Source organism: Kribbella hippodromi (assembly GCF_039531045.1).
GTDB lineage: Bacteria > Actinomycetota > Actinomycetes > Propionibacteriales > Kribbellaceae > Kribbella > Kribbella hippodromi.
In genome coordinates, this window is sequence record NZ_BAAAPH010000003.1 from 285,475 (window position 1) to 397,840 (window position 112,366).

A 112,366-nucleotide genomic window follows, 5' to 3' on the forward strand; every position below is an offset into this window, starting at 1 on the left:
AGAGGTCGAACGGCTGCGGGAAACCACAACGGATGCGGAGCAGCGGGCGCACATCACCGCGCACGCGGTCGGGCTGCTCAGCCAGGCGCAGCAGATCGCTGACAACCTGGTGGCCGAGGCGGAGCAGTACGCCAAGGACCTGGTGGAGACGGCGCGGTCCCAGCAGCGCGACGCGTTGAAGCAGGCACACGACTCGGTGGAGTCCGCCGTTAAGCACATCCCGGTCGCTGATGCCCCAGCGGCCGAGCTGGAGTACGTGCGGACGTTCACCCGGGTCGCCCACGTGCAGCTGCGATCCGTACTGGATGCGCTGGCGGAGCAGGTGGAACGCCTGGGCAAGCTGCCTGAGCAGACCGAGGTGCCTGGTGAGCCGACGCCCAGCGGGGAGGTGCTGTGGTGGACCGACCTGTCCGCCGCGGCAGATGACTCCATCCTGGACAACCGGACTCCCGTCGGAGGACACCGGCGTCCTAACTGAGCTGGGCCGCCTTGGTCAGCAGGTAGTCCCGCTCAGGCAGGCTGGTCGTACCACGGGCCGCCGTACGGAAGTGTTCGGCGGCGGTCTCGTGGTCGCCGCGCATCTCGTACAGGTGGCCGCGGGTGGCTGCTAGGCGGTAGTGGCCGGCCAGCTCCTCGTCCAGTGGCTCCAGTAGCTGCAGACCGGCGTCAGGGCCGTCCACCATGGCCGCGGCAATGGCGCGGTTCAGCTTGACCATCGGGTTGCCGGACAGGTTTTCGAGCAGTCCGTACAGCCCGAGGATCTGCGGCCAGTCGGTGTCCTCGGCCTTGTCCACCTCGTCGTGCAGCGCGGCGATCGCCGCTTGAAGCTGGTACTCCCCCAGCGGCGGCGTTTCGAACGCTTCGACCGCCAGTGCGACGCCTTCGGTGATGTACGCGCGGTTCCACTGCGTACGGTCCTGTTCGGCCAGTGGAATGAGCTCCCCATCCACACCGGTACGTGCTGCTCGCCGTGCATCGGTCAGCAGCATCAGGGCGAGCAGTCCGGTCACTTGACCATCGGCCGGAAGCTGCGTACGCACGGCACGCGTCAACCGGATCGCCTCAGTCGACAAGTCACTGCGGTGCAGCTCCGGGCCGCTCGTACTGGTGTAGCCCTCGTTGAACATCAGATACAGCACATGCAGTACGTTGCGCAGCCGCGCGTCATCGGCGTCCAGGGCGAAGCTGGCGCCCTTCAGCTTCTGCTTCGCCCGGCTGATCCGCTGCGCCATCGTCGCCTCGGGTACGAGGTACGCGGTGGCGATCTCAGCTGTCGTCAATCCACCCACCGCGCGCAACGTCAGCGCGATCGCGGACGCCGGGGTCAGCGCCGGGTGACAGCACAGGAACAGCAGTCGCAGCGTGTCGTCGTGCTCCTCGACCTCACCGGACGGCACCTCTCGCAGCGCGGCACGCTCCTCGCGGCGGCGCCTGGCCTGCTGTTGCCGTACCTCGTCGATGAGCCGCCGGGAGGCGGTCTGGATCAGCCACGACTTCGGCTTGTCCGGGCGGCCGTCACGCGGCCAGGTGGTCGCGGCGGCTAGCAGCGCCTCCTGGACCGCGTCCTCGGCAGCAGCGAAGTCGCCGGACCAGCGCACCACCGCACCGAGGACCTGCGGCGTCAGCTCCCGCAGCAGGTCCTCCAGGTCGTCCGGTTCAGATGTCCTGGAGATCGGCATCGGTCTCCATGATGCGCCGAACTTCGATCGGTTGCTCCAGCGGTACGCCGCCCGGCCCAGGCGCGCTCGACTGCTCCGCGGCGATCTCCAGCGCCCGCTCCTCCGACGCGACGTCGACGATCGTGTACCCGGCCAGGACCTCCTTGGACTCGGCGTACGGCCCGTCGGTCAGCACCGGTGCACTCACGCTCGCCGCCCGCACCACCTTGCCGTGCTTCGGCCAGGTGAGGGCATTCACCTCCACCAGCTCACCGCTCTGCCGCAGCTTGTCCAGGCTGTCGCCCAGGTGCTTCAGATGCGCCTGCATGTCCGCCGGGTCCCACTCCAGCATCGGAGTGTCGCAGTTCCCGCCGTCCATGTTCATCAGCAGCATGAACTTGGTCATGGTGTTCCTCCTTGGGTGTCTTTGCCCGAGGGACGGAGCCGACGCCTGGTTCTCGACATCAGTCCAGCAGCGCGTCGACGAACTGTTCCGCGTCGAACGGTGCCAGGTCGTCGGCACCTTCACCCAGGCCGACCAGCTTGACCGGTACGCCCAGCTCGCGCTGCACCGCGATCACGATGCCGCCCTTGGCCGTACCGTCCAGCTTGGTCAGCACCAGACCGGTGACGTCGATGACCTCGGCGAACACCCGCGCCTGGGTCAGGCCGTTCTGCCCGGTGGTGGCGTCGATGACCAGCAGCACCTCGTCCACCTCGGCGGACTTCTCGATCACCCGCTTGACCTTGCCGAGCTCGTCCATCAGGCCGGTCTTGGTGTGCAGGCGGCCGGCGGTGTCCACCAGGACGACGTCCGCCTCCTCGGCGATGCCCTCCTTGACCGAGTCGAACGCGATGCTGGCCGGGTCGCCGCCCTCAGGGCCGCGCACGGTGCGGGCGCCGACCCGCTCGCCCCAGGTCTGCAGCTGGTCCGCCGCCGCGGCCCGGAAGGTGTCCGCGGCGCCGAGCACGACGTGCTTGTCCTCGGCGACCAGCACGCGGGCGAGCCTGCCGACCGTGGTGGTCTTGCCGGTGCCGTTCACGCCGACGACCAGCACGACGGCCGGCTGTGCCTCCTTGCGGGTCACCTTCAGCGAGCGGTCGAGAGCGGGGTTGACCAGCGCGATCAGCTCCTCGCGGAGGATCTCGCGGGCCTGCTGGGCGCCGACGCCCTCGACCCGCATCCGGGTCCGCAGCTTCTCCACCAGCTCCTGCGTGGGCGCCACGCCGACATCCGCCGTGATCAGCGTGGTCTCGATGTCCTCCCACGCCTCCTCGTCGAGCTTGTCGCGGGACAGCAGCGCGAGCAGCCCCTTGCCCAGGGAGCCCTGCGAGCGGGCCAGCCGGGCCCGGAGCCGGACCAGACGGCCCTGCGCCGACTCAGGCTTCTCGATGGTCGGGGTCGTCGGCTCCGGCAGCTCGGTGTCCTCGAGCGTGCGGGTCGGCGTGTCCCGGGGCTCCTCGGCGTCGTCGCCTACCTGCGGCTCCGCCACCTCCGTGGATCCGCCCTCGACGGACGGCGGCTGGGTGGCCGACGGCAGCTCCGCGCGCCGTCGGCGCGCGACGACGAGACCGGTGGTGCCGACGACCAGCACGACCGCGATCGCGACCACGATCGTGATCAGTGCCTGGTCGGTGAGCATGGAGACGAGCAGTGGGGTCAACACGGTTCCCAATCTTGACAGACACCCGGCCCGCCGCCCGCATTCGTCACGTCAGGCACACTTCCTGTCGCGGTACGTGAGGAGGTACCAGCTCGGGCCGGTGCGTGAGCAGGACGACTGTCCGGTCTCCGGCCGCCGCGAACAAGTCGGCGAGCAGGGCGCGGCCGGTCTCCTCGTCAAGGTGCTCGGTGGGCTCGTCCAGAACCAGTACGTCACGCTCCGCGAGCAGCAGCCGCGCGAACGCGAGCCGCTGCCGCTCCCCGCCGGACAGGCGCGCACCGTGCTCGCCGACCATCGTGTCCAGGCCGTCCGGGAGGTTCTCGACGAACTGTCCGAGCCGGGCGCGGTAGAGCGCCTTCCACAGCCGCAGATCGCTCGCACCCGGCTGGGCGAGCAGCAGGTTCTCCCGGATGCTCGTGTCGAAGACGTGGCTCTCCTGGGTCAACAGCCCGACGACGGACCGCACCTGGTCTCCTTCCAGTTGGGCCAGGTCCACTCCGTCGAGCAGTACCTCTCCCCCGCGCGGTGCGAGGAAGCGGAGCAGTACGGCGGCCAACGTGCTTTTGCCGGAGCCACTCGGACCGGTGACCACTACCCGGCTGCCTGCTGGCAAATCCAGGTTGAGGCCGTTCAGTACATCGGTGTCGTCGTACCCGACGCGGAGGAGCCTGACCTGGAGGTCGCGGCCAGTGGGGAGCGCTACTGGCTGGGCCGGTTCAGTCACTGGCTCTGGAGTGTCCAGGAGCTCCTGGACTCTGGCGAGGGATGCCCGGACGCGGATGGCCAGCTGGGCGGCGGCGGGGATGCCGCCGAGGACGTCGGCCAGGGCGAGTGGGGTGAGGACGAGTACAGCGAAGACCGGGCCGGTGATGTTGGCCGTACTGCCGAGGACCAGTGCGGCGATGCTCGCACCGCCGATGCACAGGGTCAGCAGACCACCGCCGAGGCCGGTGCTCCAGGCGGAGCGGCGCTCGGCAGCGGCGAGGCGGGCGTCCCGGCGGCTGAAGTCATTCAGTACCGCGTCGACCGCGTTGAAGGCGACGATGTCGGCTGCGGTCAGCAGGGTCTCTGTGGTGGTGGCAGCGACCTCACCACGGGCACCGGCGATGTTCCGCTCGGCCCGTTGGGCGGTCCGGGCGGTCAGCCACGGTACGACGGTGCACGCGACCAGCACCGCCAGCGCTACAGCTGCACCGGCTGCGGGCAGCAGGATGGTCAGCAGTACGACGGTGGCTGTTGCTGTGACTGCTGCCACCGCGACGGGCAGGAGGACGCGTAGCCAGAGGTCCAGCACCGCATCCACGTCGAGCACGAGCCGGGCGAGCAGGTCGCCCTTTCGCCGGCCGGTGAGTCCGCCGGGGGCTACCTGCTCCAGGCGTCGGGTCACGCGGGCACGGGACTCCCCCAGCACCCGGTACGCCGCGTCGTGGCCGACGAGTCGCTCGACGTACCGGAAGACGCCCCGCCCGACACCGAAGGCACGTACGGCCACGATCGGGACCATCAGGAGCAGTACGGGCGGCTGTGCGGCGGCGGCTGTGATCAGCCAAGCCGAGGTGGCAAGTAGCGCCACAGCTGACCCTGCAGCGGCAACACCGAGCAACAACGCCAACAGCAGCCGCCAGCACACCCTGCGCTCCGGACGCACCAGCCGCCTGCTCAGACTTTCACCAGCTCTCTGGTGCTCCGGGCGACCCAGTTGCCCGCTCATGCCTTCACCAGCCGTCTGGTGCTCCGGGCGACCCGGTTGCCTGCTCATACCTTCACCAGCTCCCTGGTGCTCCGGGCGACCCGGTTGCCTGCTCATACCTTCACCAGCTCTCTGGTTCCGACGGTGACTGTGCGGTCGGCGGCGGCGATCAGGGCCGGTCGGTGGGCGACCATCAGGACCGTGCGGCCGCTGGCGCGCAGTCCGGCGACTACGGCGGCTTCCGCGTCTGCGTCCAGGCCAGCAGTCGGCTCGTCCAGGAGGAGCACCGGCGCGTCAGTGATCACCGCCCGAGCCAGCGCGACCCGGCGCTGCTGACCGCCCGACAGCAACTGCCCCTGCTCCCCCACTGCCTTGTCCAGCTCAAGCTCACCGGCGCCCGCAGTGAGCAGCGCCATCCGTACCTCGTCGTCCGACGCATCCGGCTTGCCCAGCCGCACGTTGTCGGCCACGGTCCCCAGCCGCAACCCCGGCCGCTGCGGCACCCAGGCGAACTGCCGCCGCCACACGACCGGATCGAACTCATCGGCCGCACTACCGCCAACCACGACCACCCCACGCTGTGGCTCGACGAAACCGAGCAGCACGGCCAAGGCGGTCGACTTGCCGGCGCCACTCGCTCCAGTCAGTGCGACCACCTCACCCGGATGCAACTCCAGGTCGAACCCGTCCAGCGCCGCTTCCTCACGGCCCGGGTAGGTCACTGTCACGTCGTACAGGTACAGCGGGATGGTCCGCAGGTCCGGTACGTCGGTCCGGTCGCCTCGTTGCGGCAGCGGTGTCTCCAGTACGCGGAAGACCTCTTCGCTTGCGGCTACCCCGTCGGCGCTGGCGTGGAACTGCAGACCGACCTGCCGCAGCGGCAGGTACGCCTCCGGAGCCAGGATCAGCACCATCAGCGCGGTCTCCAGCCCCAGCTTCCCGTCGACCAGCCGGAGGCCGACACCGACTGCGACCAGCGCCACCGAGATGCTGGCCAAGAGCTCCAGCGCGAACGACGACAGGAACGCGAGCCGCAGGCTCCCCATCGACGCCTTCCGGTGCTCGTCGGTCACCCGGCGTACGGCGGTCACCTGCGCCTTCGCCCGGCCGAACAACTTCAGCGTGGTCAGCCCACCGACCACATCCGCGAAGTGATGCGCCAGTACCGCCAGCGCGTGCTGGCGACGGCGACTGCGCGCTTGAGTGGCCCAGCCGATCAGAGCCATGAAGATCGGGATCAGCGGCAAGGTGATCAGCACCGTACCGGCAGCAATCAAGTCGCCGGTCGCCATCCACCCGATCACACCGGCCGGCACAGTGGACGCCAGCACCAGCTGCGGGAGGTAGCGCGCGAAGTACGGGTCCAGGTCATCCAGGCCCTTGGTGAGCAGCGTCGTCAGCGCACTGCTGCGTTCACCACTCAGCCAAACCGGTCCGAGCTTCAGCGAGTGCTGCAGGACCTGCTTGCGTAGCGTGGACTTCACTGCGGCCGCCGCTCGTTGCGCGACCACCTCCTGCGCCCACACCAGCAGTGCGCGTCCTGCCACCACCGCCCCGAGCCCCCAAGCCACTGCAGTGACTGGGCTGCCGTGCAGTACGACGCCCGCGATGCCCCGCGCCAGCAGCACCGCCTGCACGATGATCAGCACACCACTGGCGACACCTATGAGCACCGACGCCGCCAGGAAGACCCGTGCGCCCCGGGCCCTCCGCAGCAACCGCGGATCGAGCGGCTTCACGACGCTGCCACCAGCACGCGCTTGCGGAACACCCAGTACGTCCAGCCTTGGTACACCAAAACGAGGGGGAAGAAGATCGCGGTGATGATCGTCATCACCTTCAATGTGTACGGCGATGACGCCGCATCAACAATCGTCAATGTTGATCCAGGCTCAAGTGTTGACGGCATCACGTCCGGGAACAGCGCGACGAAGAGCCCCACCACGACCAGTCCGATCGCGGCGGTCGTACCCACAAAGGCCCAGCCCTCGCGCCGCAGCACGTTCGCCACCAGGCCGCCCGCGAACGCGACCACGGCCGCGATCATCAGCGCCAGCGACACCGAGTCGCCGCGCAGCGCGTGCGCCCAAGCCAGGAAGGCGATCGTGAGCACCGCCGCGACGGCACCGGTCCGCGTCGCCAACCGGTTGGCGCGAACCCGCAGGTCGCCGGTGGTGCGCAAGGCCAGGAAGATCGCGCCGTGCGTGACGAACACCGCGACGAAGGTCAGTCCGCCGAGCAGCGCGAACGGGTTCAGCAACGTACCGAGCCCGCCGACGTACTCATGGTCGGCGTCCAGCGGGACGCCGCGCACGATGTTGCCGAAGGCAACGCCCCAGAGCAGCGCCGGCAGCAGCGAGCCGACCGCGATCATCACATCCATCCGGCCCCGCCAGACCGCGTCGTCGCGCTTCCCGCGGTACTCCAGCGCCACCCCACGGACGATCAGCCCGACCAAAATCGCGAACAGTGGCAGGTAGAACCCGGAGAACAGCGTCGCGTACCACTCCGGGAACGCCGCGAAGGTCGCGGCGCCGGCCATGATCAGCCACACCTCGTTGCCGTCCCAGACCGGCCCGATCGTGCTGATCGCGGCCCGCCGTTCCGGCTCGTTCCGGCCGAGCACCCGGAACAGCATGCCGACCCCGAAGTCGAACCCCTCAAGCACGAAGTACCCGGTCCACAAGGTCGCAATCGCGACGAACCACACAGTCGTCAGTTCCATCTCAAGCCCCTCAGTACGCGAACGACAGCGGCTTTTCGGCCTGCTCCGGCGAGCCGTCCGGTGGTTCCTCCGCCGGCGGGTCGTCGGTACCGGCCAGGCCGCCGCGGATGGTCCGGAGTAGCAGCTTGGTCTCGACCACCGCCAGCGCGCCGTACAGCACGGTGAAGCCGACCAAAGACGTGATCACCTCGCCGCTGGTCGTACCGGGCGAGACGCCCGAGGCGGTCGGGAGCAGGCCGAACACCAGCCACGGCTGCCGTCCGGTCTCGGTGAAGATCCAGCCGAACGTGTTCGCGACCATCGGCAGCAACGGCAGCGGAGCGGCCAGGTAGATCAGCCAGCGCGTCGGCGCGCGGCCTCGGCGGGTGGTCCAGAGCAGCCACAGCGCGATCGCCGCGGACGCCATCCCGACGCCGATCATCAGCCGGAAGGTCCAGTACGTGAGCGGGATGTTCGGCTTGTACGACCCCGGGCCGTACAACTGCTCGTACGCGTCCTGCAGTGAGTTGATGCCCTTCACCTCACCGTCGAAACTCCCGGTGGCGAGGAAGGACAGCAGGTACGGGACCTTGATCGAGAAGATCTCCTTCGACCCGTCCAGCGTGCCGATCGTGAACGCCGAGAAGGCGGCCGGCTTCTCGGTTTCGTACAGCGCCTCGGCCGCCGCCATCTTCATCGGCTGCACCTCGGTCATCACCTTGCCCTGCAGGTCACCGCTGATCGCCACCCCGGCACTCGCGACCAGGACGATCGAGGCGCCGATCTTCAGCGCCGACCGGAACACCGCCTTGTCGACCTCGGGCCGCCGGATCAGATGCCAGAGCGCAACCCCGGCGACGAACGCGCCACCGACCATGAACGCCGCGAAGATCGTGTGCGGGAAGGTGACGAGTACGACCTTGTTGGTCAGCACCGCCCACAGGTCGGTCAGCTCGGCCCGGCCGCGCTCGGCGTTGTAGCGGAAGCCGACCGGGTGCTGCATCCACGAGTTCGCGGCCAGGATGAAGTACGCCGACAGTTGCGTGCCGAGTACGACCATCCAGATGCAGCCCAGGTGCACGAGCTTCGGCAACCGGTCCCAGCCGAACATCCAGAGCCCGATGAACGTCGACTCGAGGAAGAACGCGAGCAGTCCTTCGAGCGCGAGCGGCGCACCGAACACGTCGCCGACGAAGCGTGAGTAGTCGCTCCAGTTCATCCCGAACTGGAACTCCTGCACCAGTCCGGTGACCACGCCCATCGCGATGTTGATCAGGAACAGCTTCCCGTAGAACTTGGTCAGCCGGAGGTACTTCTCCTTCCCGGTCCGGTACCAGGCGGTCTGCAGGCCGGCGGTGATCGCGACCAGCGAGATCGTCACCGGGACGAAGAAGAAGTGGTACACGGTGGTGATCGCGAACTGCCACCGCGCCAGGTCCAGGGTGTCCATCGGCAGGCCTCCGAGCCCATCTACGACGTGTCGTAGTAGATGGTAGCGCCGATCTACTACAACATGTAGTTATACTGATCACGTGGCGAGTGAGGAGAAGGTTCAGCCGCAGGCACCGCGGCCACTGGGTGACCTGGAACGGCTGGTGATGGAGCAGCTCTGGGCGGCACCGGCCGCGCTGACCGTGCGCGAGGTGCACGAGCAGCTGTCCGGCACGCGCGAGCTGGCGTACACCACCGTGATGACCGTGCTGGACCGGCTCGCGAAGAAGAAGCTGACCGAGCGGGAGCGCGACGGCAAGGCCTGGCGCTACCGTGCGGCCGCGCCGCGGGAGGAGCTGGCCGCCGACCTGATGCGGGACGCGCTGGACCGTGCGGGTGACCGGCGGGAGGCGCTGGTCCGGTTCGTCGGTCAGGTGTCCGACGAGGAGGCAGCGCTGCTGCGCGAGGCCCTGTCCCGGCTGGACGGTCAGGAGCAGTCGGGGTGATCACCCCGGTTCTACTGGCCGTTCTGGCGCTGGTGCTCACCGGCCCGGCGCCGGCCGTGCTAGCTCGTTCCAACTGGCCGTACCGAGTCCCCCGCGCAGCAGTCATCCTCTGGCAGGCGATAGCGCTCGCTGCCGTACTGGCCGCGCTCGGTGCGGGCATCGCACTTTCCTACTCAATCGCCGGCCACCCTGGTGAGCCACGGTTCAACCCGTCGTCACCACGTGACCTGGTAGCTGCAGCGATCCTCGCCATGACCGCACTGGTCGTAGTGCGACTGCTCTGGGCAGTAGGACGAGTCGCAGTGGGTACGCGGGCCCGTCGCAAGCGGCACCGAGACCTGGTCGACGTACTAGCCACACCGGACGGCCTGATCCCCGGCCTGCGCGTACTGGCCGAGGAGACCCCATTGGCGTACTGCCTGCCTGCTCTTCGTGGTGCCCGGGTCGTTGTCTCCGTCGGTGCACTGGACCGGCTGGACGACGGCGAACTGAAGGCCGTACTGGCTCATGAGCAGGCGCACCTGCGCGCCCGGCACGACCTGGTACTAGAGGAGTTCACCGCACTGCACCATGCGTTCCCCCGCTGGGTACGCAGTGATGTAGCGCTGGAGCAGGCGCGCACGCTGGTAGAACTGCTCGCCGACGACGACGCGCGGCGCCGCAACGGCCCACGTCCACTGGCCAGAGCACTGGTAGCCCTGGCCGGTGCACCGGCACCCGAAGCAGCACTGGCCGCGGCCAAGTCGTCCACTGTGCTTCGAGTGGAACGCCTGGCAGCACCAGCTCCGAACGAGCGCCTACTGTCCACCTGCACGTACGCGGCAGCGGCCGCACTACTGATCATCCCCACCCTCACGATCGCCGCCCCCATCGTGACAGCAATCACCAACGCCCTCAGCTAACCGCCCTACACAGCACCATCCCCCGCACAGCAGCATCCCCCGCACAGCACCATCCCTGCACAGCACCATCCCCCGCCCGCCGGCCAGCCCCCCACCCCACTCACCCCCGCCCGCGACCTGCTTTCGTCTCAGGGGCCAGCCCCTCAGACGATGGGTTGGCCCCCGAGAATCACGCGGCCAAACCCACCGACTCAGGGGCTGGCCCCTGAGACGAAAAGGCAGGTCGGGAGCGGGGGTGGTTGGCGAGGGATGGCGATCGTGACGGGTCGGTTCACCGCCGCGCTGTCGGTTCACCGCCGCGCTGTCGGTTCACCGCCACGCTGTGGGTCAACCGCCGCGCTGTCGGTCAATCGCCACGCTGTCGGTCAGCCGAAATGTTTGCCCTCGCCGCGGGCGACAGCGAGCAGGACAAGGCCTGCCAGTACGAGCAATACCACCATGGTGACGACGAATGTCAGCACTTCTCTCCCCGGATCCCCACACCCCAACAACACCCCAACACACACAGCCTGACGTTGTTACCGCGTCAGAAGTTCCCCGAATGCCTTGGCGATCTCGTCGACCTGCCAGTCGAGGGTGTTCGGGGTGGTGACGAACTCGACCCACGACCACCCGGGTACGTCGGCCGGCTGCCAGCTGTACGACAACGCTTCCTGCGTACGCTCCATCCGTTCGACCGATGCGCGCTCGATCGAGTCCACGTCGCGCGGTGCGTACAGCCGGAACGAGTTGGTCTGTGGCGGCGCCGGGAAGACGCGGAAACCCTCGCTCTGCAAGGCCATCGCGACTTCGACGGCCCGCTGGTACAGGTCGTCCATCCGCGGTAGTACGGTCCGCAGACCTTCGCGGGCGGACACGGCGTACGGGAAGAGTGAGAAGAGGTTGCCGCCCAGTCGCCGCTGCCACCGGCGTACCTCCGCGATCACGTCCTCCGGTCCGGCCAGTGCGGCACCGCTGATCCCGCCGAGCACCTTGTAGAACGACACGTACACAGTCGAGGCCAGCGCGGCGATCTCGGCCAGGCTGTGCTCCAAGTACGGCGTGCTCTCCCACAGCCGTGCTCCGTCAAGGTGCAGAGGTACTCCGCGTGTCGCACAGGACTCGGCGAACACCACCAGCTCGTCCCACGTCGGCAGGAGGTACCCGGCATCGCGGAGCGGCAACTCCAAGGTCACAGCTGCCAACTTGCCTGGAATGGCGGCCAGCTCATCCGGGCGCGGCTGACGTGGCTCGGAGGTCATGCGCTCGATGCGAAGGTGGTGTACTTCCTCCAGCGCGTTCAGCTCGTGTACAAGCAGGTGCGCCAGGCCGTGCACTGCTACCCGATTGCTGGCCGCACGGTCCGCGTACACGCGTAGCACTGCCTGCTGCGCCATGATCCCGGTCGGTAGGAACACCGCAGCCGGTTTACCGAGAAGCTGCGCTACCTCTTGCTCCAGCGCGGCTACCTCGCCACCGCTGCCGTACATGTCCGCCTGGTCGTCGGTAGCGACCTCCGCCAACTGCCGCAACCGGTCCGGTACGGACACGCGCCGGCCCGACAGCCAACGCTCGCAGTTGTCCAGCGCGTTCTTCCGGCGCTCCCGCAGGTCTTCGGAGGTAGTAGCCACGGCTCCCATCCTCTCGCGGCCTGCAACCGTCTTTAAAGCGTGGCTGTGATCACATGCTGTCCCTGCAGGGTCTTGATCTCCACCGACCGCACCTGGTCGAGCGGAACCAGTACGCCGCCGCCGAACGTACTCCCGTCCTTCGCGGCCTGCTCCGACACCAGCCAGCTACCAGCAGTCCACGGCTCACCCGACTTGTCGTACACGACCATCTCGCACTGGTCTCCGGCCTTCAGCCCGCTCACCTGTACCTGCACCCAGGTCCAGCCCGATCGCGGCTCCGCCGTGGTGGCCATCTTCGCGCCACTGATGGTGTCGGAGGTCGTCACCTGCTTGGACCCGGCAACCGGTTCAGTACCACTCGGCGCGGTCGACCGACCGAGTACGACGCCACCGCCCAGCGCACCTGCGACGACAACCGCGCCCGCAGCGACCAGCAACCATGGAGTACGCCGCCGCCGCGCTACTGGCGCATCAACCGGCGTCTGGGGCTCGCGCACGTCCCTGAGCGTGCGCTGCAGCAGGAGGTCGCCGCCATCAGGCGGACCCTCCAGGAACGCTTCCGGCGGCACCTCACCGAGTACGTCCCTCAGTCCGGTCAACTCGGCAAGCTCAGCTCGGCAGTCCGCACAAGTGGCCAAGTGCCGGTCGACTGACTCGATTTCACTCGGCTCCAGTGCGCCCAGCGCGTAGGCGCCCAGCTGCGTACGATCATGCTCGCTCATCGGGACACCTCCGCCTCTTCCTCAGCCATCACCGCACGGAGTGCTCGGAGGGCATAGTACGAACGCGACTTCACCGTACCCGGCGGAACGCCGAGCTCCTTGGCTGCTTCGACCACGGTCCGGCCGCGGTAGTACAGCTCCACCAGTACCTCGCGGTGTTCGGGTGAGAGCTTGTCCAGGGCCTCCATCACCACCATGGTGTTCACGACCGACTCGGAGTGGTCACCGGCCACCGGTGGCTTGTCCGCCACGTCCGCCACCTCGGCCGGACGGGATGCCCGGGCCCGGGCGCGGTCGGTGACGATGTTCCGCGCCACGGTGAGCAGCCAGCCGCGGATCGACCCCGTACCCGAGGAGAGGTCGGCCGCGTGCTTCCAGGCCCGCAGCAGGGTCTCCTGTACGACGTCCTCGGCCGCGGCGCGATCACCGGTCAGGCGGACCGCGTACGCAAGCAGGCTGCGGCCGTGCTCGGCGTACAGCGTGCGGACCAGCGTCTCGGCGTCGTGCGGCCCCGGGGTGTCACCCACCGTTCGCACGATACCGGGAACCGTCGGCGCCCACACCAACCCGGAAGCCGCAGCCTCAGGCCCAGTCTCAGTAACCGTTGCCATTACCCGAACTGGATGCCTTCGTGGTGATCTTCTTGCCGTCCGGACCGATCGCCCACCAGATGCCACCGAACGCCTGCCCGTTGGCCTGACCGGCCTGCGTGTCCCGGGCGAACAAGTAGATCGGCATCCCATTGATCGTCAGCTGCTTGGTGCCGTCGGACCGGGTGATCATGCCGACGAGCGACGGACTGATCCCGGTCAGCTGCGGCGTACCCGCTCCCGCCGCGACCGCCGGCCACTGCGCCAGGCAGCCGCCCTCGCAGTTCGACTTGTTCTTGGTGTCCTTGTCGAACACGTACACGGTCCGCCCGTTGCCGTCGACAACAACCGTCCCGAGACTCCCGACACTGGCCGTCCCCAGCTTCGAACCCCCCGCGGCCTGGCTGCCCGGCGCCGAGGACGGGGCCTGACTAGCGGGCGCACTCGAGCTGGACCCGGAACTCCCGTACCCATTTCCCCCACCACAGGCAGTCAGCCCCGCAAGACCAAGCGCCGTCACCCCAACGAACCAACCCATCCGCTTCATGCCCGACCTCCAGAGTTGCTCTCCAACCCTGCACACGGACAAAAACCCCAATCGGTTCAGACAGCCTGCACCATCAGCAGAGCATCAAGGCCTTTGAAGTCCGCCGGATTCCGGGTGTACAGCGGCAGGTTTCTGCTGGACGCGATCGCCGCAATCATCAGATCCATCCGCCGAGGACGTGGATCACGCCCGGCCGACAGCACCAACGCGACAAGGCTGCCGTACCGGGCCGCGGCATCAGCGTCGAAGGGCAGCGGCTCGAATTCTGCGACGGCAGCACCCAGAACCTCGGTCCTCGAGGCCCTCGTGAACGGGTCCTTTGCCATCGCGACACCCTGATGCAGCTCAGCGAGCGTCACCGCTGTCAGCTCTGGGTAGTCAGGCAGCGCATCCGCCTCGAGAATCGGAAGGTCGATGTAGGTGCAGGTGTCGAGTACACCAACCGACCTGTCCTTGCTCATTCCCGTTCCCAGGGGTCGTCCGCGACTCGGTCCTCGGTCCCGAAGAACTCGTCCGCGTCGCCTCTGAGCTGCGCCGCGTCGACCCGCGGGAGGCTCCGATGCCTGGCGATCAGCTCAGCAGCCGTCGGCCGCCGACGTCGTACCAGCGGCCGCAACTCGGCGACCTCGGTCCCGTTCCGGGTGATGTGGTACGTCTCCCCGGCTTCGACCGCGTCCATCACTTCGGCGGAATTGTTCCGGAACTCGCGCTGACTGATGACCTTCACACCCCAAGCGTAGCCCAGCGAGACACGCGGGGCTACGTGTCAGGCCGGTTCGGGTTCGCGGATGCGTTGGGAGATCACTGCGGAGACGCCGTCGCCGCGCATGGTGACGCCGTAGAGGGCGTCGGCTACCTCCATGGTGCGTTTCTGGTGGGTGATGACCAGGAGCTGGCTGTTCTCGCGGAGTTCTTCGTAGATCTCCAGGAGGCGGCCGAGGTTGGTGTCGTCCAGGGCCGCTTCGACCTCGTCGAGGATGTAGAACGGCGAGGGGCGGGCCTTGAACAGGGCGACCAGGAACGCGACCGCGACCAGTGAGCGCTCGCCACCGGACAGCAGCGACAGCCGCTTGACCTTCTTGCCGGGCGGGCGGGCCTCGACGTCGATGCCGGTGGTCAGCATGTCGGACGGGTCGGTCAGCACCAGCCGCCCCTCACCGCCCGGGAACAGCCGGCTGAACACGTGCTCGAAGGCGACCTCGACATCCTGGTACGCCTGCGTGAACACCTGCTCGACCCGCTCGTCGACCTCTTTGACGATGTCCATCAGGTCCCGGCGGGACTTCTTCAGGTCGTCCAGCTGCTCGGAGAGGAAGCGGTGCCGCTCCTCCATTGCCTCGAACTCCTCGAGCGCGAGCGGGTTGATCTTGCCGAGCTGGTTCAGCGCCCGCTCGGCCTGCTTCAGCCGCTTCTCCACCTTGGTCCGGTTGAACGGCTCGCCCTCAGCCTCCTCTGACTCCTCACCAGGAGTCGGCACCGGCGGCACCAGCTGATCCGGCCCGTACTCGGTGACCAGCGCGTCGACCTCGATACCCAGCTCGCCGAGCGCCTTCTCGTACAGCTGCTCCAGCCGCATCTTCTGCTCGGCGCGGGCCAGCGCGTCCCGGTGCACCGTGTTGGTGAGCTGCTCCAGCTCGGAGCTCAGGTTCCGCGTAGTGGACCGGGCCTGCGCGAGCGCCTGCTCCCGGTCGGCCCGCTGCGCCTGGATGGCCGCCCGCTCGGCCGCCGCCAGCTGCAGCGACGACTCCAGCCGCGCCAGCACGTGCCCAGCCGCGAGGTGTACGGCCTGCGCCGCCTCGGCCTGCCTTGCCCGGCGCGATGCCCGTGCAATCGCCCGCGCCCGTGCCTCGCGCTCCTGCCGGGCCGCGCGCTCCAGCGAGTCTGCGCGGCCGGACAGCGCCCGGGCCCGCTCCTCGGTGGTCCGCAGCGCCAGCCGCGCCTCCATCTCGGCCGCACGCCCCGCCTTGGCCTCCTCCGCCAGCCGGTCGCGCGCCGACGTGTCCGGCTCGTCGCCGTCGTCGTCGAACGCCTCGGCGTCCATCAGCCGCTCTTCCAGCTCGGCCAGCCCCGACAGGTTCTTGTCGCGCTCCGCCTCGGCCGCGGCGATCGCCTCGGCCATCCGCTCGGCCTCACCGCGGGACGCCTTCGCCAACGACCCGAAGTGCCCCAGCTGCTCCGCCACCGCGGCCATCGACGCATCCGACTCGTGCAGCCGGGCCAGCGTGATCTCGACGGACTCCTTCTGCCGCGCCCGCTCGGCCTCCAGGCCCTGCAGCTCGAACCGCAGCCGCTCACTCCGCGCGGTCGCCTCGGTCAGCTTCTCCGCCGCCTCGTCGACGGCCGACTGCACCTCGATCAGGCTGGGCGCCGCATCCGACCCGCCGTACGCGAAGTGTGCACCGAGCACATCGCCCGCACGCGTCGTACACATCAGGTCCGGCAGGTTGCGCAGCAGGGATCGCGCCGCATCGACGTCGTCGACCACCGCGACCTTGCGCAGCAGCCGCCGAAGCGCGGGCCGCAGCGTCTCGGGGCAGTCCACGACATCAACCGCGTACGACGCGCCGTACGGCAACGCCGGCCACAGCGCGTAATCATCGGCCGGCGCATCACCCAGCAGCATCCCCGCGCGGCCCAGATCGTGCTGCTTGAGATGAGTGACCGCCTGCAGAGCAGCGTCAGTGTGCGTCACCGCGACCGCATCCGCGGCCTCACCCAGCGCTGCGGCGATCGCGGTCTCGTACCCGGTCCGTACGCTCAGCAGCGCCGCGACAGAACCCATCAGCCCGTTGATCTGCTCGGACGCGGCCAGCAGCGCACCGGCGCCGTCCTTGCGGTTCAGACCGAGCTCGAGCGCCTCCTTACGAGCAGCCAGACCGGTACGCTCCCGCTCGGCATCGCGCTCCTCGGCGCGCAGCTTCGCCAGCCGCTCGTCCATCTCGTCCAGTACGGCCTGCGCGCCCTCGTACTCCTCGTCGAGACCCTTCTCGCCGGCATCCAGCCCGGCGACCTGGGTCTCCAGCGCGGTGAAGTCGTGCTGCGCCTTGGCCGCGCGTTCCTCGGCCTCGCGCCGGTTGTTCGCCAGCCGGCCGATCTCGGACTCGGCGGCGGCCGCGCGGCTCTTCAGCGCGTTCACCTGACCGGTCAGCCGGGCCAGGCCCTCGCGCCGGTCGGCGGCGGCCCGGATCAGCGCCGAGATCCGGCGCTCCTCCTCGGCCTCCTGGGACTCCAGCTGCTGGCGGCGCTCGACCGACTCGGCGAGCAGCTCGGAGTGTGCCTCGACCTCGGCCTCGATCTGCGCCTCGGTCTCGCGGACCCGGGCCGCCTCCAGCTCGAGCTCCTCCGGGTCCCGGCCTGGCCGCGGCTCCTCGGCCTCGTCGTTCAGCGACCTGATCCGGTCCGCCGCGATCCGCGCCGTGCCCTTGATCTTCTCGCCGAAGCCGGACAGCTGGTACCAGGTGTCCTGCGCGGCTTGCAGCGCCGGCGCGTCCTCACGGAGCGCGTCCTCCAGCTCCGCCTCCAGCTCGCGGGCCTCGCGCAGCTTCGCCTCGGTCTCGGTGCGGCGCTGGGTCAGCGCTGCCTCATCCCGGAGCTCCGCCTCCAGCGCGGACTGGGCCTGCACGATGTCGTCGGCGAGCAGCCGGGCCCGGCCGTCCCGGACCTCGGACTGGATCGTCACCGCCCGCCGCGCCACCTCCGCCTGGCGCCCGAGCGGCTTCAGCTGGCGACGGATCTCCTGGATCAGGTCCCCGAGCCGGTGCAGGTTGCCCTCGGTGGCCTCCAGCTTCCGGATCGCCTTTTCCTTGCGCTTGCGGTGCTTCAGCACCCCGGCGGCCTCTTCGACGAAGCCGCGGCGGCCTTCCGGCGTGGCGCGCAGGATCGAGTCCAGCTGGCCCTGACCGACGATGACGTGCATCTCCCGGCCGATCCCGGAGTCGCTGAGCAGCTCCTGCACGTCCAGCAGGCGGCAGCTCTGGCCGTTGATCTGGTAATCGGACCCGCCGTTGCGGAACATCGTCCGGCTGATCGTCACCTCGGCGTACTCGATCGGCAGCGCGCCGTCGGTGTTGTCGATGGTCAGCACGACCTCGGCCCGGCCGAGCGGCGACCGGCCGGAGGTGCCGGCGAAGATGACGTCCTCCATCTTGCCGCCACGCAGCGACTTGGCGCCCTGCTCACCCATCACCCAGGCCAGCGCGTCGACCACGTTGGACTTGCCGGAACCGTTCGGCCCGACGATGCAGGTGATGCCTGGTTCGAAGTTCATCGTCGTCGCGGACGCGAACGACTTGAAGCCCCGGAGCGTCATGCTCTTCAGGTACAAGGCGAAGCTCTCCAACCCGTGAAAGGACAGACGATACCGAAGGAACCGCCGTAGCTGTTCGTCACGCTGCCGCTACCCGGGGGAAGGTGTTCCGCTTCGGAGTCTACAAAGAGATCCGTGCGATCCGGCGGAGGCCGAGCCGATCGGCCGACGATAGGTCTGGGAGCACAACATCGGGTGAACATACAACCGGCGGAGGCCCGGACGGGGGCCACCGCCGTACGGAAGGTAAAGCGGACGGGATCCGAACTTCAGTGTCAGACCGAGGCGGGAGCGCGCAGCGCCTCGTCGACGGTGAGCAGCCGACCCTCGTGGATCTGAGCCACCAAGTGGTCGTTCTCGGCCTGGAGCCGCATCACGTGCGCCTCCAGATCTGCGACACGCCGATTGAGCAGACGAACCTGCTCGAGCATGCGCGGGTCAGTGCCTCCAAGATGCCCTAGAAGAGCCTTGGCCATTGTGCTGTCCTCCGGAAGGGTTCTGGCCGGGTGCGCTCGCCGTCCTGATCATGAGAGCCCTGGTCAGGAGGGAGCGCCGAAAGTGTGTGCCGTCTTTCAGGGTGACACCGGCGAGGCCGACGGGTCAACCTGGGCCACATTTGTTAACGATACCTCGCCTCACCAACGAGCGTGCCGCGGAACCGGCTGGCATCTCGGGCAGCGGTACGACGAACGGTTCATGAACGGCTCGCGACGGATCGGCCGGCCGTCCCGTGGACACGGCGATCCCTCCTGCCCGTACACGTTCAGGCCGCGCTCGAAGTACCCGGATTCCCCGTTCACGTTGACGTACAGCGCGTCGAAGCTGGTGCCACCAACGATCAGCGCCTCGGACATCACCGCGTACGCCTGCGCGAGGATCTCCTTTGCCTGAAAGGGTTTCATCGTTTCGGTGGCCCGCGCGTAGTGCAGCTTGGCCCGCCAGAGCGCTTCGTCGGCGTAGATGTTGCCGATCCCGCTGACCACCGTCTGGTCCAGCAGCGCGCGCTTCAGGCCGGTCTTGCGGCGGCGCAGTTTCGCCACCGCCCAGTCCGGATCGAACAAAGGATCGAACGGGTCGCGGGCGATGTGCGCGATCTCGGCCGGCAGCTCGGCACCACCCTCGGCGTACGAGAGACCACCGAACATCCGCTGGTCCACAAACCGGACCTCTCCGCCGTCGTCGGCGAACCGGAACCGGACCCGCAGGTGTGCTTCGTCCGGCGTGCCGACCGGCTGGACCCGGAACTGGCCGCTCATCCCGAGATGGGTGAGCACCGCGTCGCCGGAGGTCAGCGGCAGCCACAGGTACTTGCCGCGGCGAGCCGGCTCGGCGAACACCTGGCCCTTCAGCCGGGAGGCGAAATCCTCCGGGCCGGCGAGATGGCGCCGCACCGGGCGAGGGTGCAGCACCTCGACGGTGTCGATGGTCCGGCCGGTGGTGAACTCGGCCAGTCCCCGTCGAACGACTTCTACTTCCGGAAGCTCGGGCACCTACGGCTGCTGGGAGGGATCCACGCTGTCCGGATGCGCTGCGCGCAGCGCCTTCCAGGCGGTCTCGGCGGCCTGCTGCTCGGCTTCCTTCTTGCTCCGGCCGATGCCGTGCCCGTACGTGTCGGACCCGATCCGGACCCGGGCCTCGAACGTCTTCGCGTGGTCCGGTCCGGACTCCGCGATCACGTACTCCGGCACGCCCACGCCGAGCTGGGCGACCAGTTCCTGCAGCGAAGTCTTCCAGTCCAGGCCGGCGCCCAGCCGGGCCGACGACTCCATCAGGTCGTCGAACAGCCGGTGCACCACCCCGCCCGCGACCTCGAAGCCGCGATCCAGGTAGACGGCACCGATCAGCGCCTCGACGCAGTCGGCCAGGATCGACGACTTGTCCCGGCCACCGGTGGCTTCCTCACCGCGGCCGAGACGCAGGTACTTGCCGAGCTTGAGCTCGCGGGCGACACCCGCGAGCGCACGCATGTTGACCACCGCGGCCCGCAGCTTGGCCAAGCGGCCTTCGCTCAGGTCCGGGTGGTTTCGGAACAGCGACTCCGTGACGATGACGCCGAGCACGGAGTCCCCGAGGAACTCCAGCCGCTCGTTCGTCGGCAACCCGCCGTTCTCGTACGCGTACGAGCGGTGGGTGAAGGCGTGCTCCAGCAAATTGTCAGCCAGCGATACGCCGAGCCGCTGATTCAGCTCGGCGTAGAGCCCCGTTTCGTTGACCGAATTCACTGTGACTGGTGCCGTTTAGCTCTCGACGACCTGGCGGCGCTCACCCTTGGCGCCGTACTGGCCGCAGTTCGGGCAGACGGTGTGCTGCAGGTGCTTCGCGCGGCAGGCGGGGTTCACGCAGGTCACCAGCGACGGAGCAGTCGTCTTCCACTGCGCCCGGCGGCTCCGGGTGTTGCTGCGCGACATCTTCCGCTTCGGAACGGCCACGGTTAACGACTCCTCGATCTGTGCGGGTGATCGGCCCGCTTGGTTGGTATCTCTAGTTTTTCTGGTCGTCCTGCCGGAGCAACCCGTCAAGCGCGGCCCAGCGTGGGTCGGTCCGCTCCTGGTGCGTGTGCCCGGGCTCGTCGGCCAGGCGCACCCCACACTCGGGGCACAGTCCCGGACAGTCGTCCGTACACAGCGGCTGGAACGGCAGCGCGAGCACCACCTGGTCCCTCAGCACCGGCTCGAGGTCGATCAGATCGCCCTCCATCCGGCTGGCCTCGTCGGGCTCGGCGTCGCTCTCCGGGTAGACGAACAGCTCCTGGACGTCGGCGAGGAACTCGTCCTCGATGTCGACCAGGCACCGCGCGCACTCCCCGACCAGGCGGCCACTGGCCGTTCCGGTCACGAGCACCCCTTCGACGACCGATTCCAGCCGTAGATCGAACTGGATCGGATCCCCTTCGGGAACGCCGATCACGTCGATTCCGAGATCCGCCGGCGCCGCCGCCGTGAAGGTGACCTCGCGCTGGAACCCGGCACGGCGTGTCAGCTCGTGGGTATCGATCACGAGTGGGGACCGCGGGTCCAAGACGCTCAGGGCAAACCTTTCAGGCGTGGGCAGGCATGATCTCGGTCTCGTCGAGACCGGTTGTCAAGACTACCAACTCCCCGGCGTCCCGCCCAATCGGGGTGATCCTAGTGCCCCGCGTTGGAGATTGTTTGAGTGATTGCGGTGTCCAGGTGCGTGCATCGCGGTGGCGGAGGGGCAGCCTCGATGCTTTTCCATCGTGGCTGTTCCTCCGCTGCCGCGAGGTGCGTGCCTGGGCGCCGCAAGCGCCAAAGAATCTCCAACGCGGGGCACTCGAGGCTGCTCACAGCTTGGCGAGTAACCGTGCGTGAACAGCCGGGGTCACGAACGTACTGACGTCGCCGCCGAGGCGGGCGATCTCCTTGACCCAGCTGGAGGAGATGAAAGCGTTTTCCGGAGCCGTCGGCAGGAAGACCGTGTCGACGCCGGTCATCCGCCGGTTCAGCTGCGCCATCTGCAGCTCGTAGTCGTAGTCGGCGGCCGAGCGCAGCCCCTTCACGATCACGCCGGCGCCCTCGGCCCGGCAGTAGTCGACCAGCAGGCCGTCGAACGTACCGACCCGGGCGTTCGGGAACGGCTCGACCAGCTCGGTCAGCATCTCGATCCGCTCCTGCGGGCCGAACAGCCGGTTCTTCGACTGGTTCACCCCGGTCGCGACGATCAGCTCGTCGAACGCGGCGGCCGCGCGAGTGACGATGTCGAGATGACCCACCGTCGGCGGGTCGAAGGTGCCCGGGAAGACGGCCTTACTCATGCCGGGACCTCGCCGTTCTCGCCATGGCGGTGACCGTACCAAAGCCGCGCCTCGCCGTACTTGCGATCCCGCAGTGCGGCGAACCCGGCCGGCCACTCCCACGGCTCGCGCTTCCCGCGCTCGACAACGACCACCGCATCGGCGGCCAACCAGCCGTTCGCGGCCAGCTCGGTGAGTACGTCCTGCAGCTCGGCCGTCTCCAGCTTGTACGGCGGGTCCGCGAAAACGAGATCGAATACCACCGGCGGATCGCCCGCGGCCACCTTCTCCACCGGCCGGGTGAGCAGGATCGCGCCCGGAAGCGCGACGGCCTTGATGTTCGCGGCGACCACGTCCGCGGCGCGACGGTCCGACTCGACCAGCACGGCCCGCGCGGCACCCCGGGACAGTGCCTCCAGCCCGATCGCGCCTGACCCGGCGTACAGATCGAGCACCGCCAGCCCGTCGAAGCTCCCGAACTCGGACTCCAGCGAGGAGAACAACGCCTCCCGGACCCGATCCGCCGTCGGCCGCGTCCCACTCCCCTCCGGCACCGCGATCCGCCGCCCACCAGCCGCTCCTCCGACAATGCGCGTCAAGTCTTCTCCAAGTACTCGGTGGTCTCCGACTCCAAGGCCGTACGCACCGACGAGCGTAGCGCTGGGTAGTCGGTCAGGTCGGTGTCGACCGAGACGATGGACTGGGCCACGTGGCGGGCGGCGAAGATGATGTCCTCGTCGCGGAGCACGCTGAGGAGTTTCAGGCTGCTGCGGCGACCCGACTGCGCCACCCCGAGTACGTCGCCCTCGCGCCGCGTCTCCAGGTCGATCCGCGACAGCTCGAACCCGTCCGTCGTGGACGCGACCGCATCCAGCCGCCCGTACGACTTGGAGCCGGCCCACAAGTCGGTGACCAGCAGGCACAGCCCGGGCACCTTCCCTCGCCCGACCCGGCCGCGCAGCTGGTGCAACTGGGAAATACCGAACCGGTCGGCGTCCATGATCACCATCGTCGACGCGTTCGGTACGTCCACCCCGACCTCGATCACGGTCGTCGCGATCAGTACGTCGACCTCACCGGCCGCGAACCGGGACATCACCGCGTCCTTCTCGTCGGCCGGCAACCGCCCGTGCAGCACCTCCATCCGCAGGCCATGCAGGATCTCCGCGAGCGCTTCGGCCACCTGCATGACCGAGATCGGCGGCCGGGCCTGCTTCTTCCCGCCTTCGTCGGCCTCGAGCAGCTCGCCTTCCTCGTCCTTGGCGTTCTTCACGTCGTCGCCGATCCGCGGGCACACCACGTACACCTGGTGGCCCTTGCCGACCTCCTCGCGGACCCGGGTCCAGGCGCGCTGCAGCCACTCCGGCTTCTCCTTCGCCGGGACCACCGACGACTGGATCGGCGAGCGCCCGGCCGGGAGCTGGGTCAGGGTCGAGACCGCGAGATCGCCGAACACCGTCATCGCCACGGTCCGCGGGATCGGGGTCGCGGTCATCACCAGCACGTGCGGCGTGTTCGCACCGGATTTCGCACTCAGCGCGGCCCGCTGCTCGACGCCGAACCGGTGCTGCTCGTCGACCACCACCAGCCCGAGATCGGCGAACTGCACCTTGTCCTCGAGCAACGCGTGCGTGCCGACCACGATCCCGGCGGCGCCACTGGCCGCGTCGAGCATCGCCGTACGACGGCCGGCCGCGTTCAGCGAGCCGGTCAGGAGACCGATCTTGGTGGCGTGCTCCGCGCCGCCGAGCATGCCCTGCTCGGCCAGGTCACCGAGCATCTTGGTCAGCGTCTTGTGATGCTGCACGGCCAGCACTTCGGTCGGCGCGAGCAACGCGGCCTGACCGCCGTTGTCGACCACCGACAGCATCGCCCGCAGCGCGACCACCGTCTTGCCGGAACCGACCTCGCCCTGCAACAGCCGGTGCATCGGATGCGGCCGGGCCAGGTCGGCGAAGACCTCCTCGCCGACCTCCGTCTGGCCCTCGGTCAGCTCGAACGGCAGCCGCTGGTCGAACTCGTCCAGCAGACCACCCGCGACCCGCGGCCTCGGCACCGCGTTCAGCGCGTCCGTGACCGCGCGGCGCTGGGCCAGGATCGTCTGCATCACCAGCGCTTCCTCGAACCGGAACCGCTGCTGCGCGTCGTGAATGTCCTTCTCGGTGTCCGGCAGATGCACCTTCTGCAAGGCGTCCCGCAGCCCGAGCAGCTTCTCGTTCCGCTGGACCAGCTCCGGAATCGGATCGTCGATCCGCTCGTCCAGACTGTCCAGCACGATCTTCACCGACCGCTCGATCGTTGCGGTCGGCAACTTCGAGGTCGCCGGGTAGAGCGGGCGGTACGGCCGGGCCCGGCGCTCGATCTCGGCCTCGGTCAGGTCTTCCTCGTCCAGCACTTCGGTGCCCGGGTTCTTCAGCTGCATGATGTCGCGGAACATCGTCACCTCGCCCCAGAACAGGGCGGAGGTGCCGGGCGTCAGCTTCGTCAGCAGCCAGGGCTGGTTGAAGAACGCCGCCTCCAGGTCGTTGCGCCCGTCGGTGACCACGACCTTGGTGATGGTCCGCTTCTTCCGGAACTTGTGCACCTCGTCCGGCCGGATCTCGATCTTGGTGTCCAGCGCGCGGGCGGACACCTTCTTCACCCGGCCGTTCACGGTCGCCTGGTCGCCGACCTCCAGCTCGTCGAACGGCGTCAGCTCACCCTTCTTCAGGTACCGCCGCGGGTAGTGCCGCAACAACTCGCCGACGGTCTCGATGGCGAGCACCTCGGAGAAGGTCTTGGCCGTCTTGGCGCCGAGGAAGTCGCGGAGCTTCCGGTCCATGTCCGCCTTCATACCAGGCCCCTCATGGCCTTCACGCCCTTCATTCCGGAAACCTCATTCCACCCCGATCAGCAACGGGTACCTGTCCTGACCTCCGTCGTACACCATCACGTCGACATCTTTGCGGTCCCGGCGGACATGCCGCTCGACCGCCGCGGCCAGGCCCGGGTCGGCGTCCCGGCCGGTGACGATCGTGAGCAGCTCACCGCCGCCGCCGAGCAGCCGGTCGACGACCCCGATCGCGGCCGTCTCCAGATCCTCGGTGATCAACGCGAAATCGCCGTCCACCACGCCCAGCGCGTCGCCGATCCGGCAGCGGCCGGCCATCGTCCAGGCGTCCTTGACCGCGACCGTGACCGCGCCGTGCCGGGTCTGCCCGGCGGCCGCGGACAGGTGGACGACCTCGTCGTCGAAGCTGCGCTCCGGATCGTGTACGGCGATCGCGGCCAGGCCCTGCACCTGCGCCCGGGTCGGAATCACCGCCACCCGGATGCCGCCCTGGCGGGCCGCGGTGGCGGCGGCCTCGGCGACCGCGATCGAGTCGTGGTCGTTCGGCAGGATCACGATCTCGGCCGCCTTCGACGCCTCGATCGCCTGCAGCAGCTCACCGGTCGAGCACCGCCGGCCGGGACCGCCGCGGATGACCCGGGCACCAGCGTCGCCGAACAAGGCGGCCAGCCCGTCTCCGGCCACGACGGCGATCACCGCGCGGCCGGGCGCGGGCTCGTGCTGGTGGACCTGATCGGCGAAGTGCGTGACCCGAATCCGGTACGGGCGGCCGATGCCGATCCCGTGCTCGATCGCCGCACCGACATCATCGGTGTGGACGTGCACGTTCCAGAGCCCGTCACCGCCGACGACCACGACCGAATCACCGAGCCCGGCGAGCGTACGCCGGAAGTCGCCGATGGTGTCGTCGGGCGCATCGAGCAGGTACATCACCTCGTACGCCGGTCCGTCGACGCTGTCGCCGCCCTCACCTTGTGGTTCTACCCGGGCCGGTACGGTGACGCGGACGTGCCGGCCGGTCAGTACGGACTCCATCGCGCCGAGGATCACGACCAGACCCGCTCCCCCGGCATCGACGACGCCCGCGCGACGCAGTACGTCGAGCTGCTCGGTCGTCTTGGTCAGGGCTTGGCGCGCCGACGCGACCGCGGCGAGGCACACATCAGCGAGAGACCTGCCGTCGTTCGCGGCGGTCGTCGCGCCGGCCGCGGCCGCCCGGGCGACGGTCAGCATCGTGCCCTCGACCGGTTGCGCGACCGCCCCGTACGCGGCGTCGGCAGCGTACGTCAGCGCGTCCGCGAAGGCGGCTGCCTCACTGATGGGCGGATCGGCCTGCACGTCGCGCAGAAGGTTCAGGCGCTGGCCGCAGGCGCGGATCAGCTGGGAGGTGATCACGCCGGAGTTCCCGCGGGCGCCGAGCAACGCGCCGCGGCCGAACGCCTCGATCGCCTCGCTGAAGGTCAGCTTGCCCTTGGGCAGCGCGTCACAGGCCGCCTCCCAGGTCAGGTAGAGGTTGGTCCCGGTGTCACCGTCCGGCACCGGGTACACGTTCAGCTCGTCGATCTCGGTCCGCGCGCGGGCCAGCTCGGCCAGCGCCGTCCGGGCCCACGCCCGCAACACGTCGACGGTCAGTTCCTCCACGCCCGGAAGGCTAACCCGTCCGCTTACCATGTGTTGTGCCTTGCTCGATCTTGTTCTCGTTCGCGTCCGACAGTTACCGGTACGCGGTGCGGGAGATCCGGGAGGCCTTTCCCGGTGAGCACCGGTTCGAGCGGCTCGGGGCGGAGGTCGCGCGGCTCGCGGACAGTGCTGTCCCGGTCGAGCAGCTGGCGGCGGCGTGTGACGAAGGCCGCATCATGTACGTCCGGCACCTCACCCGGGAGATCGCCGGGTACGCGCTCGATGATCTGCCGACCGAGCCCGAGCTGGCGACGACACTGCTCGACGAACTCACTGCGCGTACGGTCGCGGTCCAGGCGTGGATCGACGACGGGGGTACGGGCGGAACGTACCGGCGGCTGATCGCCGACGCGCTGGCGACCCGCGGGGTGGCGAGCGAACGCTCCGGGCAGGATGTGGTGGTGTCCGCTGTGGTCGTGGGCAAGCAACTGCTGCTCGGCGTGAACAGGCTCGCGGACAGCCTGTCGGACTGGCCGGGTGGGCAGCTGCGGCTGGCCCGGGGTCAAGACCGGGTGTCGCGGTCGGAGTTCAAGCTCGAAGAGGCGATCGCTACTTTCGGGCTGGATCTGCCGACGGGCGGCAAGGCGCTCGACCTCGGCGCCTCCCCCGGCGGCTGGACCCGGATCCTGCGGCAGCACGGTCAGGAGGTGTGGTCCGTCGACCCCGGCTCGCTCGACCCGCGGCTGCGTTCCGACCGCCGGATCCACCACGAGCGGACCACCGCGGGCCGGTTCTTCGCCGCGAACCGCGTCCGCTTCGACGTGGTGGTGAACGACATGCGGATGGATCAGCAGACCAGCGCCCGGATGATGCTCGACGCCGCCGCCCACCTGCGCCCGCGCGCCCTGGCCGTCATCACCCTCAAAGGCGGCGGCCAAAACCCGCTCGACGCCACCCGCCGCGCCCTGGAGACCCTCCGCGAGTCCTACACGGTCCTGCATGTCCGCCAACTCCACCACAACCGCAACGAGGTCACCGTCATCGCCCGCCACTGACGCTGGGCGCAGACATGAATAGGCGCCCGGGGGATGCCCGGGCGCCTATTGGCAGGACCTACACGGAGGAGAGCTGAGGGTCAGCCGACGACGCGCTGGACCTTGCCGGCCTTGATGCAGGACGTGCAGACCTTCATCCGGGTCGGGGTGCCCTTGATGATGGCCCGGACCGGCTGGATGTTGGGGTTGAACCGCCGCGGCGTACGAGCCTTGACCCGGCGGATCATCGCGCCCTTACCCAGACGGGCAACGCTGTTGCCGAACGTCGGCTGCTTGCCGCAGACATCGCACTTCTTAGACATGATTCTCCGTGTTCAGGGTCGTGACTCCGACAGATCATGTTACATGGCTGTCAGCGCCCGACCAATTCGTCGGTCCAGGGCCTACCCAGCCGCCGATCAGGCAGTGAGGTAGGCCACTTCCTCGTCCGTCAGCGTGACGGACAGACCAGGGGTCGAGGTCCGGGTCTCGCTGACGTGCCGCGGCCCGATCAGCGGGAACACCGGGTACGGCTGGTGCAGCAACCAGGCCAGTGCGATCGCGGTCGGCTCGACGCCCTTCGCGGCCGCGAGTTCCCGGGCCCGGTCGAGCCTACGGAAGTTCTCCTCGGAATAGAAGCAGCGCACCAGCTCCTGGTCCGAGGTGTCCTCCGGTTTGGCCCGTCCGGTGAAGAACCCGCGCGCCTGGCTCGACCACGGGAACAGCGCGACCTGTCGCTCCCGCAACCACGCCTGCGACTCGTCGTCGGCCACATGCCGGCAGCCGGCCCACGGCACGTCGTACGCCCGCGCGAGGCTGAGGTGGTTGCTCAGCAGCGTGAACGGCTGCTTGCTGTTCGCCTCCGCATACGCGTTCGCCTCGTCGAAGCGCGCGGTGGTCCAGTTCGATCCGCCGTACGCCTTGATTCGGCCGGCCTTGAAATGCCCGTCCAGGACGTCGACGAACTCCGAGACCGGAATCTCCTCGTTGTCGCGGTGCATCAGGTACAGGTCGACGTGGTCGGTCTGCAGCCGCTCGAGGCTCTCCTCGAGCTGCCGGGTGATCGACTCCGGGTCGCAGTGCGGCGTGTGCGCGCCCTTGCCGATGACAACGACCTCGTCCCGGTTGCCACGCGACGCCATCCACTGGCCGAGCAGCTTCTCACCGCGCCCGCCGCCATAGATGTACGCGGTGTCGAACGTCGTACCGCCCCGCTCGACGAAGTCGTCGAACACCACCGCCGCGTGCGGCAGCGTCTGCTGGTTGTCCACGCCCATCACCAGGCGCGACACCTGCTTGTCCAGGCCGGGCACCTTCCCGTACGTCATCGGGGCGTCGTCGCGCCGGGTCAACGGCCGCCCGGTCGCGGTCGGAACCACCACATCGTCCCGCTCGCTCGCGTACTGCTGCCCGATCGCCGCCCGCCACTGGTCCTGCACGGTCAGGTTGCCGAACGTGTCGGCCCAGCTCATCTCCGGCGCCTGCTTCGACCCGGATTGGATCGCCGCCTGCACCGCCTCGGCCTCGGCCGCGTAGATCAGCGCCGGCTCCGCGGAGATCTCCCGCGCCTCCTCCCCCACCTTGTGCAAGGTGACGTGGGTCGGCTTGCCGTCGCCGCCGAACCACGGGTCCTCGACCACGAGGTACCCCTCGCTGCCGAAGATCCGCACCTGGTTCTGATCGGCGAGGCGTACGCCGGTGCTGACCTGGGCGGTCACGCCACCGTCGAAGAACAGCGTCGCCACTGTCCACTCGTCCGCGCCGGTGTCGCCCACGTGCCCGACCGCGGTGACCGCGGCCGGATCCAGGAACGGCTCGCCGACGTTCGCGCCGGCGATCAGCCGGGCCATCGACACCGGGTACCCGCCGACGTCGAGGATGCCGCCGCCGGCCAGGTCGTCGGCGAAGATCCGGCTCTCCGGCCGGTATCCGGCGGCGAACGCGAACGTGGCCTGGATCTGGTGCACGGTGCCGAGCTCGCCGTCGCGGACCAGCTGGGCGATCAGCTTGGTCTGCGGCAGGCACCGGTACATGTACGCCTCCATCAGGAAGACGTCGTTGCGGACCGCGGCCTCGACCATCGCCTCGGACCAGGCCCGGTTGATCGCCAGCGGTTTCTCGCACAACACGTGCTTGCCGGCTTCGGCCGCCTTGATCGCCCACTCGACGTGCATCGGGTGCGGGGTGGCGATGTAGACGGCGTCGACGGACGCGTCGGCGAGCAGGTCCTCGTACGAGCCGTGCCGGTTGGCGATGTCCCACTTGTCGGCGAAGGCGTTCGCCGAATCCAGGGACCTGCTGCCGACGGCGACGACCTCGTTGGTCTTCGACGTCGGCACCTGCGAGGCGAACCGGGATGCGATGTTGCCGGTGCCGATGATGCCCCAGCGGAGCTTGGTGTCAGTCAAAAGGAGTCCCGTTGTCGTTGTGGTCAGGTCAGAACTTCATGGCGCCCGCCGCGAGGTCGGCGATGAAGTGCCGGCCGCCGATCAGGAAGACGCCGATCAGGGGGATGACGCTCATCAACGCACCGGCCATCACCATCGAGTAGTCGGTGCCGTACACGCCGTTGAGCTGGTCCAGGGCGACCTGCAGGGTGAGCCGGTTCGGATCCGTCATCACGATCAGCGGCCAGAGGTAGTCGTTCCAGGTGTTGATGAAGGTGAAGATCCCGAGGAACGCCAGGCCGGGCCGGAGCACCGGCAGGCCGACGGTCAGGTACTGCCGGAAGAACCCGGCGCCGTCCACCTTGGCGGCCGCGATCAGCTCGTCCGGGATCGCGCCGCTGGCGTACTGGCGCATCCAGAAGATCCCGAACGCGTTCGCCGCGCCCGGGATGATCAGCGCCTTCAGCGACCCGATCCAGCCGAACTCGGCGAGCGTGACGAACTGCGGGACCAGCGACAGCTGGGCCGGGATCATGAAGGTCGCGAGCAACAGCCCGAACAGGAAGTTCCGGCCCGGGAACCGGTACTTCGCGAACGCGAACGCGGCCAGCGAGTCGAAGAACAGCACCAGTACGGTGACGCCCAGCGACGCGATCAGGGTGAGCAGCATCGAGCCGAAGAAGTCGATGTTGTCCAGCACCTTGCCCATGTTCTCGAACAGGTGCGAACCGATCCAGAGTTTCGGCGGGTAGCTGAAGATGTCCGGGGTGGTGTTGGAGGCCATCACCACCATCCAGTAGAACGGGAACAGCGAGACGAGCACACCGAACATCAGCACGACGTGACCCACCGCGGTGCGGATTCGCTCAATGGACATCTGCGGCCTCCCTCTTCGCATTCTGGGCTGCGATCTTGCGTTCCACCCGCCGAGCGGCGCGTCGGGTCAGCCGGTCCTCGTCCCGGCCGCCGATCAGCCGCCAGTTGATGATGCTGAACAGCACGATCAGGATGAACAGGGCCCAGCCGACGGCGGCCCCGTACCCGAACTGGTTCTTGATGAACGCGCTCTGGTACAGGTACGAGACGATGGTCAGGCCGGCGTCGCCCGGTCCGCCGATGTTGCTGGTGTCGCCGAACAGCACCCGGGACTCGGTGAAGATCTGCAGTCCGCCGATCGTCGAGGTGACCGCGGTGAACAGGATCACCGGCCGCATCATCGGTACGGTGATCCGCCAGAACGTCTGCCGTGGACTCGCGCCGTCCACCTTCGCGGCCTCGTACACGTCGGCCGAGATCGCCTGCAGGCCGGCCAGGTAGATGATCGCGTTGTAGCCGACCCAGCGCCAGGTGACGATGGTGGCGATCGCGATCTTGATCCCCCACGGCTGCGTCAGCCAGTCGACCTGACCGAGGCCGATCGACTGCAGGAACGCGTTCAGCAGCCCGAAGTTGTTGCTGAAGATCGAGCCGAACACGAGCGTGATCGCGACCACGGAGGTGATGTTCGGGATGAAGTACGCGATCCGGTAGAAGGTCCGCAGCCGGGTGGCGTTGTGCAGCGCGTTCGCGATCACCAGTGCGAGCAGCAGCATCGGGACGGTCGACAGCACCCAGATGATCAGGGTGTTGCCGATCGTCTTCCAGAACGTGGCGTCGGTGAGCAGGTACTGGTACTGCGCGAGGCCGACCCACTTCATCGGGCCGATGCCGTCCCAGGAGTGCAGCGAGATCCAGATCGAGAACAGCACCGGGAACGCGCCGAAGATCGCGAACAGGATGAAGAACGGCGCGACGGCGGTGTACTGCGGCAACGCCTGCCGGTACTTGTTCGGCCGCTTGTCCGCGCTCGCGGTGGCGGCCGCGACGGAGGCGGGTACGGCTTTGCTGGTCACGGCCATCTCAGATCGCCCCCGCCCTGGTGAGTTCCCGCTCGATCTGGTGCTGAGCGTCGGCCCAGGCCTGATCGGGGTTCTTGCCGGCCGCTTCGACGTTCACCAGCTCGGAGCTGATCGGGTTGTCGATGATGCTGTCGTACGGCGAGAAGAACGCGCCCGGGTATTTCTTGGCGGACTCCGCGAACACGTCGACGATCTGCTGTCCACCGAAGAACGGATCCGGTGCCGCCAGCCGGGAATCGGTGTAGCTGGCCGGCGTGGACGGGAACAGCACGGGGTCCAGGAACGACTGGGCCTGGTTCTTCGCCGACTCCAGCCAGCTGATGAACGCGAACGCGGCCTTCGGGTTCTTGCAGTACTTGGTGATCCCGAGGAACGAACCGCCCTTGTTGCCGGCGCCACCAGGAGCCGCCGTCACCTTCCACAGCCCCTTGGTCTTCGGCGCGGCGTTCTTCGGGCCGAGCTGCGCCCACCAGACCGCCCCGTTGTACGCGACCAGCTTGCCGTTGGTGACCACGGCGTTCTTGTCGGTGGAGTTCTGCGCGTTCGCCGACAGTCCTTCCTTGACCACGCGCACGGCCAGGTCGAAAGACTGCCGGACGTGGTCCTGATCGCCGATGTACTTCCCGTCCGACGTCATGTAGCGCTTCGGCAACTGGGCCATCCGGTACCCGTAGATGCCGGTGATGTTGTCGGTGATCGCCGAGCCGGGTACGGCTTGCTTGAGCTTCTTGCCGAGCGCGATGAAGGTGTCCCAGTCCGGCGCCAGCTGCGCGACCGCGCCTGGGTCGACGTCGATCCCGGCCTTCTGGAAGACGTCCGTGCGGTAGAACAGCGCCGTCGGACCGGTGTCCATCGGGTACCCGAGCATCTTGCCGGCCGGTGTGACACCCCACTTCCACTTCCAGGGCAGGAAGTCCTTCTCGAACTCCTTGGCACCGAGCTCGTACAGGTCGTGGAACTGGTCGGCGTTCGGGAAGTAGGTGGCGACGTCGTCGTTGATCGCGACGATGTCCGGCACCAGCGACTTCCCGGCCAGGGCGGTCAGCACCTTGGTCTTGTAGTTCGAGCCGATCCGGGTCATCGCGAGTTTCATCCCGTCGTACCCGGGAATCGCCTTCTCCGCCTGACCGATCAGGCCGTCGTTCACCGACCCGGTCCAGGTCCACATGCTGAGTTCGTTCGATCCGCCCAGCGAACTGCGCGAGCCGCAGCCAGTGAGACCCGCGGCGGCCAGGGCGCTGCCGGCCGCGAGGAACTTCCTTCTGCTCAGGGTCATAGCCTCACCTGGCGCTTTCTGTTGGATTTCGCCGGAAGGTGTTCACCGATGTTTACGTAGCCATTAGGTAAGCGCATACCCACTGAACCGGTCAAGGCTCCGATGACAAGATGAGGCCCATGACCCCTGTTGCTGTGCTGTTCGATGCCGACGGTGTGCTCCAGCGAGCCACCTTCGACTGGTTCGCCCGGTTGGGCTCGCTCGTGCCGGCCGACTCCGAGGCCTTCATCGCCGACCTGATGGCGGCGGAGCGGCCCGCGATGGTCGGGAAGGGCGACTTCCGGGAGGCTCTCGCCGACGTCCTCCGGCGCTGGAACTCGGCCTCGACCGTCGACGAGGCGTTCGAGCCGTGGACCTGGTTCGCCGCCGAACCCGAGGTGATCGAGCTGATCGGCACGCTGCGTGACGCCGGCGTGCAGTGCCACCTCGCCACCAACCAGCACGCGTACCGGCGGGCGATCATGCAGGACGAGCGCGGGTACGGGGCCTGGTTCGACCAGACGTTCTACTCCTGCGACCTGGGTCTGGCCAAGCCGGACCCGGCGTACTTCCGGGCGATCCTGAGCGCGATCGACGTACCGGCGCCGGAGGTCCTGTTCATCGACGACAACCAGGCGAACGTGGCCGGCGCCGCGTCCGTGGGGCTTCGGGCCGAGGCGTACGACCTGTCCACCGGCGTCCCCGCGCTCCGGGACCTCCTCCGCCGGTACGACCTGCCGGTTTAGAGCTCTCTGAAGTACACGGCAACCGGCAGCTTGACGCAGCCGAGGCTCTCGTAGAACGCACGGGCCGGGGCGTGGAACGCGTCCCCGCCGGTGCCGATCTCGACATACCGGGCGCCCGCGGCCCGCATCGCCGCGAAGGCGTGCTCACAGAGCGTGGTCGCAAGGTTCGACCGGCGCTGCTCGCTGTCCACGGCGAGGATCTCGATTGTGCCGTGCTCACGCCTCAGGTCGACGTGCCAGGCGACGTACCCGGCGAGTACGCCGTCCTGCTCGGCCACGGCGACGTACTTGTGCTGCTCCGGGTCGTGCAATCCGGGCAACTGCTTGCGGTAGTCCCCACGCCAGTCACCGTGCTGGCGAGCGAAGATCAGCTCCCCGACCAACGGCCGAAACGACTCCTCGAAGAACGGGCCGAACGTATCGATGGTCAGGTCGATGAGCGCGCTCAGGTCAGAGCTGACATACGGACGAATGTCCATGGAAAGTGCCTCTCGCGAGTGAAGAAGAATCCGGGCAGGCGCGACCGGCCCACCCCGCGCGCAAGCACGGGTCGTGAGCCGGGATCAGCGCCGAGTACGCTCGGCCGCGAAGCACTCCATGGACGTGATGCTAGCGGGCGGCCGGTGGAACGGCGACCGGGACCGCCAGCACCTGGCCGGTGCGGGGGTCGGTGGTGAGGCGGGTGAGGTTGTCGGTGATGCTGTCGTTCATGCGCCACTCGGCGGTGAGGACGCAGAGCGTCGGGCCGTCGAAGTCGGCCAGCGTGAGCGCGAACGGCGCCCGGTTTTCGGACAGCTCGATGCGGTCCAGGATCTCGCCGCCATCGGCCACCCGGACAACCGCCGTACCGCCGGTCTGAACCCAGATAGCGCCCTCGGCATCAAGGCAGATCCCGTCCGGACCGAGGTTCTCGGCGTACGTGCGACGGTTCGACAGGCCACCGTCCGCCTCGACGTCGAACGCAGTCAGCCGGCCGGCGAGCGACTCGGCGATCACCAAGGTACGGCCGTCCGGCGTGAGCACCATCCCGTTCGGGAACTGGATGTCGTCCGCGACCTGCCGGACCTGCCCATCGGGCGTGACCAGCTTGATCCACCCCGGCTTCGGCGCCTCACCACCGGCGAAATCGAAGTCGGCACCGTTCAGATAGATGTTGCCTTGGGCATCCACCACCAGCTCGTTCGCACCCTGCTCGGACAGCACGGTGACCGTACCGTCCGGCTCGTAGCGGCGCAGCTTGTCGCCGGTCGTCAGCATCCGGCCGTCCGGCAGCCAGTCGATCGACCAGCCCATCAGGCGTCCCATCGGCACCTCGGCGTACTCCGCCCTGCCGTTCGCGTCGACAGCCACCACCTGCTGGTCGATCCAGTTGGCGAACCACAACCGGCCGTCGTGCCAGCGAGCCGACTCGGGGATCCCTAGACCGTCAAGTAGGACCTTCATCCTGTCACCTCGTTCGTGTCGGGTCTTTTACCCACTACACGAACGAGGAACGACCGGATCGACGGCTGAGAACGAAAAGAACAGCAATCAGCGGGAGCGTCACCAAGTACGCCAAGCGCAGGTCTAGTACCCGGGCCAGCACTGCTAGGGCTGCTGGTGCGAGCAGGATGGCCGTACCCGAGGCGAGCGCGCCGATGGCGGCCAGGCGGGCTGAGCTGAGTCCAGGAAGCGCAACCAGCGCCGCCACTGTCACCGGGTAGAGCGGAGCGACGCCTAGGCCGGCCACGACCAGACCGAGAGCCACCACGGCCGGGGAGTCGAACAGGCTGACCAGCAGCGTGCCGCACGCGGCCAGCGCCCCAGACGGCAGAACCGGCGACCAGCCGCGCCACCGGATCGGACCTATCGCCCTACCAACCGCCATGCCGATCGGGAACGAGCTGCCTAGCAACGCCGCCGTGGCAGTGGGCAGGCCGGACGCCACCAGTCGCGCTACTGCCCAAACCACGAAGCAGAACTCCACTGAGACGGCCAGCACGACCCGCAGCCAGCCGACTCCTACGTCCACCACCACGCGCCGTCCTACCCGCCGCCACTTCCGGCCCAGCCCTACGGCCGGCGCGGAGTCGATCAGCACCGGGACCGGCGCTTGCGTTGTTGCTGGCTGAGCTGTTGGGCGCCGCCGGGTGCGTAGGGCGAGGTACAGAAGTGGTGGTGCCGCTAGCAGCATCGCCAGTCGACCGGAGGGACCTAGCCCGTCCAGTACGCCGATGGTGACCGGTGCGAGGATGCCGATCCCGCTCGCAACTGCATTGACCCGGCTGAGGCGCTTGTCGGCCATCGGACCGTTCAGCATGAGTGGAGCGACCAGTACGAGCAGTGCACCGCCCAGTCCAACCAACAGCCCGCCACCGATCACCGCGGCGTACGTAGGGCCGACTGCGATCAGCACCGCACCGATCGCGCAGACAACCGATCCGAAGCCGAGGACAGTGGGCACCGGCCATCGCCGCAGCAGCCACGGCCCGGCGAACGCGACCAGCATCAGCCCGATCGCGAACCCCGAGGACAGCAAGGTCAGCCGGCTGGTCGGCTCGTTCAGGTCGCGGGCGAGGATGGCCACACAGGCGCCGAGGCCGGCCAGGACGAATCCCATCGCCGACAGCGCGATCCCGATGCGTACCTCGTCGTCCCGGGCGCCGGCGTCCACCGGGGTCGCCGAGCCGGCGGTCATTCCAGACCTTTGAAAAGCCCGTCGAGCCGGTGCAGGTCCGGCAGTTCGAGGTCGGCTTCGATGCCCTTCAGCCCCGCGGTCCGCGCGCCGGCCGCCTCCCCGGCGGTCCGGCCGACGACGGTGTCCTCGACCACCAGGCAGTGCTCCGCCGGTACACCGAGGATGCCCGCAGCCCGCAGGTAGCCCTCCGGGTCGGGCTTGCCGTTCTCGACGTCGTCGATGGTGACGAGGACCCGCGGCTCGATCCCGCCCGCGTTCAGCCGGACCTTCGCCAGCTGCGCGGGCGCACTGGTGTAGACAGCCCACGGCATTCCGATCCGCTCGAGCGTGCCGATCAGCTCCACCGCGCCCGGCGTCGCCACGATGCCCTCGACGTCGTTGACCTCCAGGTCGTACACCCGCTGCCACGCCGCGGCCCGCTCGGCCGGCGTCGCGTCCGGCAGGAACTGCGCGATCGTCGCCTCGGCCGGATTACCGTGCGCGACCGCCAGCACCTCGGCCGGCGACAGCCCGTACTCGACCGCCCACCGGCCCCAGCTCCGGTCGACGACCGCATCGGAATCGACCAGCGTCCCGTCCATGTCGAACAGCACCGCGCGGATGTCCCGGATGTCCATTCACCCTCCCGTTCGAGGGTCCTCAGACACCCTCATATACTCGTTCTCCGAGCATAAGCGGAAGGTTGCGATGACTCCAGTGCGGCGGGGGCAATGGCAGACGGCTGCGGACGTTTTGACCCAAGTTGCCCGTCAGCCGGGGATTACGCGGGCTGGTGTGGCGCGGGCGCTCCGGTTGAGTACTGGGTCGGCGACGGAGGTGACTGCTCGGCTGCGCGACGTGCAGTTGCTGACCGAGGAGCCCGCACCGAGCCGGGGGCGCGGGCGGCCGACCACACTGCTGCGGGCGCATCCGGAAGGACCTGTGGTGCTCGCTCTCGACCTGCGGCAGAGCAACTGGCGTACTGCCATCGTCACGTTGGACGGGTCGCTGGAGAACCACCAGTACAAGCGGCATCGGAGTCGGCGCGCTCAGGTGGTACTGGACAACCTGCGACGACAGGTGGAGCAGACACAAGAGCAGTACGGCGTACGCCTGCAGATGGTGAGTCTTGCCGTACCAGGCACTGTCCGCGACAACCACCTGCTGCAGGCGCCGACGCTGGAGTGGGCGGAGCTGGACCTGACTGCTGTTGCCGGCGAGCTTCCACTGCTGGCGGGGAACGACGCGACGCTGAGTGGGGTGGCAGAAGCGCGGACTGGTGCGGCGGCTGGTGCCGGTACGGCGGTGCATCTGATCATCGAGGTGGGGATCGGCGGGACGCTGCTGATCGATGGGGTACCAGCACACGGTGCATCCGGTGCGGGTGGTGAGTACGGGCATATGCCGTTCGGAGACCGCGCGCGTACTTGTCCGTGTGGTGCGCGTGGGTGCTGGGATCTGGAGATCGACGGGCGTGCACTGGCTCGGCAGCTTGGGGAAGCGACGCCGGACGATCCGGTGCGTTACACCGAAGCGGTGCTACGGCGTACTGACCGGGCTGCTCTTGCGGCGGTCGCCCAGGTGGTGTCGGCACTGGCTTCGGGGATCGCGGGGCTGGTCAATGCGCATGACCCGGATGTGGTGACGATAGGTGGGCTGGCGATCCCGTTGCGGGCTGCTGCGCCGGATGCGTTCGACGAGGCGTACCGGGGTGGGCTGATGACGTTCCACCGTGGTGCGCCGCCGCCGGTGCTGGCTGCGACGCATCAGGTGGACGGACCGCTCCGGGGGGCGGCCGCGCTGGCGCTGGATCAGCTCACCAGCGAGCCGGCCATCGCCGCCTGGGCCGCCCGGCACTAGTCGACCGAAACCCCTTCGCCAACCTCCGCCGAGCCGCCTCCAGCTGGGCCGCCTGCTGCCGGGCCGTCTGCTGCTGGGCCGGCTGCCGCTGGGCCGGCTGTTGCGGGGCCCTCGGCACCGTCCTGGGGGCCTTCCGCTGACTCGTCCTCAGGGGCTGGTTCGGGTTTGGGCTTGGGGACGATCGGGGGCTCCACCTTCGCCAGGATCTCGATGATGTCGTGGCGGTGGTGCTGGATCTCGTGTGCGGTGTGCCGGATGATCCAGCCCAGCGTGCGCGGTGCCCGGACCGGGTAGTTGTACAGGCCGAGCTTCCCCAGCTCGTGCGGCTGCAGCACCCGCGCCGCCGCGCCGAACTCCCGTGCGTTCCGCACCAGCGCGGCCGCGACCTCCGCCGGGTCCTGAGTCTCGTACTTCTCCTGCTTCACCCGGCCAGTCCGGTCCATCGGCGCGTACACCGGGCGGTCCTCCGCCAGGCACTGCGCGATCCGGAGCCGCTGCACCTCGAGTACGTCGCGCACGTGGCACGCGTACTCGATCGCCGACCAGACCTCCGGCTCCGGCCGGAGCCGGACGACGCTCTGGTCCGGTCCGGCGGCTGCCTTGGTCAGTGCCATGCTGCAGTCGGCCGACTGGCGGATCAGCAGGGTCACAGTCCCCTGCAGATCACCGGTGTCGTAGTTGAAGCCACACTGCTCGCAGTACCCGTCGACCGGGGGCCGCTCGCTCAACTGCCACTCCCTCGAAATCTCCATGCGTGATCAACCGGACCGATGCCGTCGCCGAGCGCGAACCCGGCGGCGATCGCTCCGGTCACATACTCCTTCGCGGCGCCGACAGCTCCCGGTACGTCGTACCCACGAGCCAGGTACGACGCGATGGCGCTGGCCAAGGTGCAGCCGGTGCCGTGCGTGTGCCTGTTGTCGGCGCGGACCGCACTGTACGACCGCCGTACGCCGGGACCGTGCAGCACGTCCACAGCAGCCGTACCGACGTCGTGGCCACCCTTCACCAGCACCCAGGTCGCACCGGCGTCCATCAGCACCTTGGCCGCGGTCTCCCGGTCTTCGAGTGTCTCCAGCTCCACCCCGGACACTGGACCAAGCTCAGTGAGGTTCGGGGTCAGGACAGTCGCCAGCGGAACGATCTCCGACCGTACGGCGTCCATCGCGTCAGCGGCGAGCAGTGCGTCGCCATGCTTGGACACCGACACCGGATCGACCACGATCGGTACGTCGTCCGGCAGCGTCCGCAGCAGCTCGGCCACGACCCGGACCATCGACTCCGACGCGAGCATGCCGGTCTTCACCGCGTCGACCCCGATGTCGCCGACGACACTGTGGAACTGCGCCCGAACCTGCTCCGCGGGCAGCTCCCACGCACCCTGTACGCCGAGGCTGTTCTGCGCGGTGATCGCGGTCAGCACGCTCATGCCGTGGACGCCGTTGGCGAGCATCGCCTTCAGGTCCGCCTGGATTCCGGCTCCGCCACCGGAGTCGGAACCGGCGATCGTCAGCACTCTTGGCGGCGGCATCCTCAACTCCTGAAATGGGCGTGTCCGGTGTCCGCAGCATACGGCGCGCCGTCCACGGTCACGGTCCCGGCCGGGCGTTCCTCGTTGCCCTCGGCAACCGAGCCGATCACGGTCCAGCCCTCGGGCACGTCGGCCGGCTCGAAGGTCCCGACCAGCGCGTGGTCCTCGCCGCCGGTGAGCACGAACTTCAGCGCGTCCACACCGGTCGCGGCAGCCACCGCCTGCAACGGCTCCGGCACCGTCAGCGCCTTGGTGTGGAGGTCGATGATCACCTGGCTCGCCGCCGCGATGTGACCGAGGTCGGACAGCAGCCCGTCGCTGACATCGCACATCGAGGACGCCCCGGCGAGCGCGGCCCGCGGACCTTCCGCGTACGGGGGTTGCGGGCGGCGGTGTGCTTCGACGACGGCTCGCGGCGACCGGAATCCACGGGCGAGCACCGTCCAGCCCGCATCGGCCCAACCGAGCCGTCCCGCGTACGCGACCTCGTCTCCTGGGCGCGCGCCGGACCGCAGCACCGGCGCCCGGCCGTCCAGCGAACCGAACGCGGTCACCGAGACCACGATCTTGTCCGACTGGACGGTGTCGCCGCCGATGATGCTCGCGCCGACCAGCTCACACTCGTCGACCAGGCCCTGGTTCAGCTCCAGCGCCCAGGCCGTCGGCAGCTCGGCGGGCGCTCCGAAACCGACCACGAGCGCCGTCGGGCGGGCGCCCATCGCGGCCACGTCGGCCAGGTTCTGCGCGGCGGCCTTGCGGCCCACGTCGTACGCCGAGGACCAGTCCTGGCGGAAGTGCCGGCCCTCGATCAACAGGTCGGTGGTGATCACCATCCGGCCGTCCGGCACCGCCATCAGGGCAGCGTCGTCACCAGGCCCGACCAGGACGTCCTCACTTGTGGACAGCCCCTTGGTGACGGCCGCGATCAGGCCGAACTCACCCGTGCTCCCCAACGTCTCTGTCACGTCAACAGACCTCCCATGTACCCACCGGGAGTCTAGGCGGTACCGTGACCAGGCAACGAAGAGTACGCCCGGCCGGTCCGCAGTACGCTCCCAGTATCCGCTGGGACTGCGAGCGGAGTACAGCCGGAGCCAGCTGAGGACGACTGAGTGGAGAACGACGTGGTGGTCCAGGCCTACATCCTGATCCAGACCGAGGTCGGCCGCGCGGCCGACGTCGCCGCGCAGATCGCCGAGGTCCAGGGCGTCACCCTGGCCGAGGACGTCACCGGTCCGTACGACGTGATCGTCCGCGCCGAGGCCCGCAACGTCGACGAGCTGGGCAAACTGGTGGTCGCCCGGGTCCAGAACGTTCCCGGCATCACCCGCACGCTGACTTGCCCCGTCGTCCACATCTGATCGCCGGGAACGGGGACCGGTCCGGCTTCGGTATGCCCAAAATCCTGCTCGCCGCGCTCGGCCTGATCGTGCTCGCCGGGTGCAGCCCCGGCGCCGCGCCGGTGCCGGTCCCCTCCCCCGGGCCGGAGGTCACCGCCGCGTGCACCGAGCTGGTCAAGGCGCTGCCGGACAAGATCCTGGACGCGAAACGCCGCGACACCAGCCCGAAGAGCCCGCTCACCGCCGCGTACGGCGACCCGCCGATCGAGGTGACCTGCGGCGTCGCGCCACCGGCCGGGATGGCCGAGGCGCAGTCCCAGTGCTTCGAGGTGAACGGCGTCGGCTGGTTCGCCAAGCAGGTCGAGAACGGCTTCATCTTCACCACCATCGGGCGCGAGCTGTACGTGGAGCTGGCCGTCCCGGACAAGTACTCCCCCGAGGCGAACGCACTGACCGACGTCGCGGAAGTTGTCCACAGCCACGACAAACTCGTCACTCCCTGCACCTGACGACTGCATACTCCCTGGCGAGAACGAAACTCGCCTGCTGGTCCTCGTGCTGATCGTGTCCGGTTCCGGGCGGCGGGGGCGACGTTTCGGGTGGAGGCATCCTGGAGGGGATGCCCGGACGACGGGAGTGACCGATGAAGTACATGATCCTGACGTACGCGTCGCAGCAGGACTACGACGGGATGGCGGGGAAGGACACCGGGAAGCCGGCCTGGCAGCCGGAGGACTTCGCGGCGATGGGCGCCTTCATGGAGAAGTTCAACAACGACCTGATCGAGTCCGGTGAGCTGGTGGAGACGCGCGCGCTGTCGGCGCCGGTGCTGACGCGGCGGCTCGGGTCGAAGGACGGGCAGCCGGTGGTCACCGACGGGCCGTACGCGGAGACCCAGGAGGTGCTCGCGGGTTACTGGATCGTCGAGTGCGAATCGTTCGACCGGGCCACCGAGATCGCGTCCAGGCTCGCGGACACGCCGGCGCCGGAGTTCGTCCGCGCGACGGCGTACGCAGACATCCGCCCGTTGGTCGACGGACGCGACGAGCTGGTGGGCTGATCGCGATGACCAGCGCGTTCGAGGACCAGTTGCGGGAGCTGGCGCCGCAGGTGCTCGGTGCGCTGGTCCGGCGGTATGGGCATTTCGACACGGCTGAGGACGCGGTCCAGGAAGCGTTGCTGGCGGCGGCTCAGCAGTGGCCGGTCGACGGGGTGCCGGAGAGTCCGCGGGGCTGGTTGATCACGGTGGCTTCCCGGCGGCTGACGGATCTGCTGCGGCGGGAGCAGTCCCGGCTACGGCGAGAGGAGCGGGTCGCGCAGTGGGCGTTGCAGGGTGAGCCGGTCGCGGACACCGACGACACCTTGGTCCTGCTGTTCATGTGTTGCCATCCGTCGCTCTCACCGGCCTCGCAGATCGCGTTGACGTTGCGGGCAGTGGGCGGTCTCACCACCCTGGAGATCGCCCGGGCCTTCCTGGTGCCGGAGGCCACGATGACCCGGCGCATCACCCGTGCCAAAGCAGCAGTCAAGGAGAGCGGCGCCCGGTTCACGCTCCCGGCCGACCGCGAGGAGCGGCTGGGGGCGGTGCTGCATGTGGTGTACCTGATCTTCAACGAGGGGTACACGACCACCGCAGGGCCGAGCCTGCAGCGTGTCGAGCTGGCCGCCGAGGCGATCCGGTTGGCCCGCATGCTGCACCGCCTGCTGCCGGACGATCCCGAAGTCTCCGGCCTGCTGGCATTGCTCCTGCTGACCGATGCCCGCCGGCCGGCGCGGACCGGGCCGTTCGGTGAGTTGGTTCCGATGGCGGAGCAGGACCGCTCACTGTGGATTCCCGAATTGATCCAGGAAGGAGTCGGCCTGATCACCGCCACGTTGCCGCACGGACCGATCGGCCCGTACCAAATGCAGGCCGCGATCGCTGCCGTCCATGACGAGTCGCCGTCCGCCGAAGAGACCGACTGGCCGCAGATCGTCGCGCTCTACGAAGTGCTGCTGCAGTTGACGGACAACCCGATGGTTGCCCTCAACCACGTAGTAGCTGTAGCCATGGCCCGCGGCCCGGCCGAGGGTCTCGCGTTGCTCGATGCGCTGGCCGACGACGCCCGGCTCGCCAAGGACCACCGCGTACCGGCGGTCCGGGCACACCTACTCGAAATGTCCGGCGACCCAGCCGCGGCCCGCGCCGCCTACGAACTGGCCGCAACCCGCACAACCAGCCTCCCCCAACAGCGCTACCTCCACACCCGCGCGAGCCGCCTGTAACCCCCAGCCCCGCTCACCCCGCGCACCACCGATGCCGCACAGCGCACACCTAGCGGTGTCTTTGGGTTGGCGGCTGGCGGCTGGCGGCTGGCGGCTGGCGGGTTATGTGACCACTGTGAGCCGCGGGTGAGCGCGGGTGAGGTGGTGGGCCGGGGATGGCAGGAGCAGGTTGAGCGCTCCGTATCCAACCGGATGCGCCGGCCACCCGGTTTGGGGTACCCAACTGCCCATTCCAGGCGTACAACCCGCCCCACTCCACGTACACAACCACCCCCAAACCGGTTTGGGGGTGGTCAATCGACTCAGCGCAGCAGCCGGTTGACGAAACCGGCGGAGGCGCTCGGTTCTCCACTGCTGTTGTGGGTTCTCGACTGTTGTAACGGTGGAGAACCCACAACAGCAGTGGAGAACCCGGCCCTGGTGACTGAATGGACCCTGGACTCCGGGTACGGCGCGCAACCCCAACAGTTACTTCCTACCGCCTGTGGGTCCACAAGCGGCGTTCCGTCGGGCGGTCGTTGGTTGTCGTGCCGGAGGCGCTGGCGAAGTGGCGGCTGAGGCGGTTGCCGGAGGTGTAGGGCCGCCAGCCGGGGTTGCCGGTGGTTGCGAAGTCGATCCAGGACTTGTGGACGAGATCGGCCAGGTGTTGCGGCGGGGCGAGACCGAGCAGGGTTGCCGTCGCCGGATCGTCGAGATTGTCGAAGACGAAAGGAAGTTCAACAACGTGGCTGGCGCCCAGTTGACCGTTGCAGGCGGGTGATCGCCAGGCGAATTCATAGACGTACGTACCGGGTTGCGCCTCGGCGAGACGAAGGGCAGGGATGCGGTAGTACGAATCGGTCATGATCGCGGCCAGTACGTCGCCCGGGGTGGCGCCGGGTCGGTTCGCGCGGTACCTGCGTACGCCACGCGCCGGCAAACCGAAGCGCATCGCCGCACCGAGGTACAGCAGTGGGACGTTGATCCGGGCACCGACACCCGTCGGTACGAAGAACAGGCGTGCTTCCTCGCTGTTGCTGCCGACCAGGAGATCGATGTTCGCGGCGGCGCCGGCGCGGATGCGGTCGAGTGGCGGCGCGGGTAGTACGTCACCATCGACGACTGGGCTGAACGGCAGCAACGTACGAGCCACGTCGCCCCACACTTTGGCCCGGGGTTTCGCTGCGGCCTGCTGGCTGAGTTGTTCTTGGGCGGCGATCAGGCGATCCATCGGCACCGCGGCGATGGCCTCGCGGGTCGGTGCGGTGCCGAGTACGTCGGCGAGGCGGTTGGCGACGATCCGCGCGGTGTCCGGGCCGATCGTGTTGGCGGCGGCGCCGGACTGGGCGATCGCTCGGTGGAACAGTCCTTCGGCGGCGGGCATCGCGAGCAGGGTGCAGACGCTCATCGCGCCGGCCGATTCGCCGAACACGGTGACGTTGCCAGGGTCGCCGCCGAAGTTGGCGATGTTGTCGCGGACCCAGGTGAGTGCGGCGACCTGGTCGAGCAGGCCGAGGTTCGGGCTGCCTTCGCCGAACCAGAGGAAGCCGTCCGCGCCGAGGCGGTAGTTGATCGTGACGAGTACGACGCCGTCGCGGGCGAAGTGCGTGCCATCGTACACGGACAACGCACCGGAACCGCTGGTGAAGGAGCCGCCGTGGATGAACACCATGACCGGTGCCTTGCCGGTCAGGCCTGGGGTCCAGACGTTCAGGTTCAGGTAGTCGTCGCCCGGGATGACCATCCGCGGCGCGAAGTCGGCCAGATCACCCTCGGCCCGGCTCTGCGGCGCGGTCGGCCCGTAGTCGGTCGCATCCAGCGGCCGGTCCCACACCTCCGGCGCCCGCGGCGGCCGAAACCGATCCACCCCCACCGGCGCCGCCGCATACGGAATCCCCTTGAACACCAGCACCTCGGACGCACCCGAGGACGAGCTCGCCGGCGAGCCGCTCGGCGAACCGGCGGTGGAACGATCCGACGGGCTCGCGGACCAGTCGCCGGACGAGCTCGTGGTGGAGCGACTGGACGACCCGCTCGACGCGGTTCGGTCGTCGGGGTCGACGGTTGTGCCGCGAACCGGGCCGTACTGGGTGTCTGCCAGTGTCATGCCGGCCCGGATCGTGTGCTTGCCGCCATGTCAGCTCGTCAGCGCAGCCCGGTCTTGCGGGTCATCGCCAGCGTGAGCAGGTGCTCGACCAACGCCGGGTAGTCCTTGCCCGACGCCGCCCACAACCGCGGGAACATGCTGGTCGGCGTGAACCCAGGCATCGTGTTGATCTCGTTGATGATCACCTTGCCATCGGCATCGACGAAGAAGTCGACCCGCGCCAGCCCTTCCCCGTCGATCGCATCGAACGCGATCAGCGCCTTCGCCCGCACCTCCGCCGCGAGCTCCTCGGGCAGGTCGGCCGGCACCGAGAGCGCGGTGTACTCCTCACCCTCCGGCAGGTACTTGGTCTCGAAGTCGTAGAAGTCGTGCCCGCCACCCGAGATCGCGATCTCGCCGCAAACACTGGCCTGCGGCAGCGCGCCGTCCAGCCCACCGAGGACGCCGACCTCGATCTCGCGCGGGTCCTTCGCGGCCGCCTCGACGATCACCTTCGGGTCGTGCGCGCGCGCCTCGGCGATCGCGTCGTCGAGCTCGGCCAGGCTGTTCACCTTGCTGATCCCGAGGCTCGACCCGCCGCGGCACGGCTTCACGAACACCGGGTACCCGAGCGCGTCCACGGCCGTCCGGCACGCCTCCGGGTCACGAATCCAGTCCCGGTCCCGGATCAGCACGTACGGCGTGACGTCCAGCCCCGCGCCCTGGAAGACGACCTTCATGTGGTGCTTGTCCATCCCGACCGCGCTGGCGAGCACCCCGGAACCGACGTACCGGATGTCCGACATCTCCAGCAAGCCCTGGATCGTGCCGTCCTCGCCCCAGGGGCCGTGCAGCAGCGGGAACACCACGTCGACCTGACCGAGCGTGCTCGGCACCTGCTCGGGTTCGCTGATCACGAGCTCACGGTTCGCGCCGAAGAGCACCGGCAGCGCGGTCACGTCGACCTCCGGGAGCTTGCCGTCGGTGATCGACAGCCGCTCCGGGTCGCCGCTCTCCAGCACCCAGTGCCCGCTGGTGCTGATCCCGACCGGAACCACGTCGTACTTGTCGCGGTCGATCACCTGCAGCACGTTCGCCGCGGTCACACAGGAGATGGCGTGCTCGCTCGACCGGCCACCGAACACGACGGCGACGCGGGGTTTGCGCTTTTCTTCCGAGAACTCACTCACCGGCTCGACTGTAGCGGTCCCGAGATCGGGATCCGATCGGGGTTCGGTTAAGAAGTCTTCAGATCGGGGCGTCCCAGGTCACCGGCAGCGCTTTCACTCCGTACACGAGTGTGTTCACCCGGTAGTCGATCTCCTCGAACGGTACGGCCAGCCGCAGCGTCGGGATTCGCGCGTACAGCCGGGTCAGCACTTCCTGCAGCTCGAGCCGCGCGAGCTGCTGCCCGACGCACTGGTGCGGACCGAACCCGAAGGCGACATGCGCGGTCGCGTCCCGCTCCAGATCCAACCGGTCCGGGTCGGGAAACACGCGCTCGTCCCGGTTCGCCGACGACAACGCCGCGATCAGGTACTCGCCCGGGTCGATCGTCGACGATCCGGCCGGCACCTCGTCGGTCGCGACCCGGAACAGGCCGTAGTGCACCACCGACAGGTACCGCAGCAGCTCCTCGACCGCGGCCGGCACCTTCGACGGATCGGAGCGCAGGTCAGCGAGCTGCTCCGGGTGCCGCAGCAGCGCGAGCGTACTGAGCGCGATCATGTTCGCGGTCGTCTCGTGACCGGCGATCAGCAGCGTGACGCCGACCGAGACCAGTTCCTCCAGCGTCAACGGCGTACCCAGCTCCTCGCCGCGGGTGATCAGCCGCGACAGGATGTCGTCCTCCGGATGAGCCTGCTTCGCCAGTACGAGCCCGACGATGTACTCGTTCAGCTCGTCGCTCGCCCGCTGCGACTCCTCGGTCCAGCCATCGACGCGGACCAGTTGAGCACCCCGCGCCTGGAACTCGTCCCGGTCCGCGTACGGCACGCCGAGCAGCTCGCAGATCACCAGCGACGGGATCGGCAGCGCGAACTCCTGCACCAGATCGACCGGACCGCCGGCGGCCAGCATCGCGTCCAGCCGGTCCTCGATCATCGCGGCGACCCGCGGCCGCAGCGCCTCCATCCGCTTCACCGCGAACTCGGTCGCCAGCAGCCGCCGCAACCGCTTGTGCTCCGCGCCGTCCGCCTGCAGGAGCGATCCCGGCTCCGCCTCCTGGCTCAGGTCCGCGTTCGGCACGACGTGGTCCGACGGCGCGAACCGGGAGCTCAGCCGGCTGTCCCGGAGCAGCGTGCGCACCTCGTCGTACCGGCTGGCCACGTACGCGTCCACGCCCGCCGGGGTCGAGACCTTCGTCAGCCCGTCGGCCTGGCGGTACGCGGCGTACTCCCGGGCCGGATCGAACGGGCATCCGGACGGGCGGCCGACGGGGAAGCGCTCGGTCATCGCGTACCTCCTGGGCGAGAGAATTTGGTAGTGACTACCATATGACTCATTCTTCCGATTCGGAACCGGCTTCGGCGCGGCGGAGGCGTTACGCTGCCCGCGGAGCTGCTGATCGGGCGGTGTGCTGTGCCGGTGTGCTGTGGCGGTGTGGAGGGTGCTGATGGGACTGCGCGAGGTGAAGCGGGAGCGGACCCGCCGGCTGATCGCGGACAAGGCGTTCGAGCTGTTCAGCGACAACGGCTTCGGCCGGACCACGGTCGAGCAGATCGCGGCGGCGGCCGAGGTCGGGCCGAGCACCCTCTACCGGTACTTCCCGACCAAGGAGACGCTGGTTCTCGAGTTCGTCGAGGACTCCCTGGCCGACGCGGTCACCTGGTTCCGGGAACAGCCCGCGCTGGACCTGCCGGACGGTCTGCGGGCGGTGATCGAGCAGGTGCTCCAGCAACTGGAGAGCAACCCGGACCGGGTCCGCGCCGTGTTCGACCTCGCCGAGCAGAACAGCTCGGTCAGCGCGCATCTGAACGATCTGATCTGGCGGTTCCGCGACGACCTCGCCGACGCGCTGGTACAGCGGTTGCGGGCGGATGAGCCGCAACGGGCGGAGTTCATCGCCGCGCTGTCCGCCGGGATCACCATGAACGTGATCGAAAGCGTCGTCCGAGTCTGGGTCGACCACCCCGGCACCGTCGAAGCCCAAACCCTCGCCCGCCAAGCCATGCACCTCCTCACCACCGGCGGCCTTCCCCTCCCCACCTCCCCCACCAACCCCCGCTCACCGCGCCAGGGCGCCACCCGCCCGCTCCCCCACTGACCCCGCCGGGGCGCGACCCGCCGACTCCCGCCTCCGGCCGGGCGGCGACAATCCGGCTATGACTCCTGACCTCGACCCGTCCACAGTCGTCGTCCACGCCGGCCGCCCGGAGCGCGTACCCAACGCACCAGTCGGCGGATCGCCGGTGTTCAGCTCGACGTACGTAGCCGGTGGTGACCGTGGTTACGGGCGTTTCGGCAACGACGCCTGGACCGCGCTCGAGGACACCCTCGGTCAACTCGAAGGCGGCCGCGCCCTCACGTTCGCGTCCGGCATGGCCGCGGCGGCAGCCGTCATCGACCTGGTCCCCGTGGGCGGTCGCGTCATCGCGCCACAGCACGCGTACTCCGGCGTACTCGCACTCCTCGACCAGCAAGCCGAAACCGGCCGCCTCACCGTCGACCGGGTGGACATCGCGAACACCGAGTCGGTAACCCAAACCCTCGCCGGCGCCCACCTGCTCTGGATCGAGTCCCCAACGAACCCCGCGATGGAGGTCGCCGACATCCCGGCGCTCGCCGCGGCCGGGCACGCGGCCGGCGCAACCGTCGTCGTCGACAACACCTTCGCCACCCCGTTGCTCCAGCAACCACTCAAGCTCGGCGCGGACATCGTGATGCACTCGGCCACCAAGTTCATCGCCGGCCACTCCGATGTCATCCTCGGCGCAGTCATCACCGCCGACGACACCCTCTGGTCAGCGATCGAGCTCCGCCGCCGCAGTCTCGGCGCAATCCCCGGTTCGATGGACGCCTGGCTCGCCCTCCGCGGACTGCGTACGCTCGCGCTCCGCCTCGACCGCGCCCAGTCGAACGCCGCGTACTTGGCCGAGCGCCTCCTCCAGCACCCGCGCATCAGCCGCGTCCGCTACCCCGGCCTCCCGGACGACCCCGGCCACGCGCGCGCTGCCGCACAAATGTCCGGTTTCGGCGCGATCCTCTCGATCGAGCTCGGCGGCGACGCCGCGGGCGCCCAGCAGGTCTGCGAGCGCACCAAGCTCTGGGTGCACGCGACCAGCCTCGGCGGCGTCGAGTCGCTGCTCGAACGCCGCCGCCGCTGGGCGATCGAGGTCCCCACCATCCCCGAAGACCTGATCCGCCTCTCGGTCGGCATCGAACACCCGGCCGACCTCTGGGCCGACCTCGAGCAGGCCCTTACTTCTTCGACTTGAGGATTGGCCCACCGAAGAACGTCAGCACGCACAGCACGACCGGCAGGATGAACGCGATGTTCAGTGGCATCCAGTGCGCGAGGCCGCCGATCAGCGCGGGGCCGGCGAGCAACCCGACGTACCCGAGGCCGACGACCCGGGCCATCAGCGCGCCGGACGACCGCGGATCGAGGTTGCCGGCGGCGGTGAACAGCTGCGGCACGCCGCCGGCCAGGCCGAGGCCGAAGATCGCCCAGCCGACCAGGGCGACCGGCACCCACGGGACGACGATCACCACGGTCAGCCCGACCGCCGCCATCGCCGCGCCCCAGCGCACGATCGCGGCCGGCCCGACCTTGGCGGCGACCCGGTCGGTGAGGAAGCGCCCGACGGTCATCGCGACCGCGAACGCGCCGTACGCGAACGCCGCCGTACTGACCGTGGTGCCGAGGATGTCGCGGAAGTGCAGCGCGGCCCAGTCGTTGGCCACCCCTTCGGAGAGCATCAGCCCGAAGGCGAGTCCGCCGAGCGCCCAGACCAGCTTGGCCGGCGGCTTCGTCCGCTCGCCCTCCGTGCTGTCCTCCTCCTCAATGGTTGCCTCCAGCAAGAACCTGCTGGCGATCAGCGACAGCACGATGCAGAGCAGGCCGGCCAGCGCGAGGGTCAGCTCGGTGGGTACGTCGGCGCGCAACGTCGCCGCGCCGATGACAGCGGCGATCGCACCGCCGATCGACCACATGGCGTGGAACGCGGCCATGATCGGCCGTGGGTAACCGCGCTCGACCACGACGGCCTGCGCGTTCATCCCGACGTCGATCGCGCCGTTGCCGAAGCCGACCAGGATCAGCGCCAGCCCGAGCGTCCACCAGTTCGTCGCCAGGCCGGGTCCGGCGAGCGACGCACCGAGCACGATGCCGGCCGCCGGTACGAGCCGCCGCTGCCCGATCTTGTCGACCAGCGGACCCGCGACCTGCATGCCCGTGAACGCGGCCGCACCCAGCACCAGCAAGAGCAGCCCGAGCGTGCTGTGCGTGATCCCCGTCGCGTGCTCGATGCTCGGAATGTGCACCACCCACATCCCGATCGCAAACCCGTTCAACCCGAAGTACATCCAGGTGGCAACCCGGGCAGCTTTGGGCGGAGCTACACGGACATCTGTTGCGGTCACTGGGCCACCTCTACAAGTACGCCGCGCTGGGCCAGTACTGTTCGTTGGTCTTCGGGGGCGGAGTCATCGGTGATGAGCAGGTCCGGGCGGTCGGCCGGGCAGACATAGGCGAGCGCGGCGCGGTCCCACTTGGTGCCGTCGGCGAGCACGATGGTGCGGGCGGCGACGTTCATCGCCTCCTGCTTCACCTCCGCGTCACCGAGGTCGAACGCGGTCAGCCCGGCGTCCAGACTGAAAGCACACGGACTCAGTACGGCGGTGTCGAACCGCAGCGCCCGCAACGACGCCACGGTCAGCGGACCGACCAGCGACAACTCGCCCTTGCGGGCCTCGCCACCCGGCACCAGCAGCCGGATCCGCGGCGCGTCGGACAGCTCGTGCGCGATGTGCAGCGACAGCGGCATCACCGTCAGCGCGCGGTCGTGCAGCAACTTCGCGGTCTCGAGCGCCGTCGTACCGCTGTCCAGCACGATCGTCTCGCCGTCGCGGATGTGCGCGGCCGCGGCCTGAGCGATCGCCTGCTTGGCCGCGAGCGCCTCCTGGACCCGCAGCGAGTACGGCGGCTCCAGGCCGGACGGCATCGCCGACACCGCGCCGCCGTGGACGCGCTTCAGCACCCCCTGCGCGGCCAGGAAGTCCAGGTCGCGCCGCACCGTCATGTCCGACGCCGCGGTCACCTCGACCAGTTCATGGACGGTGACTCGGTCGGCGGCACGCAGGCGATCTACGATCATTTGGTGCCGTTCCGCACTTCTCATGCGCAGAAAACTACCATCCGCCTGATCGTTCAAACAGATAGTGTGTTTGCTTGTGACTAATGACACCGCCCTGGTCAAGCGGTCGCGGTACGCCGTCGCCGCCGTCTTCTGCGTACACGGATCGGTCACCGGGTCGTTCGCGACCCGGGTGCCCTGGATTCAGGAGCATGCGGGGGTGTCGGCCGGTCAGCTCGGGCTGGCGCTCGCGTTCCCGGCGCTCGGCGCCGCGGTGATGATGCCGCTGGCCGCCCGGGTCAGCCACCGGTTCGGCACCCGGGCCGCGCTCCGCGGCCTGCTCGCGCTCTGGACCCTCGCCCTGATCCTGCCGTCGCTCGCCCCCGGCCTGCTCACGCTGTGCGCGGCTCTGTTCGTGTACGGCGGCACGTCCGGGATGGCCGATGTCGCGATGAACGCACTCGGCATCGAGGTCGAGCACCGGCTGAAGAAGTCGATCATGTCCGGCCTGCACGGCATGTGGAGTGCGGGCGCGCTGCTGGGCTCCGCGGTCGGTACGGTCGCCGCGCATGCCAACGTCAGCGCCCAGGTACACCACGCCGTCGCCGCTGTTGTACTGACGCTGATCGGTGCGGTGCTCTGCCATTTCGTACTGAATCTGCATCCGGAAGAGGACACCGAGCCGCCCGCGCGGTTCGCGCTGCCGCCGAAGTCGGCGCTGCTGATCGGCGCGGTCGGGTTCTGTGCGGTGTTCGCGGAAGGTGCGAGCCTGGACTGGTCGGCCGTGTACTTGCGGGACGTCCTGGACAGTTCGGCCGGTGTCGCGGCCGGTGCGACCACCGGATTCGCGCTGACGATGGCGATCGCCCGGCTCACCGGCGACGCGGTGGTCGACCGGTTCGGCGCCGTACGCACGGTGCGCTGCAGCGGGGTGATCGCGATGCTCGGCGGGCTGCTCGTGGTGATCGCGCCGCACGCCATCGTGGCGATGATCGGCTTCGGCCTGATCGGTATCGGCATCGCGGTCGTCGTACCTCTCGCCTTCGCCGCCGCCGGCCACACCGGCACCAACGCCAGCCAGGCAATCGCCGGCGTAGCAACCATCACCTACGCCTCCGGCCTGGTAGCGCCCTCCATCATCGGCGGCATCGCCCAAGCCAGCAGCCTGACCACCTCGTTCGTAGTAGTCACCGCCCTGGCCGCCGGCCTGGCGATCTTCGCCCGCGTCCTGGCCACCCGCCCAGCCGCGACAACCACGGCAGAAGGACGGGCCGGCTGACGCCCGCGCTAGTCCCATAGCCTCAACCCAGTAGCTGATCCAGCACCTCGCCCGCTTCGTCGTACCCGGCATCGCGGATGCGCTGGAGTTCCAGCAGGTCTTTCGCGGCGGCTGCTCTGCGGGTGAGGTGTTCCCCTGCCCGCTCACAACCCTCATCCAGCAACTCGCTGAGAGCAGCAGTGTCGTCGCGCTCGTCCGCGAGATCCGCAAGCTTGTCCAGCGCCTTCTCATTGCCCTCGTCCGCGAGGGTCCGCAACGTGTCCCAGTCGGTCATACCCCGATCCTGCAACCTTGCCCTTAGGACAAGGTCAACAATGGACCCGTGCTCACCATCGGACAGCTCGCCCGGTACGTCGGCGTGTCCACCAAAACCGTCCGCGTCTACCACGCCAAGGGCCTGCTCCCGGAGCCCGGACGCGACGCCTCCGGCTACCGCAGATACCCGGCCCAAGCCGTCGTGGACCTGCTCCGCATCCGCACCCTCGCCGATGCGGGCGTCCCGCTGGCGCGAATCCGCGACCTGACCCCCGCGAACCTCGGCACGGAACTGAAGCAAATCGACGCCGACCTGGCCACCCGGATCAAACAGCTCCGCGCCATCCGCGCCCGCCTCCGCGAACTGGCCGGCGGCGAACTCCGCTTCCTGCCCGCGGAAGTCGACGACCACCTCGACGGCCTACCCGCGCTCGGTTTCAGCGCCCGCTGGATCGCGATGGAACGCGACCTCTGGATCATCCTGTACGCGACCCAGCCGGATCTCGCCGACACGTTCTTCCGTGACCAAACCCAATCGCTGACCGATCCCGCGCTCCGAGATCTGTACCTGGCGTCCGACCAGGCCCACGACCTCGACCCCACCGACCCCGAACTGGAGGCACTGGCGGACCGGATCGTTGCCGCCAGCATCGAGCGCTACGGCACCGAACCGCCCGGCATGTCCTCGACCGATCCCACCATCCATCAGCTCCTGCAAGGCGCCGTGAACGACTCCTCACCAGCGTGGCAGCGACTCGACACCATGATCCGCGGCCGGCTGGGACGGCACGGCGTGACCGGCGTCTGAGCCCGCCCTGTGGACACCGCAGCGGAGGCAGCCGATGACGGTGATAGGAATCAAGACGTGATTGACTTTCGGGTGGCTGGGCTGGAGGATGCGCCGGCAGTGGCCGCGTTGCACAGTGACAGCTGGCAGCGGCATTACCGCGGCGCGTACACGGATGCGTTCCTTGATGACGAATCGGGTGCCTATCTGGGCGCACTCTGGGCCAAGAAGCTCGCGGCGCGCGAAGGTACGCGGACCACCCTCGCCGAGTACGAAGGGCAACTGATCGGCCTGGCGCATGTGATCTACGGAGCAGACCCCGAGTACGGCGCACTGGTCGACAACCTGCACGTGCGCGCGTCCGTGAAGCGCCAAGGGCTCGGCACCCAGCTACTCGCCCGCACCGCCGAGACCGTACAGAACGAAGGCATCTTCCTCTGGGTGCTCGAACAAAACACGGCTGCCCAAGGCTTCTACGCGGCCCGCGGCGGCATCCGTGGCGACCGGCGCGCCGTCACCGCACCAGGCGGCGAACCACACCGGCTCAACGGCACACCAGCAGCGATCAGGTACTACTGGCCTGATCCCGCGGCGCTTGTTTGACCGTTTCGATCAGCGCGTACGACGCCCGGCTGGCCGCCTCCGGATCGCCCGAACGAATCGCCTCCACGACAACCCGGTGCGCGTCCGGAATCCGATGGTCCTCGGGGATCGTCGCGGTCTCGTGGATGGACTGGGTGAGCACCTCCGCGATCGCGTCGAACAACCGCAGCAACAACGGGTTCCCACTCGCGACGACCACCTGCCGATGGAACTCCGCGTCCACAGCGACGAATTCGTCCATGTCACCGCTGTCAACCGCCGGACCGCGAGCGTTGAACGCAGCCGCCAGCGCGGCCAGGCTCTCCTCGTCCTGACGCAGCGCGGCCAGCCGCGCCGCCGCCGCCTCGATCCCGGCTCGGGCGTCCAGGACATGCGTCAACGACGCGGACAGCTCGTCCCGGACCAGTACGCCGCTGATCTCGTTGGTCGCGCGTACATAGGTGCCGTCGCCCACGCGCGGCTCCAGCAGCCCGGTCAGACTGAGTGACCGCAGCGCCTCCCGCACCGTCCCGCGACTGACCCCCAGCTCGGCGGCGAGCTGGTTCTCCCCCGGGATCCGCGACCCACGCGGCCACGCCCCGGACTCGATCAGCGCCCGGAACTGCTCGGACACCTGCAGTACGAGCGGCACCTGCCGCACCGGTCCATCAAGTGACACCACCAACGACCTCCTCGTACCAGGAGCGTACAGTGTAAATGTAGGACATCTGCAAAGGCATGTGGAAAGAGGTGTGTTGTGGCGGTCATGACCGATCCAATGACTCGAGGGCGGGCGGGCCTGATCACCGCGACCGCCTTCGTGGTGGCGCTGAGCCTGCGGCCGGCGCTGACCGCGGTCGGTCCGGTGCTGCCGCGCATCGGTCAGGATCTGCAGCTCGGTGAGGCCGCGCAGGGTCTGCTCGGTACGCTCCCGCTGCTCGCGTTCGCGGTCGCCTCGCCGCTGGTGCACCTCGCGTCCCGCCGCTTCGGCATGGAGCGGGCGGTGTTCGTCTCGCTGTTGGTGCTCGCGGCCAGCAGTGCACTCCGCCCGTACACGGGTCCGGCCGGGCTCTGGATCGGTACGGCCGTGGTCGGCGCCGCGATCGCCGTCGGCAACGTACTGGTGCCCGTGATCATCAAGCGCGACTACTCCGCGAACGTGTCCCGCGCCACCGGGATCTACACCGCGTTCATCACCGGCGGTGCGGCCGTCGCGTCGATCCTCGCCGTACCGATCGCGGACGCGGTCGACTGGCGGCTGTCCCTCGCGGTCTGGGGCGGTCTCGCCGTACTGGTGGCGATCGTCTGGCTGCCGCGGACGTTGTCCCCGGAGCCGATGCCCGCGCCCCAGGCCGAGGACGAGAATCCGCCGGTGAGCGTCTGGCGGCAGCCGATGGCCTGGCTGGTGACCGGCTTCATGGGATTGCAGTCGACCAGCTTCTACCTGTTCGTGAACTGGCTGCCCACCATCGAGATCACGACTGGTGGGGTTTCGGAGCGATCCACCGGCGTACACCTGTTCGTCTTCCAGGTGTTCGGGCTGATCGGCGGGCTCAGCATCCCGTTCCTGCTGAAGCATCCGACCAACCAGCGCGCCGGCCTGATGACCGCGAGTACGCCGATTCTGATCGCGTTGCTCGGTCTGCTGTTCGCGCCGCACCTGGCGATCGTCTGGGCGGTCGTCGGCGGGCTCGGCCAGGGCGCCGGGCTGGTCGCCGCGCTCTCGCTGATCAGCATCCGCGGCCGCGGTCACCACGAGACCACCCAGCTGTCCGGGATGGCGCAGGCCGTCGGCTACACGCTGGCCGCGTCCGGCCCGGTGCTGGCCGGCTACCTGACCCAGGCGACCGGCGGCTGGAGGACGACCCTGATCGTGTTCGCCGTCCTCGCAGCCACCCAGGTCACACTCGGGTTCGTCGCCGGCCGCGACAATCGCTGATTACTTGTCGGTGGCGAAGGCCGCGTCGAAGGCAGCGGTGGGCTTGTCGAAGGCCAGGGCGCGGATCACGTTGACCGCTTCCGCCGCGCCGACCTTGCGCTCCATCCCGGCGTCCTCCCACTCGACCGAGATCGGGCCGTCGTAGCCGATCGAGTTGAGCACGCGGAAGCAGTCCTCCCACTGCACGTCGCCGTGCCCGGTGGAGTAGAAGTCCCAGCCGCGCCGCGGGTCGCCCCACGGCAGGTGCGAGCCGAGCCGCCCGTTCCGACCGCCGCCGACCCGCATCCGGGTGTCCTTGCAGTCCACGTGGTAGATCCGGTCCTTGAAGTCCCACAGGAAGGCGACCGGGTCGATGTCCTGCCAGACCATGTGCGACGGGTCCCAGTTCAGCCCGAACGCCTCCCGGTGGCCGATCGCCTCCAGGGTGAGGGTCGTGGTCCAGTAGTCGTACGCGATCTCGGACGGGTGTACTTCGTGCGCGAACCGGACACCCTCCTCGTCGAACACGTCCAGGATCGGGTTCCAGCGGTCGGCGAAGTCCCGGTAGCCGGCCTCGATCCGCTCCGCGGGCACCGGCGGGAACATCGCCACGTACTGCCAGATCGACGACCCGGTGAAGCCGATGACGGTGTTCACGCCGAGCTTCTTCGCCGCCCGGGCGGTGTTCTTCAGGTCCTCGGCAGCCCGCTGCCGGACCCCTTCGGCGTCACCGTCGCCCCAGATCCGGGACGGCACGATCGCCTGGTGCCGGAAGTCGATCGGGTCGTCGCAGACCGCCTGCCCGACCAGATGGTTGGAGATCGCGAACACCTGCAGGTTGTACTTCTCCAGGATGTCCTTGCGGCCCTGCACGTACGAGTCGTCGTCGACCGCCTGCTGGACGTCGAAGTGGTCACCGGAGCAGGCGATCTCGACGCCGTCGTACCCGGCCTCGGACGCGAACTGGCAAACCTCTTCGAACGGGAGATCGGCCCACTGGCCGGTGAAGAGAGTGATCGGACGAGGCATCTCACGGGCTCCTAAGAGTTGTCGACGGTGATCCAGGCGGAGTCGCTCGCGGCCGATCGCAGGACGGCGTCGATCAGCCGGGCCGACCGTGCTCCGGCGGCGAAATCTGGCAGGCCGTCCGGCTGGTCGCCCAGGACGGCGGCGTAGCTGTCGGCGACGAACGAGTCGAACGCGTCCTGGTACCCCTGCGCGTGCCCGGCCGGCAGCCGGTTCACTCGCGCGGCGGACGGGCTGAGCGTGTCCGGGTCGCGGGTCAGCAGCTGACTGCCCGCGCGGTGACCGACCCACAGGCGATCCGGGTCCTCCTGGTCGAAGCCGAAGCTCGACTCGGTCCCGGACACCTCCAGGTACAGGCGGTTCTTCCGGCCGGCCGCGACCTGGCTGACCACGATCGTCCCGACCACACCCGCCTCGGTCCGGAACTGCGCGGTGGCAAGATCCTCGGTCCGTACGTCGACTCCGCCGCGCCGCGCCCGCACCGTACGCAGCTGAGCGCTGATCGCGGCGATCCGGTCACCAGTGACGAACTCGGTCAGATCGCACCAGTGCGAGCCGATGTCCGCGAAGGTTCGCGACGGGCCGCCGGTGCTGTCATCGACGCGCCAGTTCTGATCGTCGGCGCCTGCCAGCCAGTCCTGCAGGTACGAGCCGTGCAGGCTGGTGATTTCGCCGGCATCCCCCGCCGCGATCCGGGTCCGCAACTCGCGGACCATCGGGTGGTAGCGGTACACGAACGGCACGGCGCCGACCAGCCCCGCCTCGGCCGCTGCGGCCTGCAGCCCGGTCGCGTCCGGTACGGAGGTGGCCAGCGGCTTCTCGCAGACGACGTGCTTGCCGGCTTCGAGCGCTCGCAGGGTCACGTCGCGGTGGGTGTTGTTCGGCGTGCAGACGTGGATGACGTCGAGGTCCGCGGCGAGCAGCTCGTCCAGGGTCGCGTACCCGCGCTCGGCGCCGGACGCTTCCGCGGCTGCCTCGGCGCGCTCGGGCGACGAGCCGACCGCACCGACGACGGTCGCGCCGGAGACCAGCGCGGCCCTGCCGTGTACGCGGCCCATGAAGCCGCCGCCGACGATCCCGACCTTCAGCTTGCGCGCACTGGTGGACACGTCGAAGGACGCTATGGCAGGCTTTTGAACCCTGTCAAGCAAAAGTCCGCGGTCGGTACGACGAAAGTCCGGTGCATTGAGCGATCTGGGTACGGCGGATGTGGTCTTGCGCCTGCTGCTCGACGGGCAGCCGCAGACCCGCGCCGAGCTGATCGACCGCAGCGGCCTGGCCCGATCGACGGTGAACGGCCGGATCGAGGCGCTGCTCGCGTCCGGTCTCGTCGTACCGTCCGGCGAGGCCGCGTCGACCGGCGGCCGGCCACCGGCGCGGTTCCGGTTCAATCCGACCGCGCGGCTCGTACTGGCCGCCGACGTCGGTGCGACGCACTTGTCGGTCGCACTCACCGACCTGACCGGCGAGATCCTCCATCGATCCACTACTCAACTACGGATCGACGAAGGGCCCGGGGTCGTACTCGACGCGCTCGTCCGGGCGGCGCATGAGCTGCTGCGCGAAGCAGGCCGCTCCCCCGCGGACCTCGCCGGTACGGGCGTCGGGCTGCCCGGTCCGGTCGAGCACAGTACGGGGCGGCCGAACCATCCGCCGATCATGCCGGGCTGGGATTCGTACGACGTGGCCGGCCGGCTCAGCCGCGATCTGCCCGGGCCGGTGCTGGTCGACAACGACGTCAACATCATGGCCCTCGGCGAGCATGCGACCGCGTACCCGGAGGTCGAGCATCTGCTCTTCGTGAAGGTTGCCACCGGCATCGGCGCCGGCGTGATCAGCGGCGGCCGGCTGCATCGCGGCGCCCAGGGCGCGGCCGGCGACATCGGGCACATCCAAGTACTCGGGCGTACGGAACTGTGCCGCTGCGGGAATCGTGGTTGCCTGGAGACGATCGCCTCCGCGGCGGCGCTCGCGGCCAGGCTGAACGTCGGCACCAGCCAGGACATCGTCGAACTCGTCCGCGCCGGAAACACCGACGCGACCACCGCGATCCGCCAGGCCGGCCGTGAGATCGGAACAGTCCTGGCTGCGGCGGTGAGTCTGCTCAACCCGTCGGTGATCGTCGTGGGTGGTTCACTCGCTCAGGCCGGCGACAGTCTGCTGGCCGGTCTGCGCGAAACCGTCTACGCCCGTTCGTTGCCGCTGGCCACGACCCACCTGCACGTCGTACCGTCCCGCACCGGCCGCGACGCCGCGCTGCTCGGCGCCGCGAAGCTCGTCTGCAGCCAAGTAGTCGGCTAGGCCGGATCAGCTGGCCGGTTGTTTCGCCGCTGCCGGATTGTTTCACCGCTGGCCGGTTGTAGCACGCCAGCGGCGAAACAACCCGCCAGCTGGCTTTACCAGTCGACCCGCGGCCGAGCGGGTTAGGTGGTGAGGGCGACGGCTAGGTGGTCGATCAAGTCGAGGAGGCGGGCCAGCTGCGCGTTGTCGTGGGCGCGGTGGTGGCTGCCCTGGCGGCGGACGCCGAAGGCGGACTGGACGGCGATGAGCTGGGTCCAGCGGCGGATCCGGTCCGCGTCGAGGCCGGCCGCTTCGGCGAAGTGGTCGAGCTCGGTGTGCAGCCGTTGCAGGAGGTCGTTGCCGGTGAGGCCGTCGCCGACGTGCAGGTAGTAGGCGCGGGTGCGGAGGAAGATCGCCGCGTCGTAGGCCGGGTCGCCGACGTAGCCCTTCGGATCGACCGCCAGCCAGGGCTCGCGGTCCGCGCGGAGGATGTTGCGCGGGTGGAAGTCGCCATGGAGCAAGGTCTGCGGTTGCTTGCGGCAGAGTTCGTCGACAACCGCAAGCGCTTCATCCACGACCGTCGCAGGCAACGCGTGGTCGAGCTCGGCCGCGTCGGTGCGCAAACTCTCGGCCCAAGCCGGCGCCTGATCCGACATCCGCGGTAACCCGTCCGGCGCCGGAATCATCAACTGCCGGAGAAGGCTCCCGGCAATCGTCGCCATCTCACCAGCGTCCACCGCGAGGCTAGCGGGGCGGTGGTTGGCGAGGGTGGTGGGGTGAGTGCGTTCCAGCAGCATCGCGTAGTGCGTGTCGTCGCGTTCGTACAAATGGACGGCGCCGCGACCGTCCCAAGCAGCGAACGCGTCCGGCTCGTGCACATTGCCCGGATGCGGGAACGACACCTTCAGCACCGCACCGCGGACCGGTACCACGACCCCAACCTCGCCGTGCATGACCTCGCCGGCGCGCTCGCATTTCCAGCGCGTCAGCAGGTCGTCGACGATCGACGGCAACGCCGCGAGCCAAGCCGTACCCGCCGCGCCTTCCCGATCGACGGTCGCCTTGGCGAAGGCCGCTGGGATCACCAGCGCTCCGACTTCGCCGACCGGGAAACCAGGCTGAACAGCATGTCCTTCGGCGTCATCTCGCCCGCCACCACCTTCGTGACGTGTTCGGCGATCGGCATCTCCACGTCGTGCCGGTGCGCCAGCTCAGTCACCGACTCGCACGACTTCACACCCTCGGCGACCTGTCGAGTCCCACCGGAGATCTCCGCCACCGACAACCCCTGCCCCAGCTTCTCGCCGAACGTCCGGTTCCGCGACAGCGGCGACGAACAGGTCGCGACGAGATCACCAAGCCCAGCCAGCCCGGAAAACGTGTGCTCGTCCGCGCCCAGCGCCCGCCCCAGCCGCGCGATCTCGACCAACCCACGCGTGATCACCGACGCCCGCGCGTTGTCGCCGAACCCGAGCCCGACCGCCATCCCGACCGCGAGCGCGATCACGTTCTTGCAAGCGCCACCGACCTCGCACCCGATCACATCGTTGTTCGTGTACGGGCGGAACGTCGGTGAATGGCACAACTTCTGCAACCGCGCCGCGGTGCCTTCGTCCGTACAGGCGACAACAGCCGCGGCCGGCTGCCCTTCGGCGATCTCCCGCGCCAGGTTCGGCCCGGAGACGACCGCGATCCGCTCCGGACCGGCGCCGGTGAGCTCCGCGATCACCTCGCTCATCCGCTTCGTGGTCCCGAGCTCGACGCCCTTCATCAGACTGACCAGCGGCACCGCGTTCGGCAGTACACCTGCCCAGTCGGTCAGGTTCGCCCGCAACGACTGCGATGGCACCGCGAGCACGATCGCCTCCGCTCCGTCAGCCGCGGCGGCCGGGTCGTGGGTCGCGCTGATCGCATCCGGCAACCGCAGCCCAGGCAGGTACTCCGGGTTCGCGTGCTCGGTGTTGATCACCTCGCACAGGGCCTCCCGCCGCGCCCACACCGAAACCTGGTTCCCCGCATTCGCAAGCACCATGGCGAACGCCGTACCCCACGACCCGGCACCGAAGACGGCTACTTTCGTCATGCAGGCTCCTCACCTTGAGCTTTGCGGGCCTTGCGGAGGTCGTAGAGCTCCTTCGGCGGGGTCTCGCCGCGCAGCTCGCCCAGCGTCTCGGCGACCGCGGCCATGATCACCTCGGTTGCCTCGTGCAACAGCTCGTTGGTCAGCGGCTTGCCCGCGAACGCGCTCAGGTCGACCGGCGCGCCGGCGCGGACCAGCAGTGTCTTGCGGGGCAGCAGCCGAATCCGCACATGCTTGCCGGAGTACGACTTGATCACCTCCTGGGCGCCCCAGTTCGCCACCGGGATGACCGGGCAGCCGGTCATCAACGCGATCCGGGCGGCACCGGTCTTGCCGGTCATCGGCCACATCTCCGGGTCGCGGGTGATCGTGCCCTCTGGGTAAACGCCCACACACTCACCGCGTTCGACCGCCGCCACCGCGTCCCGGAACGCATCCGCGGCCTGAGTGGAATCCCGGTACACGGGGATCTGCCCGGCGCTGGTGATGATCTTGCCGATCACCGGCAGCTTGAACAACGACGCCTTCCCGAGGAATCGCGGAATCCGCCGGCATTCCCAGATGAAGTACCCGAGCAGCACCGGATCGAAGTGCGAGAGGTGATTCGGCACGTACACGACCCCGCCGGTCCGGGGCATGTTCTCCCGGCCGCTGAACCGGCACTTGGTGAACACGATCATGAACGGTTTGACGATCGCGACAATCACCCCGAACCAGAATCCACGCGGCGGCCGTGGATCCGCCTGCCTCGCGTCCACAGCTGCCTCCTGGTGCTCGTTCCGGCCATCCGTCATGGGAGAATCCTGCCTGATGGCAGACCTACAGGTCGCTCCCTGGACCCTGGTGATCCCGGTGAAGCGTACGGCGATCGCGAAGAGCCGGCTCGCTCCGGCCTACCCTCAGCACCGCCCTGAGCTCGCCCGGGCCTTCGCTGTCGACACTACTGCGGCCGCCCTCGCCTCTCCGCTGGTGCGTGCCGTTCTGGTCGTCACCGACGATCCGCTGGTGGCCGCGGACGTCACTGCCGCGGGTGCACTGGTGGTCCCGGATCTCCCGGCAACAGGGCTGAACGAGGCTCTCCTGCACGGCGCGACCGTGGCCGCCGCCGAGTCCCCTGAGCACGGCGTCGCGGCGCTGTCGGCCGATCTGCCCGCGCTGCGGCCGGCCGAGCTGACCGCGGTCCTGGCGGCGTGTACGGCACCACGTTCGTTCGTCATCGATCTACCGGGCAGCGGGACCACGTTGCTCGCGGCGGCTCCGGGCGTACCGCTGGATCCCCGTTTCGGGGTGGGTTCCGCGCTCGCCCATCAGGCTTCCGGCGCGGCACCGATCGAGCTGACCGGCATCGAGTCGGTCCGTCGCGATGTCGACACGGCCGCCGATCTCGCCCATGCCATCCAGCTCGGTGTCGGCCCGGCCACCGCCGACGTGATGTCCCTCGTGCTCGGTGCCGCGACCGGTACCGAAGGGCTAGCCTGCTGACATGCAAGCAACCGTGAGCGCGTACGACGCCGAGACGTTCTCCGGTGCGGTGCTGACCGACACCGGGATCGAGCTTCCGTTCACCGTGCACGCGGTCGCCGACACCCCGGTGCGGCACCTGCGCGTCGGCCAGCGGGTCCGGATCGAGACCACCGGAACGGGCGCGACGACGACGGTCACGAAGGTCGAGTTCGGCACCCACCTGTAGGTCCTGAGCAACGGCGAAGGCCGGTCAACCCTGGTGTGGGTTGCCCGGCCTTCGCTGTACTTACTGGTGCCGCAGTGCTCGAAGATCAGCGAGCGGTACGCTTCGCCGCGGTCTTCTTGGCGGGGGCCTTCTTGGCCGGTGCCTTCTTCGCGACGACCTTCTTGGCCGGGGCCTTCTTCGCCGGGGCCTTCTTGGCAACGGTCTTGGCCGGCGCCTTCTTGGCTACCGCCTTGGCCGGGGCCTTCTTGGCGACCGTCTTCTTCGCGGCAGCGGTCTTGGTCGCGGCGGCCTTCGCCGGCGCGGCCTTCTTTGCCGGGGCAGCCGCCTTGGTGGCGGTCGCGGCCGGCTTCGGGGCCACCAGCTTCGGCAGCTTCTTCGCACCGGAGACAACGGCCTTCAGCTCCGCACCCGCGCGGAACTTCGGCACCGTCGTCTTCTTGGCGCGCTTGGTCTCACCGGTCCGCGGGTTGCGCACGATGCGCGCGCCACGCTCGATGGCCTCGAAGGCACCGAAACCGGTGATGGCGACCTTGCCACCCTTTTTGGTCAGCTCCCGCTGGACGGTGTCGATCACCGATTCCAACGCGTGCTGGGCCTGGCGGCGGTTTCCGTCGAAGTGCACTGCGAGCGCTTCGACCAACTGGCTCTTGTTCACTGCTTCCCTCCGTGAACACTAGGCGTCGAGCACAGCGCTCGATCTCACAGGAACGTTATGGACTCACACGGCCGTGCACAAACACCAACGCGGCAATTTGGCCTTGTTTTAGGCGATTCGGGCCACAAATCGGGCCGAATCGCCCCAAAACCGGGGTGTGGCGGCAGTTTCAGAGCCAGCCGCGGCGTTTGAAGATCTGGTGCAGACCGACACACACCAAGGCCATCAGCCCGATCGCGAACGGGTATCCGAGCTGCCAGTGCAGCTCCGGCATGTTGTCGAAGTTCATCCCGTACACGGTGCCGATCAGGGTCGGCGCGAACAGGATCGCCGCCCAGGCAGAGATCCGCTTCACCTCTTCGTTCTGCTCGCTGCTGGCGATCGCGAGGCTCTTCATCTCCTCGTTCTGCTGCTGGGCCACCAGGGTCGCGTTCACGGTCAGGATGTCGCGGAGCAGTTCGCGGAAGCCGTCCACCTTCTCCACCACCTCGGTGACGTGGTCGGCCACGTCCCGCAGTGAACGTTGCAGTTCCTCGTCCACGCCGTACTTCTCGAAGCCACCCCGGAGTTGCTCGAGGATGCCGGTCAACGGCCGGGTGGCGCGCTGGAACTCGATCACCTCGCGGGACAGTTCGTAGATCCGCCGGGACACCAACGGATCGCCGCGGAACACCTCGGTCTCGATCTCGTCGATGTCGTTCTCCAGGCCGGCCACCACCGGCGCGTACCCGTCGACGACCTTGTCCATGATCGCGTAGAGAACGGCTTCGGCGCCGCGGCTGAGGAGCTCCGGATCGCGTTCGACCCGGCGCCGGACCGCTGCCAGGTTGGGCGCTTCGGCGTGCCGGACGGTCACCACGAAGTCCCGCCCGACGAACACGTGCACCTCGCCGAACTCGACCTGCTCGGTCGCGTCCCGGTACCGGGCGGCCTTCAGGACCACGAACAACGTGTCGCCGTAGCGCTCCAGCTTCGGCCGCTGATGCGCTTCGTTCGCGTCCTCGATCGCCAGCTCGTGCAGGTCGAACTCGTCCGCCAGCGACGCCAGCTCACGCCGGTCCGGGCGGTACAGGCCGATCCAGGCCAGGCTGTGCGGGGCTTCGTGCAGCGCGCCGTACGTCTCCGCCAGCGAAACCGGCGACGAGACCCGGCGGCCGTCGCAGTAGATCGCGCTGTCGACGACGCTGTGTCCCTTGGGCTTCTGCGGATCGCGCGGCTGCTTGGTGTCCGGCGCGGTCGCGGTCGCGGTCGCAGCGGATGCGGCGTGCTTGCGCGCGGCGGCACGCAGTGACGGGTTACGGCTGAACGCACGGAAGGTGCGCAGGCGCAGGTCGGACATGAGTCCTCCAGATGCGGTGGTTCAGGCGAGTGATGAGCACACGTCTGCCCGACCCCATGACTACTGGAGGAAAGTCAGTCCCCCGAAGGCCGAGCGAGACCGGTATGTCTGGAGGGATCGCTGCTGTTCATGCGTCCTCACCTCCTCGGTCTCGCAAGCCTTGTCCAAGATGCCCCCTGGCAACCCGGCAAGGGTAACACCAGAGTTATCGCCCTCGCGCACCGAAGTGTTACGAGGGCGACAACTCTGAGAGTGCGCTCAGGCCTTTGCCGGAAGGGTGGCCGGCTTGAAGGACGGGCGGGTTGCTTCGTACGCGGTGATGTCGTCGGCGTGCGAGAGCGTGATGCCGACGTCGTCGAGACCGTTCAGCAAGCGGTAGCGGGTGTAGTCGTCGATCTCGAACGGTGCCGACACGTCACCGACCGAGATCGTCTTGTTCTCCAGGTCGACCGTGACCTTCGTGCCCGGGTCGGTCTCGATCGCCGACCACAGCTGCTCGACGACATCCTGTGTGACCAGGGCCGCGAGCAGACCGGCCTTGCCGGAGTTGCCGCGGAAGATGTCGCCGAACCGCGACGACACGACGACCCGGAACCCGTAGTCGAGCAGGGCCCAGACCGCGTGCTCCCGCGACGATCCGGTGCCGAAGTCCGGTCCGGCGACCAGGACCGAGACGCCCTCGTACTCGGGCTGGTTGAGGACGAAGGAAGAATCGTTGCGCCAGGCGGCGAACAGCCCGTCCTCGAAGCCGGTCCGGGTGACCCGCTTCAGGTACACGGCCGGGATGATCTGGTCGGTGTCGACGTTGCTGCGGCGCAGCGGGGCCGCGGTACCGATGTGCTGGGTGAAGGCTTCCATGATTCCCTTGCTCCTCAGGCGTTCGCGGGGACGGCGACGGGCGGCAGGTCGGCCGGTGCGGCCAGAGTTCCGGTCACCGCGGTGGCGGCGGCGACCAGCGGCGACACCAGGTGGGTCCGTCCGCCCTTGCCCTGCCGGCCTTCGAAGTTCCGGTTCGAGGTGGAGGCGCTGCGCTCCCCCGGAGCCAGCTGGTCCGGGTTCATCCCCAGGCACATCGAGCAGCCGGCGCCCCGCCACTCGGCGCCCGCGTCCTTGAAGATCGTGTCCAGGCCCTCGGCCTCGGCCTGCAGCCGGACCCGGCCGGAGCCCGGTACCACCAGCATCCGGGTGCCCTCGGCAACCTTCCGCCCGGCCAGTACGCTTGCCGCGGCCCGCAGGTCCTCGATCCGGCCGTTGGTGCAGGAGCCCAGGAACACCGTGTCGACGCGGATCTCGCGCAGCGGCGTCCCGGCGGTCAGGCCCATGTACTCCAGCGCGCGCTCGGCCGCGACCTTGTCGTTCTCGTTGTCGAAGTCGTCCGGCGACGGCACGGTGGCCGCCAGCGGTACGCCCTGGCCGGGGTTCGTGCCCCAGGTGACGAACGGCGTGATGTCGTCGGCGCGCAGCACCACCTCGCGGTCGAAGCTGGCGTCCGCGTCGGTGGCGAGGCTCTTCCAGTACTCGACCGCGGCTTCCCAGTCGACACCCTCGGGCGCGTGCGGCTTGCCCTTCAGGTACTCGAAGGTGGTCTCGTCCGGCGCGATCATGCCGGCCTTCGCGCCCCACTCGATCGACATGTTGCAGATCGTCATCCGGGCTTCCATGCTCAGTGCCCGGATCGCTTCACCGCGGTACTCGACGATGTACCCCTGGCCACCGCCCGTACCCACCTTGGCGATCAGGGCCAGCACCAGGTCCTTGGCCGAGACACCGTCCGGCAGCACGCCGTCGACGGTGACGGCCATCGTCTTCGGCCGGGCCTGCATCAGCGTCTGGGTGGCCAGCACGTGCTCGACCTCGCTGGTACCGATGCCGAAGGCAATCGCCCCGAACGCGCCATGGGTGGAGGTGTGGCTGTCACCGCAGACCACGGTCATCCCGGGCTGGGTCAGACCGAGCTGCGGGCCGATCACGTGCACGACGCCCTGGTCCGGGTCGCCGAGGGTGTGAATCCGGATGCCGAACTCCTCGGCGTTCTTCCGCAGCGTGTCCACCTGGGTCCGTGACACCGGGTCGGCGATCGGCTTGTCCACGTCGAAGGTCGGGACGTTGTGGTCCTCGGTGGCGATGGTCAGATCCGGGCGCCGGACCGCGCGGCCGGCCAGCCGGAGGCCGTCGAAGGCCTGCGGGCTGGTCACCTCGTGGACCAGGTGGAGGTCGATGTAGAGGAGGTCGGGTTCTCCGTCGGCATGGCGCACGACATGCGCATCCCAGACCTTTTCCGACAACGTCCTACCCATCAGACTTCCTCTCGTTGGATTCATTTCCCACCGCACCGGCCCGGTCGGGAGATGATGTGGTGAGTGCTCTCGCTCACAGTGCTCCGGAATGGACCCTCGAAGCGACTTGCGTTCCACGATTCGAGACGGCAATATCGTCCCATGGACAACTCTAGCGGAGTCGGCGTTCTCGACAAAGCAGCTCTCGTTCTGTCCGCCCTCGAGTCCGGGCCGGCGACCCTGGCCGGTCTGGTGGCGGCCACGGGACTGGCCCGCCCGACGGCCCACCGGCTGGCGGTCGCGCTCGAGCACCACCGGCTGGTCGGTCGCGACATGCAGGGACGCTTCGTGCTCGGCCCGCGGCTCAGCGAGTTGGCCTCCGCCGCCGGTGAGGACCGGCTGCTCGCGACCGCCGGCCCGGTGCTGGCGCGACTGCGCGACATCACCGGCGAGTCGGCGCAGTTGTTCCGGCGCCAGGGCGAGTACCGGGTGTGTGTCGCCGCCGCCGAGCGTCCGTCCGGCCTCCGGGACACGGTTCCGGTCGGCAGCCAGCTGACGATGGCGGCCGGGTCCGCCGCGCAGATCCTGCTCGCCTGGGAGGACCCGGAGCGGATGCACCGCGGTCTGCACAGTTCTACCTTCAACGCGGCCGCGCTCGCCGGCGTACGCCGCCGGGGCTGGGCGCACTCGGTCGGCGAACGCGAGCAGGGCGTCGCGTCGGTGTCCGCGCCGGTCCGCTCCCCGAGCGGCAAGGTGATCGCCGCCGTCTCGGTCTCCGGCCCGATCGAGCGGCTGTCCCGTCAGCCCGGCCGGATGCACGCCCCGGCCGTGATGGCCGCCGCGGAGCGCCTGTCCGAGGCGCTGCGACGCGCTTCGGAGTAATCAGCCGGGGTTGTTGTCACACTGCGTTGCCAAGACGACTATGAGGAGTACATCCCTCGAGGAGGTCTGGCATGTGGTCTGGCATGGAGCGGGACTGGCTGACACTCGGTTGGAAGATGCTGCTCGTCCGGGGCGCGATCGGCATCGTGTTCGGAATCCTGGCGATCGCCTGGCCGATTTCCACGGCGATCGCGCTCGCGGTGCTGTGGGGTGTCTGGGCACTCACCGACGGGATCGGCTCGATCGCCCAAGCGTTCCAGCCGGAGTCGGGAGGCAGCCGGGCCTGGCTGATCGTGCTCGGCGTGATCGCGTTGCTGGCGGGGCTGATCGCGATCATCCACCCGGGCATGACGGCGGTGACGCTGACCTGGATCCTCGGCATCTGGCTGATCGTCCGGGGCATCTTCGAACTGGCCGGGGCGTTCAGCAGTCAGCTCCTCGTACCGCGCTGGCTGCTGGTGCTCAACGGTCTGCTGTCGCTGCTGATCGGTATCCTGTTCGCCGCGCGGCCCGGTCCCAGTGCGGTCAAGATCGCTGTCCTGCTCGGCATCACCGCACTGGTCTGGGGTGCCGTACTCATCGGTGTCGCCCTGGCGGTACGGCGTGCGGCGGCCGGTCCGGCTCAGTCCGAGACCGGTAGCCCGTCACCAGCCTGACAGCCGCAAGAAGCGCTGGGAACCAACCCGTAGTCGAGGACATGGCGCGTCGCTGTCCGGTTCGAGCGGTCCAGCAACAGTTCGACCGCTTGGCGTGCGGTGTCCTCGATCGGCTGCCGCACGCTCGCGAGCGGTGGGACCGTGACGGTGCATTCGCTGGTGCCGTCGAATCCCATCACCGCGACATCATCCGGTACGTGCAAGCCGGCTTCCCAGGCGGCGTACAGGACGCCGAAAGCCTGCTCGTCGGTAGAGCAGTAGATCGCCCGCGGTGGACGCTTCTGGCGGAACCACGGGCGTACGGCATCGCGCGCGGCGAACCGCGAAACCGGCGATGCGACATAGCGCGCCGAGGCCCGCGGGTGCGCTGCCAAGGCCTGTTCGATACCGCGCCGGTGTTCCGCCGTACCCGGTGAATCCTCGGGCCCGGTGACCACGCCGATCGTGCGGTAGCCGTGCGACAGCAGGTGATCGGTCGACGCCGCGGCCGCCGCGACGTAGTCGATCGACAGCGTGGAAACAGTGACCCCGTCCGGCACCGGATGCAGCGCCACGACCGGTACGTTGGCCGCCGCGAAGCGCTGGATCGCCGGTTCGACCAGCAGCGAGACGAGTACGACGCCGTCGACCTTCCGCTCGATGAACGAGCTGATGTGCGCCGACTCCTGCTCCGGATCACCGGCCGAGTCGCCGATCAGCAGCAGATGGTCGTGCTGCCGGGCGAAACTCTCCAGGTGCTCGGCGAGGGTCGCGAAGTACGGGTTGCGGATCTGCGGGATCAGCAACCCGAGCGAGTACGTACGCCCGGCACTGAGCGCGCGGGCCAGAATGTTCGGCCGGTAGTCCAGCTCCGCCGCGGCCTCCAGCACCCGCCGGCGGGTCTCCGCCGACACCGGCCGGGGGCCGTTGTTGAAGACGTAGCTGACCACCGCGGTGGACGTTCCGGCCCGCTCCGCGACGTCACGCGCGGTCGCCATCGATCCCCTCATGGCGAGCAGGGTAAGCCGTCCCGGCTGTCACGATGCGGCTGGTGATCTCCTCGGCCACCTGCTCACCGTCGACACCGGTGACGATCCGCACGCTGCCCTCGGGGTCCGGCGTGAAGGTGCTGCGGCCGGCATCCTCGCCACCGAGGGCGATCGTCACCCGGCCGGCTTCGGAGAAGGTGAACAGCTCCGGCCGGCTGAGCGCGAGCAGCGCGACCGGGTCGTGCGGCACGTTCCAGGTCTCGTTCCAGAACGCCCACCACTGCTCGATGTCCGCCCCGAGCGCGGCACCGAGCGGTCCGGCGGCGCGGATGCGTTCCAGCCGCGCGGCCTCGATGGTGACCTGACGCGTGATCTCCAGACCGGTGATCGTGGTCGGAACACCAGCATTGAGTACGGCCTGTGCCGCAACGTCATCGGACTTGAAGTTGTGCTCAGCGCCTTCCTCAGCACCGAATCCACCACCCATTACCCACAGGTGCCGAATCCAGCCCGGCGCCTCCGGCTCGAGCGCGAACGCGGCCGCCAGGTTGGTCAGCGGCCCAATCGCTGCGACGTCGAGCTCCCCCGGCCGGGCGCGCAGCCGGGCGACCAGCCGCTCCGGCGCGCTGTCGGCGCTGATGGTCTCGGCATCCAGGCCCGCATGCAGCGTGCCCTCGTGCCCGGCCCACCAGACTTCACGGCCGGAGATCGGCTCGACCACACCTGGTACGACGTCCACGTCGCGCCCGGCGAGTGCGGCGTACCTACGGGCCAGCTGGGCGCGCAAGCGGGTGTCGCCGTACACCGTGTGCACCTCGACGAGCTCCAGCTCCGGGCTGCCCATCAGCTGGGCGAGCGCCATCGCGTCGTCGACGTCGGAACCGATATCGGTGTCCAGAATGATGGATCGCATGGTCTCCCTACTTGAGTCCGCTACTCGACACGGACTGGACGAAGTACCGCTGGAAGCCGGCGATGACCACCAGCGGGATGACGGTGAGGACGACGGCGCCCGCGAAGACGAGACCGTAGTCGGCGAAGTTCTGGCCTTGCAGGTTGGACAGCGCGACCGGACCGAGGATGTGCTTGGCGTCGGTGCCGATCAGCAGCGGCCAGACGTACGACTGCCACTGGAACAGGAACAGCATCAGCCCTGCGCCGATCAGGGCCGGCTTGGACAGCGGCAAGTAGATCCAGCGGAAGACGCCGAACCAGTTCAGCCCGTCCAGCCGTCCGGCTTCGACCAGTTCGGTCGGGATGCCGAGAAAGAACTGTCGCAGCAGGAAGATCGCCATCCCGTTGCCGATCCCGGGTAGTACCAGGCCGGTGAACGTGTTGGTCAGGTGCCAGTCCCGGAACATGGTCGACAGTGGAATCGCGATCGCGTCGAACGGCACCAGGAAGCTCAGCACCACCACGCCGAACACCAGCCCGCGGCCCCGGTACTGGAACGCGGACAGTCCGAACGCGGCCGATGCACAGACCGCCAGGCCGATCGCCACCGTCGCGACACTGACCAGGATCGAGTTGAGCGTCGCACGGCCGATCTCACTGCTCAGCAGGGCCGAGTAGTTGCGCAGCGTCGGCCGCAGCTCGAAGAACGTCGACCAGGACAGCGGGTTGAGGTGGGCGAACGTCTCCGAGCCGGGGCGCAGTGAGTTGGTGACAACCCAGAGCAGCGGCAGGAAGAACAGGATGCCGACGACACCGCCGAGCACCGACAGACTGACGCGCCTCACTGGTCACCTCGCAACAACCGGAATTGACCGGCCACAATGGCCAGCGTGAGCGCGACCAGGATGACCACCTCGGCCTGCGCGACATAGATGTCGCCAAGCGCGTACGCCCGGTTGTACACGTCGTACATCAGGAGGTTGCTGTTGCCGTTCGGTCCGCCCTTGGTGAGGATCTGCACCGGTGCGAACACCAGCAAGTTGGAGACGGTGTCGGCTACCAGTACGAACGCCAGCGGGCGGCGCACCAAGGGCAGCGTCACCGAGATCATCCGGCGCCAAGCACCTGCACCGTCGAGCAGTGCGGCTTCTCGTACCTCTTCCGGTACTTCCTGGATGCCCGCGATCAGGAAGAGCATCCAGTACCCGACGCCGATCCACGACAGCAGCACGATCAGCGACGGCAGTACCTGACTGGGCGAGGTGAGGAACGGCTGAGCGGAAATGCCGAGCCGTTCGAGTACGCCGTTCGCCAGACCGTCCGGCCGGTAGATGACGCTCCAGATCACTGCGGAGACAGCAGGTGGGGTGGCGATCGGCAGGATCACCAACGTACGCCAGAGGCGCGACCCGGCCGCCTTCTGAGTGAACAGAACGGCCAGCAGGAACGACACCACGACCTGGATCGGGTTGACCAGCACGGTGAAGAGCAGTGTCACGCCGACCGACTGCCGGAAGTCCTTGCTGGCCAGCAGGTCGCCGTAGTTGCTCAGCCCCGCGAACACCCGGCCACCGCGCAACAGGCTCTCGCTGTAGAAGCTCTCGACCACCGCGGAGATCGCGGGCACGATCCGCAGCACGGCGAGGCAGAGCAACGCGGGCGCCAGGAAGGCAAGGGCGATCAGCCCCTGCCGGCCCTTGCGTTCCTGGCGACTGCTCACTTGATCGACTTCCAGGCCTCGGTCAGCTGCCGGGTCGCCTCCTGCAACCGCGCGTCCGGGTCGCTGCCGTTGCGGATGTCCGCGAACGCCTTGCCCATCACTTCCTCGAACTGGATGTACCCGACGCTCACCGGCCGCGAGACCGCGGTGTGCTCACTCTGGTCCGAGGTGATCGCCGCGGCACCGGCCGTCTTGGCGCCGGAGAAGCTGTCCATCTTCGGGGTGTACTGCTTCTGCGCCTCGACGTTCGCCGGGATGATCGTCGTCGTACTCGTGGTGGCCAGGTTGCCGGGCGGATCGAGCGTGGCGAACTCGAGGAACTTGCGGGCCATCCCGAGTTGCTTGGACGCCGGGTTCAGGCCGAGCGACCAGGAGCCGGTCGGGCTGACTGGCTTGCCGCCCTGGAAGTACGGCAGCGGCGCGACGCCCCAGTCGATCTTGGAGCTGCCGAAGATCTTCAGGTCCCACGGGCCGCCGACGAAGAACGCGACCCCACCGTTCGCGAACACCGGGCCGGTCTGGAACCCACCGATCCCGCGGGGCGACAGACCGCTCGAGTACGTCTTGCCGTACCACTGCATGGCCTTCTTCCAGCCATCGGTCTCGACCGCGGGCGTGAGTGCGTCGTCGCCCTCGATTCCCGATCCGCCGCCGAGCGACTCGGCCAGCGGCTGCAGCTGGTAGTACGCCTCCGGCTGCTCCATGAACAGGCCGTACTTGGTGCCGCCGGACTGCATCGCCTTCCGGCCGGCGGCCTCGACCTGCTCCCAGGTCCAGCGCTGCTGCGGGTCGGCGGCCGGCGGCGTCACCTTCGCCTTGGCCAGCGCGGTCTTGTTGTAGAAGAGGTACTGGGTGGAGTTCCACATCGGCAGCGACCAGAGCTTGTCGCGGAAGTGGTTGGTCTTGTACGCCGCCGCGCTGAACGACGTCTTCACCTTCGCGTCGAGATCACTGAGGTCGACCAGGAACCCCTTCGCGGCCAGCTGGGACACCCGCGGCTCGTCGACCGTGTACACGTCGATGCCGGTGTCCTTCGCGCTCAGCCGCTGCTGCATGGTCGCGTTGAACTGGTCGAACGGGATCTGGGTGTAGTTCACCTTGATCCCGGGGTTCTTCGCCTCGAAGGCCTTGATCACCGGCTGGTAGGTCTCGGCGTTGTCGGTGCCGGCGAAGTTGACGGTCCCGGTGGCGGGACCGGAGTCGGTCGCGGCCGGGGTCTCGGACGAGCCACCACATCCGGCCACCAGCAGCGCGGTGGCCACCAGGGCGGCCGGTACTGCGAAGAGGTTCCGCCGCACGGCGCTCCCCTTTCCACGAACGGCCGGAGTCCCGGCCTGCAGGGTCTAAGCGGTTAGACTCTAAGCGGTTAGACAAAGGGTGTCCAGCAGGTGTTACCGAGCTGTGCCTGTCCTCAAGGGCCGAAACGCACGAAGACCCCCGTCCAGACGGACGGGGGTCTTCTACTCTGGTAGCCCCGACGGGATTCGAACCCGCGCTACCGCCTTGAGAGGGCGGCGTGCTAGGCCGCTACACAACGGGGCCAGAGGTGTGTCAGCCGGGCTTTTCAGCCCGGGCAACGAGGTTGAACTCTACCGATTTTCACCGGTGCGGTCCAATCCGCTGGGGTACTAGGACTCGAACCTAGACTAACTGAACCAGAATCAGACGGGCTGCCAATTACCCCATACCCCAAAGGCATTTTCACCGTGCTGGGAGTTTGTTTCCGCCCTCATCAACCCGGCTCGGAGAGCTTACCCGAGGCAGGGACCGAGGAGCAAAACGGGCCCCCGCCCGCGCGTTGTCACTCCCGTCACACCTGACTCTTCACACCCGGTGACGTCAGGTTGAGCCGGCCCGCGATCCAGAGTGCGGCGGCGCCGAACGCGGCGAACTTGAGCACGTCGACGGTCACCAGCGACCATGGCGCGTCCTTGACTCCGAGGCTCGCGCCGACACTGTTCGTCAGCGCCGCGAACACGAACGTGACCACGTTGTTGGCGGCGTGCCCGGCGATACCGGCCTCCAGCCCACCGGTCCGGACGACCAGGATCGCGGCGACCAGACCGAAGGCCAGCCGGTCCACGAACAGCGCCGGACTCTGCCAGGGCCAGATCCCGTGCGCCATCGTGAACAGGATCGAGGTGGTGAGGACGACGACGACCGTGCTCCGGGCCAGCGCACCCATGGCCTGCAGCATGTAGCCGCGGAAGTAGTACTCCTCCCCCGCCGCCTGGAACGTCGAGGTGAGCAGCGTGACCACGATCACCGCGATCACATCCGGTGCCGCACCGCCGCCGTGCCGTTCGCCGGTCGCGAGCTCGATGTTGCCGACCTGGACGACGACGAGCGCCAGCAGCTCGATCACGATCGCGGCCAGCGCGAACCAGGCCAGCGGCCGCCAGCGCAGGCCGCCGGCCACCGAGGACAGCAGCCCTGGTGGCTGCCGGTTCAGCTTGCGGGCGACCAGCATGCTGAGCGGGATCAGGACGATCAGCGAGAGGTTGGTGGCCAGCAGCCCCAGCCAGGAGATCGTGCCTTCCGGGTCCTTCCGGATCGACACCTGGATGGTCACGATGATGACCGTCGCGAGCATCCAGCCGACCAGGATCGTCAGCGCACCGAGCACGACGTACCCGCGCGGCGCCTCCGGCACCCGGAGCAGGTCTTGGTACCTCGTCCGGCCCGGGGTGACGTCACGGGCCTTCGTCGGCATCGTCATGACGTACGCCGGGCCAGCTCGAGCCGGTGCAAGGACTTCTCCCGGCCGAGCAGCTCCATCGACTCGAACAGCGGTGGCGAGATCCTTCGGCCGGAGATCGCGACCCGGACCGGGCCGAATGCGTTCTTCGGCTTCAGTCCGAGCCCTTCGATCAGCGCGGCCCGCAACGCGGCCTCGATCGCTTCCGTGGTCCACTCGACGTCCGCGAGTGCCTTGGCAGACACGTCCAGGACGGTGCTCGCGTCGCCGGTCAGCACCTTCGCTGCCGCGTCCGGATCGATCGTGAACGAAGCATCGTCGACGAACAGGAAGCCGAGCATGTCGACCGACTCGGACAGCATGTTCATCCGCTCCTGCACCAGCGGCACGGCAGCATGCAGTACGGCCAACTGCGCTTCCGTCGGCTGCTCCGGCAGCAGCCCGGCGCCTGCCAGGAACGGGATCATCCGCTCCGCGAACTCGTCCCGCGGCAGCATCCGCATGTGCGCGGCGTTGATCGCCTCGCACTTCTTCGGATCGAACCGCGCCGAGTTCGAGTTCACCTTGCGGATGTCGAACGCCTCGACCATCTCCGCCATCGTGAACACGTCCCGGTCCTCGGCGATCGACCAGCCGAGCAGGGCCAGGTAGTTCAGCAGGCCCTCGGGCAAAAAGCCGCGCTCGACGTACTCGGTCAGGCCGGAGCCCTTGTCCCGCTTGGACAGCCGTTTGTTGCCCTCACCCATCACGAACGGCAGATGGCCGAACCGAGGCGTCCGGCCGCTGCCGACACCGATCTCGGCAAGCGCTTCGTACAGGGCGATCTGCCGCGGCGTCGACGACAGCAGGTCCTCGCCGCGAAGTACGTGGGTGATCTCCATCAGCGCGTCGTCGACCGGGTTCACCAGCGGGTACAGCGGGTAGCCGTTCGCGCGGACCAGTACGTAGTCGCCGAGGTTCTCCGGCAGGAAGGTGATCTCGCCGCGGACCAGGTCGTCGAACACGATCGGATGGTCGGGCATCCGCAGCCGCACCACGGGGCGCCGGCCCTCATCCACGTACGCCTGGAGCTGCTCGGGTGGGAGATCGCGGCAATGCCCGTCGTACCCACTGTGCTGACCGGCCGTCCGAGCTGCCTCGCGGCGCTGGTCGAGCTCCTCCTGCGAGCAGTAGCAGTGGTACGCCTTGCCGGCCGCGAGCAGCTTCGTCACGACATCGGCGTAGATGTCCATCCGCTCGGACTGCAGGTACGGCCCGAGCTCGCCGCCGGCCTCAGGGCCTTCGTCCCAGTTCAGGCCGAGCCAGCGCAGCGCGTCGTAGGTGTAGCGGTAGCTCTCTTCGGTGTTGCGGGCGGTGTCGGTGTCCTCGATCCGCAGCACCAGCTTGCCGCCGTAGTGCCGCGCGAACGCCCAGTTGAACAGCGCGCTGCGGATGTTGCCGACGGTCAGCAGCCCGGTCGGCGACGGTGGGAACCGCACCCGTACCTGGCTCGGCTCTAGCTCGCCCAGCACATCGCTGCCGGAGCGGTCAGTCACGCACGATCACCTTGTTCGTCAGAGTTCCGATTCCTTCGACGCTGACCGATACCTCGTCTCCGGGCAGCATCGGGCCGACCCCGGCCGGCGTACCGGTGAGCACCACGTCGCCGGGCAGCAGCGTGGTGAAGGAGGTGATGTAGGCGAGCACCTCGGGGACGTCGAAGATGAACTGCGACGTCCGCCCGTCCTGCTTGGGCTCACCGTTCAGCTCGGTGCTGACCCGCAGGTCGGACACGTCCAGCTCGGTGCTGATCCACGGGCCGAGCGGGCAGAACGTGTCGTACCCCTTGGCCCGGGCCCATTGCCCGTCGGACTTCTGCAGGTCGCGGGCGGTCACGTCGTTCGCGATCGTGTAGCCGAAGATCACCTCGCCGGCCCGCTCCTTGGGCAGGTCCCGGCAGATCCGGCCGATCACGATCGCGAGCTCGCCCTCGAAGTGCAGGTCGTTCGTCTGCTCCGGGTACACGATGCCGTCCCGCGGGCCGATCACGCTGGTGTTCGGCTTCAGGAAGATCATCGGCTGCTCGGGGACGTCGTTGCCGAGCTCGGCGGCGTGGGCCGCGTAGTTCCGGCCGACGCAGACCACCTTGCTGCGCGGGATCACCGGCGCGAGCAGCCGCACGTCCGCGAGCTGCAGCTTCTCCCCGGTGAACTGCGCGGACCGGTAGAGCGGGTCCGAGTCGAGAACGTTGACTGTACCGACGAGTCCCTCGGGGTCGTCGGTCTCGACGACGCCGTACTTGGGCTCGTCGTCCACGGAGAATCTGGCGATACGCACGGGCCGAGCCTACTAGCGTCCGGTGATGAGACAGTTGTGCGGTGACGTATGAGATCCGGCTGGCGCGGGAAGCCGAGTACGAGGCCGTGGGTGAGCTGACCGTCGACGCGTACTCCCATGACGGTTTCGTTCGTGGTGACTACGCGCTGACGCTGCGTGCTGCCGCCGACCGTGCCGCCAAAGCCGAGCTGTGGGTCGTGGCGGACGAGTCCGGTCTGCTGGGCACTGTTACTTACTGTCCGCCCGGCTCGGTGTACCGCGAGATCGCGCGGGACGACGAAGGCGAGTTCCGCATGCTCGGTGTGGCCGGGCGGGCGCGTGGCCTCGGCGTCGGTACGGCGCTGACCGAGCGGTGCATCGCCCGTACGCGTGAACTCGGGCAGCGGCGGATCGTGATGAGCAGCGCCGAGTACATGACCACTGCCCACCGCCTGTACGAGCGCCTCGGTTTCACTCGCCTCCCCGAACGCGACTGGTCTCCGATTCCAGGCATCAACCTGTACGCGTTCACGCTCGAGCTATGACCATCACTCTCACGTTGGGCGAGTGGTCTTCGTACGCCGCCTCGCACGCTGCCCGCGTGGATGCATTGCTGTCCGGCCACCTGGACCGCCGGCGTCGCCGGGAAGCTCATCCGGTCGAGGACTTCCTGTTCACGTACTACCCGATCCGGCCGAATCAGCTGCGCGTGTGGCATCCCGGACCGGGCGTACGGCTGCTTGATGCGGCGTCCTATGCGGAGCGGCGCGGCTATCGGGTCGTTGATGGCGTTGCCTCGCTGGACAGTGCGGAGATCGCTCGTCGTACCGACAGCATCAGGTGGATTCGACGGCTGTTGGCTGCCACGCTCGATCGGCAACCACAGTTCGGCTGTTTCGGGTTGCACGAATGGGCGATGGTTTACCGGACACCTGAGGTACGCCATGCGGCTTGGCCGTTGCGGTTGGGAGCCTCAGGCACCGATCAGGTGGTCGAGTCGCACAAGATCGGCTGCTCGCATTTCGACGCGTTCCGGTTCTTCACCGACGAGGCGCGACCGCGGAACACGCTGCAGCCGACGCGGGAATCACAGCCGCTGCTGGAGCAGGGCGGCTGTCTGCACGCGAACATGGACATTTACAAGTGGGCTGGCAAGCTGATGCCGTTCACGCCGAGCGCGTTGCTGCTGGAGTGCTTCGAGCTCGCGCGGGACATCCGTACCCTGGACATGCGGGCGTCGCCGTACGACCTCGCCTCGCTGGGGTACACGCCGGTGCGGATCGAAACTGCCTCGGGCAAAGCCGATTACACGGCCGCGCAGCGTGGGTTCGCCGATCGAGCGCGGCCGCTTCGCCACCGGCTCGTGGAACTCTGCGACGAACTTCTCGGCTAGCCTGCGGGTATGGGAAAGATCGTCGCCATCGCTTTTGCCGCGCTGTTGATCGCGATCGGTGGCGTGTGGACGTTTCAGGGGCTGGGTTATCTCAAGGGCAGCTCGATGACCGGCAGCACGCTGTGGGCGACTGTTGGGCCGATCGTGGCGGCGTTTGGGGTGGCGCTGATCTATGTGGCGTTCCGGGGGCCCAAGAAGCGCTGAAAGTTCTACTGCTTCAGGGCTTTGAGGGCGAAGAGAAGTGGGATTCGAGGGGCGCTGTCGGGGAGGCGCCACCAGCCGGTGGGGGTTTGCTGCATGGTGAACCAGCGGGGCCATGGAAGGACTTCGGACTCGCGCAGCGTCGTGATCTGGAGGCCGGCGGTCGCCAGCGTGGTGGTGAGTTCGCCCAGGCCGTGCCGCCATTCGTAGCTGGTCTGGCGGCCGGGGACCACGTCGCCGGTGTAGGTGACGGTTGAGTCGTGTGCGATCGGGCCGCGTCCTTCCAGGTAGTCGGCGCGGAGGATCAACTCATCGGTCTCACCGGGCAGTGACACCTCGCGGAGCGCGTTCAGCAGCGGGTGGAACTCCACGATGTAGAGCATCCCGCCGGGCCTGAGCAGGTCCCGTACGACCTCGGCCCACTGTTGCAGATCGGGCAGGTAGCACAGTGCGCCCTTGCCCGTGTACACGATGTCGAACTGCTTGTTGTGAAGGGCATCCACCGCGTCGTACACATTGGCGTGCACGTACTGGATGTCCGCCCCCGCACCTTGAGCGATCCGCCGCGCTTCAGCCAGCGATGCCGCGGACAGGTCGAGGCCGGTGGTCCGCGCGCCGCGCTGCGCGAAGGCGATCGTTTCTGTGCCGAGATGACATTGCAGGTGCAGTACGTCGCGGCCGTCGAGCTCGCCGAGGTCGGTCCACTCGTAGTCGGCGAACCAGAAGTCGGCCGGACGGTCGTAGAAGTCGCTCGCCGCATGCAGTGGTGCGCGGGCGTTCCAGTCGGCTTCGTTGGCGGCTACCTGCTGCTGGGTCTGCTCGTCCAGGGTCACCTACAGCAGTCTGCCGCTACTTGCGGCACTTGTTCAAGGTTTGTGGATAAGCTTGAATATACACATGGCACGTGTGGAGTTGCACCGGTGGCCCGGTCATCCGGACGGGTTCACTCGGGCGGAGCGGCTCGGCGGGTCGTACGAGCTGTACTTCCCGGATCCGTTGACCGGCCGTGCGTTCGACCTGAGCGACGACGTACTCGCGGTACTGGAGGATGCCGCCGGCGATCTCGCCCGCTTGGACGCGACGGCCGCCGTACTGACGAACAGCGAGGCGCTGGCCCGGCTCCTGCTCCGCGCCGAAGCGGTCGGGTCGTCGCATATCGAGGGCCTCGTCGTCGGTGCACGCCGGCTGCTGAAGGCCGATGTCCTGCGTGATCGGGCCCGCGATGTCACCGCCGAGGAAGTGCTCGGCGCGGTCGACGCGATGACCTGGGTGACCGAATCCGTCCAGGCCGGCGACAAGCTCGAGGTCGAGCACGTACTCGAGGCGCACCGGCAACTGATGGCACAGTCGCCGACCCCGGAGTACGGCGGCGAGATCCGCTACCTGCAGAACTGGATCGGCGGCCGCTCCCCCGCCGAGGCGTACTACGTGCCGCCGCCCGCGCACCTCGTACCCAAACTTTTGGCCGATCTGATGACATTCGTCCGCGAGTCGCCGCTGCCCGTGCTGGCGAAGACGGCGATCGCGCATGCGCAGTTCGAGACCATCCACCCCTTCGCCGACGGGAACGGGCGGACCGGGCGGGCGCTGATTCACCTGATCCTGCGCGCCGAGGGCCTCGTCGCGCGGACGGTACCGCCGGTGTCGCTCTCGCTCGCGACTCATGCCGCGGAGTATGTGGAGGCGCTGACCGCCTTCCGGTATGTCGGCCGCGCGACGACCGCGAAGGCACGCGCGGCCGCCAATCCGTGGCTGCGGATGTTCGCGATGGCGTGCACCCATGCGACCGCTGAAGCGGCCCGCTTCGAACAGACCGCGACCGAGCTCAAGGACGCCTGGCGGGAGCGCGCTAACCCGGTTCGCGCGGGCTCGGCGACCGAACTGCTGATCGAGGCGCTGCCCGCCGCGCCCGTCCTCACCCTGGCCGCCGCGGCACGACTCATCGACCGCTCGCAGCAGGCCGCGAACCAAGCCCTCGCCCGCCTGGTCGAAGCGCGCATTCTCCGCGAGGTCACCGACGGACGCCGCAACCGGGTGTACGAGGCGCCGGAGCTGATCGATGCCTTCACCCTGCTCGAACGCCGCTTCGCCAGCCCGGCCGCCGACACGGGTATCGAGCCACCTAGCAGACCTGTCCCGTCAAGGCCAGGACCGACACGCGGATAGCGATCATCGCGGTTTGACTTTCCGTCCCGGTGCAAGCAATGATTCGAACACATGTTCGATCGTACAGGGGAGATGTGATGTCGGAGGCGTTCGACTGGGACATCCTGCACCGGCCGTCGGCAATGGCGATGGTCCGTGGCCAGCTCGGGTTCAGCTGGATGGTGCTGTCCGGCCGGCTCGCCCGGTTGACCGACGAGCAGTACTTCTGGCGGCCGAGCAGCGAGGCCCTGACCGTGGTCCGGCGGCACTACGCCGGGCAGTTCCGGTCGCTCGGGTCCGGGGAGTGGGTCGCGCAGTGGCCGGACGAGCCGGATCATCGCGGTCCACGGACGATCGCCTGGCTGATCGCGCACCTGACCGAGACGTTCTTCGAGCGCTGGGAGTGGACCTTCGGCCCGAGCCGGCAGGGCCGGGCGGACATCACCCTGCACGGCAACGCGCAGGACGCGGTCGCCTGGCTGACGTACTGGGTGGAGACCTGGCAGCAGGCGATCGCCGCCCTGGACGAGGACGAGGTGATGACCGTCGGGCTCAGCCAGGCGAACGAGCTGGACGCGAGCGAACCGTTCGGCCACGTCGTGCTCCGGCTGAATCGCGAGCTGATCCACCACGGCTCGGAGATCATGACGCTCCAGGATCTGTACGCGGAAGCCGCGTGAGGATCACAACATGTATGCCGCGCGGCGTGGCGTTACCACAAGATCTAGTTTTCGAGGCCTAGCATCGCTGGTGCTGGTGGTTCGAAGCGGCCTACACCACAAGATGTGGGATCTTCGCCACCGGCGCGTGTACCGCCGGTGCACGCGGTTCGAGACCTCGCGGAGCGGGTCGCAGGGCGTGACGGCAGTGTTCCCGGCCGGTGCTGCCCGGTCCCGTCATGCGCCCGTCCGCCTGGTCCCGGCCTTCCGAACTCTTGTGGAGAGCACACCTGTGACCCTTGCTTCCTCACCGGCTGCGTCATCGTCCCTGCCGATCGATCAGCCCCCCGAGCTCACCGTCATCCGGCGGGACGGCAGCAGCACGCCGTTCGACGCCACCAAGATCTCCGTCGCCGTGACCAAGGCGTTCCTCGCGGTCGAGGGCGCCGAGGCCGGCGCCACCCACCGGGTCCGCGACCTGGTCGCCGACCTGACCGGCCGGGTCGTCGGGGCGCTGACCAGCCGCGGCGCGACCCGCCGGAGCCTTCAGGTCGAGGACATCCAGGACCAGGTCGAGCTGGCGTTGATGCGCGCCGGCGAACACCAGGTCGCCCGGGCGTACGTGCTGTATCGCGAAGAGCGGACCAAGGCCCGTACACCTGCTGACGCCTCCGGTGTCGCTGATGCCGCCGCGGCGCCGGTGCTGACCGTGCGTGGCGCCGACGGCAGCCGGAGCCCGCTCGACGTCGACCGGCTCCGGGTGGTGGTCGCGGAGGCGGCCGCCGGGCTGGACGCGGTCGACCCGGAGCTGATCCTGAACGAGACGCTCGGCGCCTGCTACGACGGCATCGCCCAGCACGAGGTCGAGCTCGCGCTGGTGATGGCCGCCCGGTCATACGTCGAGACCGAGCCGCAGTACAGCTTCGCCGCGTCCCGGCTGCTGCTGGACCAGATCCGCCGGGAGGCGCTCGGCCGCGTCCACGGCGAGCCGCGGCAGGCCAGCCAGGCGGACATGGCCGCGGCGTACCGGACCTACTTCCCGGCCTACATCCGGACCGGGATCGAGGCCGGGCAGCTCGACCCTGAGCTGGCCGCTTTCGACCTGGACCGGCTGGCCGCGGCCATCAACCCCGACGCCGATCTGAACTTCACCTTCCTCGGCCTGCAGACGCTCTACGACCGCTACCTGCTGCACCTCGACAAGGTTCGCTACGAGCTGCCGCAGGCGTTCTTCCTCCGGGTCGCGATGGGGATGGCGCTGCGCGAGGACGACCGGGAGGCGCGGGCGATCCAGTTCTACGAGTTGCTCAGCTCGTTCCGCTTCATGTCTTCGACCCCGACCCTGTTCAACGCCGGCACCACTCGCCCGCAGCTGTCCTCCTGCTTCCTCACCACCGTCCAGGACGACCTCGCCGGCATCTTCACCGGCATCCGCAACAACGCCCTCCTGGCCAAGTACTCCGGCGGCCTCGGCAACGACTGGACGCCGGTCCGCGGCATCGGCGCCAAGATCCGCGGTACCAACGGCGAGTCCCAAGGCGTCGTGCCATTTTTGAAGGTTGCCAACGACACCGCCGTCGCGGTCAATCAGGGCGGCCGCCGGAAGGGCGCGGTCTGTGCGTATCTGGAGACGTGGCATGTGGATGTCGAGGAGTTCCTGGAGCTGCGGAAGAACACCGGGGACGAGCGGCGGCGGACCCATGACATGAACACGGCGAACTGGGTGCCGGATCTGTTCCTGCAGCGGGTTGAAGCGGGTGCGGACTGGACGTTGTTCTCGCCGGACGAGGTGCCCGAGCTGCACGATCTGTACGGAATCGCGTTCGCGGAAGCGTACGCCGGGTACGAGGCGGCCGCTGATCGTGGCGAGATCAAGGTGTTCAAGCGGATCAAGGCCGTTGATCTCTGGCGGCGGATGCTGACCGTGCTGTTCGAGACCGGGCATCCGTGGATCACCTTCAAGGACGCCTGCAACCTGCGGTCGCCGCAGCAGCACGACGGCGTCGTCCACTCGTCGAACCTGTGCACCGAGATCACCCTGAACACGACCGTCGACGAGACCGCCGTCTGCAACCTGGGCTCGGTCAACCTGGTCGCGCACCTCACCGCCGGCGGCCTGGACACCGACCTGCTCCGCGACACGGTGAAGACCGCGGTCCGGATGCTCGACAACGTCATCGACGTCAACTTCTACACCACCCCCGAGTCCGAGCGCGCGAACCAGCGGCACCGCCCGGTCGGTCTTGGTTTGATGGGCTTCGCGGACGCGCTGCTCGCGTTGCGCATCCCGTACGCGTCTGACGCCGCGGTCGAGTTCGCGGACAGTTCGATGGAGCAGATCAGCTACCACGCGATCGAGGCCTCGAGCGATCTCGCCGCGGAGCGCGGTCGCTACTCGACGTACGACGGATCGCTCTGGAGCCAGGGGATCTTGCCGATCGACTCGCTCGACCTGCTGGACACGGCGCGCGGCGGCGACGTGATCATCGACCGGACCACGCGCCTGGACTGGGACGCTCTGCGCGCGAAGGTACAGCGCGACGGCATGCGGAATTCGAACGTGATGGCGATCGCTCCGACCGCGACCATCTCCAACATCTGTGGCGTCAGCCAGTCGATCGAGCCGACGTACAGCAACCTGTTCGTGAAGTCGAACATGTCCGGCGAGTTCACCGTCGCCAACCCGTACCTGGTCGCCGAGCTGAAGGCCCGCGGGCTGTGGGACCAGGTGATGGTGTCCGACCTGAAGTACCACGACGGTGTGCTGACCGGGATCGAGCGCATCCCGGCGGACGTCCGCGAGTTGTACGCGACCGCGTTCGAGATCGACCCGCAGTGGCTGATCAAGGCGGCGTCACGCCGGCAGAAGTGGATCGACCAGGCGCAGTCACTGAACCTGTACATGGCGAAGCCGTCCGGTCGCGCCCTGGACGAGTTGTACCGCTCCGCGTGGCGGCACGGGCTCAAGACGACGTACTACCTGCGCTCCCAGTCGGCCACCCATGTGGAGAAGTCCACTTTGCAGGGCACCGACGGGCGGCTGAACGCGGTCGCCGTCACGGTCGCGCCGCCTGTGCCTGGGACTGTGCCTGGGACTGTGCCTGGGACTGTGCCTGGGACTGTGCCTGCTGTGCCGGTGCCTGATGATCTGCCGCTGCCCGAACCGACCGGAGCGGTCTGCTCCATCGACGATCCCGACTGCGAGGCCTGCCAGTGACCACCGGACTGAACCACCTCACCGTCGGCGCGTCCCGCGTCGAGGTCACCGACAAGGCGATGATCAACTCGCGCGCGGACGTGAACCAGCTGCTGCCGCTGAAGTACACCTGGGCCTGGGAGAAGTACCTGGCCGCCTGCAACAACCACTGGATGCCGACCGAGGTGTCCATGCAGGCCGACATCTCGCTGTGGAAGTCACGCGACGGCCTCACCGAAGCCGAGCGGCTGATGCTCAAGCGCAATCTGGGGTTCTTCGCGACCGCCGAGTCCCTGGTCGCGAACAACATCGTGCTCGCGGTCTACCGACAGCTCAGCAACCCCGAATGCCGGCAGTACCTGCTCCGCCAGGCCTTCGAGGAGGCAGTGCACACGCACACCTTCCAGTACATCTGTACGTCGCTCGGTCTCGATGAGGGCGAGCTGTTCAACATGTACCGCGAAGTCCCGTCGATCTCCGACAAGGACGCGTGGGCGCTGAAGTACACCCAGCACCTCGAGGATCCGGACTTCCGCACCGGTACGCCGGAGACCGACACCGCATTCCTGCGCGATCTGATCGCGTTCTACGTGGTGTTCGAGGGGATGTGGTTCTATACCGGTTTCGCACAGATCCTGTCGCTCGGCCGGCGGAACAAGATGGTCGGCATCGCGGAGCAGTACCAGTACATCCTGCGCGACGAATCGATCCATCTGAACTTCGGCATCGACTGCATCAACCAGATCAAGCAGGAGAACCCACACCTGTGGACAACCGAGTTCCAGGCCGAGGTGCGGCAGATGCTGACCGAGGCGTGCGAGCTGGAGGTCGCGTACGGTCGCGCCACCTTGCCGGACGGCATGCTCGGCCTGACCGCGGAGCTGTGCGAGCAGTACATGCACTTCATCACCGACCGCAGAGCGGAACAAATCGGCCTCAATCCGATCTTTGCTGAAACGCGGAACCCCTTCGGCTGGATGTCAGAGGTGATGGATCTCAAGAAGGAGAAGAACTTCTTCGAGACCCGCGTGATCGAGTACCAGTCCGCCGGCGGCCTGAGCTGGGACTGAGCTGAGCCTCAGCTGAGCCCAGCGCTGAGCCGAAGCCGAACTGACCCGATCCGGAAGGCCCGCGCCGCAACTCGCCGCAGTGCGGGCCTTCCACCTGCCCGACCCACCCGCCTACCGCAAACCGCCCGCGGCACCGCGCCCCACTCCCCCGGCTCACCACCGGGACTCTCCGGGCTACTTGCTCAGTCCGTCTTGACGGATCGGGGTGGCCGAGCGCGGGCGACGGGCGTCGGCCTCGGCCTGCCGCTTCTCGGCGGACTGTTTCTCGTGCGGCAGGCCGTCGGTTTGCCAGTCGATGCAGTTGAAGTAGGTGTCCCACGGGTAGGGCTTGAGGTCATCGGGCATTTCCCAGTACGGCCCCGTACCCACCTCGTCGGCCAACGCATTCAGCGCAGCGATCGTGCTGACAACCGGGGCCAGGTGACCAACGCCCAGTGGGAGCGGCCGTTCGTTTTCCTTGATCCACAGCAACCGGTCGTGCACCTTGCCGATCGAGTTCTGCGCAGGCGGACGCCCCATCGTGTCGATCATCCGGAAGGTCCCGTCGGCGTCGAAGTACAGGTTCTTCCGGCCGCGCAGCGCGAACAGTTCGCCGGTGTCGCGGGTGTACTCGCGGGCCGAATCGACGAACGCCCGGGCCGACGCGGCCAGCTCCGGCCGGTTGCGCACCGCGTCGAGGAACGCCGGCACCGTACTGTCCGGGGCGAGCCGGCGCAGCAACTCCGGCTCGAACCCCGGCGGCAATGATCGCTCGATCCACTTCTGCCCCGCCCGGGTGACGTCGGCCGCCGACAGTTCGTTCGGCGGCTGCATACCGGTCGCGAAGTCAATGCCCCCTTCCAGCGACCGCCACTCCTGCACCGTGATCGGCGTGCAGATCGGGTACGACCTGTCCGGATCGATCACCTCGGGGAACTTGAGCGCGCGCAACACCCGCCCCGGAAACGGAAACTCGATCGCGCCGCAGGATCGTGGCAGCGAATGACCCTCACCGAACGCCGCCTCCATCGCGCGCAGCCGCTGAGCCGTCTGCTCGGCGTGCGCCAGCAGAGCGTTGCGCCCGGCCGCACCGATCGTCCCGTCCAGCCAGTGCGATCCAGCCTCGACACCCAGCCCTTCGAGCACCAGCTTCGTGTCGAACCAGTGCACTTTGAAAGCCACGCCCGGGTACTGGTCGGCCGTGTACACGAGCTGTTCGTTGCCCCGGGCCCGATAAGTCAGCTCGATCCCGGCGATCGGTTGCTCGTCCGGCCGAAGTACGAACGCCCGATCCAGCTCGGATGCAACCGGCAACTCCCCCACCGACGGCAACCCATCGGCCCGCTCAGCAACCAACCGAGCCGCCTCACCATGAATCCGGCCAACAACACCAGCTCGCCCGCGCCGACCCAGGCCACCGTCGTCCGCTCCCCCACCCATCCCAACCATGATCGATGCTACCAACCCCCGCTCCCCCAGCCGCTCCCCCAACCAGCCCCCCAACCGTCCGCCCAACCGTCCCCCACGACCCCACCACCCACCCGCCGAGCCCACCACCCACCCGCCGAACCTCCCCCAGCCCGCGCCGTCTCAGGGGTCAGCCCCGCAGTTGATGGGTTGGCCCCCCAGAATTTCGGGGGTCAACCCATCGGCTCAGGGGCTGGCCCCTGAGACGTCGCGGGCGCTGCAAGCAAGCAGCGTTGGCCCGACGGGTCACTTCAGCCGGGTAAGGCGTCCTCGTCCGGCCGTGGTTCGGGTTCAGGCGGGCGAGGCGTTCTCGCTCGCCCGTGGTTCGGGGTCAGTCGAGCAGGGTGAGGATTTGTTGGGTGGTGCCGGTTTCGCCGAGGCGGGGGAAGATGTGGGTCAGCGAGTTCGCGTGGGCGTCGGACGAGAGGTCGGTCATCGCGTCGGTGGCGAGCGTGACGTGGTAGCCGTGCTCGTACGCCGCCCGTGCCGTGGACTCGACCCCGATGCTGGTGGCGACGCCGGTCAGGACGAGCTGGGTGATGCCGCGGCGGCGGAGGTGTACGTCCAGGTCGGTGCCGTGGAACGCACCCCAGTTCCGCTTGGTCACGACGATGTCCTCGGCATGGCCTGCCAGTTGCCCGACGATCTGATCGGCTCCGGGCGGCGGCGTTCCACCGGCCGTACGAGGCGCGCGCTCCGTACGGCCAGGAACCCGATCGGCACCATCGGCGGCGAAGCTGACCCGGACGAGTACCACCGGCAGCTTGTGCTTCCGGAAGGCATCGGCGAGTTCGACGGTCCGGTTGATCACGTCAGCGGTGGGATGTGGTTCGCCGGGAAGTGCGGCGACCGCGTTCTGCAGGTCGACGATGACCAGCGCGGTCTTCGGGTCAAGCGTGGTGACGGGCACGGGGGTACCTCTCTACTTGGGCGTTCTCTACTTGGGGAGGCGAATCGAGGTGACCAGCACGAGCAAGCCGGAGATGATGAGCAGGAAGATCGCCATCTCGTGCAGGCCGGCTGTTGTCGCGCCGTGCTGGAAGAAGTGGGCGTTCGCCGCCGCGGAGATGAGTGCGCCGACGTACACGCAGGTACGCAGCAGTCCGGCGGACGAACCGATCCGGGCCGGATCGGCCTGCTGGTACAGGGCGGTCTGGTTGGCGAGGTTGTTCAGGCCTTGCGGAACGCCCGCGATCACGCCGACAACAGCCAGCAACCAGATCGGCGTACTGGTGCCGATGAACAACTGTGCGACTGCGGCGAACACGAGGAAGGCACAGCCGAAGACCAGCTTGCCGCGGATCTGCGCTCGTCGACCGGTGATCGCGGTGACAACCACGGCTGCGAGGGACAGTGGGAGTAGTAGCAGGCCGGCTGATGATGCTTTCAGGCCGCGCGATTCCTCGAGCCATTGGGTGAAGCCGTAGAGGAACGAGTACGCGCCGACGTAGGCGAGCACCTGACGGGTGTACGTGAGGATCAGCGGTCGGTTGCCGGCCAGTACACGGAGGTCGATGAACGGTTCCATCACTCGTAGTTGGGTGATGACGAAAGCGGTGCCGAGGACCAGGGCGAGTACGAGCAGGTACCAGCTGGACAGCTGTGGGTGCATCAGGAAGAGCATCAGGGCGACCAGCGTGGCGGCGAACAGGGCTGCGCCCGGGTAGTCGAGTTCGCCGGCGCCGCGTGCGCGGGTGGTGCGGGGCAGCCAGAGTGATCCGAGGATTACGCAGATGACCGACAGTGGCACGTTGATGGTGAAGATCAGGTGCCAGCCGCCGAGGCCGATCAGCAGACCGCCGAGGGTCGGGCCGATCACCGCGATCACCTGGTTCGCGATCGAGAGGCTGCTGAGGATGACGGCCGGTGTGTCCATCCCGGTGCGATCGGCTTCGCTGCGGATCAAGGACATTGCTGCTGGGTACGCCGCTGAGGTCCCGAAACCGAGGAGGACTCGCGAGGCGATCAGTACGCCCAGGTTTGGTGCCAGCGCGCCGAGCAGACCGGCGATGCCGACGAGCGAGGTGGCGAATAGGTACAGCGGGCGTGGTCCGAAGAGGTCAACCAACCGCCCCATCACAGGCTGCCCAACCGCTGTCGCCAGATAGAGCCCGGTCACCAGCCAAGCCGTCTGCGAAGGCGGCACCCCGAACGCCACCCCAATCGGCACCAACGCCACCGCGAGCATCGAGGAGTTGATCGGATTCAGTACGGACCCCACCAGCATCGGCGCCACGAGCCGCCGATCGAACCGCAACTCCCCCGTCACCAAACCACCCTCGTCCGAGTCTCAGCGGGTTGTTGCCGCTTCTATTGCGTGGTCCAGGAGGGACAGGGCCTTGATGATGGTTTGGCGTTCGGCTTCGGTGCAGTGGTCTTGGAGGGCACGGGCCAGCCACTCCTGGCGGACCCTGCGGTCGCCCTGCAAACGGTGCCGGCCGCCGGTGGTCAGCGAGACCACCTGCCGGCGACCGTCCTCCGGATCCGGGTGCCGCTGAATCAGATCGGCCTCGCGCAGCGCGGCCAGGATCGCCGCCATCGACTGCGGCCGAATCCGCTCGGCCGCCGCCAGCTCGCTCGCCGACGCAGGCCCGTCCTTGTCGATCCGGCTCAGCACCGACGACTGCGACGGCGTCAGGTCGTCGGTCTCGGCGAGTTCCTTCAACCGCCGCTTGACCCGCCCGAACACCACCCGCACCTGCGCCGCCGCCTGCCCAGCAGACGCCGAAAACCGTTCGCTCACCCTTCGAGCCTAAATTAGTCAGCCCAAACTGTCCAGCCCAAACTGATCAGCCTGGCCTGTTCAGTACCATCGCCTAGCCGGCCAGCCGCATCGCCGAGCGGCTCCGGCTCGTCGGCGGCGAACTGACCGCCCGGAAACTCACCGACGGCTTCGAAGTGCTGGCCTCAGCTGACGGCTACGTCCAGTACGCCGATTACCTTCTCCAACCGTGCCGCGACCCGGCCGGCGTCGAAGCCGTTGCCTTCGACTACTACCCGGAGCTCGCCGCTGTCCAGCGAGACCTCCAGCTCACGAACGTCGTACGGGTTGAGCAGCACGGCCACCCGGGCCAGCAGCCCATCCACTTCCACCACCCGCGCGGTGAAAACGGTCAGCGTGCGTTCGACCGCGAGCAGGCTCATCGCACGACCTCCTTGTGGCGCAGCAGGCCGAACGTGAAGCCGTCGACCAGCGCCTCCCACGAAGCCTCGACGATGTTGTGCCCGACGCCGACCGTGACCCAAGAGCCTTCGCCGTCGGCGGTCTCGATCAGCACCCGGATCACCGCGTCGGTGCCGTGCCCCTGGTCGAGGATGCGGACCTTGTAGTCGACCAGGTCGAACTTGTTCACCACTGGGTACGCGCGCTCGATCGCGACCCGCAGCGCGTGGTCGAGCGCGTTCACCGGGCCGTTGCCCTCGCCGGTGACGATCTCCCGCTCGCCGCCCGCGACCAGTTTCACGGTCGACTCGGAGACCGCCTCACCGTCGGCGCGCGACTCGGTGATCACCCGCCACGACTCGACGTCGAAGTAGCAGGGCCGCTTGCCTTCGACCTCTTCGGTGAGCAGCAGCTCGAACGAGGCGTCGGCCGCCTCGAACGTGTACCCGCGCGCCTCCATTTCCTTCACCCGGTCCGCGACCCGGCTGACCAGTTCGCGGTCGTTGCCGAGATCGAAACCGAGCTCGCGGCCCTTCAGCTCGATGCTCGCCCGGCCGGCCATCTCCGACACCAGCATCCGCATGTCGTTGCCGACCAGCCCCGGGTCGGTGTGCTGGTACAGATCCGGGTCGACCTTGATCGCGCTGGCGTGCAGCCCGGCCTTGTGCGCGAACGCGGAAACCCCGACGTACGGCTGCCGGGCCGACGGCGGCACGTTGGTGACTTCGGCGATCGCGTGCGCGGTCCGGAACGACTCGGCCAGGTTGCCCGGCGGCAGCAGTTGCAGGCCGCGCTTCAGCTCCAGGTTGGCGACGATCGCCAGCAGATCGGCGTTGCCGGTACGTTCGCCGTATCCGTTGACCGTGCCCTGGACATGCGTGACGCCGGCTTCGACAGCGGCGATCGAGTTCGCCACCGCGCAGCCGGCGTCGTTGTGACAGTGGATGCCGAGCCGGGCCCCGGTGGATTCGAGGACGTCCCGGACGATCTCCTGGAGTTCCCGCGGCAGCGTCCCACCGTTCGTGTCGCACAGCGCGACCACATCCGCGCCCGCCGCGGCCGCCGCTCGTACCACCTCGAGCGCGTACGCACGATTCGCGCGGTACCCGTCGAAGAAGTGCTCGGTGTCCAGGAAGACCCGCTGCCCGTTCGCCCGCAGATGCGAGACGGTGTCGGTGATCATCCGCAGGTTCTCGTCCAGGCTGGTCCGGAGCGCCCGCTCCACATGTGCATCGTGGCTCTTGGCAACGAGTGTGACGACGTCGGCGCCGGACTCCCGCAGCGCGGCCACCTGCGGGTCGTCCGCGGCCGTCGTCCCCGGCTTGCAGGTCGCGCCGAAGGCGGCGAAGGTCGCGTTCCGCAGGTGCAGCTCGGTCTTCGCCCGCTCGAAGAACTCGGTGTCCTTGGGCACCGCGCCCGGCCAGCCGCCCTCGATGAAACCGACCCCCAGCTCGTCCAGGTACTGCGCGATGGCGATCTTGTCCGCCACCGACAGGGCCAGACCCTCCTGCTGCGCGCCATCGCGCAGAGTCGTGTCGTAGACGTGGAACTCGTCCGAGATAGTCATGGGGGTCGGCCTTCCGGAGGGGTGCGGTGCAGAAATTTGAGGCAAACAAAAAACCTCCCGCAAGGTGCGAGAGGTCTGCGCGCTCAGGTACGGCATGCTGAGCGCGCTTAGGTAATAATCACCCGATAGTGCTTCATGACGTTTTGCAGTCTGCCACAGAATGTCCGCCCGATGACGAGTACGTCTCGCATCACGAACATTCAGTACGCCGACCCGTACTGGAGTTCAGACCGCCGTCATGCCGTCAGGGACCAGCCCGGGTCGTCCCAGGCGGTGTAGAAGTCTTCGCGGGACAGGGGCCTGAGGCCCCAGTTCTCCCGGTCCAGGGCCTGGTCGGTGAGCATGCCCTCGTCGTCCTCGAGCCGCTGCCACCAGTACCGGGTCAGCTCGCCGTCCTCGCCCACGCCGAGCTGGCGGATGACCACCCACTCACGCTCGTGCCAGACCGCCTCGTACAGCCAGTCCGTGCCGTAGTCGTCCACGGCCGCGCCGTACGTCCGGGAGGCGGTGCCGCGGTCCAGGTCGCGGATCAGCTCGACCGTGGACCGGATCGCCGCGACGGTTTCGGCCGGCCAGCCCCGCCGCTCGGCAAGCTCCGCGTAGTAGCCCTCGACCTCGTCCGGGAAGCTGCTCATGCCGCCCGACCCTATCGGGTCGCGGCGACAGTCAGCGACCATCCGTCCACACCCCAGACCTGAAAAGATGCTGTGAAAGCACGACCTACGCGAACGGCCCGGCGGGAGTTCGCCGGGCCGTTCGGGTGGTGCGGGTTCAGATCTTGGTCATCCAGCCGTGGGGGTCGGGCGTACGGCCGTACTGCACGTCCAGCAATGCGCTTCGGACAGCAGCTGTGACCGGGCCGCCGTTGCCGTCGCCGATCTGTACTTCACCGTCCTTGGCCTTCAGGGAGGCGACCGGGGTGACCACCGCGGCCGTACCGCACGCGAAGACCTCGCGCACCTTGCCGGACGCCGCGCCCGAGCGCCACTCGTCGACCGAGATCTTCCGCTCGGTGACGTGGTAGCCGAGGTCCGTGACCAGCTTCAGGATCGAGTCCCGGGTGACGCCCTCGAGGATGGTGCCGGACAGCTCCGGCGTGACGACGGAGTTGTCGTCCAGGACGAAGTACAGGTTCATGCCGCCGAGCTCTTCGACCCACTTCTTCTCGACCGCGTCCAGGAACGCGACCTGGTCGCAGCCCTGCTCGATCGCCTCGGCCTGCGCGAGCAGCGAGGAGGCGTAGTTGCCGCCGGTCTTCGCCGCGCCGGTGCCGCCGGGGGCCGCCCGCGTGTACTCCTCGCTCAGCCAGATCCGGACCGGCTTCACGCCGTTGGCGAAGTACGAGCCGGCCGGCGACGCGATCACGCAGTACGTGACATGGGCCGACGGGCGGACGCCGAGGAACGGGTCGGAACCGAACATGAACGGGCGCAGGTACAACGAGGTCTCACCACCGCCGGGCACCCAGGCCTTGTCGAGCTCCACCAGCTTGCGCAGGGAGTCGACGAACACCTCGTCCGGCAGCTCCGGCAGCGCGAGCCGATGCGCGGACCGCTGGAACCGGGCCGCGTTCGCCTCCGGGCGGAACAGGTGGATCGAGTCGTCGGGATGCCGGTACGCCTTCATCCCTTCGAAAATGGTCTGGGCGTAGTGGAACACCGAGGTCGCCGGAGACAGCTCCAGCGGCCCGAAGGCGGTGATCCGAGCGTCGTGCCAGCCCTTCTCGGCCGTCCAGGTGGCGATCGCCATGTGGTCGGAGAAGTACTGCCCGAATCCCGGGTTCGCCAGGATGCGGGCGCGCTGGTCGTCGCTGGCCGGATGGGTGGTTGGCTCAACGGTGAACTGCAGCTCGCTGCTCATAGCCGCACCGTACCTCTCGACCAACTGGTCAGGCGAGCGTGCCGGTGGGCGGCGCGGCTGGGGACAAGGCCAGCGGCGTCACAGGTCGGCATCGGTCAGCCCGCCGCGCGCTTGGTGATCGCGTCACCGATCTCGGCGGTGCTCCGGACCGAGCCGGTGCGCTCCTCGATGTCGGCCTCGACGGCCGCCTCGATCGCCCGGGCCGCCTCGGTCAGGCCGAGGTGCTCGCAGAGCAGCGCCGCCGACAGGATCGCCGCGGTCGGGTCGGCCTTCTGCTGGCCGGCGATGTCCGGCGCGGAGCCGTGCACCGGCTCGAACATGCTCGGCGCGGTCCGGTCCGGGTTGATGTTCCCGCTCGCGGCCAGCCCGATCCCGCCGCTGATCGCCGCGGCCAGGTCGGTGATGATGTCGCCGAACAGGTTGTCGGTGACGATCACGTCGAACCGGGCCGGGTCGGTGACCAGGAAGATCGTCGCCGCGTCCACGTGCAGGTAGTCGACGGTGATCTCCGGGAACTCGGCCGCGACCTCGTCGACGGTCCGCTTCCACAGGTGGCCGGCGTGTACGAGCACGTTGTTCTTGTGGACGAGCGTGAGCTTCTTCCGCGGCCGTGCCTGCGCCCGGGCGAAGGCATCGCGGACGACGCGCTCGACGCCGTACGCGGTGTTCACCGACACCTCGGTGGCGATCTCGGCCGGCGTTCCGACCCGAAGCGCACCGCCGTTGCCGACGTACGGCCCCTCGGTGCCTTCGCGGACGACGACGAAGTCGACGGTGCCCGGGTTCGCCAGCGGGGAGCCGACGGACGGGTAGATCTTCGACGGCCGCAGGTTCACGTAGTGGTCCAGGGTGAACCGGAGCTTGAGCAGCAGACCGCGCTCGAGGACGCCGGACGGGACGCTCGGGTCACCGACCGCGCCGAGCAGGATCGCGTCGTGCTTGCGGATCTCCGCCAGCTCGGCGTCCGGCAGCGTCTCGCCGGTGGCGTGCCAGCGCTTCGCGCCGAGGTCGTACTCGGTCCGCTCGAACGTCACGCCGTGTTGCGCCGCTACCGCGTCGAGGACCTTGAGCGCCTCGGTGGTCACCTCAGGCCCGATCCCGTCCCCCGGGACGACGGCCAGCGTGAAGTTCTTCGTCTCGCTCACTTCTTGGGTTCTCCCCCATTGTCACGGCGGTTCATGGCCTCTTGGACAGCCTTGACCTCGTCGCGCGCCGGGCGCGCGGTCCGGCGACGGCGGGTCGCCTTCCGTTCGCGGGCGTCGATCGCCGGCCAGTTGGCTGGATACATGTCGTACATGCTGCTCCTCCCAAAGACGACGTGGGCGGCAGGGTGCGCACGAATTTACTCTGACGTCCGACTATTTCACCACAATGCGGGCACGACATCCCACGATTTGAGATGGCGGTGCTGGTACCGGCCCCGACCTGTGCCAGTCTCAGCCCGTGAGTGCTCCTCCAGAACTGCCGCCGCTGGTGTCGGCGGCCCTCAGCCTGTCCGGCCGGCGCGGCTTCGTCAGCTCCACCCGGAACGAGACCGGCCGGCTGCTGGCCACCCTTGCCGCGTCGAAGACCGGCCTGCTCGGCGAGCTCGGGACCGGCTGCGGCGTCGGCTCCGCCTGGCTGCGCAGCGGCGCCGGCGACCAGACCACCATCGTCACCGCGGAGAGCGACCCGCAGCTGGCGAAGGCGGTCGCCGAACTGTTCGCCGACGACGAGCGGATCGAGGTCGTCTCCGCGGACTGGACGGCGCTGATCGAGCGCGGGCCGTTCGCGCTGCTGTTCGTGGACGCGCGGGAGGCGAAGCTGTCCGCCCGCGACGTGATCGCCGATGTCGTGGAGCCGGGCGGGTTCGTCGTCCTCGACGACTTCACCCCGTCCGCGGTCTGGCCGCCGATGTACGAAGGGCGCGTCGACACGCTCCGCCAGGAGTGGCTGATGGACAACCGCTTCACCACCGCCGAAGTAATGGTCGCCCCGGACGCCGCCGTCCTGCTCGCGACCCGCCGCTGATCCGCACGGACCGGCCGCACGACGCGGACCGGCCGCACGACGCGGACCGGCCGGAAACGGAAGCGGGCCCGAGCTATTGAGCTCGGGCCCTTGTCTGCCGCCATGCGCCTGCGGGCGGCAGACCGCTTTCAGTAAAGCAGTTGTTCGGTTTCCTCAGGCCTCGAGGTCCACCGTCCGGGCGGTCGCGGCCTGCACCGCGCCGGTGATGTCGTCCAGCACGGCCGGCTCGATCTTCGAGTCGACCGAGAGCGCGACCAGTGCCTTGCCGCCCTTGCGGTCCCGGCTGACCTGCATGCCGGCGATGTTCACGTCGGCGTCGCCGAGAATCCGGCCGATCTGGCCGACCGCGCCCGGCCGGTCCTCGTAGGTGAGGAAGGCGAGGTGCGCGGCGAGCTCGATCTCGACGTCGAACCCGTCGATCTCGACCAGCCGCTCCGACTGCCGGACCCCGACCAGCGTGCCGGAAACCGAGACCTGGACGCCGTCGGCGAGCGTGCCGCGCAGGGTGATCAGGTTCCGGTGCTCCGGGCTGTCGTGGTCGGTGACGAGGCGTACCTCGAGGCCCCGCTCGGCCGCCAGCAGCGGCGCGTTCACGTACGAGACGTTGTCCTCGACCACGTCGGCGAACACGCCCTTGAGCGCGGCCAGCTCGAGCACCTTCACGTCGTACTGGGTGATCTCGCCGCGGACCTCGACGTCGAGCTGCTGCGCGACGCCACCGGCCAGCGCGGTGAAGATCCGGCCCAGCTTCTCGGTCAGGGCGATGCCCGGGCGGACGTCCTCGGCGATCACGCCGCCCTGGACGTTCACCGCGTCCGGGACCAGCTCACCCGACAGCGCCAGCCGGACCGACTTCGCGACCGCGATGCCGGCCTTCTCCTGCGCCTCCTCGGTGGACGCGCCGAGGTGCGGCGTGACGACCACGTTCTCGAACTCGAACAGCGGCGAGTCGGTGCACGGCTCGGACGCGAACACGTCCAGCCCGGCGCCCGCGACCCGGCCTTCCTTCAAAGCGCTGTACAGCGCCTGCTCGTCGACGATGCCGCCCCGGGCCGCGTTCACGATGATGACCTCGGGCTTGACCTTGTGCAGCTGCTCGTCGCCGATCAGGCCGATGGTCTCCGGGGTCTTCGGCAGGTGCACCGAAATGAAGTCACTGGCCGCCAGCAGCTCGTCCAGGCTCGCCAGCCGGACGCCCATCTGCGCGGCGCGGCCGGCCTGTACGTACGGGTCGTAGGCGATCACGTTCATGCCGAAAGCGGCCAGCCGCTGCGCGACCAGGACGCCGATCTTGCCGAGGCCGACGATGCCGACGGTCTTCTCGAACAGCTCGACACCCGAGTACTTGCTGCGCTTCCACTCGCCCTTCTTCAGCGACTCGTTCGCCGCCGGGACTCGCCGCGCGGAGGCGAGCAGCAGGGCGACGGCCAGTTCGGCGGCGCTGGTGATGTTGGAGGTCGGCGCGTTCACGACCATCACCCCGGCCTGGGTGGCGGCCTTCACATCCACGTTGTCCAGGCCGACGCCGGCGCGGGCGACGACCTTCAGCTTCTTCGCGGCGGCGAGCGCCTCGGCGTCCACCTTGGTGGCGCTGCGGATCAGGATGGCGTCGACGTCGGCGATGGCCGGGATCAGTTCGGCGCGGTCGGCGCCGTTGGCGTGGCGGATCTCGAAGTCGGGGCCGAGCGCCTCGACGGTGGCGGGGCTGAGCTCTTCGGCGATCAGGACGACGGGCCGGGTTACGTCAGTCAGAGACATGGAGGAATCTCCTGCAGAAGCGGTAGGGGCTCATGATTTTCAGAGCACCGCGCTGTGCCCGCTGAGTCGATGGTACCCCGTCCGGTTTTCGGCGCGCGGGTGGACCCACCATCCGGTCACTGCGTGTTGATCAGCTGTCGCAAGCCACCGGGTCCGTCATCTGCCGGGCCTCGTCGATGACGAGTTTCCCGTCGGCCCGGGTCAGCTTGTACCGCACGTCCAGCCGGTTGCAGGTCCGCCCGCTGGCGCCCGCGGCGGTCGGCGAGAACAGCACGTTGTAGGCCAGTCGCGCGTACGCGCCGTCGCCGTCGGCGCTCACCTCGGTGAGTTTGGGGCCGAAGAAGTACGACGTCTGGTGGCTCTGCTGGTCGCGGGCCTCGGTCAGGGTCTTGGCCAGCCGGTCGGAGTACAGCGACTGCAGTCCGGCGAAGTCGTGCTGATTCTCCAAGGTCAGGTAGTTGCCGAGGAGGCGCTGCGCTTCGGTGGCCAGCGCGGTCCGTGCGACCTGGAGCTCCGGAGCGACCGCGCTCTGCGGGCCGCGCGACCGGTCGCACGATCCCCCGGCCGCCGCGCTGATTCCGGTCGGCGCGGTCGCCGCGTACCCGCGCAGTGTGCCGAGCGGAACGATCGTGCTGGTCTGCACGGTGTCGCCGACGACCAGGCCGGCCAGGCGACCGGACTTGTCCACGACCGGTCCGCCGAGTTTGGCGGCGTTCATCACCGATTCGAGCGGCTTCGGCTGGGCGGTCGATCCGATCGACTGGATCGTCGCCTTTCCGGCGGCCGTGTACCCGATCAGCGCGCGCTCCGCTTTCGGTTCGGGATCGGCCGGGGCGAGCTGGACCGGCGTACCGTCGAGTTGGCCGATCGGCTGCAGTACCGCGACGCCGTCGTTGCTCGTACCGAGCAGGTTGGCGCGGTGGATCTTCCCGTCCGGGCTGATCACCACGATCGACAACGGCTGGCTGATCGCGGACTTCGCGGTGAGGATGCGGCCGCCGTCGATCAGTACGCCCGATCCCTCACCGGTGCCCGCGCAGGTGGTCGCGAGGATGCGTACGACAGCCGGCTGCACGTTCTTCAGTACCTGACTGGTGTCGATCCGCAACGTCTGCGCCCGGACGTACCAGCCCGCGCCCACACCGCCCGCGACAACCACGAGCAGTACGACCAGACCGGCCAGGAACCGCCCGAAGACCCATGGACCGCGCGGCGGTGGCGCACCGGATGAGCGCGTCGGCGCCTCCAGCTGGGTCAGGGCGCCGGCGCCGGCCGGGATGTGCCGCGGCGGCCGCGGCAGCGCGCCCCTACCGTCCTCCACCACCACTCACCCCCACTCACCAGTCCAGACCGCAACACATTGTGTCAAACCCTGGTGACAAAACCGGGACCCCGGACAAGCAGGTGCCTGTCCGGGGTCCCGGTTGAGAGGTGCGGGGGTCAGCGGGCCGCGCTGCCCTCGACGTAGTCGTCGTCGTGCGACTTGACCCAGGCCATCAGGCCGCGCAGGTCCTTGCCGACGGCCTCGATCGGGTGCTCCTGGCTCTTCTTGCGGAACTCGGCGAACTCCGGCGCGCCGGCGTCCTGGTCGGCGATGAAGCGGGCCGCGAAGGTGCCGTCGGTGATGTCACCGAGGACCTCCTTCATCCGCGCCTTCACCGACGCGTCGATGATCCGTGGGCCGGACACGTAGTCGCCGTACTCGGCGGTGTCGGAGACCGACCAGCGCTGCTTGGCGATGCCGCCTTCGTAGATCAGGTCGACGATCAGCTTCAGCTCGTGCAGGCACTCGAAGTACGCGACCTCGGGCTGGTACCCCGCCTCGGTCAGCGTCTCGAAGCCGGCCTGGATCAGCGCCGACACGCCGCCACAGAGCACGGCCTGCTCACCGAACAGGTCGGTCTCGGTCTCCTCGGTGAAGGTGGTCTTGATACCGCCGGCACGGAGGCCGCCGATCCCCTTCGCGTACGCGAGCGCGAGGTCCCACGCCTTGCCGGTCGCGTCCTGCTCGACGGCCACCAGCACCGGTACGCCGCGGCCCTCGGAGTACTCGCGCCGGACCAGGTGCCCCGGGCCCTTCGGCGCGACCATGAAGACGTCCACCCCGGCCGGCGGCTTGATGTAGCCGAACCGGATGTTGAAGCCGTGCCCGAAGACCAGCGCGTCGCCGTCGACCAGGTTCGGCTCGATGGCCTCCTTGTACAGCTTGCGCTGCGCCGGGTCCGGAGCCAGCACGACGATCACGTCGGCCTCTTCACAGGCCTCGGCCGGCGAGACCACCCGCAGGCCCTGGGCCTCGGCCTTCGCCCGGCTCTTCGAGCCCTCGGGCAGACCGACCCGGACGTCGACGCCGGAGTCGCGCAGCGAGAGCGCGTGCGCGTGGCCCTGCGAGCCGTAGCCGAGCACGGCCACGTGGCGGCCCTGGATCACCGACAGATCGGCGTTGTCGTCGTAGAACATTTCAGCAGCCACTTCGGGCACTTCTCCTTAGTGTTGATTCGGTACGGCGGCAGCGGTCCGGCCCGGCGGCGGCGCCGGGACCGGGTGATGCGGATGCGGACGCTCGCGCTCGGCCGGCGGCCGGGCCTGGACATTCGGCGGACCGGACGCGACATGCGGCGGCGGCACCGGGACCGGCCGCAGGTTCCGGTCGGAGATCGAGCGGCTGCCCCGTCCGATCGCCACCATCCCGGACTGCACCAGCTCGCGGACGCCGAACGGTTCCAGCACCCGGAGCATCGCTTCGAGCTTCTCCGGATTGCCGGTCGCCTCGATGGTGATCGCGTCCGGTGCCACGTCGACCACCTTGGCACGGAACAGCTGGACGGTCTCCAGCACCTGCCCGCGGGTCAGGGTGTCCGCCTTCACCTTCACCAGCAACAGCTCCCGCTGTACGGTCTGGGCCGGTTCGAGCTCGACGATCTTGATCACGTTCACCAGCTTGTTCAGCTGCTTGGTGATCTGCTCCAGCGGCTGTTCGTCCACGGTGACCGCGATCGTCATCCGGGACACCTCGGGGTGCTCGGTCGGCCCGACCGCGAGCGAGTCGATGTTGAACCCGCGCCGCGAAATCAGCGCCGCCACCCGGGCGAGTACACCATGCTTGTTCTCGACCAGAATGCTCAATGTGTGTTTACTCATCGACGTCCTCGCTTCGCTCCGGGCGCCGATGAGGCACGAGTGGGCTGTGTTGGATTGGTGCCTTCGCTTCGCTCAGTCACTAGAGCTCCTCGCCTTCCCAGGCCGGGGCCATGTCGCGGGCGATCTGGATCTCGTCGTTGCTGACGCCGGCCGCGACCATCGGCCAGACCATCGCGTCCCGGTGCACGACGAAGTCGACCACGACCGGCGCGTCGGTGACCGCCATCGCCTTCTCGATCGTCGCGTCCAGCGACTCCTTGTCCGAGCAGCGCAGCCCGACGCCGCCCATCGCCTCGGCCAGCTTGGCGAAGTCCGGAATCCGGGTCGAGTGCAGGTCGGTGTTCGAGTACCGCTTGTCGTAGAACAGCGTCTGCCACTGCCGGACCATGCCCAGCGACTGGTTGTTGATCACGGCAACCTTGATCGGGATGCCCTCCAGCGCGCAGGTGACGAGCTCCTGGTTCGTCATCTGGAAGCAGCCGTCGCCGTCGATCGCCCAGACCGTCTTCTCCGGGCGCGCGACCTTGGCGCCCATCGCGGCCGGCACCGCGTACCCCATCGTGCCGAGACCGCCGGAGTTCAGCCAGTGACCCGGCTTCTCGAACGGCAGGAAGTGCGCGGACCACATCTGGTGCTGGCCGACGCCCGCGGTGTACACGGCGTCCGGGCCGGCGATCTGGCCGATCCGCTGGATCACGTGCTGCGGTGACAGCGTGCCGTCCTCGGGCTCGTCGTAGCCGAGCGGGTACCGGGCGCGGACGGCTTCGAGCTGCTTGCGCCAGGCCTCGTACGACGGGGTCTGGCCGGTGTTCGCGATCTCGGTCCGGAGCGCGGCGATCAGGTCGGTGATGACCTCCTTGCAGTCGCCGACGATCGGCACGTCGGCGGCCCGGTTCTTGCCGATCTCGGCCGGGTCGATGTCGGCGTGGATGACCTTCGCCTCGGGCGCGAACGAGTCGAGCTTGCCGGTTACCCGGTCGTCGAACCGCGCGCCCAGCGTGATCAGCAGATCGGAGCGCTGCAGGGCACCGACCGCGGACACCGAGCCGTGCATGCCGGGCATCCCGAAGTGCAGCTCGTGCGTGTCCGGCAGCGCGCCGCGCGCCATCAAGGTGGTGACGACGGGGATGCCGAGCAGCTCCGCGAGTTCCTTCAGCTCGGCGCTGGCCCGCGCCCGGATCACGCCACCGCCCACGTACAGCACCGGCTTCTCGGCCGCGGCGATCAGCCGGGCCGCCTCGCGCACCTGCTTCGGGTGCGGGCGGGTCACCGGCCGGTACCCCGGCAGCGACAGCTCGGTCGGCCACTGGAAGTCGACGCCCGTGGTCTGCATCGCGTCCTTGGTCACGTCCACCAGCACCGGGCCGGGCCGGCCGGTGGAGGCGATGTGGAACGCCTCGGCGATCGTGGTGGCGATCTCATTCGGGTCGGTGACCAGGAAGTTGTGCTTGGTGATCGGCATCGTGATGCCGCGGATGTCCGCCTCCTGGAAGGCGTCGGTCCCGATCGCGGCACCGGCCACCTGACCGGTGATCGCGACCATCGGCACCGAGTCCATGTACGCGTCCGCGATCGGCGTCACCAGGTTCGTCGCGCCCGGACCCGAGGTCGCCATGCACACGCCGACCTTGCCGGACGCGGCGGCGTACCCCTGGGCGGCGTGGCCGGCGCCCTGCTCGTGACGTACCAGGATGTGGCGGATCTGGGTCGAGTCGAGCATCGGGTCGTACGCCGGGAGGATCGCGCCGCCCGGGATGCCGAAGACGGTGTCCACTCCGGCATGTTCCAGTGCGCGGATCAGAGCCTGTGCCCCGGTCAGCTGCTCACTCATGAGTGCCTTCCCTCAGTCCTGTCACGATGTGGCCTTGATGGCTTTTTCGCGACCGATCCATCCTCGCTCGTGGCCGTTCCCGCCGCGCTACTGGGTCCCAGATAGTCGCATTGGCAACAAAAAACCCCTTCCGCCGGTTGGCTGAAGGGGCGCGCTCGACTCAGTGGTCGCGTCAGTCGGCGCGCCGCACAAGTACGAGGAGAATCGATCGCATGTAGGCATTATTCGCCGACAGACGGCGATCGGGTCAAGTTCAACGGCTCAGCGTCTCGTACTTTGAGACCACTGTCTTATGGGTGGACCTTCGGCGAATTAATACCACTGTAATGGTGGTTCATCGTTGGTTAGTCACATACTGGTTTAGAGAGATCGCTTGAAAGTTTTATACCGCCCCCTCTCCAGATCGGAGTGACCCATGCGACTCGCCCAGTGCTCCCGCCCCCGGTTATCTCTGCGGCTACTGCTCGCCGCTGTGCTGATCGCGTTGTTCAGCTCGGTGGCTCTGTCCGGCCCGCTGACCGCCAGCGCCGCCGACACCAGGACCACGATCGTGAACGCCGCCAACGGCGAAGTCGGCCAGCAGGAGACGCCGCCCGGCAGCAACTGCAACCCGTACGGCCCGTGCGAACCCTGGTGCGCGCACTTCGCCACCTGGACCTGGCGCCAGGCCGGCATCAACATCCCCAACTACGGCTTCACCGGTGACATCTACACGTGGGGCCAGAACAAGGGCCGCGCCCACTCCACCAACACCGGCATGCAGCCCGGCGACATCGTGCTCTACGGCACCGGCCCGCAGAACACCGACACCAGCGTGCACACCGGCGTCGTGGTCGCCGTCGCCTCCAACGGCTACATCACCACGGTCGAAGGCAACGCGAACAACCAGGTCTCCAAGTACGGCCCGTTCGACCCGAAGCGCGCCAAGAACGCCGGCCGCCCCGGCAACATCTACGGCTGGGTCTCCGCCCTGTAACCCCGCCCACCCCAAGCCGATGCGGGCGCTCGCCCCGCCCGCATTGGCTTGCCCCCTGAGCTGAAGGGTTGCCCCCTCGGATTCTCAGGGGGCAACCCTTCAGTTCAGGGGGCAGGCTTAGGGTTTCGGCGTGGATGCGGATGCGTACGGGGATGTGCGGTTGGTGGGGCTGTACGACTTGGACAATCCGGCCGGGGAGGATCATGCGTACTACCGGGCGCTCGCGGCTGGTACGCGGAAGGTTCTGGACTTCGGGTGTGGGACCGGGCTGCTGACGCGTTCGCTGGTTGCGCCTGGGCGGGTGGTGATCGGGGTGGATCCGAGTCCGACGATGCTCGGATACGCGCGCCGCCGGCCGGGTGCGGATGTGGTTCGCTGGATCGACGGTGACTATCGCGCGGTCGAGCCGGGCGGGGACGTGGATCTCGTGGTCAGCAGTGGAAACACCATGATGCATGTGAGCGGGGCGGATCATGTACCGGCGCTGAGTGCGCTTGCGGGGGCGCTGCGGTCCGGCGGGATGATCGCCTTCGAGTCACGGCACCCGGCGGCGCGCGCGTGGGAGCAGTGGACGCGCGAGGCAACGGACGGCGAGCGCGACACACCGGTCGGCCGGCTCCGCGAGTGGCTCGACCTGATCGAGGTCGCCGACGGACGGGTGGTCTTCGACGCCCACAACGTTTTCCCGGACGGCACCGTCGCCGTGTACCGGAACGTGCTGCACTTCCGCTCCCCCGCCGAGATCACGACCGATCTCCGGCGCGCTGGTTTCACGGACGTGAAGATCGACGGCGGCTGGCACGGGGAGGCGCTGACGGACGAGTCCCGCCTGCTGGTGGTCCGCGCGCGGAAGTAGGGTGGAGGTACCGCGACTGGCGAGGGTGGAGTACCACCGGGGAGCGGGTTACCTGCAAGGCGTCGTCCGCCTGGGCGCCTCCGATTTCGTCGGAGGTTTCTGATGCATTTGCGCTACGGAATGAATCCCCACCAAGCTGCTTCGTTCACCCCCGTCGGCAGTCCACCGTTCAAGGTGGTCGCGGGCGAGCCGTCGTACATCAATCTCCTCGACGCACTGACCGGTTGGCAGCTCGTACGCGAGGCAGCGCGTGCGTTCGGCGTACCAGCAGCCGCCTCGTACAAGCACGTGTCACCGGCCGGGGCCGCGCTGGGTGAGACAGTCACCGCCGCGTACGAACGGGCGCGCGACGCCGACCCGAAGTCGTCGTACGGGGATTTCGTCGCGGTGTCGCATCCGGTGGACCTCGAGCTGGCCGGCGTACTGAAGCGGGTGGTGTCGGACGGGATCATCGCGCCTGGGTACGGCGAGGGGGTGGTGGAGGTTCTGGCGGCGAAGAAGCGCGGTACGTATCTCGTGCTGGAGGCCGATCCAGACTTTGAACCGCCGGCTGAAGAGGTGCGCGAGGTGTACGGGGTGCGGTTGGTGCAGGAGCGGGATGCGATTCCGCTGGCCGTCGATCAGTTTGACGCGGCGGTGCCGGACGGCGCGCGGCAGGATCTGTTGCTGGGGATGATTGTTGCCCGGTATACGCAATCGAACACCGTGGTGATGGTGAAGGACGGGATGGCGATCGGGATCGGGGCGGGGCAGCAGTCGCGGGTGGACTGTACTCGGCTGGCCGGTGAGAAGGCGTTGCTGTGGTGGTCGCGCCGATCGGCCGAACCGTTGACGGGGGTGTCGATGGTGTCCGACGGCGCGTTGCCATTCACCGACAACGTCGAGGAGGCAGCGCGGTTCGGTGTCGCGCATATCGCGGAGCCGGGTGGGTCGATTCGCTCGGCCGAAGTCGCGGCCGCGTGCGCCGAAAACAACATCACCTGGTCACCGACCGGGGTGCGACTCTTCAGGCACTGAGCAGGTAGGTGCCTGCGGCAACTGCTTTGCGTACGGCAGCGGCTGTCTCGGCGGCGTCCAGCGTGGTGGTGTCGAAGGTGTGCGACTCCAGTGCACCGAGGTCGGCGAACTGACCATGCAGGCCGGTCAGGGCCTCAGCATCTGTCAGCTCGACACCGCCGCGCGCCTGGCCGCGGCGGAGGGTGGTGGCCAGGTCCGGGCGCAGCACCACGTACGACATCGTCCACTGCCCTTCGACAGCCGCCCGGCGGTACGGACCGAGGAACCACGGGCCGATGACCCCATCCACCACCACGTCGTACCCGCCGCGTGCGTACACCGCCACCGCCGCCACGATCGCATCCACGACAATCTCATTCTGCCGCTCCGCACCGGGCAGGTACGGTTCCACGAACCCGGTCCGGATCGCGCGGAAGAACTCGTCGGTCGTCACATGCACCGTCGGTCGCGCCGCCCCGGTCGCCAGCAACCGGCCCACGGTCGTCTTGCCCGAACCTGACGGACCGGTCAGGAGCAGTACGTCACTCATGCGACCAGACGCTAGCCCGGCCAACCGCGGAACCCCCACCTATTTTGTCGCCAGCAGGAGCCTCCTCCCGCGGCGCCGGTGGCGGACAGCCCGCACACCTCGACCGCGGGGTAGTCGCGTTCGACTTCGACTGCCGACGAGCGGTTGTCAGCCGCCGGCGACGCTGGGGAGGATCAGGAGCTCGTCGCCTGCCGACAGCGGGGTCTGGAGGCCGGACAGGTCGCGGATGTTGTCGTTGCCGAGGTAGATGTTCACATGTCGCCGGACAGCACCCTGCTCATCGGTCAGCCGGCGCCGCAACGCCGGGTGCTGCAGCTCCAGCGCCGCGAACACCCCGGCAACAGTCGCCCCGCCATCACCCACGACCTCAACCTCAACCCGGTCCACGTCACCCGCGAACGGCCGCAGCACAGTAGGCAACCGCACCACAACCCGCGAAACCGCCGCCTGCTCCCCACCCATCACACCACCACCATCACGCATCGCACCGTCATCACAAGAACGCCGTCACACGACCGCGGCGCGCACGGTGAGGATGTCGGGCAGATGCCGCGCAACCTCGGTCCACGTATCGCCCGCGTCCGCGCTCGCGTACACACATCCGTCCCGTGTCCCCACGTAAACCCCCGCCGGATCAGCGGTATCGGTGGTCATCGCATCCCGCAGCACCGGCACGTACGACACGTCCGGCAACCCAGCCGTCAACGCTTCCCACGTCGAACCGGCATCCCGCGACCGGTACACCCGGCACTTCGCGTCGGGCGGAACCCGATTCCCGTCCGCGATCAGCGGAAACACGTACACGGTCTCCGGCTCGTGCGGATGCACGACGATCGGGAACCCGAAGTCCGACGGCAGCCCGTCCGCGATCGACTTCCAGATCGCCCCGCCGTCATCCGACCGGTACACACCATGGTGATTCTGCGCGAACATCCGTTCGGGTACGTCCGGATGCCCCGCCAGCTTGTGCACGCACTGGCCGAACTCCGGGTCGGGATCGGGCATGAAGTACGCCTTGATGCCGTGGTTCGCGGGCGCCCAGGTCGCTCCGCCATCACTCGTCTGATAGACACCACCGGTCGACATCGCCACGCTGAGCCGGTCCGGGTCGGTCGCATGCGGCAGCACGGTGTGGACGGCCTGCCCGCCGAAACCGGCGTCCCATTCGGTCCGGTGCGGGTGATCCCACAGGCCGCGGACCAGCTCGAACGTCACTCCCCCGTCGGTGGACTTCCACAACGCGGACGGTTGCGACCCGGCGTACACGACGCCTGGCTGGTCGGCCGGCGCGGGCTGGATCTGCCAGACCCGCTCGAGCGACGCGCCGGCGTCGGCCGGGAACCCGATCGAGCCCTCCGGCGGCTCGGCCCAGGTCGCGCCGAGGTCGTCGGAGTGGAAGACCGCCGGCCCCCAGTGCTCACTCGTGCCGCCGACGAACAGCCGTGGTCGCTCGCCGCGGGTGTCGACGCCGACCGCGTACACACCCTGCATCTCGAACTCCGGCACCGGCCCGTCCAGCCGCCACTCCCGGCGGCCGGCATCGCTCCGGCCGATCCACAGGCCCTTCTTGGTCCCGATCAGCAACACTGCCTCGGACATCGTTGTCCTCCCTACCTCGGCGGCCCGGCTACTACATTGATCAACGGCTCCCCCGACGCGTACCGCGCCAGCTGCGCGCGCACCAGCCGCGCCACCCGCGGCGCGAACGCCGTCGAGGCACCACCGCGATGCGGATTGATCAGTACGTTCGGAGCAGACCACAGCGGATGTCCGGTCGGCAACGGCTCGGGATCGGTCACGTCCAGCGCGGCGCTGATCCGGCCCGTCCCGAGCTCGGCCAGCAACGCCTGCGTGTCCACCACGACACCACGAGCGACATTCACCAGCAGCGCCCCGTCCTTCAGCTGGGCCAGGAACTTCGCGTCCACCATCCGCGTCGTTTCCGGCGTCGCCGGTGTCAGCAGCACGACCACGTCCGCTCGCGGCAGCAGCTCCGGCAGCTCGGTGAAGGGGTGTACGCCGTCCCGCGCCCGCCGCGCGACCCGGATCACCTCACACTCGAACCCGGTCAGCCGGCGCTCGAGCGCTTCGCCGATCGCGCCGTACCCGAGGATCAGCACGGTCCGGTCGGCCAGCGAGTCGTCGACCTGGTCGTACGACCCCGGCCAGACCTGCCGCTCCTGGTCGCGGACGGCCCGCGGCAGCCGCCGGTACGAGGCGAGGATCAGCCCGACCGCCAGCTCAGCCGTGGACGCGTCGTGGACGCCCCGCGCATTGCACAGCGTCACATCGTCGGCGACCCGGGACTGAACGTTCTCGAACCCGGCGGTCTGCAGCTGGACGACCTTCAGCGCGGGCATCTCCCGGACGATGTCGAACACGTCACCGCCGCCCATGTAACTGGGCACGTAGAACTCGACCTCGGCGAGCGACTTCGGCCGCTCGGCGCCCGAGTACACCTCCACGTCGAAGCCCGCGGGGACGCCGCCGAGGAACCCGTCCGGGTCCGCCCAGGGGAGCCATGCCTTCACCACATCAGCCATGGAACGAACCTACTCGGCCGCTCCGACAGTTTGAACTCCCGTGCCAGACCGTGAGCACCGTCGTACTCTGGATCGGTGCCTTCGACATCGGATGTTGCGGCCACGCTCGCTCACGATCAGGCCGTCGGGCGGCTGCGGGAGTCCTATCAGCGCATCCCGCCAGGTGCCCCCGTACGGCTCGCGAAGCGCAGTTCGAACCTGTTCCGCCCGCGCACGGCCGTCGACACGCCGGGCCTGGACGTGTCGAACCTGACCGGCGTGATCGCGGTCGATCCGGCCGCGCGGACCGCCGACGTCCAGGGCATGTGCACGTACGAGGACCTGGTCGCCGCGACCCTGCCGTACGGGCTGACCCCGATGGTCGTACCACAGCTGAAGACGATCACGCTCGGCGGCGCGGTGACCGGCCTCGGCATCGAATCGTCCTCGTTCCGCGCCGGGCTGCCGCACGAGTCGGTGCTCGAATTGGACATCCTCACCGGCGCGGGCGAGCTGGTCACGGCGCGGCCGGCCGGCGAGTACGCCGACCTGTTCCGGATGTTCCCGAACTCGTACGGCACCCTTGGGTACGCGACCCGGCTGCGGATCGAGCTGGACAAGATCTCGCCGTACGTGGCGTTGCGGCACGTACGCCTCGGACTGGACGAGCTGGCTCCGGCCATCGAAGCGATCGTTGCCGACGGCATGTACGACGGTGAGCCGGTGCACTTCGTTGACGGCGTCGCATTCAGCCCGGCGGAGGCGTACTTGACGCTCGGCCGGAACAGTGACGCGGCGGTGCGGACCAGCAAGTACACCGGTCAGCAGATCTACTACCGCTCGATCCAGCAGCGGCAGCAGGACTTTCTCACCGCGCATGACTATCTCTGGCGCTGGGACACCGACTGGTTCTGGTGCTCGGCCGCGTTCGGCGCGCAGCAGCCGCTGGTGCGCAGGCTGTGGCCGAGCCGGTGGCGGCGCAGCGACGTTTTCCACAAGATCGTCGGCTTCGAGAACCGGCATCAGTACGCGGCCCGGCTGAACCGGCGCCGCGGCCGGCCGGATCGTGAACGTGTCGTCCAGGATGTGGAAATCCCGGTCAGCCGGCTGGCCGAGTTCCTGCGCTGGTTCGACGCCGAGGTCGGGATGCGGCCGGTCTGGCTGTGCCCGCTGCGGCTGCGCGGGGCCGAGTCCTGGCCGCTGTACCCGCTGGCGCCCGGCGAGACGTACGTGAACGTCGGTTTCTGGGGCACCGTACCGATCGCCCCCGGCGCCGCGGACGGCGACGTCAATCGGCGCATCGAGGCGGCGGTGACGGAGTTCGGCGGGCACAAGTCGCTGTACTCCGACGCGTACTACGACCGAGAGACCTTCGACCGGCTCTACAACGTGCCGGCCCTGACCGCGGTGAAACAACGCTACGACCCCAACGCCCGGCTGACCGGGCTCTACGAAAAGGCGGTGACGCGCCGATGACGACGCTGGCGACTCAGGTATCGATCGCCGAAGCCCTCACGACGGTCCTCCCGGACGGCCTGCCGTTCCGGTTCACGGCGTACGACGGCAGCGCCGCCGGGCCGGAGGATTCGCCGATCCATATGCATCTGGCCTCCGAGCGCGGCCTGTCGTACATCCTCACCGCGCCGGGCGATCTCGGCATGGTGCGCGCGTACGTGATGGGTGATTTGGAGATCACCGGAGTACATCCGGGCAACCCGTACGAGCTGATGCGGTTGATCCTTGACCAGTTCCACTTTCACCGGCCACGCGCGGCCGAGGCGCTGCGGATCATCCGCGGGCTCGGGTGGAACCACTTGAAGCCACCGCCTCCGCCGCCGCAAGAACACTTGCCGAAGTGGCGGCGTACGTTCGAAGGGCTGCGGCACTCCAAGGCGCGGGACAAGTCCGCGATCCATCATCACTACGACGTGTCGAACACGTTCTACGAGTGGGTGCTCGGGCCGTCGATGACGTACACGTGCGCGGTTTATCCGCACGCCGGCGCGTCGCTGGAGGAAGCGCAGTTCGAGAAGTACGACCTGGTCGCGCGCAAGCTCGATCTGAAGCCGGGGATGCGGTTGCTCGACGTCGGCTGCGGCTGGGGCGGCATGGTCCGGCACGCGGCCCGCGAGTACGGCGTGAAGGCGCTGGGCGTGACCCTGTCCGCGGCACAGGCCGAATGGGCTTCCGCGGCGATCAAGCGCGAAGGCCTCGAAGAGCTGGCCGAAGTGCGGTACCTGGACTACCGCGACGTACCCGAGCGCGACTTCGACGCGATCAGCTCGATCGGGTTGACCGAACACATCGGCGTACGCAACTACCCGTCGTACTTCGGCTTCCTGCACGACCGGCTGAAACCCGGCGGCCGGCTGCTCAACCACTGCATCACCCGGCCGGACAACCACTTCCGCAACACCGGCGCCTTCATCGACCGCTACATCTTCCCCGACGGCGAACTGATCGGCTCCGGCCGCATCATCTCCGAAGCCCAGGACGCCGGCTTCGAGGTCCGGCACGAGGAAAACCTGCGCGAACACTACGCCCTCACCCTGGCCGCCTGGAACGAAAACCTGGTCACCCACTGGGACGAAGCAGTAGCCGAAGTAGGCCACCCCACCGCCAAGATCTGGGGCCTCTACCTCTCCGCCAGCCGAGCCGGCTTCGAACACAACACCATCCAGCTCCACCAAGTCCTGGCCACCAAACCAGACGCCCGAGGCAACTCCCACTTCCCCCTCCGCCCAACCTGGGGCAGCTGAATGGCCAAGGGGCGGGCGGCGGTCATGGTAACCGCGTTGGCGTTGGTGAGTGGGTGCTCGGAGGCGGCTCCTGGGGGTTCTGGGGCTTCGCCTGCGAGCTCGACGGCGGTGGCGCCGGTTGGG

114 protein-coding genes, 2 tRNA genes and 1 riboswitch (2 of these 117 running past the window's edge) are annotated in these 112,366 nt (G+C 68.5%); of the genes, 35 read left to right on the forward strand and 81 right to left on the reverse strand.

Going from position 1 to position 112,366, the window contains the following annotated elements; translation table 11 throughout:
• A protein-coding gene (locus ABD260_RS06245; RefSeq protein ID WP_344232376.1) for a DivIVA domain-containing protein crosses the window boundary here: on the forward strand, positions 1-478 show its 3' portion. It extends 173 nt beyond the left edge of the window; the window shows 478 of its 651 coding nt (coding positions 174-651); its start codon lies off the left edge, out of view; the stop codon is at positions 476-478.
• Here ABD260_RS06245 and ABD260_RS06250 read toward each other — a convergent pair.
• The 7 genes from ABD260_RS06250 to ABD260_RS06280 all read right to left on the reverse strand — a co-directional run bounded on the left by ABD260_RS06250 (position 471) and on the right by ABD260_RS06280 (position 9,166).
• The gene (locus ABD260_RS06250) at positions 471-1,679 is read right to left on the reverse strand and encodes an RNA polymerase sigma factor (protein WP_344232377.1); all 1,209 of its coding nucleotides are present in this window, start codon (positions 1,677-1,679) and stop codon (positions 471-473) included. The two genes, ABD260_RS06245 and ABD260_RS06250, sit on opposite strands and share 8 nt — an antisense overlap.
• Positions 1,657-2,064: a YciI family protein gene (locus ABD260_RS06255; protein ID WP_344232378.1), complete on the reverse strand. Its 408-nt coding sequence runs from the start codon at positions 2,062-2,064 to the stop codon at positions 1,657-1,659. Before ABD260_RS06255 ends, ABD260_RS06250 begins: the two co-directional genes overlap by 23 nt.
• Before the next feature lie 58 nt (positions 2,065-2,122).
• Positions 2,123-3,301 carry a signal recognition particle-docking protein FtsY gene (ftsY, locus tag ABD260_RS06260; protein WP_344232503.1) on the reverse strand — a complete coding sequence of 393 codons (1,179 nt, stop codon included), beginning with the start codon at positions 3,299-3,301 and terminating at the stop codon, positions 2,123-2,125.
• A gap of 67 nt (positions 3,302-3,368) precedes the next feature.
• On the reverse strand, positions 3,369-5,033 hold the full coding sequence (gene cydC / locus ABD260_RS06265) for a thiol reductant ABC exporter subunit CydC (RefSeq protein ID WP_344232379.1): 1,665 nt from the start codon (positions 5,031-5,033) through the stop codon (positions 3,369-3,371).
• A gap of 92 nt (positions 5,034-5,125) precedes the next feature.
• A complete protein-coding gene (gene cydD / locus ABD260_RS06270) occupies positions 5,126-6,751 on the reverse strand; it encodes a thiol reductant ABC exporter subunit CydD (RefSeq protein ID WP_344232380.1) in 1,626 nt (541 codons plus the stop codon).
• On the reverse strand, positions 6,748-7,737 hold the full coding sequence (cydB, locus tag ABD260_RS06275) for a cytochrome d ubiquinol oxidase subunit II (protein WP_344232381.1): 990 nt from the start codon (positions 7,735-7,737) through the stop codon (positions 6,748-6,750). The genes cydD and cydB overlap by 4 nt, the downstream gene beginning before the upstream one ends.
• Before the next feature lie 10 nt (positions 7,738-7,747).
• A complete protein-coding gene (locus tag ABD260_RS06280; RefSeq protein WP_344232382.1) occupies positions 7,748-9,166 on the reverse strand; it encodes a cytochrome ubiquinol oxidase subunit I in 1,419 nt (472 codons plus the stop codon).
• A gap of 82 nt (positions 9,167-9,248) precedes the next feature.
• Between ABD260_RS06280 and ABD260_RS06285 the strand changes: the two genes are divergently transcribed.
• Together ABD260_RS06285 and ABD260_RS06290 are read left to right on the forward strand one after the other, a co-directional pair.
• Positions 9,249-9,653 (forward strand): BlaI/MecI/CopY family transcriptional regulator, encoded by a 405-nt coding sequence (locus ABD260_RS06285; RefSeq protein WP_344232383.1) that lies wholly within the window; start codon positions 9,249-9,251, stop codon positions 9,651-9,653.
• Entirely contained in the window at positions 9,650-10,555 is a 906-nt protein-coding gene (locus ABD260_RS06290) for a M56 family metallopeptidase (protein ID WP_344232384.1), read from the forward strand. The genes ABD260_RS06285 and ABD260_RS06290 overlap by 4 nt, the downstream gene beginning before the upstream one ends.
• A 518-nt stretch (positions 10,556-11,073) precedes the next feature.
• Here the strand turns inward: ABD260_RS06290 and ABD260_RS06295 are convergent.
• The 16 genes from ABD260_RS06295 to ABD260_RS06370 all read right to left on the reverse strand — a co-directional run bounded on the left by ABD260_RS06295 (position 11,074) and on the right by ABD260_RS06370 (position 26,552).
• Positions 11,074-12,165 carry a threonine aldolase family protein gene (locus ABD260_RS06295; protein WP_344232385.1) on the reverse strand — a complete coding sequence of 364 codons (1,092 nt, stop codon included), beginning with the start codon at positions 12,163-12,165 and terminating at the stop codon, positions 11,074-11,076.
• A 32-nt stretch (positions 12,166-12,197) separates the two neighbouring features.
• Complete coding sequence (locus ABD260_RS06300; RefSeq protein ID WP_344232386.1) at positions 12,198-12,887, reverse strand: anti-sigma factor family protein; 690 nt, start codon at positions 12,885-12,887, stop codon at positions 12,198-12,200.
• The gene (locus ABD260_RS06305) at positions 12,884-13,414 is read right to left on the reverse strand and encodes a sigma-70 family RNA polymerase sigma factor (protein ID WP_344232387.1); all 531 of its coding nucleotides are present in this window, start codon (positions 13,412-13,414) and stop codon (positions 12,884-12,886) included. The genes ABD260_RS06300 and ABD260_RS06305 overlap by 4 nt, the downstream gene beginning before the upstream one ends.
• Positions 13,415-13,481: 67 nt before the next feature.
• A complete protein-coding gene (locus ABD260_RS06310; protein WP_344232388.1) occupies positions 13,482-14,024 on the reverse strand; it encodes a COG4315 family predicted lipoprotein in 543 nt (180 codons plus the stop codon).
• Between the two features lie 56 nt (positions 14,025-14,080).
• Positions 14,081-14,485: a type II toxin-antitoxin system VapC family toxin gene (locus ABD260_RS06315; RefSeq protein WP_344232389.1), complete on the reverse strand. Its 405-nt coding sequence runs from the start codon at positions 14,483-14,485 to the stop codon at positions 14,081-14,083.
• Entirely contained in the window at positions 14,482-14,751 is a 270-nt protein-coding gene (locus ABD260_RS06320) for a type II toxin-antitoxin system Phd/YefM family antitoxin (RefSeq protein WP_344232390.1), read from the reverse strand. Before ABD260_RS06320 ends, ABD260_RS06315 begins: the two co-directional genes overlap by 4 nt.
• Positions 14,752-14,790: 39 nt before the next feature.
• Positions 14,791-18,348, reverse strand: a complete 3,558-nt coding sequence (smc, locus tag ABD260_RS06325; RefSeq protein WP_344232504.1) for a chromosome segregation protein SMC — start codon at positions 18,346-18,348, stop codon at positions 14,791-14,793.
• 257 nt (positions 18,349-18,605) lie between these two features.
• Complete coding sequence (locus tag ABD260_RS06330) at positions 18,606-18,761, reverse strand: hypothetical protein (RefSeq protein WP_233715190.1); 156 nt, start codon at positions 18,759-18,761, stop codon at positions 18,606-18,608.
• Between the two features lie 204 nt (positions 18,762-18,965).
• Positions 18,966-19,820, reverse strand: coding sequence for a bifunctional DNA-formamidopyrimidine glycosylase/DNA-(apurinic or apyrimidinic site) lyase (gene mutM, locus ABD260_RS06335; RefSeq protein ID WP_344232391.1), 855 nt, complete (start codon positions 19,818-19,820; stop codon positions 18,966-18,968).
• The gene (gene rnc / locus ABD260_RS06340; RefSeq protein ID WP_184830737.1) at positions 19,821-20,552 is read right to left on the reverse strand and encodes a ribonuclease III; all 732 of its coding nucleotides are present in this window, start codon (positions 20,550-20,552) and stop codon (positions 19,821-19,823) included. It lies immediately after the preceding gene.
• A gap of 15 nt (positions 20,553-20,567) precedes the next feature.
• Positions 20,568-20,759 (reverse strand): 50S ribosomal protein L32, encoded by a 192-nt coding sequence (rpmF, locus tag ABD260_RS06345; RefSeq protein WP_130387616.1) that lies wholly within the window; start codon positions 20,757-20,759, stop codon positions 20,568-20,570.
• Positions 20,760-20,811: 52 nt separating this feature from the next.
• Positions 20,812-21,327: a YceD family protein gene (locus ABD260_RS06350; protein WP_344232392.1), complete on the reverse strand. Its 516-nt coding sequence runs from the start codon at positions 21,325-21,327 to the stop codon at positions 20,812-20,814.
• Between the two features lie 304 nt (positions 21,328-21,631).
• A complete protein-coding gene (gene coaD / locus ABD260_RS06355; RefSeq protein WP_344232393.1) occupies positions 21,632-22,102 on the reverse strand; it encodes a pantetheine-phosphate adenylyltransferase in 471 nt (156 codons plus the stop codon).
• On the reverse strand, positions 22,099-22,680 hold the full coding sequence (gene rsmD, locus ABD260_RS06360) for a 16S rRNA (guanine(966)-N(2))-methyltransferase RsmD (protein WP_344232394.1): 582 nt from the start codon (positions 22,678-22,680) through the stop codon (positions 22,099-22,101). The genes coaD and rsmD overlap by 4 nt, the downstream gene beginning before the upstream one ends.
• Positions 22,677-24,914 carry an ATP-dependent DNA helicase RecG gene (gene recG / locus ABD260_RS06365; protein ID WP_344232395.1) on the reverse strand — a complete coding sequence of 746 codons (2,238 nt, stop codon included), beginning with the start codon at positions 24,912-24,914 and terminating at the stop codon, positions 22,677-22,679. The genes rsmD and recG overlap by 4 nt, the downstream gene beginning before the upstream one ends.
• Before the next feature lie 42 nt (positions 24,915-24,956).
• The gene (locus ABD260_RS06370) at positions 24,957-26,552 is read right to left on the reverse strand and encodes a DAK2 domain-containing protein (protein WP_344232396.1); all 1,596 of its coding nucleotides are present in this window, start codon (positions 26,550-26,552) and stop codon (positions 24,957-24,959) included.
• A 35-nt stretch (positions 26,553-26,587) separates the two neighbouring features.
• Here ABD260_RS06370 and ABD260_RS06375 point away from each other — a divergent pair, with 35 nt between their 5' ends.
• Positions 26,588-27,586 (forward strand): SAM-dependent methyltransferase, encoded by a 999-nt coding sequence (locus ABD260_RS06375; RefSeq protein WP_344232397.1) that lies wholly within the window; start codon positions 26,588-26,590, stop codon positions 27,584-27,586.
• An 80-nt stretch (positions 27,587-27,666) separates the two neighbouring features.
• Here the strand turns inward: ABD260_RS06375 and rpmB are convergent, their stop codons facing one another.
• From rpmB to ABD260_RS06400, 5 genes are all read right to left on the reverse strand, one after another.
• On the reverse strand, positions 27,667-27,888 hold the full coding sequence (gene rpmB / locus ABD260_RS06380) for a 50S ribosomal protein L28 (protein WP_184830723.1): 222 nt from the start codon (positions 27,886-27,888) through the stop codon (positions 27,667-27,669).
• 96 nt (positions 27,889-27,984) lie between these two features.
• Positions 27,985-29,973, reverse strand: coding sequence for an aldo/keto reductase (locus tag ABD260_RS06385; protein ID WP_344232398.1), 1,989 nt, complete (start codon positions 29,971-29,973; stop codon positions 27,985-27,987).
• Positions 29,974-30,001: 28 nt separating this feature from the next.
• Positions 30,002-30,829 (reverse strand): carbohydrate ABC transporter permease, encoded by an 828-nt coding sequence (locus ABD260_RS06390; protein WP_344232399.1) that lies wholly within the window; start codon positions 30,827-30,829, stop codon positions 30,002-30,004.
• Positions 30,819-31,850, reverse strand: coding sequence for a carbohydrate ABC transporter permease (locus tag ABD260_RS06395; protein WP_344232400.1), 1,032 nt, complete (start codon positions 31,848-31,850; stop codon positions 30,819-30,821). Before ABD260_RS06395 ends, ABD260_RS06390 begins: the two co-directional genes overlap by 11 nt.
• A gap of 1 nt (position 31,851) precedes the next feature.
• On the reverse strand, positions 31,852-33,126 hold the full coding sequence (locus tag ABD260_RS06400) for an ABC transporter substrate-binding protein (protein WP_344232401.1): 1,275 nt from the start codon (positions 33,124-33,126) through the stop codon (positions 31,852-31,854).
• A 119-nt stretch (positions 33,127-33,245) separates the two neighbouring features.
• Between ABD260_RS06400 and ABD260_RS06405 the strand changes: the two genes are divergently transcribed.
• On the forward strand, positions 33,246-33,851 hold the full coding sequence (locus tag ABD260_RS06405; RefSeq protein WP_344232402.1) for an HAD family hydrolase: 606 nt from the start codon (positions 33,246-33,248) through the stop codon (positions 33,849-33,851).
• Here the strand turns inward: ABD260_RS06405 and ABD260_RS06410 are convergent.
• The 4 genes from ABD260_RS06410 to ABD260_RS06425 all read right to left on the reverse strand — a co-directional run bounded on the left by ABD260_RS06410 (position 33,848) and on the right by ABD260_RS06425 (position 37,145).
• Positions 33,848-34,330, reverse strand: a complete 483-nt coding sequence (locus ABD260_RS06410; protein ID WP_344232403.1) for a GNAT family N-acetyltransferase — start codon at positions 34,328-34,330, stop codon at positions 33,848-33,850. The genes ABD260_RS06405 and ABD260_RS06410 overlap by 4 nt on opposite strands.
• 130 nt (positions 34,331-34,460) lie before the next feature.
• Positions 34,461-35,294 (reverse strand): SMP-30/gluconolactonase/LRE family protein, encoded by an 834-nt coding sequence (locus ABD260_RS06415; protein WP_344232404.1) that lies wholly within the window; start codon positions 35,292-35,294, stop codon positions 34,461-34,463.
• A gap of 34 nt (positions 35,295-35,328) precedes the next feature.
• Complete coding sequence (locus ABD260_RS06420) at positions 35,329-36,528, reverse strand: MFS transporter (RefSeq protein ID WP_344232405.1); 1,200 nt, start codon at positions 36,526-36,528, stop codon at positions 35,329-35,331.
• On the reverse strand, positions 36,525-37,145 hold the full coding sequence (locus tag ABD260_RS06425) for an HAD-IA family hydrolase (RefSeq protein WP_344232406.1): 621 nt from the start codon (positions 37,143-37,145) through the stop codon (positions 36,525-36,527). The genes ABD260_RS06420 and ABD260_RS06425 overlap by 4 nt, the downstream gene beginning before the upstream one ends.
• Positions 37,146-37,215: 70 nt before the next feature.
• Between ABD260_RS06425 and ABD260_RS06430 the strand changes: the two genes are divergently transcribed.
• Positions 37,216-38,367 (forward strand): ROK family transcriptional regulator, encoded by a 1,152-nt coding sequence (locus tag ABD260_RS06430; RefSeq protein ID WP_344232407.1) that lies wholly within the window; start codon positions 37,216-37,218, stop codon positions 38,365-38,367.
• Here ABD260_RS06430 and ABD260_RS06435 read toward each other — a convergent pair.
• Genes ABD260_RS06435 through ABD260_RS06445 form a run of 3 tightly spaced genes read right to left on the reverse strand, consistent with a single transcriptional unit; the run spans position 38,364 to position 40,863 of the window.
• Entirely contained in the window at positions 38,364-39,095 is a 732-nt protein-coding gene (locus tag ABD260_RS06435) for a DinB family protein (protein ID WP_344232408.1), read from the reverse strand. The genes ABD260_RS06430 and ABD260_RS06435 overlap by 4 nt on opposite strands.
• Positions 39,092-39,898 (reverse strand): bifunctional hydroxymethylpyrimidine kinase/phosphomethylpyrimidine kinase, encoded by an 807-nt coding sequence (thiD, locus tag ABD260_RS06440; RefSeq protein ID WP_344232409.1) that lies wholly within the window; start codon positions 39,896-39,898, stop codon positions 39,092-39,094. Before thiD ends, ABD260_RS06435 begins: the two co-directional genes overlap by 4 nt.
• 2 nt (positions 39,899-39,900) lie before the next feature.
• Positions 39,901-40,863 carry a thiamine-phosphate kinase gene (locus ABD260_RS06445; RefSeq protein WP_344232410.1) on the reverse strand — a complete coding sequence of 321 codons (963 nt, stop codon included), beginning with the start codon at positions 40,861-40,863 and terminating at the stop codon, positions 39,901-39,903.
• Between the two features lie 159 nt (positions 40,864-41,022).
• Here ABD260_RS06445 and ABD260_RS06450 point away from each other — a divergent pair, with 159 nt between their 5' ends.
• The 4 genes from ABD260_RS06450 to ABD260_RS06465 all read left to right on the forward strand — a co-directional run bounded on the left by ABD260_RS06450 (position 41,023) and on the right by ABD260_RS06465 (position 43,503).
• A complete protein-coding gene (locus ABD260_RS06450) occupies positions 41,023-41,259 on the forward strand; it encodes an Lrp/AsnC family transcriptional regulator (protein WP_170990044.1) in 237 nt (78 codons plus the stop codon).
• Positions 41,260-41,291: 32 nt separating this feature from the next.
• Positions 41,292-41,747, forward strand: coding sequence for a DUF3515 domain-containing protein (locus tag ABD260_RS06455; RefSeq protein ID WP_344232411.1), 456 nt, complete (start codon positions 41,292-41,294; stop codon positions 41,745-41,747).
• 134 nt (positions 41,748-41,881) lie between these two features.
• A complete protein-coding gene (locus tag ABD260_RS06460; RefSeq protein WP_344232413.1) occupies positions 41,882-42,298 on the forward strand; it encodes a YciI family protein in 417 nt (138 codons plus the stop codon).
• 5 nt (positions 42,299-42,303) lie between these two features.
• Complete coding sequence (locus tag ABD260_RS06465) at positions 42,304-43,503, forward strand: RNA polymerase sigma factor (RefSeq protein ID WP_344232415.1); 1,200 nt, start codon at positions 42,304-42,306, stop codon at positions 43,501-43,503.
• Between the two features lie 475 nt (positions 43,504-43,978).
• On the opposite strand, the gene ABD260_RS06470 is transcribed toward ABD260_RS06465, so the two are convergent.
• The 3 genes from ABD260_RS06470 to ABD260_RS06480 are packed head-to-tail and all read right to left on the reverse strand — an operon-like array spanning position 43,979 to position 48,022.
• Positions 43,979-45,589: a carboxylesterase/lipase family protein gene (locus tag ABD260_RS06470; RefSeq protein ID WP_344232416.1), complete on the reverse strand. Its 1,611-nt coding sequence runs from the start codon at positions 45,587-45,589 to the stop codon at positions 43,979-43,981.
• Between the two features lie 38 nt (positions 45,590-45,627).
• The gene (locus ABD260_RS06475; RefSeq protein WP_344232417.1) at positions 45,628-46,758 is read right to left on the reverse strand and encodes a D-alanine--D-alanine ligase family protein; all 1,131 of its coding nucleotides are present in this window, start codon (positions 46,756-46,758) and stop codon (positions 45,628-45,630) included.
• 58 nt (positions 46,759-46,816) lie between these two features.
• The gene (locus tag ABD260_RS06480) at positions 46,817-48,022 is read right to left on the reverse strand and encodes a cytochrome P450 (protein WP_344232418.1); all 1,206 of its coding nucleotides are present in this window, start codon (positions 48,020-48,022) and stop codon (positions 46,817-46,819) included.
• A 160-nt stretch (positions 48,023-48,182) separates the two neighbouring features.
• Between ABD260_RS06480 and ABD260_RS06485 the strand changes: the two genes are divergently transcribed.
• The gene (locus ABD260_RS06485; RefSeq protein ID WP_344232419.1) at positions 48,183-48,833 is read left to right on the forward strand and encodes a TetR/AcrR family transcriptional regulator; all 651 of its coding nucleotides are present in this window, start codon (positions 48,183-48,185) and stop codon (positions 48,831-48,833) included.
• A 58-nt stretch (positions 48,834-48,891) separates the two neighbouring features.
• Positions 48,892-50,004, forward strand: a complete 1,113-nt coding sequence (locus ABD260_RS06490) for a trans-sulfuration enzyme family protein (protein ID WP_344232420.1) — start codon at positions 48,892-48,894, stop codon at positions 50,002-50,004.
• On the opposite strand, the gene ABD260_RS06495 is transcribed toward ABD260_RS06490, so the two are convergent.
• Together ABD260_RS06495 and ABD260_RS06500 are read right to left on the reverse strand one after the other, a co-directional pair.
• Complete coding sequence (locus ABD260_RS06495; protein ID WP_344232421.1) at positions 49,988-51,151, reverse strand: MFS transporter; 1,164 nt, start codon at positions 51,149-51,151, stop codon at positions 49,988-49,990. The two genes, ABD260_RS06490 and ABD260_RS06495, sit on opposite strands and share 17 nt — an antisense overlap.
• On the reverse strand, positions 51,148-51,885 hold the full coding sequence (locus tag ABD260_RS06500; protein ID WP_344232422.1) for a DeoR/GlpR family DNA-binding transcription regulator: 738 nt from the start codon (positions 51,883-51,885) through the stop codon (positions 51,148-51,150). The genes ABD260_RS06495 and ABD260_RS06500 overlap by 4 nt, the downstream gene beginning before the upstream one ends.
• Positions 51,886-51,961: 76 nt before the next feature.
• On the opposite strand from ABD260_RS06500, the gene ABD260_RS06505 reads away from it, so the two are divergent.
• Positions 51,962-53,143: an MFS transporter gene (locus ABD260_RS06505; protein WP_344232423.1), complete on the forward strand. Its 1,182-nt coding sequence runs from the start codon at positions 51,962-51,964 to the stop codon at positions 53,141-53,143.
• A gap of 22 nt (positions 53,144-53,165) precedes the next feature.
• On the opposite strand, the gene ABD260_RS06510 is transcribed toward ABD260_RS06505, so the two are convergent.
• The gene (locus ABD260_RS06510; protein ID WP_344232424.1) at positions 53,166-53,417 is read right to left on the reverse strand and encodes a hypothetical protein; all 252 of its coding nucleotides are present in this window, start codon (positions 53,415-53,417) and stop codon (positions 53,166-53,168) included.
• Positions 53,418-53,465: 48 nt separating this feature from the next.
• Here ABD260_RS06510 and ABD260_RS06515 point away from each other — a divergent pair, with 48 nt between their 5' ends.
• Together ABD260_RS06515 and ABD260_RS06520 are read left to right on the forward strand one after the other, a co-directional pair.
• Entirely contained in the window at positions 53,466-54,206 is a 741-nt protein-coding gene (locus ABD260_RS06515) for a MerR family transcriptional regulator (protein WP_344232425.1), read from the forward strand.
• A gap of 57 nt (positions 54,207-54,263) precedes the next feature.
• On the forward strand, positions 54,264-54,788 hold the full coding sequence (locus ABD260_RS06520) for a GNAT family N-acetyltransferase (RefSeq protein ID WP_344232426.1): 525 nt from the start codon (positions 54,264-54,266) through the stop codon (positions 54,786-54,788).
• Here ABD260_RS06520 and ABD260_RS06525 read toward each other — a convergent pair.
• A complete protein-coding gene (locus ABD260_RS06525) occupies positions 54,751-55,449 on the reverse strand; it encodes a FadR/GntR family transcriptional regulator (RefSeq protein WP_344232427.1) in 699 nt (232 codons plus the stop codon). The two genes, ABD260_RS06520 and ABD260_RS06525, sit on opposite strands and share 38 nt — an antisense overlap.
• A 96-nt stretch (positions 55,450-55,545) precedes the next feature.
• Here ABD260_RS06525 and ABD260_RS06530 point away from each other — a divergent pair, with 96 nt between their 5' ends.
• Positions 55,546-56,706: a CynX/NimT family MFS transporter gene (locus ABD260_RS06530; protein WP_344232428.1), complete on the forward strand. Its 1,161-nt coding sequence runs from the start codon at positions 55,546-55,548 to the stop codon at positions 56,704-56,706.
• On the opposite strand, the gene ABD260_RS06535 is transcribed toward ABD260_RS06530, so the two are convergent.
• On the reverse strand, positions 56,707-57,714 hold the full coding sequence (locus tag ABD260_RS06535; protein ID WP_344232429.1) for a sugar phosphate isomerase/epimerase family protein: 1,008 nt from the start codon (positions 57,712-57,714) through the stop codon (positions 56,707-56,709).
• Positions 57,715-57,725: 11 nt separating this feature from the next.
• On the reverse strand, positions 57,726-58,820 hold the full coding sequence (locus tag ABD260_RS06540; RefSeq protein ID WP_344232430.1) for a Gfo/Idh/MocA family protein: 1,095 nt from the start codon (positions 58,818-58,820) through the stop codon (positions 57,726-57,728).
• 76 nt (positions 58,821-58,896) lie between these two features.
• On the opposite strand from ABD260_RS06540, the gene ABD260_RS06545 reads away from it, so the two are divergent.
• Positions 58,897-60,012: an ROK family transcriptional regulator gene (locus ABD260_RS06545; RefSeq protein ID WP_344232431.1), complete on the forward strand. Its 1,116-nt coding sequence runs from the start codon at positions 58,897-58,899 to the stop codon at positions 60,010-60,012.
• A gap of 122 nt (positions 60,013-60,134) precedes the next feature.
• On the opposite strand, the gene ABD260_RS06550 is transcribed toward ABD260_RS06545, so the two are convergent.
• Genes ABD260_RS06550 through ABD260_RS06560 form a run of 3 tightly spaced genes read right to left on the reverse strand, consistent with a single transcriptional unit; the run spans position 60,135 to position 62,865 of the window.
• Positions 60,135-61,076, reverse strand: coding sequence for an aminoglycoside phosphotransferase family protein (locus ABD260_RS06550; protein ID WP_344232433.1), 942 nt, complete (start codon positions 61,074-61,076; stop codon positions 60,135-60,137).
• Positions 61,073-62,074 carry an NAD(P)H-dependent glycerol-3-phosphate dehydrogenase gene (locus ABD260_RS06555; protein WP_344232435.1) on the reverse strand — a complete coding sequence of 334 codons (1,002 nt, stop codon included), beginning with the start codon at positions 62,072-62,074 and terminating at the stop codon, positions 61,073-61,075. The genes ABD260_RS06550 and ABD260_RS06555 overlap by 4 nt, the downstream gene beginning before the upstream one ends.
• Positions 62,071-62,865, reverse strand: a complete 795-nt coding sequence (locus ABD260_RS06560; protein WP_344232436.1) for a lysophospholipid acyltransferase family protein — start codon at positions 62,863-62,865, stop codon at positions 62,071-62,073. Before ABD260_RS06560 ends, ABD260_RS06555 begins: the two co-directional genes overlap by 4 nt.
• 16 nt (positions 62,866-62,881) lie before the next feature.
• Between ABD260_RS06560 and cofC the strand changes: the two genes are divergently transcribed.
• Positions 62,882-63,553, forward strand: coding sequence for a 2-phospho-L-lactate guanylyltransferase (cofC, locus tag ABD260_RS06565; RefSeq protein WP_344232437.1), 672 nt, complete (start codon positions 62,882-62,884; stop codon positions 63,551-63,553).
• A 1-nt stretch (position 63,554) separates the two neighbouring features.
• Positions 63,555-63,761 (forward strand): hypothetical protein, encoded by a 207-nt coding sequence (locus ABD260_RS06570; protein ID WP_344232438.1) that lies wholly within the window; start codon positions 63,555-63,557, stop codon positions 63,759-63,761.
• 85 nt (positions 63,762-63,846) lie between these two features.
• On the opposite strand, the gene ABD260_RS06575 is transcribed toward ABD260_RS06570, so the two are convergent.
• The 4 genes from ABD260_RS06575 to leuC form a co-directional block, all read right to left on the reverse strand.
• A complete protein-coding gene (locus ABD260_RS06575) occupies positions 63,847-64,416 on the reverse strand; it encodes an HU family DNA-binding protein (RefSeq protein WP_184830662.1) in 570 nt (189 codons plus the stop codon).
• 169 nt (positions 64,417-64,585) lie between these two features.
• Positions 64,586-65,755 carry a magnesium/cobalt transporter CorA gene (gene corA / locus ABD260_RS06580; RefSeq protein ID WP_344232439.1) on the reverse strand — a complete coding sequence of 390 codons (1,170 nt, stop codon included), beginning with the start codon at positions 65,753-65,755 and terminating at the stop codon, positions 64,586-64,588.
• Between the two features lie 258 nt (positions 65,756-66,013).
• Complete coding sequence (gene leuD, locus ABD260_RS06585; protein WP_344232440.1) at positions 66,014-66,613, reverse strand: 3-isopropylmalate dehydratase small subunit; 600 nt, start codon at positions 66,611-66,613, stop codon at positions 66,014-66,016.
• A gap of 14 nt (positions 66,614-66,627) precedes the next feature.
• Complete coding sequence (leuC, locus tag ABD260_RS06590) at positions 66,628-68,052, reverse strand: 3-isopropylmalate dehydratase large subunit (protein ID WP_344232441.1); 1,425 nt, start codon at positions 68,050-68,052, stop codon at positions 66,628-66,630.
• A gap of 141 nt (positions 68,053-68,193) precedes the next feature.
• Here leuC and ABD260_RS06595 point away from each other — a divergent pair, with 141 nt between their 5' ends.
• Both ABD260_RS06595 and ABD260_RS06600 read left to right on the forward strand, forming a co-directional pair.
• Complete coding sequence (locus ABD260_RS06595) at positions 68,194-68,913, forward strand: IclR family transcriptional regulator (protein ID WP_184830655.1); 720 nt, start codon at positions 68,194-68,196, stop codon at positions 68,911-68,913.
• 71 nt (positions 68,914-68,984) lie between these two features.
• Positions 68,985-69,569, forward strand: a complete 585-nt coding sequence (locus ABD260_RS06600) for an HdeD family acid-resistance protein (RefSeq protein ID WP_344232442.1) — start codon at positions 68,985-68,987, stop codon at positions 69,567-69,569.
• On the opposite strand, the gene ABD260_RS06605 is transcribed toward ABD260_RS06600, so the two are convergent.
• From ABD260_RS06605 to ABD260_RS06650, 10 genes are all read right to left on the reverse strand, one after another.
• Entirely contained in the window at positions 69,536-70,558 is a 1,023-nt protein-coding gene (locus ABD260_RS06605; RefSeq protein WP_344232443.1) for a LacI family DNA-binding transcriptional regulator, read from the reverse strand. The two genes, ABD260_RS06600 and ABD260_RS06605, sit on opposite strands and share 34 nt — an antisense overlap.
• The gene (locus ABD260_RS06610) at positions 70,530-71,450 is read right to left on the reverse strand and encodes a nucleoside hydrolase (RefSeq protein WP_344232444.1); all 921 of its coding nucleotides are present in this window, start codon (positions 71,448-71,450) and stop codon (positions 70,530-70,532) included. The genes ABD260_RS06605 and ABD260_RS06610 overlap by 29 nt, the downstream gene beginning before the upstream one ends.
• A 7-nt stretch (positions 71,451-71,457) precedes the next feature.
• Positions 71,458-72,276 carry a carbohydrate ABC transporter permease gene (locus tag ABD260_RS06615; RefSeq protein ID WP_344232445.1) on the reverse strand — a complete coding sequence of 273 codons (819 nt, stop codon included), beginning with the start codon at positions 72,274-72,276 and terminating at the stop codon, positions 71,458-71,460.
• Positions 72,273-73,151, reverse strand: a complete 879-nt coding sequence (locus ABD260_RS06620; protein ID WP_344232446.1) for a carbohydrate ABC transporter permease — start codon at positions 73,149-73,151, stop codon at positions 72,273-72,275. Before ABD260_RS06620 ends, ABD260_RS06615 begins: the two co-directional genes overlap by 4 nt.
• Positions 73,148-74,449: a sugar ABC transporter substrate-binding protein gene (locus ABD260_RS06625; protein WP_344232447.1), complete on the reverse strand. Its 1,302-nt coding sequence runs from the start codon at positions 74,447-74,449 to the stop codon at positions 73,148-73,150. Before ABD260_RS06625 ends, ABD260_RS06620 begins: the two co-directional genes overlap by 4 nt.
• A gap of 168 nt (positions 74,450-74,617) precedes the next feature.
• Positions 74,618-74,693 (reverse strand) — tRNA-Glu (locus ABD260_RS06630).
• 78 nt (positions 74,694-74,771) lie between these two features.
• Positions 74,772-74,843, reverse strand: a tRNA-Gln gene (locus ABD260_RS06635).
• A gap of 118 nt (positions 74,844-74,961) precedes the next feature.
• Complete coding sequence (locus ABD260_RS06640; RefSeq protein WP_344232448.1) at positions 74,962-75,864, reverse strand: CPBP family intramembrane glutamic endopeptidase; 903 nt, start codon at positions 75,862-75,864, stop codon at positions 74,962-74,964.
• A 2-nt stretch (positions 75,865-75,866) separates the two neighbouring features.
• The gene (gene gltX / locus ABD260_RS06645) at positions 75,867-77,384 is read right to left on the reverse strand and encodes a glutamate--tRNA ligase (RefSeq protein WP_344232449.1); all 1,518 of its coding nucleotides are present in this window, start codon (positions 77,382-77,384) and stop codon (positions 75,867-75,869) included.
• Positions 77,377-78,165, reverse strand: a complete 789-nt coding sequence (locus ABD260_RS06650; RefSeq protein ID WP_344232450.1) for a fumarylacetoacetate hydrolase family protein — start codon at positions 78,163-78,165, stop codon at positions 77,377-77,379. Before ABD260_RS06650 ends, gltX begins: the two co-directional genes overlap by 8 nt.
• A gap of 41 nt (positions 78,166-78,206) precedes the next feature.
• On the opposite strand from ABD260_RS06650, the gene ABD260_RS06655 reads away from it, so the two are divergent.
• The 3 genes from ABD260_RS06655 to ABD260_RS06665 are packed head-to-tail and all read left to right on the forward strand — an operon-like array spanning position 78,207 to position 79,741.
• Positions 78,207-78,689: a GNAT family N-acetyltransferase gene (locus ABD260_RS06655; protein ID WP_344232451.1), complete on the forward strand. Its 483-nt coding sequence runs from the start codon at positions 78,207-78,209 to the stop codon at positions 78,687-78,689.
• Complete coding sequence (locus tag ABD260_RS06660; protein WP_344232452.1) at positions 78,686-79,537, forward strand: 3-methyladenine DNA glycosylase; 852 nt, start codon at positions 78,686-78,688, stop codon at positions 79,535-79,537. Before ABD260_RS06655 ends, ABD260_RS06660 begins: the two co-directional genes overlap by 4 nt.
• 9 nt (positions 79,538-79,546) lie before the next feature.
• Positions 79,547-79,741 (forward strand): hypothetical protein, encoded by a 195-nt coding sequence (locus ABD260_RS06665; RefSeq protein ID WP_184830640.1) that lies wholly within the window; start codon positions 79,547-79,549, stop codon positions 79,739-79,741.
• A 5-nt stretch (positions 79,742-79,746) separates the two neighbouring features.
• Here ABD260_RS06665 and ABD260_RS06670 read toward each other — a convergent pair whose 3' ends face one another.
• A complete protein-coding gene (locus ABD260_RS06670; RefSeq protein WP_344232453.1) occupies positions 79,747-80,571 on the reverse strand; it encodes a class I SAM-dependent methyltransferase in 825 nt (274 codons plus the stop codon).
• 64 nt (positions 80,572-80,635) lie between these two features.
• Between ABD260_RS06670 and ABD260_RS06675 the strand changes: the two genes are divergently transcribed.
• The 4 genes from ABD260_RS06675 to ABD260_RS06690 all read left to right on the forward strand — a co-directional run bounded on the left by ABD260_RS06675 (position 80,636) and on the right by ABD260_RS06690 (position 86,808).
• Entirely contained in the window at positions 80,636-81,904 is a 1,269-nt protein-coding gene (locus ABD260_RS06675; RefSeq protein ID WP_344232454.1) for a Fic family protein, read from the forward strand.
• Between the two features lie 77 nt (positions 81,905-81,981).
• Positions 81,982-82,563 (forward strand): DinB family protein, encoded by a 582-nt coding sequence (locus tag ABD260_RS06680; protein WP_344232455.1) that lies wholly within the window; start codon positions 81,982-81,984, stop codon positions 82,561-82,563.
• 271 nt (positions 82,564-82,834) lie between these two features.
• Positions 82,835-85,759, forward strand: a complete 2,925-nt coding sequence (locus tag ABD260_RS06685; protein ID WP_344232456.1) for a ribonucleoside-diphosphate reductase subunit alpha — start codon at positions 82,835-82,837, stop codon at positions 85,757-85,759.
• A complete protein-coding gene (locus ABD260_RS06690; RefSeq protein WP_344232457.1) occupies positions 85,756-86,808 on the forward strand; it encodes a ribonucleotide-diphosphate reductase subunit beta in 1,053 nt (350 codons plus the stop codon). Before ABD260_RS06685 ends, ABD260_RS06690 begins: the two co-directional genes overlap by 4 nt.
• 174 nt (positions 86,809-86,982) lie before the next feature.
• Here the strand turns inward: ABD260_RS06690 and ABD260_RS06695 are convergent, their stop codons facing one another.
• The 10 genes from ABD260_RS06695 to ABD260_RS06740 all read right to left on the reverse strand — a co-directional run bounded on the left by ABD260_RS06695 (position 86,983) and on the right by ABD260_RS06740 (position 96,141).
• Positions 86,983-88,227: a hypothetical protein gene (locus ABD260_RS06695; RefSeq protein WP_344232458.1), complete on the reverse strand. Its 1,245-nt coding sequence runs from the start codon at positions 88,225-88,227 to the stop codon at positions 86,983-86,985.
• A 358-nt stretch (positions 88,228-88,585) separates the two neighbouring features.
• Positions 88,586-89,164, reverse strand: coding sequence for an isochorismatase family protein (locus ABD260_RS06700; RefSeq protein WP_344232459.1), 579 nt, complete (start codon positions 89,162-89,164; stop codon positions 88,586-88,588).
• A gap of 27 nt (positions 89,165-89,191) precedes the next feature.
• Complete coding sequence (locus tag ABD260_RS06705) at positions 89,192-90,523, reverse strand: MFS transporter (protein WP_344232460.1); 1,332 nt, start codon at positions 90,521-90,523, stop codon at positions 89,192-89,194.
• Positions 90,524-90,544: 21 nt separating this feature from the next.
• The gene (locus ABD260_RS06710; RefSeq protein ID WP_344232461.1) at positions 90,545-90,997 is read right to left on the reverse strand and encodes a MarR family winged helix-turn-helix transcriptional regulator; all 453 of its coding nucleotides are present in this window, start codon (positions 90,995-90,997) and stop codon (positions 90,545-90,547) included.
• Between the two features lie 164 nt (positions 90,998-91,161).
• On the reverse strand, positions 91,162-91,398 hold the full coding sequence (locus tag ABD260_RS06715) for a hypothetical protein (RefSeq protein ID WP_344232462.1): 237 nt from the start codon (positions 91,396-91,398) through the stop codon (positions 91,162-91,164).
• Positions 91,395-92,984 (reverse strand): citramalate synthase, encoded by a 1,590-nt coding sequence (cimA, locus tag ABD260_RS06720; protein ID WP_344232463.1) that lies wholly within the window; start codon positions 92,982-92,984, stop codon positions 91,395-91,397. The genes ABD260_RS06715 and cimA overlap by 4 nt, the downstream gene beginning before the upstream one ends.
• 236 nt (positions 92,985-93,220) lie before the next feature.
• Positions 93,221-93,619, reverse strand: a complete 399-nt coding sequence (locus ABD260_RS06725; RefSeq protein WP_344232464.1) for a hypothetical protein — start codon at positions 93,617-93,619, stop codon at positions 93,221-93,223.
• Between the two features lie 136 nt (positions 93,620-93,755).
• Positions 93,756-94,844: a branched-chain amino acid aminotransferase gene (locus tag ABD260_RS06730; RefSeq protein WP_344232465.1), complete on the reverse strand. Its 1,089-nt coding sequence runs from the start codon at positions 94,842-94,844 to the stop codon at positions 93,756-93,758.
• Positions 94,845-94,939: 95 nt separating this feature from the next.
• A complete protein-coding gene (locus ABD260_RS06735) occupies positions 94,940-95,989 on the reverse strand; it encodes a 3-isopropylmalate dehydrogenase (protein ID WP_344232466.1) in 1,050 nt (349 codons plus the stop codon).
• Positions 95,986-96,141, reverse strand: coding sequence for a hypothetical protein (locus tag ABD260_RS06740; protein ID WP_344232467.1), 156 nt, complete (start codon positions 96,139-96,141; stop codon positions 95,986-95,988). Before ABD260_RS06740 ends, ABD260_RS06735 begins: the two co-directional genes overlap by 4 nt.
• A gap of 146 nt (positions 96,142-96,287) precedes the next feature.
• Between ABD260_RS06740 and ABD260_RS06745 the strand changes: the two genes are divergently transcribed.
• Positions 96,288-96,854 (forward strand): O-methyltransferase, encoded by a 567-nt coding sequence (locus ABD260_RS06745; protein ID WP_344232468.1) that lies wholly within the window; start codon positions 96,288-96,290, stop codon positions 96,852-96,854.
• A 153-nt stretch (positions 96,855-97,007) separates the two neighbouring features.
• Here the strand turns inward: ABD260_RS06745 and serA are convergent, their stop codons facing one another.
• The 5 genes from serA to ABD260_RS06770 form a co-directional block, all read right to left on the reverse strand.
• Complete coding sequence (serA, locus tag ABD260_RS06750; RefSeq protein WP_344232469.1) at positions 97,008-98,612, reverse strand: phosphoglycerate dehydrogenase; 1,605 nt, start codon at positions 98,610-98,612, stop codon at positions 97,008-97,010.
• 130 nt (positions 98,613-98,742) lie between these two features.
• Positions 98,743-99,933: a S1 family peptidase gene (locus ABD260_RS06755; RefSeq protein WP_344232470.1), complete on the reverse strand. Its 1,191-nt coding sequence runs from the start codon at positions 99,931-99,933 to the stop codon at positions 98,743-98,745.
• A gap of 119 nt (positions 99,934-100,052) precedes the next feature.
• Positions 100,053-101,072, reverse strand: a complete 1,020-nt coding sequence (ilvC, locus tag ABD260_RS06760) for a ketol-acid reductoisomerase (protein ID WP_344232505.1) — start codon at positions 101,070-101,072, stop codon at positions 100,053-100,055.
• Positions 101,073-101,099: 27 nt separating this feature from the next.
• A complete protein-coding gene (ilvN, locus tag ABD260_RS06765) occupies positions 101,100-101,753 on the reverse strand; it encodes an acetolactate synthase small subunit (RefSeq protein WP_425553294.1) in 654 nt (217 codons plus the stop codon).
• 79 nt (positions 101,754-101,832) lie between these two features.
• On the reverse strand, positions 101,833-103,584 hold the full coding sequence (locus ABD260_RS06770) for an acetolactate synthase large subunit (RefSeq protein ID WP_344232471.1): 1,752 nt from the start codon (positions 103,582-103,584) through the stop codon (positions 101,833-101,835).
• A 415-nt stretch (positions 103,585-103,999) separates the two neighbouring features.
• Between ABD260_RS06770 and ABD260_RS06775 the strand changes: the two genes are divergently transcribed.
• The 3 genes from ABD260_RS06775 to ABD260_RS06785 all read left to right on the forward strand — a co-directional run bounded on the left by ABD260_RS06775 (position 104,000) and on the right by ABD260_RS06785 (position 106,433).
• Positions 104,000-104,560, forward strand: coding sequence for a CHAP domain-containing protein (locus ABD260_RS06775; RefSeq protein WP_344232472.1), 561 nt, complete (start codon positions 104,000-104,002; stop codon positions 104,558-104,560).
• A 130-nt stretch (positions 104,561-104,690) separates the two neighbouring features.
• Positions 104,691-105,416, forward strand: coding sequence for a class I SAM-dependent methyltransferase (locus ABD260_RS06780; protein ID WP_344232473.1), 726 nt, complete (start codon positions 104,691-104,693; stop codon positions 105,414-105,416).
• 2 nt (positions 105,417-105,418) lie between these two features.
• Positions 105,419-105,499: riboswitch (ZMP/ZTP riboswitch) on the forward strand.
• A gap of 19 nt (positions 105,500-105,518) precedes the next feature.
• A complete protein-coding gene (locus ABD260_RS06785; protein WP_344232474.1) occupies positions 105,519-106,433 on the forward strand; it encodes a 5-aminoimidazole-4-carboxamide ribonucleotide transformylase in 915 nt (304 codons plus the stop codon).
• Here the strand turns inward: ABD260_RS06785 and ABD260_RS06790 are convergent.
• From ABD260_RS06790 to ABD260_RS06805, 4 genes are all read right to left on the reverse strand, one after another.
• Positions 106,423-106,962, reverse strand: a complete 540-nt coding sequence (locus ABD260_RS06790) for a phosphotransferase-like protein (RefSeq protein ID WP_344232475.1) — start codon at positions 106,960-106,962, stop codon at positions 106,423-106,425. The genes ABD260_RS06785 and ABD260_RS06790 overlap by 11 nt on opposite strands.
• 147 nt (positions 106,963-107,109) lie before the next feature.
• The gene (locus ABD260_RS06795; RefSeq protein ID WP_344232476.1) at positions 107,110-107,445 is read right to left on the reverse strand and encodes a ubiquitin-like small modifier protein 1; all 336 of its coding nucleotides are present in this window, start codon (positions 107,443-107,445) and stop codon (positions 107,110-107,112) included.
• A gap of 24 nt (positions 107,446-107,469) precedes the next feature.
• The gene (locus ABD260_RS06800; protein ID WP_344232477.1) at positions 107,470-108,561 is read right to left on the reverse strand and encodes a WD40/YVTN/BNR-like repeat-containing protein; all 1,092 of its coding nucleotides are present in this window, start codon (positions 108,559-108,561) and stop codon (positions 107,470-107,472) included.
• An 11-nt stretch (positions 108,562-108,572) separates the two neighbouring features.
• Complete coding sequence (locus ABD260_RS06805) at positions 108,573-109,505, reverse strand: 2-hydroxyacid dehydrogenase (RefSeq protein WP_344232478.1); 933 nt, start codon at positions 109,503-109,505, stop codon at positions 108,573-108,575.
• A 75-nt stretch (positions 109,506-109,580) separates the two neighbouring features.
• Between ABD260_RS06805 and ABD260_RS06810 the strand changes: the two genes are divergently transcribed.
• The 3 genes in view from ABD260_RS06810 to ABD260_RS06820 are tightly spaced (at most 24 nt apart) and all read left to right on the forward strand, a layout consistent with a single transcriptional unit that may run on beyond the window.
• Positions 109,581-110,960 (forward strand): FAD-binding oxidoreductase, encoded by a 1,380-nt coding sequence (locus ABD260_RS06810; protein ID WP_344232479.1) that lies wholly within the window; start codon positions 109,581-109,583, stop codon positions 110,958-110,960.
• Positions 110,957-112,243, forward strand: coding sequence for a class I SAM-dependent methyltransferase (locus ABD260_RS06815; protein WP_344232480.1), 1,287 nt, complete (start codon positions 110,957-110,959; stop codon positions 112,241-112,243). The genes ABD260_RS06810 and ABD260_RS06815 overlap by 4 nt, the downstream gene beginning before the upstream one ends.
• Positions 112,244-112,267: 24 nt before the next feature.
• A protein-coding gene (locus ABD260_RS06820; RefSeq protein ID WP_344232482.1) for a PQQ-dependent sugar dehydrogenase crosses the window boundary here: on the forward strand, positions 112,268-112,366 show its beginning. 972 nt of this gene lie beyond the right edge of the window; only the first 99 of its 1,071 coding nucleotides appear in the window; its start codon is at positions 112,268-112,270; the stop codon falls past the right edge of the window.

What these genes read in the sequence shown, in the direction of transcription:
- ABD260_RS06250 (WP_344232377.1), bottom strand. Translation starts at nt 1,679, where the DNA reads ATGCCGATCTCCAGGACATCTGAACCGGACGACCTGGAGGACCTGCTG.
- ABD260_RS06255 (WP_344232378.1), bottom strand. Translation starts at nt 2,064, where the DNA reads ATGACCAAGTTCATGCTGCTGATGAACATGGACGGCGGGAACTGCGAC.
- ftsY (WP_344232503.1), bottom strand. Translation starts at nt 3,301, where the DNA reads ATGCTCACCGACCAGGCACTGATCACGATCGTGGTCGCGATCGCGGTC.
- cydC (WP_344232379.1), bottom strand. Translation starts at nt 5,033, where the DNA reads ATGAGCGGGCAACTGGGTCGCCCGGAGCACCAGAGAGCTGGTGAAAGT.
- cydB (WP_344232381.1), bottom strand. Translation starts at nt 7,737, where the DNA reads ATGGAACTGACGACTGTGTGGTTCGTCGCGATTGCGACCTTGTGGACC.
- ABD260_RS06280 (WP_344232382.1), bottom strand. Translation starts at nt 9,166, where the DNA reads ATGGACACCCTGGACCTGGCGCGGTGGCAGTTCGCGATCACCACCGTG.
- ABD260_RS06300 (WP_344232386.1), bottom strand. Translation starts at nt 12,887, where the DNA reads ATGAGCGAGCATGATCGTACGCAGCTGGGCGCCTACGCGCTGGGCGCA.
- ABD260_RS06310 (WP_344232388.1), bottom strand. Translation starts at nt 14,024, where the DNA reads ATGAAGCGGATGGGTTGGTTCGTTGGGGTGACGGCGCTTGGTCTTGCG.
- ABD260_RS06315 (WP_344232389.1), bottom strand. Translation starts at nt 14,485, where the DNA reads ATGAGCAAGGACAGGTCGGTTGGTGTACTCGACACCTGCACCTACATC.
- ABD260_RS06330 (WP_233715190.1), bottom strand. Translation starts at nt 18,761, where the DNA reads ATGCTCGAGCAGGTTCGTCTGCTCAATCGGCGTGTCGCAGATCTGGAG.
- coaD (WP_344232393.1), bottom strand. Translation starts at nt 22,102, where the DNA reads ATGAGTAAGGCCGTCTTCCCGGGCACCTTCGACCCGCCGACGGTGGGT.
- recG (WP_344232395.1), bottom strand. Translation starts at nt 24,914, where the DNA reads ATGAAGGCGGACATGGACCGGAAGCTCCGCGACTTCCTCGGCGCCAAG.
- rpmB (WP_184830723.1), bottom strand. Translation starts at nt 27,888, where the DNA reads ATGTCTAAGAAGTGCGATGTCTGCGGCAAGCAGCCGACGTTCGGCAAC.
- ABD260_RS06390 (WP_344232399.1), bottom strand. Translation starts at nt 30,829, where the DNA reads ATGTCCATTGAGCGAATCCGCACCGCGGTGGGTCACGTCGTGCTGATG.
- ABD260_RS06395 (WP_344232400.1), bottom strand. Translation starts at nt 31,850, where the DNA reads ATGGCCGTGACCAGCAAAGCCGTACCCGCCTCCGTCGCGGCCGCCACC.
- ABD260_RS06400 (WP_344232401.1), bottom strand. Translation starts at nt 33,126, where the DNA reads ATGACCCTGAGCAGAAGGAAGTTCCTCGCGGCCGGCAGCGCCCTGGCC.
- ABD260_RS06405 (WP_344232402.1), top strand. Translation starts at nt 33,246, where the DNA reads ATGACCCCTGTTGCTGTGCTGTTCGATGCCGACGGTGTGCTCCAGCGA.
- ABD260_RS06410 (WP_344232403.1), bottom strand. Translation starts at nt 34,330, where the DNA reads ATGGACATTCGTCCGTATGTCAGCTCTGACCTGAGCGCGCTCATCGAC.
- ABD260_RS06415 (WP_344232404.1), bottom strand. Translation starts at nt 35,294, where the DNA reads ATGAAGGTCCTACTTGACGGTCTAGGGATCCCCGAGTCGGCTCGCTGG.
- ABD260_RS06420 (WP_344232405.1), bottom strand. Translation starts at nt 36,528, where the DNA reads ATGACCGCCGGCTCGGCGACCCCGGTGGACGCCGGCGCCCGGGACGAC.
- ABD260_RS06425 (WP_344232406.1), bottom strand. Translation starts at nt 37,145, where the DNA reads ATGGACATCCGGGACATCCGCGCGGTGCTGTTCGACATGGACGGGACG.
- ABD260_RS06430 (WP_344232407.1), top strand. Translation starts at nt 37,216, where the DNA reads ATGACTCCAGTGCGGCGGGGGCAATGGCAGACGGCTGCGGACGTTTTG.
- thiD (WP_344232409.1), bottom strand. Translation starts at nt 39,898, where the DNA reads ATGCCGCCGCCAAGAGTGCTGACGATCGCCGGTTCCGACTCCGGTGGC.
- ABD260_RS06455 (WP_344232411.1), top strand. Translation starts at nt 41,292, where the DNA reads ATGCCCAAAATCCTGCTCGCCGCGCTCGGCCTGATCGTGCTCGCCGGG.
- ABD260_RS06460 (WP_344232413.1), top strand. Translation starts at nt 41,882, where the DNA reads ATGAAGTACATGATCCTGACGTACGCGTCGCAGCAGGACTACGACGGG.
- ABD260_RS06465 (WP_344232415.1), top strand. Translation starts at nt 42,304, where the DNA reads ATGACCAGCGCGTTCGAGGACCAGTTGCGGGAGCTGGCGCCGCAGGTG.
- ABD260_RS06470 (WP_344232416.1), bottom strand. Translation starts at nt 45,589, where the DNA reads ATGACACTGGCAGACACCCAGTACGGCCCGGTTCGCGGCACAACCGTC.
- ABD260_RS06480 (WP_344232418.1), bottom strand. Translation starts at nt 48,022, where the DNA reads ATGACCGAGCGCTTCCCCGTCGGCCGCCCGTCCGGATGCCCGTTCGAT.
- ABD260_RS06485 (WP_344232419.1), top strand. Translation starts at nt 48,183, where the DNA reads ATGGGACTGCGCGAGGTGAAGCGGGAGCGGACCCGCCGGCTGATCGCG.
- ABD260_RS06490 (WP_344232420.1), top strand. Translation starts at nt 48,892, where the DNA reads ATGACTCCTGACCTCGACCCGTCCACAGTCGTCGTCCACGCCGGCCGC.
- ABD260_RS06500 (WP_344232422.1), bottom strand. Translation starts at nt 51,885, where the DNA reads ATGATCGTAGATCGCCTGCGTGCCGCCGACCGAGTCACCGTCCATGAA.
- ABD260_RS06510 (WP_344232424.1), bottom strand. Translation starts at nt 53,417, where the DNA reads ATGACCGACTGGGACACGTTGCGGACCCTCGCGGACGAGGGCAATGAG.
- ABD260_RS06530 (WP_344232428.1), top strand. Translation starts at nt 55,546, where the DNA reads ATGACTCGAGGGCGGGCGGGCCTGATCACCGCGACCGCCTTCGTGGTG.
- ABD260_RS06535 (WP_344232429.1), bottom strand. Translation starts at nt 57,714, where the DNA reads ATGCCTCGTCCGATCACTCTCTTCACCGGCCAGTGGGCCGATCTCCCG.
- ABD260_RS06555 (WP_344232435.1), bottom strand. Translation starts at nt 62,074, where the DNA reads ATGACGAAAGTAGCCGTCTTCGGTGCCGGGTCGTGGGGTACGGCGTTC.
- ABD260_RS06560 (WP_344232436.1), bottom strand. Translation starts at nt 62,865, where the DNA reads ATGACGGATGGCCGGAACGAGCACCAGGAGGCAGCTGTGGACGCGAGG.
- cofC (WP_344232437.1), top strand. Translation starts at nt 62,882, where the DNA reads ATGGCAGACCTACAGGTCGCTCCCTGGACCCTGGTGATCCCGGTGAAG.
- ABD260_RS06570 (WP_344232438.1), top strand. Translation starts at nt 63,555, where the DNA reads ATGCAAGCAACCGTGAGCGCGTACGACGCCGAGACGTTCTCCGGTGCG.
- corA (WP_344232439.1), bottom strand. Translation starts at nt 65,755, where the DNA reads ATGTCCGACCTGCGCCTGCGCACCTTCCGTGCGTTCAGCCGTAACCCG.
- leuD (WP_344232440.1), bottom strand. Translation starts at nt 66,613, where the DNA reads ATGGAAGCCTTCACCCAGCACATCGGTACCGCGGCCCCGCTGCGCCGC.
- leuC (WP_344232441.1), bottom strand. Translation starts at nt 68,052, where the DNA reads ATGGGTAGGACGTTGTCGGAAAAGGTCTGGGATGCGCATGTCGTGCGC.
- ABD260_RS06595 (WP_184830655.1), top strand. Translation starts at nt 68,194, where the DNA reads ATGGACAACTCTAGCGGAGTCGGCGTTCTCGACAAAGCAGCTCTCGTT.
- ABD260_RS06600 (WP_344232442.1), top strand. Translation starts at nt 68,985, where the DNA reads ATGTGGTCTGGCATGGAGCGGGACTGGCTGACACTCGGTTGGAAGATG.
- ABD260_RS06605 (WP_344232443.1), bottom strand. Translation starts at nt 70,558, where the DNA reads ATGAGGGGATCGATGGCGACCGCGCGTGACGTCGCGGAGCGGGCCGGA.
- ABD260_RS06610 (WP_344232444.1), bottom strand. Translation starts at nt 71,450, where the DNA reads ATGCGATCCATCATTCTGGACACCGATATCGGTTCCGACGTCGACGAC.
- ABD260_RS06640 (WP_344232448.1), bottom strand. Translation starts at nt 75,864, where the DNA reads ATGCCGACGAAGGCCCGTGACGTCACCCCGGGCCGGACGAGGTACCAA.
- ABD260_RS06660 (WP_344232452.1), top strand. Translation starts at nt 78,686, where the DNA reads ATGACCATCACTCTCACGTTGGGCGAGTGGTCTTCGTACGCCGCCTCG.
- ABD260_RS06665 (WP_184830640.1), top strand. Translation starts at nt 79,547, where the DNA reads ATGGGAAAGATCGTCGCCATCGCTTTTGCCGCGCTGTTGATCGCGATC.
- ABD260_RS06675 (WP_344232454.1), top strand. Translation starts at nt 80,636, where the DNA reads ATGGCACGTGTGGAGTTGCACCGGTGGCCCGGTCATCCGGACGGGTTC.
- ABD260_RS06680 (WP_344232455.1), top strand. Translation starts at nt 81,982, where the DNA reads ATGTCGGAGGCGTTCGACTGGGACATCCTGCACCGGCCGTCGGCAATG.
- ABD260_RS06695 (WP_344232458.1), bottom strand. Translation starts at nt 88,227, where the DNA reads ATGGGTGGGGGAGCGGACGACGGTGGCCTGGGTCGGCGCGGGCGAGCT.
- ABD260_RS06715 (WP_344232462.1), bottom strand. Translation starts at nt 91,398, where the DNA reads ATGAGCCTGCTCGCGGTCGAACGCACGCTGACCGTTTTCACCGCGCGG.
- cimA (WP_344232463.1), bottom strand. Translation starts at nt 92,984, where the DNA reads ATGACTATCTCGGACGAGTTCCACGTCTACGACACGACTCTGCGCGAT.
- ABD260_RS06725 (WP_344232464.1), bottom strand. Translation starts at nt 93,619, where the DNA reads ATGAGCAGCTTCCCGGACGAGGTCGAGGGCTACTACGCGGAGCTTGCC.
- ABD260_RS06730 (WP_344232465.1), bottom strand. Translation starts at nt 94,844, where the DNA reads ATGAGCAGCGAGCTGCAGTTCACCGTTGAGCCAACCACCCATCCGGCC.
- ABD260_RS06740 (WP_344232467.1), bottom strand. Translation starts at nt 96,141, where the DNA reads ATGTACGACATGTATCCAGCCAACTGGCCGGCGATCGACGCCCGCGAA.
- serA (WP_344232469.1), bottom strand. Translation starts at nt 98,612, where the DNA reads ATGTCTCTGACTGACGTAACCCGGCCCGTCGTCCTGATCGCCGAAGAG.
- ilvC (WP_344232505.1), bottom strand. Translation starts at nt 101,072, where the DNA reads ATGTTCTACGACGACAACGCCGATCTGTCGGTGATCCAGGGCCGCCAC.
- ilvN (WP_425553294.1), bottom strand. Translation starts at nt 101,753, where the DNA reads ATGAGTAAACACACATTGAGCATTCTGGTCGAGAACAAGCATGGTGTA.
- ABD260_RS06770 (WP_344232471.1), bottom strand. Translation starts at nt 103,584, where the DNA reads ATGAGTGAGCAGCTGACCGGGGCACAGGCTCTGATCCGCGCACTGGAA.
- ABD260_RS06775 (WP_344232472.1), top strand. Translation starts at nt 104,000, where the DNA reads ATGCGACTCGCCCAGTGCTCCCGCCCCCGGTTATCTCTGCGGCTACTG.
- ABD260_RS06785 (WP_344232474.1), top strand. Translation starts at nt 105,519, where the DNA reads ATGCATTTGCGCTACGGAATGAATCCCCACCAAGCTGCTTCGTTCACC.
- ABD260_RS06790 (WP_344232475.1), bottom strand. Translation starts at nt 106,962, where the DNA reads ATGAGTGACGTACTGCTCCTGACCGGTCCGTCAGGTTCGGGCAAGACG.
- ABD260_RS06795 (WP_344232476.1), bottom strand. Translation starts at nt 107,445, where the DNA reads ATGCGTGATGGTGGTGGTGTGATGGGTGGGGAGCAGGCGGCGGTTTCG.
- ABD260_RS06800 (WP_344232477.1), bottom strand. Translation starts at nt 108,561, where the DNA reads ATGTCCGAGGCAGTGTTGCTGATCGGGACCAAGAAGGGCCTGTGGATC.
- ABD260_RS06805 (WP_344232478.1), bottom strand. Translation starts at nt 109,505, where the DNA reads ATGGCTGATGTGGTGAAGGCATGGCTCCCCTGGGCGGACCCGGACGGG.
- ABD260_RS06815 (WP_344232480.1), top strand. Translation starts at nt 110,957, where the DNA reads ATGACGACGCTGGCGACTCAGGTATCGATCGCCGAAGCCCTCACGACG.